Here is a 115,343-nt window from a genome sequence, read left to right on the forward strand (position 1 = left end):
GTGGCGACGACATGGCCGAGAAGTTTGGCCGCACCCTGCGCAACGGCGACTACAACTACGGGTTGGAAGTCGACTTTCAAGTGGAAAGCTATTTGCGCTACCAAGGCGACAAGTTTGCAGATTATTTCGATGCCAACACTTACTTGTTGATTACCAAGGCGCTGGATTATTTCGACCCCGCCCGCCACACTGGGGGCGATTTGGCCAAGGCGCTTGAGGCGGCCAAAGCCAAATTTCTGTTGGTCAGTTTCACCACCGACTGGCGCTTTGCGCCTGAACGTACTCGCGAGATCGTAGAGGCCCTGATGGCCAACCAGCGCGATGTAACCTATGCTGAGATTGACGCACCACACGGGCACGACGCGTTTTTGTTGACCGACGAGCGTTACCACAATGTGGTGCGCGGTTACTTCGAGCGCATTGCCAAGGAGCTTGCATGAAAACCCTGCACGCTGTTCGCCAAGATGTACAACCCTTGCCCATTGTGGTGCCAAGGGCCGATCTCGATTTGATCGAAAGCTGGGTGCCCATGGGCGCACGCGTTCTCGATTTGGGCTGCGGCGACGGTTCTTTCCTGGCCCGCTTGATGAAAACCCGAAAAGCCACGGGCTACGGTGTTGAAATTGATGACACCAATGTGCAACGCAGCGTGGCCAACGGCATCAACGTGATTCAGCAAGACCTTGAAAAAGGCCTGGCCATGTTCGAGGACCACGCTTTTGACGTGGTGATACTCTCGCAGACCCTGCAAGCCATGCACAACACCGAGCGCATCCTGAAAGAGATCGCCCGTGTGGGCAAAGAAGGCATTGTCAGCTTCCCCAATTTTGGTCATTGGTACCATGTGTGGTCGATCGCCTTGGGCCGCATGCCAGTGTCCAAGCAAATGCCCTATCAGTGGTACAACACCCCGAACATTCACCTGTGCACCCCCAAAGACTTTGAGGCGCTGGTTGCTCAAATCGGACATAAAGTGCTGGGCAAACAACTTTTTTTACATGGCGAACCTGTTGAATTGCTGGGCAATTTGCGCAGCACTTTGGCGGTTTATCGCTTTAAACCCCAGTTTGCGGTTTAGGCGATTGGCATGAACAAGCCGCACCCCACCCCAGCTGAAAACGAGTATTGGCGGCAGGTTAAGCGAATTACCTGGCGCTTGTTGGGGGTGTGGATCGCTTTGATTCTCAGTGTTGTCTTGTTCATTCCCCAGCTTGGAATCACGGTTTACGGGGTGCCTTTGACCTATTGGGTTATTTCCAGCGTTCTACTTTTGAGTTTTTTGGGTTTGGTTGCCTGCTACGCGTGGCGCATGGATAGGTTAGAATTGAAATTCAAACGAGCGGTGGAAAACAACCGCAAACATCCAGGAGACACGAATGAAAAGCAGCACCGGCGAGGTGGGAAAACCCCTCACTGACACCAAAGGCACGCCACTGCGTTTTGTAACCGGCTCGTCGCTGTTCGACGGACACGACGCCGCGATCAACATGATTCGCCGCTTGTTGCAAAGCCAAGGTGCTGAAGTCATTCATTTGGGTCACAACCGTTCTGTTCAAGAACTGGTCGATGCTGCCATTCAGGAAGACGCCGACGGCTTGGCCGTGAGTTCTTATCAAGGCGGTCACAACGAATTCTTTAAGTACATGGTTGACGAGCTGAAGGCCAACAACGCTGGACACATTCAGGTGTTTGGTGGCGGTGGTGGCGTAATTTTGCCCTCCGAAATCGAAGCCCTTCAAACCTATGGCGTGAACCGGATTTACAGCCCGCAAGACGGCCAGAAAATGGGCCTTGAGGGCATGATTGGCGACATGATTGCCCGCGCTGCGCAAGTGCGCGACGCACGCAAGAAAGCTGACGTAGCGTGTACCCCCGATGGGATCAAGTCCTTGGCCAATAACTGGCCCTTGCTCACCCAACTGATTACCCGCCTGGAGCGCGACGAAGTGCCTGCCACCGACCTGCAAGCCATTCGTGAACAGGCCAAGGCCAGCAAAACCCCAGTGCTGGGCATTACCGGCACGGGCGGTGCTGGTAAATCGAGCCTGACGGATGAACTGATTCGCCGCCTGCGCATGGACCATGGCGACGACCTCACCATTGGTGTGGTGTGCGTGGACCCTTCCCGCCGCAAAACCGGTGGTGCCTTGCTGGGCGACCGAATTCGAATGAATGCGATTGGCCCCTGGGCTGGCAACGGCCCCAGGGTGTTTATGCGTTCGCTGGCCACGCGCGATTCCGCGCAGGAAGTGCCTGCCACCTTGCCCGACATCATCGCCTTGTGCCGCGTCACTGGTTTTGATGTGGTGCTGATTGAAACACCGGGCATTGGCCAGGGCGATGCTGCTATTGTGCCGCATGTGGATTTCAGCCTGTATGTGATGACGCCTGAGTACGGCGCCGCCAGCCAGCTCGAGAAAATCGACATGCTCGACTTCGCCGATTTTGTGGCAGTTAACAAGTTTGATCGCAAAGGCGCACTCGACGCCCTACGCGATGTGTGCAAACAAGTGCAGCGCAACCGAATGGCGTTTACCAGCATGCCCGACACCATGCCTGTGTATGGCACCTTGGCCAGCCGCTTTAACGACGATGGTGTCAGTGCCCTGTACAAGGCCTTGCGTGCAGCCTTGCCCATTGCCAAGCCTTCCAAAGGCCTGTTCAATGCGATTGACACCAAGCACTCCACCACCATGAAGGCGGTGGTGCCTTCCGAGCGCGTGCGTTACCTCGCTGAAATTGCACAAGCCGTACGCAGCTACAAAGCGCAGGTTCAGAAAGACGTTGCAACTGTGTACGACCAGGAATGCATGCAGCGTGCACAGGCTTTGCTGCTTGAACACAAGCCCGACAAAACCAAGGCTGTTGAAGCGCTGGAGGATATTCTTGAGCTGACCAACACCCGCATCAGCATGGCCGCCCAAAAAGCCATGAAAGATTATTCCAAGTTGGCAGAAGGCTACCAAGGCGACACGCTCACTTATGAAGTACGCGGCAAGGCGCTGCAAGCACCGCTCACCGTGACCTCGCTGAGCGGTTTGAAAATTAACCGTGTTAGCCTGCCCAAATTCACCAGCCGTGCAGATTTGCTGAAATTCGTGATGCTGGAAAATTTGCCCGGTTACTTCCCCTTCACTGCCGGTGTATTCCCAGTGAAGCGTGAGGGCGAAGACCCTACCCGCATGTTTGCCGGTGAAGGCGACCCTGCGCGCACCAACCGCCGCTTCAAAATGTTGAGCGGCGCAAGCGATGCCAAGCGATTGTCGACCGCGTTTGACTCGGTCACCTTGTATGGTTTTGACCCCGATTTACGCCCCGACATTTACGGCAAGGTAGGCACCAGCGGCGTAAGCGTGGCCACGCTCGACGACATGAAAGTGTTGTACAGCGGCTTCGATTTGTGCGCACCCAGCACCAGTGTGTCAATGACCATCAATGGCCCTGCGCCCAGTATTTTGGCGATGTTCCTGAACACGGCGATTGATCAGCAAGTGGACAAGTTCACTGCTGAGAACAAGCGCGCGCCAAATGCGGATGAATATGCCAACATCAAGGCCGCTACACTGAAAGCTGTGCGCGGCACTGTACAGGCTGACATTCTGAAAGAAGACCAAGGCCAAAACACCTGCATCTTCTCGACCGAATTCAGTTTGCGTGTGATGGGCGACATTCAGCAATACTTCATCGATCATGAAGTGCGCAATTTCTACAGCGTGTCGATCAGTGGTTATCACATTGCTGAAGCTGGGGCCAACCCGATTTCACAACTGGCATTTACGCTGAGCAATGGCTTTACATTTGTGGAAGCGTATTTGGCGCGCGGCATGAAGATCGACGACTTTGCGCCAAACCTAAGCTTCTTCTTCAGCAATGGCATGGACCCGGAGTACACCGTGTTGGGTCGTGTGGCCCGCCGCATTTGGGCCATTGCCATGCGCGACCGTTACAACGCTGCCGACCGCAGCCAGAAATTGAAATATCACATTCAAACCAGCGGCCGCAGTTTGCACGCCCAGGAAATTGCATTCAACGACATCCGCACCACCTTGCAGGCCTTGATTGCGGTGTACGACAACTGCAATAGCTTGCATACCAATGCTTATGATGAAGCGGTGACCACACCCACTGAAGAAAGCGTGCGCCGCGCCATGGCCATTCAGTTGATCATCAACAAGGAATGGGGTTTGGCGAAAAATGAAAACTCAAGCCAGGGTGCGTTCATTATTGAAGAGCTGACGGAATTGGTTGAAGAAGCCGTGTTGGCTGAACTGGACCGAATCAGTGAACGCGGTGGTGTGTTGGGTGCCATGGAAACCGGCTACCAGCGCAGCAAGATTCAGGAAGAGTCGATGCATTATGAAATTCAGAAGCACGACGGAACCCTGCCGATTGTGGGTGTGAACACCTTCACCAACCCCAATGACAATGCCGATTCCTTGAACTCGCTTGAACTTGCGCGTGCCACGGAAGAAGAAAAGCAAAGTCAGCTTAAACGCCTTGCAGAGTTTCAGGAGCGGCATGCAGCGGAAAGTGGCGCCATGCTGGAACGCTTGAAGCAAACTGCGATGGATGGTGGCAATGTATTCGAGGTGCTGGTGGATGCGGTGCGCGTTTGCTCGCTGGGGCAAATTACGCAGGCGCTGTTTGAAGTGGGTGGGAAGTATCGCAGGTCGATGTGAGGCGTGACTTTTTCGCTGAATGTGAAGGGGCACTGTTGCGGTTTCTTGCCAACTCGGTGTGGGTTACTTGTGCCACACTGAAAACCGCTTGATCCCTTTTTGAAGCAAGGCATTCAATTCACCCAAGCCCTCCAAAAAAGATGGTCGGGTCTTGGGTGCCGCCTGAAGGCGAGCATTGAAGCCTTGGTTCAAACGGGGCGGTTTTCTTGAAGTGCGTCCCAAGCAATCCCACTGCCGAGTTGGCTTAAACCTACTGTGCGCGACCACTTGCAAGTTCAGCTCAGCGTCACCGTCGGCTGGGTCTGTAGCCCAATCGGCGGCGGTGTTTCGATCGCCTCGCCTTCAAGAAAACCTGCCCGTTTGAATTCACCCGCCACGGTCGGCCAAAGGCCGGCACCGAGACTCGGCCCGCTTTTTTGCCGAGCGAGGTGAGTCAGGGTGAATCTCAAAAAGGGAAAACCAGGTTTTCAGGCGAGAGATTGAAACCCAAGCCGATCGGGCAATTAACGAACAGTCGAGAAAGCGGAACCCAAGCCGGTCGAGCCAAAAAACCAGCGGTCGTACTTTGCGGTAAACTGAACCCCTCGCAGTAAGTACTCACCAAGCAGCACCATGAAACTCAACGCCGATCTTACCCAACGCGCAGTCGTCAACAGCAACGAAGTAGAGTGGGTTCAGTCCCCAGCCCCTGGCGTGTGGCGCAAACCATTGGAACGGGATGGCGATGAAGTGGCCCGTTTAACCTCGATTGTTCGATACGACGCAGGGTGCTCGTTTCCCGAACATGAGCATGGCGGCGGTGAGGAATTCTTCGTGCTGGAAGGCACGTTTGAAGATGAGTTTGGCGCTTATCCGGCAGGTACTTTTGTAAAAAATCCCGTGGGTACGAAGCATTCGCCCAAATCCACGGAAGGCTGCACAATTCTTGTGAAGCTTCGCCACATGCGGCCTGAAGATCAAACACCGGTCGTCGTCAACACGAACCACGCAGAATGGCGGCAAGGTCTTGTGCCTGGCTTAAAGGTGATGCCGTTGGACAGCTTCGAGACTCGCCACACTGCCTTGGTGAAATGGGCGCCCGGCACCTATTTCAACATGCACCGCCACATGGGTGGAGAAGAAATTTTCGTGCTTGAAGGTGTGTTCTCGGATGAACACGGCGACTACCCCGCGGGTACCTGGATACGTAGCCCGCACGCTAGTGCGCACACTCCTTTTAGCAAGCCGGGTTGTACCATTCTTGTCCGCACGGGTCATTTGATTGACACTTAACAAAAGCCCGTTCCATTCCATTCCAGCGGTGCTGCATTGATTGTGTCATTTTGGTGACTTGTCGCTTAGGGTGAATCCACAAATCCCTTTCCGCATGTATTCGGTATTAAAGCTATCTACTCCGGGTGCACTTCATGCGTTATTCCAGTTTTGCCTACACCATTCTTTTCACTGCTTTGCTGACTGCTTGTAATGGCAACGGTGGCGAAGCCAGCGGGGGTGGAGGCCGAGTGGAAGGTCAAGAAAATTCTCCAGCTTTGAGCGCCGGGCAAGACCAGCAAGCCGCCGAGCGCAGCACCATCGAACTGCGCGCCGCTGTGCAAAATACGGATCAGAATGCCGTGGTGGCCTACGCCTGGTTTCCAGCCAGTGAAGAAACAGTATTCTTTGGTGATACTGGTCGGTCTGATGAATCTGTTTTGAATTTGGAACTGCCGCAGGTTGTAGCAGATACGCCTGTTGAATTCGTAGTACAGGCTCTGTTGTCCAACAACACCGTGCTTGAAGATCGGATTCAAGTCACCATTCAAAATACTTTTGACAATGCCCTACCTGTTGTAAACACAACAGTGGCCCCGATTGGGCCTGATAACCGCTTGGCAGCAAGTGCCTGCGAGTCCACTGATTCCGACGGAACCATTCAAACTTACCGTTGGCTCAACGAAACGCTGAACATTGAATACGACGAGACAAGCTGCAATTTGAATGTACAGCTTCCCAGTTCGCCTGAATCACAAACTTACACCTTGCGGGCTGTTGCAATCGACAATCAAGACGGTTTGGGTTTCAAGTTATTCGATGTGACCACCCCCAATCGCCCAGCCAACACTGCACCAGTCATACAAGATGCAAGCGCATTGCCCGAACCTGTGCGCCCAGGTGAAACTTTGAGCTTGCAAGTGAACGCCAGTGATGCCGATGGCGACGCCTTGTTTTATCGCTGGACGCAAACAGCAGGTGCCATGCTGACAGTCAGCAATGCCGACAAAGCCAGGGCCCAGGTACAAATACCACCTGACCTGGCGAATCAAACCCTCACCTTCCGAGTCGAGGTGTCGGATAGAGCCAACTTCCAAACTTCGGTGAGCCAACGCAGCGTCGATGCCAGCGTGCGCAGCAACACCAGCAGCAATGCCGGGCTTCTGGAATGTTTACAGGATCCAACACGGGCCGGTTGCCCTTTGGCAGGCTTGCTGTCCGCCCCGCCAATCGGTGCCCAGCAGCCGAACAGTGCGCAGTTCTCGGCTGGCCAATGCACACCGTTTTATGGTGGTGGTTTGAATGGGCAAGGCTACTCCCACCTGTTGGGCGCTATGCACGAGCACACCGCTTATTCAGACGGGCAGGCCAATACCGATCCGCTTCAGGTGTACCAGCAAACGCGCGAGCGCGGTATGGATTTCGTCATGTCGTCTGATCATTCGGACAACCTGGCCATTCCGCTGGCTTTGCCTGACCCCGACAATTGCACCGACAACCCTTTGTCTTGCCTGATCTCCGATCCCGACAACCTGCCCAACAGCTTGACCAAGTGGCGCAGTACCTTGAATCAAGCCAATCAGGTCACTGGTGAATCGCCTGGTCTGTTCACCGCCATGCGCGGGTTTGAGTGGACATCCGACCGCTTCGGGCATGCCAATGTGTACTTAAGCAAAAACAACATCAATGCCAAACTGGGCCCGGGTTATGTGGTGTCCATGGATTTGTTCTGGCAGTGGTTCGTGTTGTCTCCACAATTGGGTGGCGGTGGCGATGGCCTCATGGTGTTTAACCACCCCGGCCGCGAGGACGCCATTCACAGTGTGCTGCTTCAGATTGGTGAAGGTGTGGGCCAAGCCACCCGCATGGCCGGTGCCTTGAATGCCCTGAACGTATTTCAACAAGGCGACCCAGCCTATGCGTTTAACGACTTCAAATACGTGGCACCTGCAGACTACCGTGTGGTGGGCATTGAGGTGTTTGGCAAAGGCGATGAATACGACACCGATGGCAAGTTCGGTTCTTGGTACGGCCATGCTCTCGACAAAGGGTGGTACCTGGGCCCAGCGGGTTCCGAGGATCATCACGAAACCAATTGGGGCGGTGCCAATTTGCCAAAAACCGTGGCCATTGCTCGTGCAAATAATCAGGCCGACATTCGGGAAGCATTTCTGGCGCGCCGTTTTTACACCGTGGCACAAAATGAAAATGCCTTGCGCATGAACTTTGAAGCTGTTCATGCTTCAACGCAAGGTCAGCAGCGCCTGCCGATGGGTTCACGCATTGGCACTCAGGCCAACTCGGTTCAATTCGAGGTCAGTGTCAGCAGCACAATGCCCATGGATGCCTTGCAGGACATGTCGTTTGAACTGTTCAGTTCGCAATCAGGCCCAAGCAGCAACGAGGAGCAACGTTACCTGCCCCTGCAAACTCAAGCCGGTAAAAACGGACGTTTCACCGTAACCCCAGCCGATGGGAAGAACTGGTACTTCGTGCGCGTCAAGCGTGGTGATCGAATTGTGGCCGTGAGCGCGCCAATTTGGGTGTTCAAAGGCAGCGACCCCTTGCCGGAGTGCGCGCCACTTTGATTCTATTTCCCTGATACTGAAAACAAGAGGTAACAATACCCGACTACTCTCGAATGCTTGAGCAGCAAAAAGTAGAGGTAGTCGTGTACAAAGCAACATTAAAAAGTCTGGTGTATTTGGGTGCAGTCGGCACACTGGCCGCCTGTCTGGGCGGTGGTAACGGCAGTGTTGCCGTCAATCCATCCGAAGTTCTTCCAGCAACAGCATTTGAACTTCAAGTGCTTCACATCGCCGACATGGACAGTGGCGGCAACCTGGTTGAAAACTCCCAGAATATTTCCGCAATACTCGCCAAGTTCCGTGCAGAGAAACCAGACAACACCGTGTTTCTAAGTTCCGGTGACAACTACATTCCCGGTTCTTTTTTCAATGCATCTGCCGACCCCTCTTTAACGGAAGAGCTTGGTGTGCCCAGCGCGGGCCGTGGTGATATTGAAATTCTGAATCAACTGGGTCTTGATGCCTCTGCATTTGGCAACCATGACTTCGATCAGGGTACCGCCAAGGTACTGAACTTGATTGCTCCGCAAACCGTGGGCGCAGATACCTGGCGCGGTGCGCAGTTCCCCTACCTGTCCGCGAACATCGATTTCTCGGGCGATGCCAATTTGGCAAGCCTGGCTGACCCCGCCAACGATGGCCAGGAGGCAAGTAGCCTTGCAGGCAAAATTGCAAAGTTCGCTGTCATTACAGTGGACGGCGAAGAAATCGGCGTGGTGTCTGCGGCCACCCCAACCCTACCAACCATCACCACGCTGAATGGCGCCACAGTGAGCCCGGCGTTGGATGGTAACGGCAGCTTTTCAATTGACGACCTGGCTGCTGAAATTCAGCCCTCGGTGAATGAATTGTTGAACCGTGGCATCGATAAAATCATTTTGCTCGGTCACATGCAGCAGATCTCGGTCGAGGAGCAGTTGGCCTCGCGTTTGACCGGTGTTGATTTGATCATCGCAGGCGGTTCAAACACCCGTCTGTTTGATTCAAACGATTTGATCCGCGCAGGTGACACAAGCCAAGGCGAGTACCCCAAGCAATTTACCTCAGCCAGTGGCGAACCCGTATTGCTGGTGAATGTGGATGCAGATTACAAATACTTGGGCCGCATTGTGTTGCCATTCGATGAAGATGGTGAAGTAATTGTAGGCAAGCTAGACCCTGCCGTGAATGGTGCTTACTCGACCGATGCAGCCGGCCTGGCCGCTCTTGATCTGGATGCAGCAGATCGGCAGGCAGAAGTTTCCGCGATTGCTCAAGACATTCTTGCAGTCAACCAGGCACTCGAAGGTGTAATTCTCGGCTCTACCAGCGTGTACCTCGAGGGCGATCGCGCCTTTGTGCGCAAGCAGGAAAGTAACCTGGGTAACCTGACAGCCGATGCCAACCTGGCCGCTGGCCAAGCCACGGACGAACTCACAGCAGTTTCGTTGAAAAACGGTGGTGGTATTCGTGGTTCCATCGGAACCATACTGGTGCCACCCGGTGGTACAGGTGCGGCGCAAAAGCTGCCACCACAAGCCGATGAGTCCGTGGGTAAGCAAGAAGGCGATATTTCTCGTGGCGACATTGAGCGTGCACTTTCATTCAACAATGCCCTGAGTTTGCTTGACGTGACTGCCCAGCAACTGAAAGATTTGTTGGAGCACGGTGTATCCAGCTACGATTTGGCGGCAGCACAAGGTGTAGGGGCGTTCCCTCAAATTGGCGGCATGCGTTTCAGCTTCGACCCCACGGCAGCAGCCGGTTCGCGGGTGCGTACCATTGTGGTTAACGACCCCGATGGCTTGGGTCCGCTGACTGGTCCGCAAACCGTGTTCTCGGGCGGTCAGTTCCGTGTGCCGGTGAATCAGGTTTATCGCATGGCCACGCTCAGCTTCCTGGCCGATGGCGGCGATGGTTATCCCTTCCCCACCATGAACATTAATCGAGTCGAATTGGACACCACAGGCGATGCAGGTTTCCTGGTTGAAGGCCGCGAACAACAGGCTTTGGCAGATTTCCTGGAAGCCACCACCACGCGCGACATGCCATTTTCACAGGCCGATTCGGGTGCTGATTTCTCAGTGGACGAACGAATCGTGATTCTGACCAACGGCCGTACAGACCCACTGCCGCAGTAAAGACCAAGAGTGGTCAACAAAAAGCCGGGCCAGGTTAACTGGGCCCGGCTTTTTTTCATGAATGGTTTGCAGGAATTAAAATTCTTCAGCCCATTTCTTGAATTGCCCCAGTGAGTTTTTGAACAAATGGTCAATATCGGCCAAATGTTCATCCACAAATTCACGCACCATTGAACTGGTGCTGGCGGGTTCCACCCGCAAGTGCGCCTCGCATTGGCCATCAGCGGTACTTACGCGCATGTTCAATTTGTGGGCTATGCGCAGCATGGCCTCATTGTCCATCAGGGTATAAATAAACAGCATTTCTATGCCCTCGTTGCGTGCCCTGCGCAGTGCCCTTTGAAACAGCAGCGTACCCAGGCCATGCCCACGCATATTGGCGTCCAGCGACAAGCCCAATTCCGCTCCCTTGGGGGCATTGCTGTCTTCGGGCTGGTTCAGTTCAGCCAAATGCACCACGCCCAGCAGCACATCGTCACGCCCGAAAATGCCAAATACCGAGTCGCGTTCAAAATCGATGCTGGCGGTGTATTTCGCAATTGCCGCGTCGCCCAATGCATAACTAAAGCGCAAACGGCGGTCGGTCTCATCCAGGGCCAGCAAGTGTGCAAGAATTAAAGGGCGGTGTGAGTCATCCAGTTCCACAATTGGAACTTTGGACAGGCCCAGAATGGACGCGGCCCTGCGCCCCAAGACGCTGGGAATATCAAACCATTCAATGGGCTCTGACGACATGATGAACTCGACTGCAAAATTGTGAAAAATCGGAAATATGCTTACATGATCCACCAACAAGAAAGCAAGCCGCAACCCAACACCCCGCAAGTTGGAGTACCACTTCAAATTCGGGAACTGGGCCTGGTGGACTATTTGCCCACCTGGGAAGCCATGCGCAATTTCACAGATGCCCGCTCAGAACAGCTTAGCGACGAGATCTGGATTTGTGAACACCCCCCGGTCTTCACTTTAGGCCTTGCGGGTGACCCTGCGCACATGTTGCAACGCAACAACATACCCTTGGTGAACACGGATCGCGGTGGCCAAATAACCTATCACGGCCCCGGGCAAATTGTGGTTTATCCACTTTTGGACCTTCGCCACTTTGGTTTGAAGGTGCGTGAGTATGTGCAGTTGCTGGAACAAAGCATTATCGATGCGCTGGTACACGTGGGTGTGGCGGATGCCCAACGCAAGCCCAGCGCCCCAGGCGTGTACACCATGCACCATGGCAGCCTGGCCAAAATTGCCGCCTTGGGCATCAAGATCCGCAAGGGCTGTAGTTATCACGGCTTGTCATTGAATGTGAACATGGATTTGACCCCGTTTCAGCAAATAAACCCTTGCGGCTACGCGGGTTTGGAAACAGTGGACTTGGCCACAATTGGTGTTAAAATTTCACCTTCTGAGATGCAAATGCATCTGATGAAATACCTGATTCAACACCTTGAAGCCGCGCGATCCGCGGTGGCAAAGTAAATAAAAGGCCAACCCACCCAATGGCCAGGGAGCAAAAACGTGTCCGAGATCAATGAAAAGTCCGCTGTGGCCAAAGAACTGAGCGCAGTCAGCGATCCGACCGTCAAGCAAAAAGCAGCCGCAAAAACCGCCCGAATTCCCATCAAGATTGTGCCGGTTGAGCAGCTGAAAAAGCCCAGCTGGATCCGCGTGAAAGCGGGCTCACCTTCCACCCGTTTTTACGAAATCAAGGAAATTCTGCGCGAGCACAAGTTGCACACCGTGTGCGAAGAGGCTTCCTGCCCCAACATCGGTGAATGCTTTGGCAAGGGCACTGCCACCTTCATGATCATGGGCGACAAGTGCACACGCCGCTGTCCCTTCTGCGACGTGGGCCATGGCCGCCCCGATCCGCTCGACGAAAATGAACCCCTGAATTTGGCGAAAACCATTGCCGCCCTGCGCTTGAACTACGTGGTGATTACCAGCGTAGACCGCGACGACCTGCGCGATGGTGGCGCGGGCCATTTTGTGGCCTGTATTGAAAAAACCCGTGAGTTGTCGCCCAACACCAAAATTGAAATTCTGGTGCCCGACTTCCGTGGTCGCCTGGACCGAGCGCTGGGTATTTTGAATGCCGCCCCGCCCGACGTGATGAACCACAACCTGGAAACCACAGAGCGCCTGTACAAGGAAGCCCGCCCGGGTTCGGACTACAAACATTCCTTAAAGCTGTTGCAAGACTTCAAGAAAGCCCACCCCGACACGCCCACCAAAAGCGGCATCATGGTAGGGCTTGGCGAAACCGACGACGAAATTTTGCAAGTGATGCGCGACATGCGCGAACACCAAGTGGACATGATCACGATTGGCCAATACCTGGCCCCATCAGGTCACCACTTGCCAGTGCGCCGCTATGTGCACCCCGATGTGTTCAAAATGTTTGAAGAGAAAGCCTATGAAATGGGCTTCACGCACGCAGCCGTTGGGGCAATGGTTCGCAGTTCATATCATGCCGATGAACAGGCGCATGGTTTGGTCTAACCCAACGCTCACCGTGCCTGCGTTTTAAAATTCGCTTTAATTCAATTCGGTGAATGTCGGCCTGAACCCGTTTCAGGTGCCGAATAAATGCGTAGCGGGCCAAAGTGCCCAGGGCAAAAGCCCCACCCACTGCGTACACCGTAAATATCGTCAGGTAGAGAAAAATTTCCGTGCCTTCGATGGCATGCAGCACCGTGCTCAAAATGTAAATTGAGTCCAGGAAAATAATCGTCATCAAACCCAAGGTGATCGAGAGGCTAATTTGCTTGGCCTGACGCTGAGCCAGTAACCGAGCCTCCAGCTTGTCAATGTCAGTCTCATTCACCGTTCACCTCCACTGCATTCGATGCGGTTTTACCGCGCCTCGTTGCGCGGACACGCATTGTGTTGCTTGCCGAGATTTCAGTCCATAGGGGGTTTGCTGCAATTCGTGAGTAAAAGCACCATGAACGTGATTATCTGAGCATATTTGTCACGCAAACGGTGTAGCCATTCCTCAACTTTGCTTGCAACTTAATTGCGAAATTGCCCTGCAGTGATGAATTCACCGAAGCGTTCGCACCAAATAACAGCCGCGCGGTAATTTTGCAAATCAGCATTGGCCGGCAAATCAAGAATAAAGCCACCAAAAGTTTTTACAGGCCCAACCTGCAGTGCCTGGCTTTTAATGTTCAAAAAGCTGGCTTCGTCTTCTACAAATTGCGGCACCAGGTACAAGTAATAATCTGGCCCCGGCGCAAGCTCGCCTTCGAATACCGCCTGGTTTGCAGACAGGGTTAGGCGACCCTCTCCCCAATGCAGAAAATCGCTGCCTTTCAGATCGCGTTTGAAATCAGTGGAGAACAGCGCCCCGCTTTGCGATGCCGCAATGGCCTCGGCGCCCGGGCTTTCGGGTTCTACAAGAATGGGAAGCAGGTAAATACCCAGCGCGATACCTACAAGTAGCGCGCCGGCATGGGTAATCAGCAGAAGAAGTTTTTTCATGGTGTTTCGAGCCATCAGGGTTTGAACAAGTCAATTCGCTCCCCGGGCTCAAAACGTTTCACATGTCGATGAATAATTTACAACTCGCGCTTGTCTGCGCACTCGCCAAGGCTGCCATCCAGCCGGCAACGAATTCGTTTTAGAATTTTCATCATCTCGGGATCGTAAAAGCCTTCTGCCGTCATTTGAATTCGCGATTCACGCATCAGCACATCGTACTTTTCACGGTCACCGGCGGGAATATCCAGCCACGCAGCGGCAGGCACTGCTTTCTCAGACGTATCGACCAAGGCAATGGCGCGGTCAAATTGTTGCTGAATCCAAACCCGCGACTTTTGCCCATACCCTGTCGGAAACTTGTCTTTGCGAATCAAAATATTGGCGGTTAGCTGCACCAAGGGGAAGCGGTAAATACCGCCCTTGGTGCCAATGCCTTTGTAAAGTTCAAGTGGCTGATAGGCAATGGCTGGTGCGGCAATAATATCCACCTGCCCATTGTTGAACTTGGTACCGAAGTTGATCACCTCGCTGGCCACTGGCTGCGCGCCCAATTGCTGCACCATTTTTGCTTGCGACTTGTCGTAGTCCAGCACGGCAATTTTTTTACCTGCTGCTTTTTCTACCGAATTAATGGCCCTGTCATTCACCATCACATACGCGGCACCAATGGGTAAAATGCCGGCCACCTCGAACAGGCCGGCTGTCATTTTGTCATTTAGCTTTGGGCTGCTCATTAAATCGACTACGGTGCGCAGGTGCTTGTAAGTGGGCACTGCACCAATCGAGTCAATACTACCTACAAACTTGTTGAACTGGCGGCCACGCAAAGTGGAAATGGCTGCTGCGTCGCATTTGCCAGTTTTGAAGTCTTCCGCGGCAAGGCGTTCATCAACATAAGCCTCCAGTTCAATGTTGACCCCCCAGCCTTTGGCAGCCACTGCGTAATCTTTCGCTTGTGCAAACGCCGGCCCACTGCGCCCGGCAATGTCGAAAATGCACATTTTGATGTTTGCTGCGTTGGCTTGGAGGGGTGCGGCCAGGCTTGCGCCCAGCAATAGGAGTGCTGCAGCTTTGATCGTGTTCATGTCGTCTCCGGTAATTTTGGGCTTTTTTTGTAATGTTTAAGCCCTTGGGAGATTTCATTCTACAGAAGAATTAATCCACTTCATCTACCGTAAACCAAGCCGCCGCCATTCGATCTTCGCACGTCGATGTGATGCAGCTTGTCACGCCCTCCAGTTCTGCATTTGTGTGCTGAATCAATCCAAATCCATAGTGATCCGACATCTTCAGCGGCGTGTAGTCACGTGGTTCTTCCGTCACGATGACCAAAAACTGATTATTGCCAGCCGGTCCGCTTGCCTGTATTGGCTCGCTGCTTGGGGGAAGCCATGTTTTTTCATTCGCATTGATGGCGAGTTGCGGCACACGAACATTGGGTAGCAATTGAATGAGTGATTGATCAGAAGAAAGAACGTAAACGGTCACATAACCCTGGAATGGCGATTCCACCTGAAAGCGCAACAAGTCCTCGCCAATTTTCAAGACAGGGTTCTCCATGTGAATACTTAAAGTGCTGTCTGCTTTGGACAACACTGCCTGAAATGCCGGTGCGATCGCAATGTCTGGTTCTTCGGATATCTCAGGTTCGGCTTCCTGTGTAATTTCAACTGTGCTCAGTGCTGTACTCTCGGGAGTATTGGTGTCCGTCATGTTCATCAATACCGTCGCTACAACAGATACTGTCGCCACAACAGCAAGCAAGAAGGTAACTGCTACAGCACGTGGCTTCGTTGAGCGTTTTTCAGGTTTTGGCTCTGGTAAAACTTCCGGTAAATCGCTTCTTGTCGTCGGCCTTGCTTGCAGAGCACTGCGAAAATCGGCCATGCTGGCGGTTCTCTCATGCACTTGCACACGCAAGGCGTGATCAATGGCCTGTTTGATCTCAATGTGGAATTGCAAGTCAGTCCGCGATTCCAGCAGCACATAATTGTCGTTGACCAATCGGCTGACCGAAGAGGGTGGAGTTTTTCCGGTCATCAGGTAATGTGCAACAGCAGCCAATGCATACACGTCGGTCCAGGGGCCTTGCGTCATTGAAGGTACTTCTGCGTACTGCTCAATGGGCGCGTAACTGGCTTTCAGTATCACGGTGAAAGGTTGCGAGACACTGCCAATGGCCCTGCGCGCAGCACCAAAATCCAGAAGAATTGGCAGCCCCGTACTTTCCTGAATAATGATGTTCTCAGGTGAAATATCGCGGTGATAACACTGTTGGGCATGCATGCACTCCAAAGCCTCGGTCAGCGCCACAAGCCAGTTCAACAGCAATTCATCGGGAAGTGGCCCGGCATGTTGCTGCATGTACTGTTTCAAAGTGACACCCTGATACAAGGGCATCACCATGTATGCAGTCCCCTGCATTTCCCAGAACCGGTAAACCTTGACCAGTGCTGCATGGTCAAATTGAGCCAGCAAACGAGCTTCATTTACAAAGCTGCTCAAGCCCGATTCGTAAGTGCCGCGGTGTCGCTCCTCCCTGACCTTCACAGTACCGCTTGGCATTCGAACAGCAAGTGCACTGGGAAAATACTCCTTCAGTGCAACCAGGCGTTCAAGCATTGGGTCCCAGGCTTTGTAAACGATGCCAAATCCACCAATTCCAATCACATCGCGAATTTCGAGTCCTTCGATCTGTGCACCGGGGGCCAGTGTGTCTGGATTGCCTGGTGTGTCTTGATGGCCCAGACCAACAGGCACTGGCTGAATCACGGTGATGTCGGGCGTCATGGCGCTGCGCCCAAACCAAACAGGGTTTCAAAGGCCCGGATGTCGGGCAGTCCTCGGTATCGAGTCAACCATTGAACAGCGCCTGAGAATTCAATCCGATACCAATGGGTGTCGTCGCCCTCAGTAGCAGAAGGGTGTTCAAGTTGAAGTTCAGGCAACAGACCTAGCGCTTGACTGAACTGCACTAAGGTCCACTCCTCGTCCAGTGCGCTGGCGCACAAGGTGTGCGCCTGCAAAAACCAGCGTGTCAATGCATCCTTGCTCGGCAGCGCAGTTTCGGATTGGTCCAAATGCTCCATCAGTATGAATGGAAAGGCGCGGCCCGCTTTGTCAACTGACGGCATCATCACGCCGACAGCACTTTGACCACCCAGGGCTGGCAGCGTTTTGTTCCCAAACAGAAAGCCGTGCATGGGCGCCTGATAGTAAGCGTTTGTCCAGGCTGCGCCATGCTTTTCTTCGCCGCTTTGCATGGTGACGCTCAGCCAAGAATCCAGAGCGTCGATCAGGGGCTCGGACATGTTGCCACTGCAGAAGTCGCCCACGCAGGGCAGTTTGCCAAACCAGCATACGGTACGCCTGTGTTGTCTCATAAATTTCCTGGGCATCTGAATTGCCGAAGTTCATTCAGGCGAAGTGGATTGAACGCAGAATTGGCCAGCACTTCAAACTCAAATTGTTTGCCATCAAGAACAAACCGCGCCTTGAACTTCTCCGGACGCTCGGTATTTTCAATTTGTGCGGCATCAAACATTCGAAACAAGGCCCAGGGGCCGTTGTAGGTTTTGTGTGTTCCCTCGGACGCGCGGATACGCAATGTGTTCGAAGGCGCCTGCCCACCCCATTGAATCCGATGGCTGGGCTGAAACTGTTTGGAGAACATTTTCAAGTCGCCATTGGTTTCAAGATAAAAAACATCGCTGGGGTGGCTCGATTGCACCAGGCGCATTTCCACATCAAATTTGGCCACTGTGGAATTGCCGGAGAAGAATACATCCCGAATTCTGGCTGCTCGCTGAAACTGAATGAGCGATGGGTTGTTCGGTGCCTGCGATCCATCGCCAAGAGGTTTCAATTTCCAGTTGGGGCCACCGGTGTCCACCACTTGGCTAAGGCGGCTGGAAAAAAACTGGTCCATCAGTCCGTTGGGTGCAAAAAAACGGGCAAAGTCATCGCTGAGAACATCCAGGCCCGACCCGGGATGAATTGGATAACGGTTGGAGACGGTTCGCCGACAAATTTCCTGAAGAGGTCGCAGGTCAGCGCTCAGATTGGCTCGCTCTGCCGCACGGCCCTGGGCACTGCCCTGTCCCGCCAATTGCCCAACAATCGCGCGGACTGGCTCTGGCAACACACCAGCACCCACCTGCAATGTGTCCATGGCAGCAGCAGGCGGTGGCGCAGACTTGCTTTTCTTTGCGCTGGCAATCGCAGCCAGCTGCGCGTAAAGCTCATTCAATAGGCCGGCCACCTGGTTGTATGCGGGTGGGTTGCCTTCGAAAAGGCTGTTGACATCACTGAAGTAATCGTCGACTTGTTGCTCCAGTGGTGCCTCAAAATTGGCAGCTTTGAAATTGGAACCAGCCAAAAGTGCAGCGCTCGGAGACAAGGCTTGCTGAACTTTCTGATTCGCCACTGCTTCAGCCTTTTCCCCCACTTTGAGCAGTTCGCCCGCCAGTCGGGTGTTTTTGGCAACTTCTTCAAGAAACTTTTTCAGGAGCGATTGGGGTGAGGCCAGAACTCGAGCAAGGTCAACTGCCTGCTCGAACTGGGCGGGTTTCTGAATCTGCACATCTTTTAGATAACTGTCCCAAATGCGGATGTAATCGCGAATGTACAAATTGCGAACTTGTCTTAGAAGTTCGGGTAGTGCCTCGGTTTGGCTTGAACCATTGCTTGCCATGTCTCCCATCACCCACTCCGCTTCCTGTTTCAGTCGGCTGGCCTGCTCAGGCAACTGCACCAGGAAGTATTGTGTATAGGCTTCGCGTGTATACAGCGCATCGATTCCCTGGCTCAACGGTTGGCCACTGGGTCTTGTGAATATTGCAGCCGAGCTTGCACCCACTGCGTCGATCAAGTTAAAGCCACCGTTGGGCGCTGGTTTGTAAAATCGAACCATGCGCTGGTACAGTCTGTTGTCCAGGGCCTGAGCGCCAATGATTTGTCGTGCAGTCTCAATCAGCTCGGTGTCTTTCTCGGGCAAACTGCCAGGTGCTCCCAAGGCAATCGCTTCTTGCAAATGGTGTAGGGCAGCATCTTGAAGTTCCGGTGTGTAACTGGCTAGAACATTCTGTTGCCAATCAAACACCACCCAACTGGCCAAGGCCTGCGCATCATAATGGGTGGGCGAATGAATCATCACATAGGCTTTCAGCGATTCGTAGGCCAACTGCATGTCTTGGTTCAGGGCTGCACGCAATCTGTCTTCAAGCCGCTTCGCAATTCTTGGCATCAACGCCGTTTCAAGCGCCTTGTGATAAGCCAGTTGCTCGGCTTGCTGTAGCTTGTCGTCCTGGTTCAATCCAAGGTGGTGCATGAAACCTTCAGGGCTGGGCTCAGCGATTTCCCGCAGCCTGCTTAGCGCTGCAAACAGTGGCGGCAAGGGCGCCTGCGACTCTGTTTGCAGGGAAGACGCCTGCTCAGACACCGCACGGCTCAGCACAAGGGTTTCGTCGAGAACTTTGCTGTTGTTGCTGTAGCTGATCCACCAGCCGATTAACAGCAAGGTTAGAACTGTGGCCGAAACGCCCAAAATACCCATATAAATTGTGCGTTCAAAAAATGCGGTTTTTTTAACATGTCCGGCAAGATGCTTTTCTTGAAAAACAACTTTGGCCAGCATGTCCCGAATGAAAAAACTTTTCCCCTGGCCGGTGGCGGGTGCTTCCAGTGCCTTGTGCTGAGCAAGGCCCACTGCGATACGATCAAAAACATTGCCGTCCTGTGTGCCGCTGCTCAGGTAAACGCCACGCAACACCACAGGCCGTTCAAACGGACTGTCCGATTGCAGTGCCTGTTGCAGAAGGTTCTCTATGGCTGGTTTTAGTTGGGCAAATGCCAGCGGAAATTCAAACAGTTTGATTCGTTTGCTTTCTTGCTCCTCCTCTTGCAGGCGTTTGTTCACCTGTTCTCCCAAATGCTCAACCATTTGGCTCAAGGCCTTGGGCAGTGTTTGTTTCAGTGTTGTATCCAGGGCATTGGGGTGCTCAAAGTTGACTCCCCATGCCTTGGCACGATCCAGCTCAGACAATCGCCCAAAGGTTTCACGGAAACCCGTGAGCAAGTCGAGTTTCGTGATCAACACATAAACCGGGGGGCACATGCCCAGTGCGCGAATCATTTCCTGAAGACGCAGGGCAATCTTGTTCGCAGTCTCTTTTTGTTTCGATTCGTTGTCTAGCAGCTCCTGAACACTGAGCGTGAGAAGCACGCCGTTGACAGGTTGCTTTGGCCGATGTTTTTTCAAAAGACTGAGAAAGGAATTCCATCCCGCCGAGTCGGTGTTTTGGTCCGAGTCTTGTGTGGTGAACCGGCCTGCCGTATCGATCAGTACAGCTTGATCCGTAAACCACCAGTCACAGTTGCGGGTGCCGCCCACACCTTTGATCGAGTCTTTGCCCAAAGGGTCTTGCAAGGGGAAACGCAAACCTGCATTTTTCAATGCTGTTGTTTTGCCGCTGCCGGGTGGGCCAATCATGATGTACCAGGGAAGCTCGTACAAACCGGGTTTGCTTTGGTACCAGGCCTTGCGTGACTGATGCTGCCTGAGCAGGTGCACTGCCTGGGTGAAAATATCCTGTAGCTTTGCAGTCTGTGCAAGGGCCTGTTCATCCTGTCGGGTCAGGCTTACTTTCAAAGCATGCTCTGCGGTGCGAATTTTCCACCAACGCCACGCCAGTGGAACAAAAACAAGCAGCCCGACCATCACGATCAACACAATCCGGGTCCACGCTTGTTCAAGCGGTTTGGTGTCGCCCACAGCCAAAATGGGACCCACCAGCCAGATCAATGCCGCGAATCCGGAAAATGCCAAAAGGCTTAAAACAAATCTCAAAAACATAGTGAACTCGAAGGTGTTTTATTGGGCATGAAGCAGGGTGATCTCGACACGGCGATTCAATGCCCGACCTTTTGGCGTGTCATTCGGCGCAATCGGGTTGGCCGCACCTGCTCCCTCGGTGGCAATGCCCACATTGGGCAGATGAATGGCGATCCGTTGACCCACATGGTCTGCGCGTGCTGCGGACAGTTGCCAGTTTGAAGGGAAGCGGATTGAGCGAATCGGCTGATTGTCGGTGTACCCAGTCACTGTGATTTGACCGGGGTGCAGTGCAAGTTCCCGGGCCACTTTGTCGACCAGTGGCAAGGCATCAGCCGACAGTTCGGCGCTGCCTGAGCCAAAGAGACCGTCACCCACCAGAACGACCGTGGACTTGTTGCCGGATTGTTTCAGGGTGAGTTGACCGGCCATGATTTCCTGTTGCAGCTGGCGTGGAAGTTCGAGTCCGACAGCCGGTGCCAATTGCTGCACCTGTGATTTTGGAAACTCTGGTGCAGGAAAAGTAATCGAGGCAACTTCATTGAAAGCGATGTCGGACTGCGTATTCATGTTGAAGTAAAGACCCAGAAAGTAGGTGGCGCCTATCAGACCCATCGCACTCACGGGCAGCCAAAGTGGAATCTGTAACAGGCGGTGGTGTGGTCTGGGTGCTTTGGATTGCCAAAGATCAGGGTGCAAGTTGCTTGCGGTGGTGTTCGAGTTCATGGACACAAGCTGAAAAAGCCTCGCTCGCAGTTGTTGCAAAGCAGACTCACCGCCTGGCTGTACTTTGTACTTTCCTTGAAGACCAAGGCTGAGAACAATCGCCATCAAACCCAGCAAGTCGCGGTTCTCCGTTGGGTTTTGCATCATTTTTTGAATCAATGCAAATACCTTTTCACCGCCCCAGGTCTCACTGAAAAACTGATGTAACAAACTGTGGCTTGCCCATTGCCCGGCACCACCCCAGGGGGTATTCGCGGCGCGTTCATCCATGTAGGTGCAAAGCAGGTAGCGCACAGAAATCCGCTCGGCGTGTGGCCGTTGAAGTTGTTCTAGGCTGCGGTCAAGTTCGATCAACTCTGCCGCCAGCGTTTCAGAAAGCAGGCTGGGTGAAGGAAGTTCGGCCATCTCGCCGACAAGGCACATCAGTCGAAGCAAAGGGGATACCTGAACCAGCAATGTGTTGTTGCTCGCTGAAGGACAGTTCTTCAACTGATCAAGTAACTGACGCAGTTGGACCTGTTTGGCCTGCTGTGAGTCTTGCCCTGATGAGGCAGCTGGATGTGCCGGCCCCAGAATGTTGTCAAGCGAGTCGATGGGCTGGACATGGGGTTTGCCGGTTTTACCCAGCCGTGGTTTGATAATGGTGCGCTCACCACCGAGTGCAGAGAAGGGATCGTTCGGATTCACAACAAGTGCTCCTGTTCGCGCCGAACAGCCCACAGTTCCATTCTCAATTCTGGCAAATCTCCTGCGTAGTGAATGGCCAGCTGTCCGGTCTGTTCCAGCATTTTCCAAAGTACTTCAGTGCGTGTTTCAAGCTGAAAGTAAAGATGATCCGCGTAGTAGGGCAAGGCAGGCGGATTGTGCTGGGTTGGCTTCAAGCGAACTCCTGGCAAGTTCAGGTTGACCAGATCACGAAGTTTTTCGACAGGACCAATTTTCACGGTGCTGGGGAATTGCCGTTGTACCAGTTCCTCTGGCGCAAGCGCGTGTACGGTCAAGTAAAAATGGGCATCAGTGAGCAGGGTGCGGTCATTAATTTGCGCCAGGTGTACGCCACTTTGTTTTTGAGTGAGAGGAATTTGAATGGCATGTTGATCATGCAGCCCCGCCAGTGCATTTCGGATGGCTGCCAGCAATGGAGAAAAAGTTGCGCGAAGGTTGTCATGGTCATAATTCGGAATGAAGTCCGCAGCGGTGTCGTTGCCATACAAGGTCACCGAGCCCAAACACTCAAGCAGCCGAATGTAGGCAGTCTCTGGGTGAAGCTTCGGAAGCGCAAGCGAGTGCAAAATCAACAAGCGGTGTTCAATGCAACTTTTCAATAGAAGAAAATCGCCGATCTCCGAACTGTTGTGACTACCCTTGCGCACACGACGTTGCCGCAGCTGATCGATTTTGCTTTGGAGCAAACCAAGCACCGCTTCGAGCATGCGTCGAATGTTGTTGTTCTGAATGCTGCACAGGCAGGGCTCGATAAATGTTTCATCGATTTGAGCCAACCCTTGCCTTGATTCGCGCAGTTCGCAAATTTGCAGGCAAACCACGCCGTCACGGGTTTGGTGGCCTGTACTTATAAACGTGTTCAGTTGCCCCAGTTCAATGGATTGTGCCTCCAGCCCCTGGTCGTAAATACTGGGTATTTCAGTGCGTTGGCCGCGGTATCGCATGCCTTGTGGAATAGTGCCTTCCTCATTCTCGGCTCCCCATCCCAAATGTTGCGCCTGCCAGTGTGGCCGTGCAAGGGCCAGGAAAATCTTGCTGTCCTTGCCTTCACTTGACAGGTCCAGACAAGGCGGGGCGGGGTCCTGGTCTGGAATCGAAAAATAGCTTCCATCCGGAAAGTAACCCGAGGCTTTCAGGATGGAAATTTTCCCGGCCAACAGCAAGTCCTGATCCAGTTTTAGCTCATGAAAGCCATGGCAGTACGAATTGAAGTGAGAGGTTCTGATGTGAACTTCATGCTCGAAATGTCGTTCTTGTTGCTGGAAATGTTGGGGCTGAAGAAACAGGCCTTCGCTCCAAATGACACGGTTGTTTTTAGTCATAACGGGGGATGAGTTTCACTCTCTGCTGATGGGGATGTATCACTCTTTGAGCGATTTTTTTCAAAACGAATAGACTCGATGCCCAAGTCGCGAAAAATCCTAACACGAGATTTTTTAAGGTGATTTTTTTACCAATCTCCTACCTATTTCGGAGTAGCTATGCTTGATAAATGCATCCTGAAGTTTTCTGTGGCAGTGCCATTTTTCTTCGGCGTACTTTCACCTGGTTATGCAGAATCATTGGTGGTTGATCTGGCAGGTACAGTTCCCGCAGCCGAGCAAGTCAAAGAGGGCTTGTTTCCCGAAGAAGCCTGCGAGGAATTGCGCAAGAATGGTTTCAAATGCATGGGTTTCAAGCCCGCTGTACGTTTCTCGATTCCGAATGCCCACTTCCAGTTGGGTTCTGCCGAGTTGCCTGCCGAACTGAAAAAGCAGCTTGATGTATTTGCGCAGGTGTTGAGCAATCGCCCCGCTGATTCGGTTCCGGTTTTGGTCACCGGCCACGCTGATGCAAGTGGCAATGAACTTTTGAATCAGACGCTTTCAGCCGAGAGGGCCAAGGCGGTCAAAAGCTACTTGATCCACAAAGGAGTTTCGCCGGCCCTGTTGCGCATTGAGGGCAAAGGTGCCGAAAAGCTGGCGGATGTGAACAACCCGTTTGCGCCTGCCAACCGCCGGGTCGAAATCAGCCGTTTGCCCTGACAAAACAATTACCTCATCGCATGAACAGACTGATCACCCTGAGTGGCTCCGTGCCACTCGACGAACTGCATTTCAGGTCGGCCCGTATTCTGGAGTCCCTGTCGGAAAACAGCACCGCAACGGTTCAGCTTGAATCGGACAGCGCCACCTTGCATGCCGACGACTTCCTTGGCAAAAACCTGTGTCTGGCCTTTGAAACACGGGAGCAGCAAAAGCGCTATTTCGATGGTGTGGTTGTGGAGATGGAGCAGACATCCATGGTGGCCAGTGGGCGTTGCGCCTACCGGTTCGAGCTGAAATCATGGTCGTGGTTGTTGAGCAAGAATCAGGAGTTTCGTGTTTACCAGCACAAAAGCATTCCCGATATCGTGGCCGAGGTGATTGGTCGGCACACCCATTCGTCCGTGCGATTCTCTGATCGCAGCCTGGGGGCAAAACGGGTTTGGGAATATGTGGTGCAGTTTGGCGAAAGCGACTTGAATTTCATTCGACGGGTGCTTGAGCAGGAAGGCGTTTACTTCTATTTCGAGCATGCAGAGAACCAGCACACCTTGGTGCTGGTGGACTCCAGTACAAGCCATGGGCCTTATCCCGGTTACGAGTCACTTGATTACAATCCCGGTTCTCTGGGTGGACGATTAAGTTCAGAGGAAGTTATTTCCAGTCTGTCGATCAAAAAGTCGATTGAGCCGCCCAAGCATGCGCAGGCCGACTACAACTTCAAAATGCCTTCAACCTCCTTGTTGGTCGGGTCACAGGGCAATTCAGAGTCTTACAACTCGGGTTTCGAAGTATTTGAGTATCCGGGTGAGTACAGCGATGAAGGGGAGGGAGTGCATTACAGCAAGCTTCGACATGAAGAGGCTTTGGCGCGGCAACAAGTTTTTAGTGGCAGCACAAGCGCACGTGGAGTGAGCACAGGTTGCCTGTTAACGTCGGTGTGCAAAGACAACCCGTCATTGTCAAAAAGCTTGCTGGTTGTCAGTACCCAGTTGGCAATTTACGAAGCGGAACCCGAGGCCAATGGAGGTGCACAGTCCGATTTTGACTGTCGTTTCGAGGCGATTGAATCGGCCCAACCTTTTCGCCCCGAACGCAAATCCAGAAAGCCACACGTTAAGGGACCCTTGCCCGCGCTGGTTGTAGGGCCAGAGGGGCGAGAAATTCACACTGACGAGTTCGGTCGGGTGAAGGTGCAGTTCTATTGGGATCGATACGGCAAACGCAATCAGGACAGTTCGTGTTGGGTTCGCGTTGCAACGCCAGTAGCAGGCAAAGGTTGGGGTTTCATTGCCGTGCCGCGCATTGGTCAGGAAGTAGTGGTGTCTTTCGAGGAAGGCGACCCGGATCGCCCCTTGATTACTGGTGTTGTTTACAACGCCGAGCAAACTGTTCCCTACTCTCTTCCGGATCACAAAACTGTATCAGGCTGGCGCACGCAATCCACTGAACAGGGTGGGCCCTCCAATTTCAACGAGCTTCGATTCGAAGACAAAATTGGCAGCGAATATGTTTGGTTTCAAGCCGAGAAAGATTATCTCAGCCTGATCAAAAACAACAGCAATACGGAAATTGGCGGCAATTCAAACAGCTTGATTCATGGCAATTTGATTGAAGAAATCAAGGCAGACGTTTCCCGCACCGTGTTGGGTCAGGTCAGCCAGCAAATTGAAAAAGCCTTGCACTTGACTGTGAATGACGATCTGTTGGCCAAGGTTCAGGGATTGTTGGGTTTGATCAATCAGGGGCAAATTGCAGTCAGTACTACAGGTCAACTGTCGATCAAATCTGGCGGCAGTACCGACCTGGAGGCCACTGGCAATTTGAATTTAAGCACCTTGGCTCAAGGAAACATGAAAGCGGGGGGCGCGTTGAAACTGAGTGCTGGTTCTACGCTTTCATTGAATGTGGGTGGTTCCTCCCTGTCGATCTCGGCAGCCGGAATTACCATGAGCGGCCCTGCAATTTCTGTCAATTCAGGCGGTGGTGGTTCGGTTGCAGCGAGTGCATCACCTTCGCCACCCGAACAGGCCGTGGCTCCCTCTGTGGTTGAGCCTCCACTCGACCCGATTTCCTGATCCCATGTCATGTTGAGTGTGTACGGAGTTGCCCCGCGAGATCTGATTTCATCCGGAAAAGTACTTGCTGAATTTCCCTCGTTCTCCGGGAAAATCGTTGGAGGCGTCATTCCGCTGGACTGCCCGGTGAGCCTGTTAGAGCTCTCTAGTTTCGCAGCAAAGTCCACCGCGCATTGGCCATGGAAACCGATAGACCGCGGCTACATTGTTGTGCTCAATGCGCAGCCTGTCAGTGCGCTGAAAAATCAGCTCAGGACAATTCGTTCTCTACAGGATGAGCTTGGGCAGAACCGGGTGTGGCCCTGGTTTGACCCACGTTATCTCAAGCTGGCTTTGAGCGCGCTTGAAGGACCTGAACTGGATTTCATGTTCGGCCCAGTTGAAGCGTTCGGATTTTCAGCCAACGATCATGCTGACAATATAAATGCAGTGGAGTTGTATCAAGTCAATCCGGATGGCTTGCTTGTCAAACAGGTTTCGCCATGATTACTCTGGACTTAAAAGAGCGTTTTTCAGAGCTGGCGCAATCAGATCACCTGCGTCGGGTGTCAGCAGTGCTGGTCGATCTTGATACCAGTCATGGCTACAGTCAGCGAGCTGATTTCAACACGTGGATTGCCGCATGCGTTTCAAAGTTCTCGGAACATGGGCTGTACGGCGCAGCTGAGCAGACTCAAGCGCTTTATTGTGTGTTGACGGAGGTGTGTGGTCTCAATGAACTACTTCAGGCTTTGCACACGGGCAATTTGTTTCAGGCATTTGTGCAGCAGTGTGTGGTGCAATGTGTTGACCCCGTGCAGTGTCAGGCAAGCCTGGATCGAATACAGCACCTGTTTGTAGGGCTGGGTCGGTTTGATGAGGCCTGGCTTGTGCCAATCAATCGCGTTGAGCCCTTGGGCGTTGTGACTTCTAAAGAAGTTTCTGCACACCTGTGCATGGCCTGTACGCATGATGGCATGGTGAACCCGGATCATTTGCCCGCCTTGCCTGCGCAGGTCAATCAACTGCGCACCGATTCGGGCTTTCAGCACAGGGTGTCTGCAAAATTCACTCCCCATGCATTAATTCAGCGAGTCTGCCTGCAAGTATTACCGCGCGGTGCCACGGTACCCAGCCTCAAGCCTGTGGTGGCTCAGTGCAGTTTCGGCATGTTTCATTCAAACGGGTTCAAGGTTCTACAGCATGTCGAGCTTGTGGATGCAAGGCAGTTGCTGTTCAAGCTGGGCAGGCAGCTTGAATGCCCCCATGTTGATGAGCAGGCACTTCAAGCCTCCTGGCAATCGGTCGGTTCCCTGACTGAACCCCAGGTGTTGCTGCACAAACCATTGCTTGAATGCACAGTTCAGTTGCTTGCCGCATGGAAGCAGGTCGGGCAGCAGTTTCAGTTTCAGGTGCAAGGCGAAGCATCGGTGAGCATTCAATCTAATGCAATTCAATGGCACGCCAACTTGATGCACAAGGGCGTACACATGGACTTGACTGTACAACCTGAGCAAAATGCACACCTTCAATGGCGCTTGTCGCAATCACTGGATGAGGGACAACTGCCCCTTGAAACTCCCTTCTTGATCCAGGAGCACAGGGTACCGTTGGTGGTGAGTTGCACAGCACCCCTGAAAGTCGGTCAGGCGGTGTTGAGTACTCCACCTGGTTTGGCTGGATACCTGCAAATCACGTTGCAAGCCCAGATCAATCCAGACACGCACTGCATCGAACTGGTATTGAGTTTGAGCCACTCCGAGTTGCGTCATCACTGGCAGTTGGCAGACCCCCTGCTGGGAAGGTCTTCTGGTTCCAGGTCGTTGTTGCCACCGGCACGTATCGCTGACTGGAATCTGGCCAATGGATAAAACCTTGTTGATTCGTGCCATAAGCCATGGGTCAGATGCACTGCTTTGTCTCAATGGCATGGTTCTGTGCAAACTGCCAGCAGGGCAGGAAATCCGTCTGCCGGTGCATGAGTTTATACAGTCTGGTGAAAACCGGATTCAACTGGTTTTGCTGGACGGCGTGTTGAAAAATATCCACGGTCGTTTGTGTGTCGAGTTGCAAAAGGACCGAGGCGCAGACGCACTTGTTCAGCCGCAGGTGTTGTATGAATTTGAAAAATCCGTCTCGCGTGGAGAGCGACTGGCGAGCAATCGATTGATAGATGTATGTGTTGATCTGCCCGTGTCATTTCCGAGATGGCGATACCTGGATGTGATGCAAGCAAGCGGCGATGAGCAAGATGTGCAAAGAATTCAGGATTTTGTTTTCAATCTTTTGCGCCAGTTTCAAGAGAAAAAAGTCAGTTTGCTGTTGCCCTGTTTTTCAGTCAGGAACAGGGAGATAGCCATCGCTTATGGGCTGGATGCGCAACAGGTTCATCGTGATTTTCAAATGCATCTTCAGCAAGTCACTGAGCAGGGTGTTCTACCTGACGAAGTTTGGGATCCGAAATCCTGGTGTTTGCTTCCTGTTCGTGGCGCCGCAGTCTATGCACTGCTCAACAGTCAGTACCAGTCGCTCCTGCAATTCCAAATGAATGATGACGGCGCCGTGTTTCAAATTCCCATGCATGTGGGTGTGTTGGGCGGTGATGTTTTTGTGCTGCGATAAGGCTTCAACATGAATTCAAGTTGGGTATTCAAAATTCAATCGAACTGCCTGTTACCACCTTCTGCATGCGACTGGATTGTGCCGCTGCATGGCGGTGTAATTGGTCGGGCAATCGATTGCGATTGGGTACTGGCCGATGCAAGCAGGGTGATTTCGCGCCAGCATGCCAGGATCGATCTTGAGAATGGACAATGCTATTGGAGTGATTTGGGCACCAACAGCACTCAAGTCAATGGCAGGCCAATGAGTCCGTCCCAACGTACGCTTTTGATGCCCGGTGACATTCTCAAACTTGGCGACTACTCGATCGTTCTGGAAAAAATCCAGCAGGGTCACTGGCAGCAACATGAGCCGGATCCACTTGACTTCTTGTTGTCGCCGGCTGCGCAGTCCATTCATATTGATGAGCTGTTGCGTGATACCGATCAGTGTCAGGTTGCCGGACCATCTTCTGACCCCGGGGAAGTGCCTGTACTGGCGCAACGCATGTATGTGGGCTCACGGCAGCAAGCGCCTGAAACATTGGCGGTACCCACCGAATACAGCGATTTGGAAAACGAGCTGGCCACAGTCAAACAATTGCTGCGCATATGCGTGCAAGGGTATATGCAGCTGTTGCAGGCACGGCGGCTGTACAAAACGGAATTGGGCGGTGATTACACCTCACTGTCCGGCAAAGGCAACAATCCCTTGAAGTTCTCGAAGACTGTGGACGATGCCATGGCCTTGTTGACAGGCGGGCTTTCTCCGGGGTACTTGCCAGCTGACCAAGCCTTGGAACAGGCCCGCGAGGATTTGCTCGCGCACATGCAGTTAAGCATTGCCCAGGTTCAACAGGTGATGGGTCAGATACAAACAGAATTGAACCCAGAATTGATTTCCGAGGTGCTTGCGCATGAGGGTGGATTCAATCTGAAAATTGCTTCGTCTCGAAAAGCCCGCTTGTGGGATCTTTATTGCGAGCGTTATCAAAAGTTGGGCGAGCTGTGGAGTTGACTGTTCAACTTGGTGCGTGTGGTGAACCCCGGTCGGTTTCACTGCGTGTGGTGTCTCGCAGCGACCAGGGTGATCGCGCAGAGAATCAGGATGCCTTGAAGCACGGGGTTGTGGGTGAGTGGCAGGTGTGTGTACTTGCAGACGGCGCGGGAGGGCATCACGGTGGCCGGGTTGCCGCGCAGCAGGCCGTGGATTTGTTTGTCGAGTTGTTTCTGTTGAATCCGACTGTTTGTCAGGCTCACTTGCGTGCGCTGGTGAACCAGGTGAACAAACGTATTCTTGAAATGCAACAGTTGTATGCCGAATTGCGGGACATGCACACCACCCTTTGTGCCCTTGTGATCAATCGTTTAAGCCGACAGGCCCTGTGGCTGCATGTGGGTGATTCGCGTCTATACCGGTTTAATCAGGATATCCTGGTGTCGAGAACCCGTGACCACAGCATGTTGCAGTGGATGGCCGATCATCAGCCGTCCCGATTGCCTCCCGCCCGCAACACACTTTACACCGCCCTGGGCGAGCAGCCATCGGAACTCATTGTTGATATTTCAGATGTGTGCACGGTGTCGCCCGGCGACTGGTTTTTGTTGTGCTCTGACGGGCTCTGGGAGCATTTCAGTGATGCAGAGCTTGGTCTGCTGGGTTTGAGTCTTTGGGATCAAGGGGATTGTTGTTCGCATATTCACCGGCTTGCCCTGGGCCGTGCAACAGGTCGAGCAGACAATTTAAGCAGCATGGTTCTTTTTGTGGGGGAAGGGGGTCATTCGAACGGTTGATGCCATGCCAACGACCCTTTTTTTGTATTTCCCGGATTGATGCTTCAATCGCGTTCGCCCTCATTCTTTAAGTGTTCCCGCCATGTTTTCCTTTCGATTTTTACTTGCCTCTTTTTGTGCGATGTTTGCTCTGCCTTTGCAGGCCCAGGTTGATACTCCGTCCACCCTGTTGAATGCCAAACCTGTCGAATCGAGCCGAGAACAATCGACAACACCCGAGATCGACAATCAGTTGTCCCAAAAAGCTGCGCCCGAGCTCGGCAAACCTTTGAATGACATTTCAATTGATGTCACCGCTTACCGCATTGATGAAATAGACCCTCAACACCAACAAGCGCTTGAGGCATTGTTGGCGCCGTATGTGGGGGCAGGTCGATCGTTTGAAGACCTCAGTAGCGCAGCGCAACTGGTCACAGCCTACCTTCAGCGGGAGTTGGGTTTGTACCTGGCCTATGCGTACTTGCCTGCTCAGGATATTAAAAATGGCGTGGTTCGCATTGCAGTATTGCCGGGCGTGCTTGAGTCAGTGGAGGTGGTGTGGCCGGAAGACGAACTCCGGGTAAAACGCGAGATCATCCTGTCGCATTTGGCCAAACTGAAGACGGGCTCAATCATTCGCGTGGATGAAGTAGAGCGCGTTGTTTTCCTGCTGAACGACTTGCGCGGTATTCGAATGTCTTTTGCCATCAAGCCGGGTACTCAAGCCGGACAGGCCATTCTGGTGGCAACACCCACGAATGACAGACCGCTGACCGGAAGCCTTGGCTTGGATGCCAACGGCTCGCGTTTTGCAGGTACCTACCGTGGCATTGCCACGCTCTCGTGGGAAAGTCCCTTGGGGCTTGGGGATTCACTGTCGGTCAGCCACCTAAAGTCGGACACTGGTGGGCTTGATTTTACTTTGCTGGGCTACACACTGCCCGTGGGCTCCGATGGGTTGAAGTTGGGTGTGAACGTATCCACGGTGAATTACCAGCTGAGTGAAGATGATTTCCCCTTGGGCCTGAATGGTGATGCGGAATCAATTGGCGCTTTTGCACTGTACCCATTGCTGCGTTCGCGCAATTTGAATCTATTCGCTTTGGCGGGCTTTGACCAGAAAGAATTCACAGATCGACAAACCTTGAGTGGGCTGGAAACGGTCAAGGAAATCGACTCGTTCAAGTTGGGTTTAAGCGGCGATTCCCGCGACAGTTTTGCGGGGGGGGGCTTGAACTTCTTCAATCTGACTTACGAAGAAAGCAAGGTGAATTACCCCGGTGGCGTTCCGTTTGGTCTTGATGATGATCTAAGCGCGATGCGGGCCAACTATTCTTTGGGGCGTTTGCAGTCGATTGTGCCCGGAAAGCTGATGTTGTGGGCGTATGCGCGTGGTCAGCAGGCATTCGACAATCTTGACAGCAGTGAGCAATGTTCGCTGGGCGGTGCCACAGCAGTGCGCGCTTTTGCACAAGGTGAAACCTCGGGTGACAGCTGCGACCTGTTCACACTGGAGGCCCGTTATTTGCCCTCGGCAGCCTGGCTCGACAGTTACGCGCGTGAATTGTCATTCAACGTGTTCTATGACCAAGGCCGCGTACAACTGCGACACGATGCAAGTTCACAGGCCAGCGGGTTCAACAACCATGCTGAACTGGCTGGCTACGGACTTGGCGTGGCTTGGGATCGTCAAGATGTATTCACGTTCAACCTGAGTCTGGCCTGGGAGTTGGCAGGCCTACGCAGGTCTGATCCGAAGCGCCAGTCACCAAGAATTTTCGCATCCTACATCTACTATTTCTAAGCGAGTATTGAACATGAACTCCGCCATTTGCACATCCGCACGTTCCTTTCCTCTCAAGCCCCTGGCCGCCGCAGTGCTGTTGATTTACGCCGCAGGCATTCAATCGGCTCCTGTTTTTCAAAGCTCACCGGGCGGAAATGTCACTGTGACCAATCCAGACGCACAAACCACGGTGGTGACCCAAGAAGGGAGCCGTGCTGTCGCCAACTGGCGAGAGTTCTCGATAGACGCAGGTGAAACGGTTCAGTTCATTCAAGACAATGCGAATTCGGTGATTTTGAATCGAGTAACGGGCGAGGACATCTCACAAATTCTGGGCAATTTGCAAGCCAATGGACGTGTGTTTTTGATCAATCCAAACGGGATTGTGTTTGGCAGCAATGCGCAGGTCAGCGTGAACGGGCTGGTGGCCTCCACCTTGAGTTTGAAGCCTGGCATGCAATCCGGTTCAGATGAGGTGGGCCTGGAATTGAATGGCCCTGGCGCAAGCATTGTCAACAATGGCCAAATTTCCGCCAAAGACATTCTGCTGATTGCCCCGAGTATTGAGAACAATGGAACGCTGCAAGGAGATGGCAATAACTCGAAAGTTCAACTGATTGCTGCTGGCCAGGTGAACGTGAATACAGCCGATGGCAATCTGGTGTTTCAGGTGGCTGAGGGTCACGAGAACGCCGTAATCCAGCAACTGGGCACAGTCATGGCCGAAGGGGGCCAAATCGTTTTGCTGGCAAGCTCTTCAGTGGGTGGGCAGCCCAGTGTGATCAATGTTGCAAATTTAAACCAGGCCACACAAATTATCGTGCAGGGCGACTCAGTGCGCTTGAGTGGCGACATCCAGTCAGCCCAAGGCAATGCCCTGCTTGAGGTCACTGCCCGCAACATCGATCAGGAAAATGCCGTTCGCGTGGCTGGCGATGTTGTATTGAACTCGGATGCAGTCGAATTGCTGGATGCTCAAAATGATTTTGCAGGCACCATGGCCGTGAACGTCACCGGGCAACTTACCGTGAGCGATTCAAACCAACTCCAGATTCAGGGGGTGGCAGGCAATGCAATTTTGAACGCTGGCGAGAATGTGGTCGTTAACGGTCTGAATGTAAATGATCATTTGGCAATCAGTGCGGCGACTGAAGCCAATCTGGGTCAATTGAGTGCCAACAGCCTGAGTGTCAATGCACAAAGCGTGAACCAAGCTCAAAATACCGCAGTTGAAGTTGCTGCAGGTAGTCACCTGACGGCGGATCGCTTGAATTTGACCAACAGCGGTAATCGTTTTGAGGGTGTTGTTGATTTGGTGGTTCAAGGGCAAGCGGCACTGCATGGCAGCCACTCCCTGACTGTTGCTGGTGAAGCCGGCCATGCCGTATTGAGCGGTGCCGATGTGGTACTCGGTGATCTGAGCGCTGGCCGCCTGGATGTTGACGCAGCTCAATTAAGCCAGCTGGGCGATACTGCCGTGAGGGTAAGTGGGGTAAGCACACTGCTTGCCAACAGCGCGACTTTGGATCAGGACGGCAATGAGTTTGCGGGCCTGGTCACGCTGGATGTGACCTCACAGGCAGAACTGCGCAGCCGCGGGCGTCTTGAGGTGGCGGGTCAGGTCAACAATGCGGCACTGCAAGCAGAAAATCTTGTCTTGAGTGGATTGAATGTTGCCGGAGATTTAAGTCTCGATGCGGGCACGATTGGTCAAACCACAGGCATCGATGTGCAGGGCATTACCCACATTCGGAATGCATCTACAGTAAACCTTGACCTGTCCAATGACTTTGTCGGACAGGTCTCTCTTGACGGTGTTGACACGGCCGAAGTCAATTTGGCCGATCGCAATCAAATTCAGGTGGGCGGGCAGGTGGGTGATATCACGATCGTGTCGACTGATGCGACTGCGGGTGTGGTTTCACTGGGTCGATTGCAAGCCAGGTCTTTGACTGCGAATGCGAATGCTGTACGCCACATCGATGGCGCAGATCCAGACAGCGCGATTGCTGTATCCGGTTCAACACAACTGACTGCGAACCATCTTGAACTTGCGAACAATGCCAATGATTTTGCGGGTGCGGTTCATTTGGATGTCGGGCAAGCAGCGCAAATTCACGATGCCAATTTGTTGAATGTTAGTGGAGAGGCTGGTGAAACCAGACTTCAGGCGAATTCGATCGAGCTTGCTGGTGCATTCAACGTGACTGGTAATTTGACCTTGCGGGCAGACAGCATTCAAGGCAATGCGCCGCTGACTGTGGCTGGAATGAGCACGATCGAACAAGCGCAGTTTGTGAACCTGAACAACACCACGAACGATTTTGTGGGTTCGGTTAATTTGCTGGAAGCCGGTGAAGTGGGGCTGTTTGACAGAAACAGCGTTGAGGTACAGGGGCAGGTGAATTCACTGGAAGCATCAACGCCACTTGCTGGATCGGGCCAGGTGACACTGGGCGAATTGACAGCTGAAAACCTGGTGCTTCATTCACAGCGTATTGCGCAAAACGGTTCAGTGACAGTTCATGGTGAAAGTCGTTTCAATGCAGGCGAAATAGAACTGCGTCGCACCGACAATGATTTTGTTGGTGTTGTTCACTTGAGTGTGGGCGAGCAGGCGTCTTTGCAGGATGCAAACGAGTTGCGTGTGGGTGGTGTGGTCAATGCACTGGGTGTTGAAGCTCAAACCGCGATTATTGATGGATTGACTGCGCAGGGCGACCTGACGATCCGTGCCGATGCAATTCGACAGGAAGGTGCCTTGATCGCAAACGGCAACACTTTCTTGGCAGGCGGAACAGTTAATCTTGCTACTTCAAGCGACAACATCTTTGCCGGTACGGTCGGTTTGGATTTGACTGGTGCAGCCGCTGTGCATGCATCAGGTGATCTCGAGCTTGCAGGAAAAGCCAGCTTGATTGATGCGACTGCAAGGGGTGTGCTGTCAACAAGCCAACTGGATGCCCCAGAGATTTTGCTGAATGCGGACCAATTGGAACTGAACAGCTTGCAGGCGATCGGAGATTTGACTCTGAATGGTGGGCGTGTGCGCCAGCAGGGAGCATTGACTGTGGAGGGGGTGACTACCTTGGGCGCGAGCGATGTTGAGTTGCTCGAGTCATCGAACGATTTCAAGGGTCGTGTGATACTCAACAATGCCGGGCAGGTGGCGCTGCAAGACATGAATGACATTCGTATCCAGGGGCAGGCTGAGACCTTGAATATCCAGGCTGGCGACGTTCTCGAGCAAACCGGTGCTGTCAGTGTGAACGGTGCGTCCCGTTTCAACGGGCGCACAGTGAATTTGAACAACGAGTCCAACCAGTTTGGTGGTGAAGTAAGTCTGCAAGCACTGCAGAACGCCACAATACAGAGCAATGGCAACTTAAGGCTTTCAGCCTTGGCCGATGAACTGAATGTTGGCGCAAGCGGAAACCTTGAGCTGGGTACTACCCGTGTTGAAACCCTGAATGCAATTTCTAGCGGTCAAATTGTTCAGAATTCTGCAAGTGCGCTCACTGTAGGCCAGTTGGCAGCACTAAGTGCGCAAAGCATTCGTTTGAACAACAGCGACAACGATTTCCAGGGAGTCGTCTATTTAACGACAGAAGGCGCGGCTGAAATTCGGGACAGAAATGATCTTCAAATTCAGGGTGAGGTTCAGAATTTGATTGCCAATGCTGGCAATGGAACTCTGATTGCCGGTGGCAGTGAAAGTCTTGAATTCGTCAATGGAACATTGACAGCGTCGAACATCGAATTGAGTCGGGTACTCGTGTCCGAGAGTGCTGTTTTCCAAGCCAATTCAATTGGCCAAAGCCAGGCTGTCGACACTGGCGGTACATTGACACTGACAGCAGACACGGTCTCTCTTGGTTTGGAGAGCAACGACTTTCGCGGAGACGTCGTTCTGAATGGTGTTCGCAACGCCAATATTGCAGACACCAATCAGTTGTCATTGCGTGGCACTGCTGAGCAATTAAATGTGGATGTAAACGAGCGTTTGACTTTGGGGCGTTTGCAAGCGAACAGTTTGAGTGCGCGTGCACAGCGAATCGATCAAACAAGCTCATCCGATAGCGTGGTTCAGGTGAGTGGCGAAACAAATCTGATTGCGGCAGATGTCGAACTTCTGAACAACAATGACTTCCAAGGTGCGCTGAATTTAGAGGTGGAAGGGGCTGCGCAATTGCGTGACCAAAACACCTTGAGCGTGCAGGGCAACGTGGGGCGGCTGGAAGTTTTGGCGCAACAGCTTGAGCAAGGTGCGAGTTCCGTTTTACGTGTGGCTGAACAAACACAAATCAATGCGAATGCGGTCAACCTCAACGCCTCGGGTAATGATTTTCAGGGTGATGTGGTGCTGAATGTCAATGGCAGTGCAGCCCTTCGCGACAGCAACAACGTACGCATTCAGGGGACTACAAACACGCTGGAAGTTTTTGCTGAAGGAAATATAGAACAATCTGGTGCACTGGCCGTGTCGGGTGCTGCGCAAGCCATAGCGACGAATATTTTGTTGACTCATGGGGCAAACCGCTTTGGCGGGGAGCTTGCAGTGCAGGCCGGGCAGGCAGCCAGTGTTCAAGCACAAAACAAGCTGCGGGTGGCAGGAAGCGCCGAAAGCCTGAGTGCCGTTGCGGGCGGTAACCTTGAATTGGGTGCAATCAATTCAGGTCAATTGACTGCGGAAGCAGGAGGGCAGATTTCCCAAATTGATTCTACGGCACTCGAGATCAATGGCGGTGCCTTGTTGAGTGCGCAATCTGTGTTGCTTAATAGTGCGGGCAATGATTTCAAGGGCATTCTGAATTTGGCTGTTGCCGGCAACACCACGGTGAGCGACCAGAATGATTTGCAAATTCAGGGTGTTTCTCAAAGCCTGAGTGCAAACGCTGAGAATGGAACCCTGATCGCAGGCGGCAGCGACAACTTGAAAGTTGTTAGCGGTAATTTGACAGCCTCCACCATTGAAGTAAACCGCCTTGAAGTGACAGGGGCAGCACGTCTGCAGGCGAATTTGATTACACAGAGTGAGGCTGTCAGTACTGGCGGTCAACTAACGCTGGCGGCACCAGTCGTTGAACTGACTCATGCGGATAACAAATTTGCGGGCGAATTGATTCTTGCAGATGCCGGGGTGGTGAATTTGGCTGATGGAAATGAGCTGACTGTGGGGGGTACTGTTGGTGAGCTCAATGTTTCTGCACAAGAGTTACTGACTTTCACCAATTTGTCAGCCAGCCATTTGAATGCGCGGGCAAAAGGCATTGTGCAATCGGACCAGGCCAATCAGGTAGTCAGGGTGAGTGGTGAAACAAATCTGGCAGGCGAAAATGTTGAACTTCTGAACAACAATGACTTCCAAGGTGCGCTGAATTTAGAGGTGGAAGGGGCTGCGCAATTGCGTGACCAAAACACCTTGAGCGTGCAGGGCAGTGTGGGGCAGTTGGAGGCAAGCGCCAGAACCCTGGAGCAAAGTGGTGCCTTGTCGGTGGCGGGCAGTACCTTGATGAACGTGAACACTGCGACACTTGATCATTCCGCCAATGATTTTCAGGGCGAAGTGGTGTTCAATGCCTCTGGCAATGTTCACGTGGTTGATGCAAACACCCTGAGCGTTTCGGGTCAGGTCAACGGCAGTGCGCAGTTTACGGCTCAGCACGTCGATCAAAGTAACGCGCTGCAAACAGGTTCTTCCATGTTGGTGCAGTCCGAAAATGTAAACCTCAGTAACTCAGACAATCAATTCAATGGTGCTGTCCGGATCGAAAATGCTGTCGAAGCGAATTTGAACAGTTCGGGTACATTGTCCGTGACAGGTGCAAACCTCGGCAATGTGTCGCTGACCGCGGATGAAGTAACCTTGGGTGCACTGGGTCAGCTTCAAACACTGAATGTGGTTGCCGACAAAGTGGACCAAAATTCTGCGCTGTTGGTTCAGGGGCAAACCACCTTGACCGTGCGCAAGGCAGAACTGAGCCAGTCAAGCAATGACTTCGTGGGCGACGTGCTTGTTCAAGCGCGTGCTGCTTCAAACCCGGACTTAGAAATCACTGATATCAATTCACTGACGGTCCGTGCGGATGACTTGCGGCTTGGCGCTCAAGTTCAAGGTGATTTGACAGTGCGAGCCGATGATTTGGTGCTGGGACAAAGCGCTGTGCTCGGTGACAGCCAGATATTTCTGACCGGTGATTTAACCCAAAATGGCGCAGCAAGTTTGGGTGACGCCTTGCTGAGTGCAGACCGGATTGTGTTGAGCAACTCATCCAACCGGTTTGCGGGCACTGTCCAGATTGACTCTTCTGATGAGGTAGTGCTTCGCACTGCTGGCGATTTCAATGCAAATGTGGGGTCCTCAACTGCAACTTTAACGCTGAATGTGAATGGGAATGCAAACCTGCAAGGTGAGCATGTCAGGTTTGCCCGGTCACAGTTCGACAAGAATTTGACCGTGAACGCCAATCAGATTTCTCAAGAGCAGGCTGGTGGGAGTGCGCTTGAGGTGCGTGGCAACACAGAACTGGCTGCTTTGGGCGGAACAATCAATTTGTCGAATTCAAGCAATCGGTTTGCAGGACTTGTTAGCGCAACTGCCGAGCAAACGAATATTGCTGCACGCAATGATTTGCAGTTGCTGAATTTGAACAGTCGGGGCGGCAACATTGTTGCCGACGGCCGCTTGTTTCTGCTGGGGAATATTGAGCAGTCCGGTGGTACGTTGACATTTGCTGCACATGGTGTGCCCCGTCCTTTGTCCTCTGCTGAAATTGCTTTGTTGTTGCCACCGACACTGGATGTTTTTTCTGCCAAGGAAGCGGTCAACCCGATTACGGGTTTGGGGCGAATCAGCCTGGCAAGTACAGCCATTGAGCAAACAGGCGGGCAAATTACCACTGCGGCGGGTTCACTAACCCGGTTCATGGCAATACAGAATGGGTCGGTGGTGCTGACGAAGGACAACCAGATCAACGGGCAGATCAGTGCATTGTCAGGCGATCATTTTTCGTCGCCGTTCGATTATTTGCCCAATCGCGGCGCCAGCTTGTTTGCAGTAAACAACAATGTGAAGTTGACTGTGGGGGCGCAAGGTGTGGAGGCGGATGTGATTGCCATTCGATCAAGGGGCCTGGCCACGCAAGGCCAGGAGTCACTGATTCGGGCGCGTATGCCGTACAACGATGTGGCAGTGGGCACGGCCCGTTCCTATGCTGGTTTAACCTTGTCCATTCCATTGAATGGCGCGGTAGGTGGATCTGGCCCGGTTGCCAGTTTCGGGGAGTCATCGGCGAATGGTTTGCCCGGCAGTGCGGGTGCCATTCGCGTTGAAGTGGGTGACATTTCCAGGCCTGGGTTGGGCGGTTTTCTCACGGTGTTGCCGTTTGAGGGAAGTAACCTGCTTCCTGGGCAGGTGGTTTATCTGGCTGGCCCAGAGCGAAACGGGATGCAGGCCTTCTTCTATGACGGGGCGCGCAGCCTGAATCGCGTACCCGTGGTTTATAACGGCAGCTTGTTGCTTTCGCCTCAAGAAAATGCAGCTTTGACCACAGCGCAAGGCGCTGTGGTTCTGGCCCGTCAGGAGCAAACCCGCTCGGTGGTCAGAACCGAAAATGTGGCTGGAAAAATCATCAATGGCGTGGTTGTGGAAGTTGGCCCGGGAAGTCCTGCCACCGAGGGTGAGGGCGGTGCTGGCAAGCCCTCTTCTTGTGATGCCGCTGACACTGGCTTGGCCTGCAACCCTTAATTTTCTGCTTGGGTTAGGGACTTCCTGTGTAGCCACCACAGGAAGTGTGCCGCATACTTCGGTTTGAATTTTTAAACCGAATTGGAGCAATTTGATGAAAACCAAACCGATGTTGTCTGCTGACGATGTGCAAGCCATTTTGAACGCGGCCCGCGTAGAAGCGGAAGCCAATGCCTGGGCAGTGACCATTGCCGTGGCCGATGATGGTGGCCACCTGCTGGGTTTGATCCGTTTGGATGGCGCACCCCCCATGAGCGCGCACATTGGCCCTTCCAAGGCCAAGTCGGCCGCCATGGCCCGCAAAGACACCAAAATTCTTGAAGACGTGATCAACAACGGCCGTACCGCCTTTGTAACTGCGCCGTATGTGGATGGTCTGCTGGAAGGCGGCGTGACCATTGTGGTCGATGGGCAAGTGGTGGGCGCAGTGGGTGTTTCCGGTGTGAAATCAGACCAAGACGCACAAATTGCACGTGCAGGTATTGCAGCCTTAAAGCTGTAAGCACCGCGCAACTTCAATTGCAAACCCCGCCTTCGCGGGGTTTTTTGCATTCAATGCCGGTACTTTGAATTTTGAGCACCCTGGGTCGTCTAAAATAAATTGTCAACGATTACACGGGTGTTACTTGATGAGCTATCAACCCAATCCGGTTTCCAATCAGGAAGAGTCCAACCGCACCATTGTGCTGGTGGCCTACATACTGGGTGCTGTGGGCATTTTCACTGCATTCATTCCCATCTTGATCGCCCTCATTATTTGTTACGTGAAGCGTGGAGAGTCTGCGGGCACCATTTATTACAGCCACTACGACTGGCTTATTGCAACCTTCTGGATCGGCATGTTCTGGTTCGTGGTGGCCATGATCACCATGGTCTTTGGCGTGGGCTTTATTGTGTACGGCATTTTAAGCTTGTGGCTGCTTTACCGTTTCGTGAAGGGTTTGCTTCGCTTCAGTGAAAGGAAGGCGGTTGTTTAAGCCTGGCTACACGCTGAAGTGGCGAAGCCTGCTGTTGTGCGCGGTACTGGTTTTGCAAGCCTGTGCAACTGCGCCCGATGAGCCATCGGATGTTCTTGTGCTTGAAGACGGTTCGCTTTTCTTTGGCGATGCCGCAGGAAACGGTGAAGTTCAACAACGTTTGCTGGCGCAGTTCCGACAATGGCGCGGCACACCTTACAAATTAGGTGGCAACTCAAAGGCAGGAATTGATTGTTCAGCGTTTGTGCAACAAACCTTGAGCACGCACTTTCAAATCAAGGCACCACGTACTACGACCCAGCAAATGCACATGGGCGAGGAGGTTGCACGTGATGCCATTCAGGTTGGCGATCTTGTATTTTTCAGAACGGGTTATACCACCAAGCATGTTGGCTTCTACTTGGGCGATGGTAAGTTTCTTCATGCCTCTACCAAGGTGGGCGTTACCATCAGCAGGCTAGACGACTTGTACTGGCGCAAAACATTCTGGAAGGTTCGCCGGGTAATGTGAAACACCCGCCCACAAAAAAACCCGCCAAACTTCGGCGGGTTTTTTATCAGTACACCAGCAACTTATCGCTGCTGTACCAGTGCTTCAATGCGCTGCTCAATGGGTGGGTGGCTGCTGAACAAGGCCATTACGCCACCTTTGCCTGAAATACCGGATGCAGCCATATTCGAGGGCAGTTCACCCGCCTGCATGCCACCCAAACGCTTCAGCGCGGAAATCATGGGTTGCTTGTTGCCCATTAACCAGGCCGCGCCGGAGTCGGCACGGAATTCACGCTGACGCGAGAAGTACATCACGATGATGGACGCCAAAATACCCAAGGTAATTTCCATCACGATTACCGTGATGAAGTAACCCATGCCGGTGCCGCTAGATTCGGAATCGTCTTTGCGCAAAAACTGATCCACCATAAAGCCCACCACGCGGGCCAGGAAAAACACAAAGGTGTTCACCACGCCTTGAATCAGCGTCAGCGTTACCATGTCGCCATTGGCGATGTGGGCCACCTCGTGGGCCAGCACGGCTTCGGCCTCTTCGCGGCTCATGCTTTGCAGCAAACCAGTGCTTACTGCCACTAGCGAATTGCTTTTGCTGGGGCCAGTGGCAAATGCGTTGGGTGCGCCTTCGTAAATGGCCACTTCCGGCATGGGAATGCCGGCTTTGTCCGCAAAGCGCTGAACCGTGCTAACCAGCCATTGCTCGGTGGGGTTGCGTGGCGTTTCAATCACTTGTGCGCCGGTGCTCCACTTGGCTACTTTTTTGCTGATCAGCAAGCTGATGAATGAACCACCAAAACCCAGTACAGCACTGAATGCCAGCAGCATGGTCAGGTTTAGCTGACCCCCGGCCATGAACTGGTTCAAGCCCAGTACATGCACGGTTATGCCCAGTACCACCATAATGGCGACGTTGGTGGCTAAAAATAAAACAATGCGTTTCATGATGCGTGTTGTCCTTTCAACAATTGCAAATGGGGGGTCACCTGGTGAAGGGTGTTTTTCAGTTGGCGGCGAACAGCACGGGCTGCTGATTCAACTGCCTGGTCAATTGCGCTAAGCCAATGCGGCCCGGCGCTGTCTACGATCACGGGCGCTTGCCCGTCGATTCGAATTTCAATCACACAGTTGCGCTGGTCGGCTTGTTTGGCAGTGCGCCGATCCAGTTTCACTGTGATGTTTTTGATCTGGGTCGAAAGTTGATTGATGGCCGAGCGCACGCGGCGAAGCACGTACCTGCGCAGGGTGTCATCGATCTCGGGATGCCGAGCCACAATTTCTGTATTCATGGTTGCGTCCTCCTTTCGGGGAAATAGACAGTTGAAGTGTACGCCGGTTCAATGTAAGAATAAATAGAACATTTCTTTAATGAATATTCGAATAAATCGAAGGGTTAATGAAGCTAACTGACTTGAATTTTCATCACCTGCGCTACTTCTGGATGGTGGCCAACACGGGCAGCCTGACAGCGGCTGCCGAGCGGCTGGGCCTGCGCGCACAAACGCTGTCAAGCCAAATTACCCAGCTGGAGCAAACACTGGGCAGGGCGCTGTTTCAGCCCGTGGGGCGGGGTTTGGGGCTGACCGAGGCGGGGCGTATCGCGCTGCGTTATGCGGACCAAATTTTTCAGCTGGGCGAGCAAATGGCCGAAAGCCTGGGCGATGATCAACTGGATTACACTTTGCGCCTGTCGGTGGGTATTGCCGATGCCTTGCCCAAAACCGTGTCGTTTCACATGATCGAGCCCATTTTGGGCATGCAACGCCCCGTGCGGCTGGTGTGCCACGAGGGCCGTTTCGAGGCCTTGTGTGCAGAGCTGGTTCAGCACAGCGTCGATGTGGTGCTGGCCGAGCGCCCGGGTGGCCAGGGCACCGCGCATTTGCAGGTGGCCAAGTTACTCACTTACCCGGTGCGGATATTTGCAAGCCCGGCATTGAAACAGAAGTACGAGGAAAACTTTCCGCAAAGCCTTCACCACGCGCCTTTCCTCATGCCCTCGCGCAACAATGTGTTGCGCTTAAAGCTTGAGCACTGGCTTGAAAGTGTGGGCGTTGAAGTGACTGTGGTAGGGGAGTTCGATGACCTCGCCTTGCTGGAAACTTTCGGCCGCGCTGGCTTGGGTTTGTTTGCGGTGCCTGCCATGTTGATCGAGGACGTGGTGCGCGACCACACGGTGGTGCACATGGGCGATGCGGCAGGTGTGGTGGAAGACTTTTTTGCATTCACCCACCCGCGCAATTTAAACCACCCTGCTTTAAAACTGCTTTTTAACGTCAACCCCAATACAAACCCGAATCGCCCCGAGTAAACGCTTGCAGTACACTGCCTGCTTTCCTGTTACTTCCTTTCCCAGTAGGGCGGCCCTTTATGTTCTTGCGCATTGTTGCGGTTATTTTTCCGGTGTTTGCGGTGGTGGCTTTGGGGTATTGGTATGGCCGGGTGAAAAAGCCCGACATGAAGTTTGCCAACCAGCTGAACATGGAAATTTTTGTACCGGCGCTGGTGTTCTCTGCGCTGGCCAGCAAGTCGTTTGAAATTGAGTCGTATTGGTTGTTGGCCGTGGGCGGGGCCATTGTGGTGTTGGGCTCGGGTTTGCTGGCCTGGCCAATTGGCCGTTTGCTGGGCATTGACAGTCGAATTTTTGTGCCCCCCATGATGTTCAACAACTCCGGCAATATGGGTTTGCCACTGGCCATTCTGGCCTTTGGTGAGGAAGCCCTGCCCGCTGCGGTGATGCTGTTTTTGGTGGGCAACACGCTGCATTACTCGCTGGGCACCTGGATGATGAGCCCCAATGCACGCATTCTCATGTTGTGGAAAGAACCGGTGATTGCCGCTTCCATTGCAGGCTTGCTGGTGAGCGTGCTGAAAATTGAAGTATGGGCACCTTTGTATTTCGCCATTGACATGGTGGGCGATGTGTCCATTCCCCTGCTGCTGTTTTCACTGGGTGTGCGTTTAACACAAGCCGATTTTTCCGATGTGAAACTGGGTGTAATTGGTGGTGTGTTGTGTCCACTCACCGGGCTAATTTTCGCAGCCTTGTGCGTGTGGTTGCTGCCCTTAAGCCCTGAACACACAGCCATGTTGATTGTGTTTGGTGCCTTGCCACCCGCAGTGCTTAGTTTCGTGTTTGCTGAAAAATACGGCCTTCAGCCTCAACGCGTTGCTTCACTGGTGATGATGGGGAACCTGATGAGCCTCATCTTCGTGCCGATGGCCCTGTACTGGGTACTTTGAACCAGTGCCAGCACTGGGCATGCTGACCCAAACGCGCTCGGTTTTGGGCAAGCGCAGGGTGGCGCTTTCAAGCAGGTCTGGGTAGCGGGCAAGGTCGATCACCAGCCTGTCCCGGCGGGGGCTGTTGTGAACATGGCCCAAGGTAGGGCCAGTGCGCATGCCCAAGGCTGTGAATTCTGGCGTGTTCATCCACAAGCCCAATGGCAGCAATTCCATGGTGTTGTAAATTTCTCCAATTTTCTCGGCGGGCAAGGTGCCCACATGCACTTGCAGGTAAGGCCCTAAGGGCGAGCGCAACACGGTTTTTATGGCGCGCAATTGGGTGTTGAGTTGCAAGGGTGGCAAGGCACCATTGAGCGCAATGCGAATGGTGTTGCCCTGCAACTTCACGGCAGGCTCGTCGATATTAATCAGGCTGCTCAGCGTTAGGCCCACATAATTCAGAATAGGCAATACCGACAACCCGAACATGCGCACTTGGGCGGGCGTGAATTCAAGGTGTTGTTCGTCTCTGGATATGCCCAGCGGGCCACTTAGTTTGGCCGGTAACCAAACTAATGGAATACCAAAAATTTCAGGCCTGGCCTGCAAGGCAAGCTGAAGGTGAGGTTCGCCAATGGTGGTGCTCACTTTGCGAATCGGGCTGCCCTCAAAGTTGAACAGGGCTTTGTTCATCATGGTATTTAATGCGATTTCACTGAGGGAAATTTCGCCCACATGCACGGTTTGCGGGGCGGTGGGCAGCTGCCCCAGGTTGGTGGAGTTTGTGGTGGCGAGCAGTTTTTCAACCCGCAGCTCAATGCCTTCTTGTGACAGCAGGGTGGCGTGGTGCACGGCCAGCGTTACTTCAGCCGACCTGGATTGCAACATGTTTTCAAGCTGGGCAATTGCGTTTTCGCCTGTATCAAGAAGCGCGAGATCGTTCGGGGTCAGTGGGCCTTCCTGGGCACTGATCCACAATGCGCCGTCGCTGCGAAGTTGAACCGTGCTGGTGCTGATCAGCCTGTTCAAGTCGAACATGGCAATGGGCAAATTGCCATTGCTGATGCCAGTGACCAGGGTGGGTTGACCCGCCAGCACCATGCCTGCTGCTTGTAGCTGGCCCCCCTGCGTATACACAAAATTGTTGGGGCATTCGGATTGGCAGAAGAACCCGGCGTTTGCGCCTGCTTTCCCCAGTTCAAGTTGAACTTCCCCTTGCCCCAGTTGAAGCGAGTGAAGCTCAAAAGCGATGCGTGGGGCCTGAATCAGTTGGTCAAGCTTCAGCACCATGGCCTGGCCTTTCAGGGCCACGGCTTTCGATTTCATGTCAATGAGCGATTGCAGCTGAATATTGGTGGCGAGCAAGGCTTTGTACACGGGAACCCCAGCCACTTTGAGCATGCTGGGGGTTAAGGCGATTTCCTGACCGTTTGCAACCGTGGGTGTGCCTTCCATTGAGAATGGGATCCACAGGCCAAGTCGTTTGATGTCACCTTGAATCAGTATCCCGTTGGCTTGAGTGCTCACTTGCTTGATTCGCAATGGCGCGTCACTGGCCTGCAATTCGGCTTGCACCAGGGCTTGAAGCACGGTGTCGGCAATGCGCAGTTGTGCCTGCTCAACCTGTACGTCAAAGGTCGCCAAATTTTGTAGCGCTACAGCTGTATTGGATTGGCTTGGCCGTAGTTTGCCGTGAAGAGCCGCCACTTCAAATTGAACATTGGGGCTGAGCGACAACATGCTGTTGCGAACCTGAAGCGAGGCGTATTCGCTGCGATTTTGATTTTTGGGCAGTGCAGTGCGCCAATCCTGAACCCTCTCCAGCGTTTCGGCCTGGGCCACGGGAGAAAGACAGGCGGTGTACGCTACAAATGCAAGGGCAGCCAACAGGCAAGCTTGACGCTTCATCACAATAAGCCAGAGTGAATTTGGGGTGAAGTGTAGCCGGATGTGACTGTTTTTACTGGAATTGAAGTTCTAGGTGTTGTTATTTGGGTTTGTAGCCCCACACCTCGTTCAAGCGGTTTTCACGGCCACAGGTGGTTTTGTAGTAACGGTAGCGCAGGGGGTTTTTGCGGTAAAAGTCCTGGTGATACTCTTCAGCCACATAAAAGGTTTGGGCAGCTTCAACCGTGGTGTAAATGGTTTTGAATTTGCCAGTGCCCAGCAATTGTTCCTTGCTTTGTTTGGCTTCGCGGTGTTGTTGGTCGTTCAGGTAAAAAATGGCCGACCTGTATTGTTCACCCACATCGCAAAATTGCCGGTTTTCAACGGTGGGGTCTATGTTGGTCCAAAAGGCTTTTAACAGGTTGCTGTAGCTGATTTGCTGGGGATCGTATTGCACCCGAACCACTTCCACATGGCCGGTGTTGCCTTGGCTGACTTGCTCATAGGTGGGGGCGGCGGTACGCCCGCCGGTATAACCCGACTCAACCGACTTTACGCCCCTGATTTTCTCGAAGGCCTCTTCCATGCACCAAAAGCACCCGCCTGCGAATATGGCCTGTTCCAGTTGCTGGGCATGTGCCTGGGGCAAAAAACCAGCAAGCCCCAACAACAAAGTTGCAGTGTTACGCGACCAAACCACCCAAGCCATGCAGGTACTCCTTGTGCAACATTCAAACTGATTGTGGTGCCAACCACGGTTTTGCTTTCATTCAGACCGGCTTTTTGAAATAATGTTCACCCTTTGCCAGAAATATCAGTGAAATCATGAGTTTGTTGCCACACGAGTTGGAATTGCTAGCCCCCGCACGCGACGTTGAAATTGGTCGCCAGGCGATTCTGCACGGTGCAGACGCGGTTTACCTGGGGGGGCCGGTGTTTGGTGCGCGCGCCAATGCGGCCAATTCGGTGGCAGATATTGCAAAGTTGGTGGAGTTTGCCCACCGCTACCACGCGCGTATTTTTACGACCATCAACACCATTCTTCACGATGCCGAGCTGGAAGAAGCGCGCAAGCTGGTGTGGCAGTTGTATGACGCTGGGGTAGATGCCCTGATTATTCAAGACATGGGTTTGCTGGAAATGGATTTGCCGCCCATTCAGCTGCACGCCAGCACGCAGTGCGACATTCGCACCGTGGAAAAGGCCAGTTTTTTGGCCGACAGCGGTTTTTCACAGCTTGTACTGGCGCGAGAACTGACCGTTGAGGAAATTACCGCCGTACATGCGGCGGTGGGTGACAGTGCCACCATTGAGTACTTCATTCACGGCGCCTTGTGCGTGGCGTTTTCCGGGCAGTGTTACATCAGCCATGCTGAAACCGGCCGAAGTGCCAACCGGGGCGATTGTTCACAGGCTTGCCGCTTGCCCTACACGCTGACCGATCAAAGCGGCGCTGTGGTGGCGTTTGACAAGCACTTGCTGTCGATGAAAGACAACAACCAAAGCGGCAACCTGGAGCATTTGATTGATGCGGGTGTGCGGTCTTTCAAAATTGAAGGCCGTTACAAAGACATGGCCTATGTGAAAAACATCACGGCTCACTATCGCATTTTGCTGGACGAGATTATGGAGCAGCGCGGCGAGTTCACCCGCGCTTCCAGCGGCACCACGCGACACTATTTCAGGCCCGACCCTGATCGTAATTTTCACCGAGGTTCCACCGATTATTTTGCCAGTGGCCGGAAAATCGACATTGGTGCCTTCGATTCGCCCAAGTTTATTGGCCAGCCTATTGGCCATGTGGTGGCCGTGAATGACAAAAGCATCGACATTCAAACCAGCGATGAACTGAACAACGGCGACGGCTTGAACTTCATGCGCAAGCGCGAAGTGGTGGGTTTGTATGTGAACCGTGCCGAGAAGTTGCAGGCCAAGGGTGAGGGGCAAGCGGTGTACCGTGTGTTTCCCAAAGACCCGATCAACAGCTACGGTGGCTTGAAAGCTGGCCTGCCCATGCACCGCAACCGCGACCACGCCTGGGACATGGCGCTGACCAAAGAAAGTGCCGAGCGCCGAATTGGCCTTTGGCTAACCTTGACCGAGTGGATGGAAGGCGATGGGTTGAAGGGCTTGCAACTGAGCCTGACCGACGAAGACGGCATTGCTACAACTGCACAAGTTGAAATGAACCTGGAACTGGCCAAGCAGCCCGACACGGCAGTAGAAAGCATTAAAACCCACTTGGGCAAATTGGGTGGCACCGATTATTCAGCTTTGGGCCTGAATGTGCACCTAAGCCAGCCCTGGTTTGTACCCGCCAGCACTTTAAATGGCATGCGCCGTGACGCAATTGAGGCCTTGAATGTTGCGCGAAGTGCAGCCTGGCAACGCCCGCCGCGCAAGGTGCCAGTGCAGCCCTATGTGGAATATCCGGAAAAGTCGCTGAGCTTCCTGGCCAATGTTTACAACGACAAAGCCCGCGAATTTTACAAAAAACACAGCGTGCAGATGATTGCTGCTGCCTACGAGGCGCATGAGGAAGCTGGCGAGGTTCCTGTCATGATCACCAAGCATTGTCTGCGATTTTCGTTTAATTTGTGCCCAAAACAGGCCAAAGGTGTAAAAGGTGTACAGGGGCAGGTGAAGGCCGAGCCCATGGTTTTGGTCAATGGGGATCAAAAGTACACCCTGAAATTCGATTGCAAACCCTGTGAAATGCACATCATGGGTAAAATGCGCAAAGATATTTTCAACAGCCCGCCCCCGTCGGTGGTGCCAATTACATTCATGAAACGCAAGCCAGCTTGAGATAAAACAACGTTTCCGAGCCGTGATATTCGATTTCACGGGTGCGTCAAATTTTTGTCATTTATTTGTCATAATGCGCGGGTACCCTTGTCAGTCTGCGTGAAACCTTCTGCTGGATTAAACACTTAACAACATGTCTGATACTTCGACGATCAAGGCCCCGACCAAGCGGGGCGACGCCATATTCGCCGTGTTAACCAGTGGAGCTTCCATTTTTACGTTGCTGATGCTGGGCGGCATCATTGCATCGCTGATTGTGGCGTCCTGGCCTACGATCACTGCCTTTGGCTTCGATTTCCTCTTCACTGCGAACTGGGATCCACCCATTGATGAATATGGTGCATTGGTGCCCATTTACGGCACCTTGGTCACCTCATTCATTGCATTGATCATCGCTGTACCCATCAGCTTTGGGATTGCCCTGTTCCTCACAGAGTTGTCACCACCCTGGCTGCGCCGCCCACTGGGTACCGCGATTGAGCTGTTGGCTGCCGTGCCTTCAATTGTTTATGGCATGTGGGGTTTGTTGGTGTTTGCGCCAATTTTCGCCAAGTATGTGCAGGTGCCGCTGAATGCCACAATTGGCCAGGTGCCTGTCATTGGTGCTTTGTTTTCTGGCCCCCCCATCGGTATTGGTTTGCTAACTGCTGGTGTTGTGCTGGCCATCATGATCATTCCCTACATTGCAGCTGTCATGCGCGATGTATTTGAAGTAACCCCCGTGATGTTGAAAGAAGCGGGCTACGGCATGGGTTGTACAACCTGGGAAGTGGTTTGGAAAATTGTGTTGCCCCACACCAAGGTCGGTGTGATTGGCGGCATTATGTTGGGCTTGGGTCGCGCTTTGGGTGAAACAATGGCAGTGACCTTTGTGATTGGTAACACCAACTACTTGAATGACATTTCCCTGTTTTCGCCCGGCAACAGCATTACTTCAGCCTTGGCCAATGAATTCGCAGAAGCGGATGCAGGCCTGCACACATCGGCATTGATGGAACTTGGCTTGGTGCTGTTCCTGATTACATTTGTTGTGCTGGTGGCTTCCAAGTTGTTGTTGGCCAAATTGTCGAGCAACGGGAGATAAGCGATGAGCAGCATTTACACCGACCCGACTGTTACTCCAAAAGACAGCGCTGTGACCACAGTGGCGACCGACGAGAAAATGCGCGTCAAAATGCAGGCCAAACGGAAACTGATGAATACCGTTGCCCTGACTTTGTCGCTGGCCGCGATGGCTTTTGGTTTGTTTTGGCTAATCTGGATTTTGTACACCACTGTGACCTTGGGTGTGAGCGGCTTGTCTGCCCAGTTGTTTACTGAAATGACGCCACCACCCAATGCTGAGGGTGGCGGTTTGGCCAACGCCATCATGGGAACCTTGATGATGGTGGGGTTTGCCACCTTGTTTGCGACACCCCTGGGCATTTTGGCCGGAGTTCATTTGGCGGAATCCCGGAAAGACAACAAACTGGCGATCTCCGTGCGCTTTTTCAATGACATTTTGTTGTCGGCGCCTTCAATTGTGATTGGCCTGTTTGTCTACGCCGTGATGGTGCGGCCCATGGGGCATTTTTCGGCTTGGGCCGGCGTAGTGGCCCTGGGCTTGATTCAAATTCCAATCGTGATCCGCACCACAGAGAACATGCTGCGCCTGGTGCCAGACGCATTGCGTGAAGCGGCTTTCGCCTTGGGTACGCCCAAATGGAAAATGGTGATGGCCATTACCGTGAAGGCCAGCTACGCCGGTATTTTGACTGGCATTTTGTTGGGTGTTGCGCGAATTGCCGGTGAAACTGCGCCCTTGTTGTTCACAGCGCTGTCAAACCAGTTCTGGAACAGCGACATGATGAAGCCCATGGCGAACCTGCCTGTGATTATTTTCAACTTCGCGCTCAGCCCATTCTCGAATTGGCAAGAGTTGGCGTGGGCAGGTGTGTTCCTGATCACTGCCGGTGTGTTGGTGTTGAACATCATCGCGCGTTCCCTGCTGAAGAACTCGAAATAACTGACCTTTGAAGGCCAAGAACATGTCTACGATTGACGTTGAAGAAAAGATCAAACTTGAAGTCAAGAACCTGAATTTTTACTATGGTTCATTTCATGCACTGAAATCGGTCAATTTGAGTATTCCCGAGAAGAAGGTGACTGCTTTTATTGGGCCATCAGGCTGCGGTAAGTCCACTTTGCTGCGTGTGTTCAACAAAATGTTCGCCTTGTATCCTGAGCAACGCGCCGAAGGGCAAATTTTGATGGATGGTGAAGACCTGCTGACCAGCAAGAAAGACATTGCCTTGATTCGCTCCAAGATTGGCATGGTGTTTCAAAAGCCCACCCCGTTCCCAATGTCGATCTATGAAAACATCGCATTCGGTGTGCGCTTGTTTGAAAAGTTGTCCAAGGGCGAAATGGAGGAGCGCGTGGAGTGGGCGCTGACCAAGGCTGCTTTGTGGAAAGAAGTGAAGGACAAATTGCACCAAAGCGGCAATGGTTTGTCGGGTGGCCAGCAGCAGCGTTTGTGCATTGCCCGTGGTATCGCTATCAAGCCTGAAATCTTGCTGCTGGATGAACCCTGTTCTGCATTGGATCCGATTTCGACGGCCAGTATTGAAGAGTTGATCACTGAGTTGAAAGAGGACTACACCGTGGTGATCGTGACTCACAACATGCAGCAGGCTGCGCGGGTTTCCGATTACACGGCTTATATGTACCTGGGTGAGTTGATTGAGTTTGGTGTGACCGATCAAATTTTCCTGAAGCCCAAGAAGCAGGAGACCGAGAATTACATTACAGGTCGCTTTGGTTGATCGTTAAGCAGTTGATTTGTAGGCGTTAAAAGCCACGTTTGGATCGCCAAATGTGGCTTTTTGACATTTATGTTGCTGCCTTATTTTTGTCATGATTCTGAAACATTTGTAAGGCACTATGACCGTACTTTAATAAGTGAGGTGAAAAATGTTCAACATCAAAACAATCGCTACAGCGATTTCCGCAGGTGCCCTGGCCCTGAGCATGACTTCCGTGAACGCCGCTGAAATTACTGGTGCTGGCGCTTCTTTCCCCGCTCCTGTGTATTCCAAGTGGGCCGATGCCTACAACAAGGAAACCGGCAACAAAGTGAATTACCAGTCCATCGGTTCCGGTGGTGGTATCAAGCAGATTTCTGCAAAAACTGTAGATTTCGGTGCTTCCGACATGCCTTTGAAGCCTGAAGACCTGAAAGAAAAGGGTTTGATGCAGTTCCCAACCGTGATTGGCGGTGTTGTGCCCGTGGTGAACCTGCAAGGCGTGGCCCCAGGTCAGATGAAGCTGTCTGCCGAAGTGTTGGCCAACATTTACCTGAACAAGATTACCAAGTGGAATGACAAGGCGATTGCTGACCTGAACCCAGGTGTGAAGCTGCCGGATATGGACATCAGCGTGATTCGTCGTGCAGATGGTTCAGGTACAACTTTCATTTTCACAAACTACCTGAGCAAGGTTAGCGCCGATTGGAAGAGCACCGTGGGCGAAGGCACAGCTGTAAAGTGGCCTGTAGGTTTGGGTGGCAAGGGCAACGAAGGTGTTTCAGCTTTCGTACAACGCGTACCAGGCTCCATCGGCTACGTTGAATACGCTTACGCCAAGCAAAACAAGCTGACACACACACAGCTGAACAACGCCGAAGGCGTGTATGTGCAGCCTTCTGAAGAGTCTTTCAAGGCTGCAGCCGCTGGTGCTTCTTGGTCGAACAGCTTCTATGAAATTCTGACTCAGCAGCCAGGCAAAGCCGCATGGCCCATCACTGGTGCTACTTTCATCTTGTTCCACACTGAACAAGCTGATGCAGCCAAAGCGTCTGAAGTGTTGAAGTTCTTCAACTGGGCTTACGCCAAGGGCGACAAGCTGAGCTCTGATCTGGACTACGTTCCACTGCCAGATGAAACAGTGAAGAAGATTGAAGCTGCCTGGAAGACAGTGAAAGCCACTGATGGCAAGACAATCGTGATGAAGTAAATATCAACTCAGGTTGATTGGAAAGGGGTCCTTCGGGACCCTTTTTCTATTTGAGAGTCAGAAAAGTTGGGATTGAGTAGGGGCGGTTTGAAGGTTACGATACATTGCAATAAAAAATGTTGTTGTAATGTTTTGCCACTGAGGCCGCTTTCATGACTTTGCCGGATTACCAACAATGGACCATGCTGCTATACGTGGTCGCCATTCCCTATTTCTTCCTTGCCATGGCCATTGAAGGCTGGGCGCTGCGCAAGAGACCCAAGAGCTTCTATGCCGGATATGAGTTGAAAGACTCCTTGTGTTCAATCGCGATGGGCGCATTGAAGCTGCTAACCATGGGGCTGAGTGTGTTTTGGGCCTACCCCACCATGCTGTGGTTGTTTGAATACCGGGTGGTGAGCTGGGATGTTTCCACCTGGTGGTTTGTGCCCTTGCTGTTGGTGGCGGATGATTTTTGTTACTACTGGTACCACCGCGTGGCCCACCGCTGCGCGGCATTTTGGGCTGAACATTCCAACCACCACACCAGCGAACGCTACAACCTGAGTACGGCCTTGCGCCAATCGGTGTTGGGGCCGTTCTATACCTTTGTTTTCTGGTTGCCTTTGCCCCTGCTGGGCATGGATCCCTTGGTGCTGACTTTTGCGCACACCGTGAACCTGTTGTACCAGTACTGGATACACACCGAAACATTCGAGGTGCATGGCTGGTTTGAAAAGGTATTGAATTGCCCGCAGCACCACCGCCTGCACCATGCCAAAAACGAGGAGTACCACGACTGCAATTACGGCGGAATTCTGATTGTGTGGGACCGCTGGTTTGGTACCTACCGTGAATTTGTGCCGGGAGTGAAGCCCATTTACGGCACGCTGACCCCCGTGTTAACCACCAACCCGCTGAAACAGGCGGTGGCGGGCTGGGGGCATTTGATTGAAAAAGTAAAGGCAGCACCCGATTTCAAAAACCGGATGCTGTGTTTGATCAAGCCGCCGGGTTGGGTGTCTGGGAAGTAGTCACTTTGTTACTTGCACTGAAGGCCTTGTACAGCACCAGTGCCAGCAAACCGCCGATGATTTCAAACACCACATAGGCGGGTACATCGGCCGGGGCAATGCCTGCAAAACTGTTGGAAAACTGGCGACCAAATGCAGCTGCCGGGTTGGCAAACGAGGTACTGGATGTAAACCAGTACGCGGCGCCAATGTAGCAAGCCACCATGCCTGAAACCCGCTCAGCCTTGGCCATGAGAATAACCAGCAACAAACCGGCGGTGGCAACAATTTCACCTGTCCAGATGCCCCAGCCTGTGCGGGCTTTTTCCGAGAACTGGAGTAGTTGCATGTCGAACATTTGGTGGACAAGTACTGCACCTAGAAATGCCCCGATTAGTTGCACGACAACATAGGGCAACAGTTCGGAAGCGGGTTGGCGCTTCAGTATCACCATGCCAAGCGTAACCACAGGATTGAAGTGGGCGCCGCTAACAGGGCCGAACACTTCGATCAAAATATACAGGCCGAACACAGTGGCCAAGGTGTTGGCAATCAGTGCCACGCCGTTGTTGCCTTCGGACAGGTTCTCGGCCATGACGCCCGAACCAATCACAATCGCCAACAGCAACAGGGTGCCCAGAAATTCGGCGCCCAAACGTTTGGGTAGGGAGTACATGTTTGCTTAACTCCGTGCGATTGCAGCCAGCGCAGTGTTCAGCTCTGCGGTGCTCATGGTGCTCAATGGCAGCTGAATGAGTTGCATCATTTTGAATGCAATCGCCTGGCGGGTCAGTTCGAACGCGCGTGGCTTGTTTTCTTCTGGCTCGTTGGATGGGTCGGGGTAGCCCCAGTGTGTTTTCACCGGGCTGCCTGGCCAATAGGGACATTGCTCGGCTGCAGCACTGTCGCACACTGTAATTACGATGTCGATTTTTGGTGCGCCGGGCTCGGTGAACACATCCCAGCTTTTGCTGGTGTATTGGCTGGTGTCGATGCCCACATTTGCAAGGGCCTGCAAGGCGTAGGGGTTCACACGCCCACTGGGTGCGCTGCCTGCGCTGAATGCTTTGATGTCTTTGCCGTACTGTTGGGCGAGGTGATTCAGCATGCCTTCGGACAGCACGCTGCGTGCAGAGTTGTGAGTGCAAAGAATGAGTACGTTGGTGCTCATGTAGAGATTTTTCCTATTTGTTCGACTTCGTGTTGAATGGCTAATTTTTCGAGTTTCGCGATTGGCAGGGCCAGCATCAATTCGATGCGCTTGCGCAGCAGCAGACCCACATTGCGGAATTCCTGAATGATGTGTTCGTGGCTGCCTTCTGCTTTTGCAGGATCAGGGGCACCCCAGTGCGCCAAAATGGGCTGGCCAGGCCAAACGGGGCAAACCTCGCCGGCGGCTTGGTCGCACACCGTGAATACAAAGTCCATTTGAGGGGCGCCGGGTACAGCAAACTCGTCCCAGCTTTTGCTGCGCAAGTTGCTGGTGTCCATGTCCCAACGTTCCAGAATTTCAAGGGTATATGGGTTCACGCGGCCCGCAGGAAAGCTGCCTGCTGAATAGGCCTTGAACTGGCCACGACCCAGTTGATTCAGGATGGCCTCGGCCAGAATGGAGCGGGCTGAATTGCCCGTACAAATAAACAGCACATTGAATTTTTTATCACTCATGGTGAGCCTCGTTGTGGATTGGTGCGGTGACAGGTGTACAGCTTTGGCCTTCGCAGCAATTCTCGGTGAGGTAGGAAATAACGCCATTCATGTGGGCGAACTGCGCGCTGTAGATTAAATTGCGCCCGTCACGAATGGGTTGAACCAAACCCGCGTTGCTGAGTTCTTTCAAGTGAAATGACATGGTCGCGGCGGGAATGTCCAGCCGCTCGCACAGTTGCCCCGGGGTAAGGCCGGCCGGCCCGGTAACAACCAAGGCTCGAAACACCCGCAAGCGCGAGGTGTGAGAAAGGGCAGCCAGTGCTTTGATGATGTCATGTTCTTCCATGATTCGATAATAATGGAAATATCGAATTATTTTATGAAAGTTTTGTGACAAATGAAGAATAAGGCGGTCTTAATGCGGTTGGTGTGGCCAGGCAAGGCCTGGTCAGGCAGCCTTTTTGACGGTTGAAGTTTTGATCGTTGTGGCGCGTGGCTTGCGGGTTTTGGGGGCCGGCGCATCCACTTGTGAGTGGCCGTGTAGCCAGTCTGCTGCCTTGGCCCATACGTGTTCACGGGCTTGGCTGCCCAGAATGACACCCATATGCCCGCCGGGTGCTAACAGGAAGGATTTGTCTTTTGAGGACACCAGCTTCAGGCTTTTCTTGGCCATGCTGCCGGGCACCAAGTGATCGGTTTCGCCTGCAAACACTAGCATATTGGCGGTAATGTTCCCCAAGTCCGAGAATTTCTCGCCAATTTTGACCTTGCCTTGGGCCAGTTTGTTATCCACCGCAAAGCGCACCATGAAGTCGCGCAGCACGCCGCCCGGGTACAGCATCATGTTGTTCAGGTAGTCGGCCGTCGTGGTGTGCTGTTCAACGAAATCACGATCGTTCAGGCGGGTGAGCAGGTCCCAGTAGGTGGTGATGCTGGCCACAGGTGCAGTTAGCTTGAAGCCCAGGCTGACCATCCAGCCCGGTGGGCTGAACAGGGCGGGGTTGATTCGATCCAGCCTGAATTCGCTGTACTTGCGAATAAAGCGGGCGGTGACATTCAGCGTGTTGGATGCAACCGCCATGATGTTTTTGCCGTCGCGCAGGTCGATCGGGCTGGCCACAGTGACCAGGTTACGAATGTGTTTGTCATGCCCATAACCGGCATACAACAAACACAACAAACCGCCCATGCACCACCCGAACAGGGAAATTTCTTTGGAGCTGCTGTGTTCGCGCACGGCTTGAAGGGCCTGGCCCATCATGTCGTGGCTGTAATCGAACAGGCCCAAGTGGCCGTCTTTGCGCTCAGGCTTGCCCCAGTCAACAAGGTAAACACGGAAGCCCGCTTCAACCATGGCTTTCACGAGGCTGCGGTCGGGCATCAGATCGAATGTTTCGGTAGTCACTCCCAATGGCGGAACAAGCACCAGTGGCACCGCGTGTTGGCGATTCGTCGAAGTCTCGATTTCGCCTTCAGCCAAACTTGCGCCTGGGGTACTTGCTGTGGGCGCGTAGTAGCGCACACGCATGGGCAGGTGTTCTGCAATCACTTCATATTCAGTTTTGCCCGACTGAATCAGGATTTCTTTGCGAAAAAACCAATCCGCCGCATTGGTCGCGGTATTGACGGCCAACTCGTTGATTTTCAGGGCGGTTTTGAATAGTTTTTTCACGGTTGCTGCGGTGCAAGGTTGGGATGGTCGAAGTTTATACGCAGTGTGGGGCGTTTCGGATGAGGGTTTACTCTAAATAGCTTGGTGTGGATGACTTGCGCTGCATGTCACTGGTGACTTTTGATCTGAACTTGAAGGGTCACCGCAGTGGTTTTTTGCCAGCTCGGCATGGGTTACTTGTGCCGCACTGAAAACCGCTTGATCCCTTGTTGACTTTATTCTTGCTCACCTCGCTCGGCAAAAGACATGGCCGAGTCTCGGTGTCGGCTTAACGCCGAACGCTGCGACTAAACTCAAACGGGGCGGTTTTCTTGAAGTGCGTCCCAAGCAATCCCACTGCCGAGTTGGCTTAAACCTCCTGTGCGCGACCACTCGCAAGTTCAGATCAAAACTCACCGGGGCCAGCGTCTTTCCACCACCGCGCGACTCACCGCTGTTCAACGCCCAATCGGCGGCGGTGTTTCGATCGCCTCGCCTTCAAGAAAACCTGCCCGTTTGAATTAACCCGCCACGGTCGGCCAAAGGCCGGCACCGAGACTCGGCCCGCCCTTTTGCCGAGCGAGGTGAGTCAGGGTGAATCTCAAAAAGGGAAGTACAGGTTTTCAGGCGAGAGATCGGAACCCAAGCTGATTGGGCTGTTAACCGGCAGGCGAGCGGTCGCGTAATCAGCTTTCCATGCTCGACCAAAGGCTGCTCCAAATTCGCATGCCTGCCTGGTCTACCTCGTCCACTGCACTTAAAAACCGCTCACGGGCCTGAACATTCACCCACTCTGCCGGCAAGAAGGGGTCATACACCACATGCTTGATCGCAGTGCCACCCAGCAAAAACGATTCGCGTGCAGCCACTTCAGGCTCTAGCGTGCCAGACCGATCCAGCCAGGTTCGCATTTTCTTTTCCAGTTGCGCGTAGTTGGATTCCAGCTCGCGTGGGTTCCACAGGGAGGTAATTCGCTGCTGAATGTCGGTGTCAAAGTGCCGGGCTTCAAACACTGGAGCCTCTTTTTCCAAACCCAGTTTGTAAAGCCGGTTGCGCACCGTTTGAAGGGTGTCTTCGATGTTGTTGGGGCGAATGAACAGGTGCTCGTTCAGGGGCTGAAAGCCCAGCATCAGCAAGGCACGGGCGCGGGCACGTTGTTGTTTGGCCTCGCTGCGTGAAAGTTTCTCGGCTTGCACCACAATGAAGCTGCCGTCCCAAGGGCGAACCCGGGTGCTGCGTGTGCGCCAGGCAGCCACATCGTCGGCCAGGGTGTGGGCGTCGTCCGTGAGCTGGTAAAGCGCGCGGCCTGCAGATTCGATCAGGCCCTCGGCCGACAGCCGCACCAGGGCCACGCGGGTGTTGTTCACACTGATGTCGAAAATACCGCAGGCGGCGATGGCCTGTTTGGCGGAAAGGGGGCGACCTTTGGAGGCAAGCAACAGATCGAGAATAAGGCTTTTGGCGGTGGGTTTGCGCACGGTGTGGTTGTTCTTCTAAGGCAAAGTTGAAGTGTATGCAAGGCTGGCGCGGCACGCAAATTTGATCGCTTGTTTGTGCGATCATTGCCTCACCCAGAATAAGGAGACGAAATGATCAGGGCATGGATTTCCCGGACGTCCGAGCAAACGCAGGCCGAGCTGGAAACTCTCGATGAGTCTGAGTTTGGCGGGCAGGATGTGGTGCTGAAGCTGCATTACAGTTGCCTGAACTACAAAGATGCGTTGGCGCTTACCCACACAGCGCCGATTGCGCGCAAGTACCCCATGGTGCATGGCATTGATGCAGTGGGCGAGGTGATTGAATCGAATTCAGACCAATGGCCGGTGGGCACGGTGTGCCAGGTGAACGATTGGGGCCTGGGCGAAACGCATTGGGGTGGTTTGGCCGAGCGTGCCAGTGTGCCCGCGCAATGGATTTCTCCGATTCCGGAAGGCCGAAGTGCCCGCTGGGCGGCAGCATTGGGCACGGCGGGTTACACTGCCGCCCTGTGCGTGATGGCCTTGCAAGATCATCCTGTGAAACCTGAAGATGGCCCGGTGTTGGTGACGGGTGTAAGCGGCGGCGTGGGAACAGTGGCGTGCTTGCTGTTGCAGCATTTGGGCTACGAGGTGGTGGGCCTGACAGGTTCAATTGATGCCATGGGTGAGCCTGTCTCTGAATCGGCAGCAAAACACTTCGAGCGATTGCAGTTGGGTTCAACTCACTTGATTCATCGTGAATCCATGTCGCGCCCCGGCAAGCCTTTGCAAAAAGAACAATTCGCGGCGGTAGTCGACAGTGTAGGCAGCCACACTTTGGTGAATGCATGCGCTCAAACCAGGTACGGTGGTGTAGTAGCCGCGTGTGGTTTGGCTCAGGGCATGGATTTTCAGGGCAGCGTGGCCCCTTTCATTTTGCGGGGCGTTACCTTGCGCGGCATTAACTGTGTATACCGCACGCACGCCGAGCGGGACCGTGCCTGGAGCATGCTGGCACAGGCATTGAATGAATACGACCTGGATTTCATGATCAAGGAAGTGCGCTTGGCGCAGGCACTGGACAGTGCGCGCTTGGTGCTGGCCAATCAATTGCAGGGCCGTGTGGTGGTGAACTGTGCCTGAAAGCCGGGTGAGTGTCTTGCCCTACCTGGCCCTGGTGTTGAATGCCTTGGTGTGGGGGGTGTCGTGGTGGCCGCTGCGTGAATTGCAGGGCGAGGGTTTGCACCCGCTGTGGTCTTCCGCAGCAACCTACTTGCTGGGTGCTGTGGCCATGTTGTGCTTCATGCCCAAGGTGTTGGGCGAGTTTCTTCGCCACAAGGCCCTGTGGTTGCTGGCCTTGGCGGCGGGCACCACCATGGTGGGTTTTAACTGGGGCGTGTCGATTGGCGAAGTCATTCGGGTGGTGCTGTTGTTCTACCTGATGCCGATTTGGGCTGTGTTGATTGCGCGGGTTGCACTGAATGAACGTATTACTCTGAAAGCCTTGTTGCGGGTGGGTTTGGCATTTGCTGGTGCGCTGCTGGTGTTAAGCCCCAATGGAAGTCTTGGGTTCCCGGTGCCATCGAACCTGGCGGAATGGCTGGGCTTGATGGGAGGGGCGGCATTTGCCTTGAACAACATCATGCTGCGGCATCAGGCCGCGAGAACCGCGCAGGCGCGTTTGTTTGCCATGTTTGTGGGCGGTATTGTTGCACCTGCGGTCGTGGCTGCTTTCCTGGCATTGTTGCTGGGCCAAGGCAATGCTTTTGTGCAGTGGCCTGTGCTGCCGGGGTTTTACGGTGGTTTGGTATTGTTGGGTTTTGCGGTGTCGTTGTTGGTGGCCAATTATGGTTTGCAGTACGGCGCATCGCGTTTGCCTGCCAACGTAACCTCGGTGGTGATGTTGTCGGAAGTGGTGTTTGCAACCTTGTCAGCCATTGTGTTGATCAACGAGGTGCTGACATTGCAGGTGGGAATTGGTGGCGCCATGATTTTGCTGGCTGCTGCATTAAGCGCGCTTGAAAACCAGGACGCGCATTGATCGGGAGGAAAAATATGAATCATTTGTTCAAGGTGGCCATGGCCACGGCAGCATCTACGTTGCGGGGTTGGCAAGGCATGGTGGTGACCGAGCCTGCCGCAGTTCAACCTGAAAAAGCGTTAAAACTTTACGAGTTTGAAAGCTGCCCCTATTGTCGCCTCGTGCGCGAAACGCTGACCGAACTGGCCTTGGATGCGGACATTTACCCCTGCCCCAAAGGTGGAACGCGGTTTCGCCAGGAAGTGCTGGAGTTGGGTGGCAAGGCTCAGTTTCCGTTTTTGGTGGACGAGAACACCGGCGAAAAACTTTACGAGTCGGCTGACATTATTGAGTACCTGTACACCACCTACGCCAAGCGACCTGTGCCCATGCGCGTGAAGGCAGCTTTGCCACAAGCTTTGTCCAGCCTCGCCAATTCGGCTTTGGGCTTGGGGGCGGGCACCAAGGTACGTGCATCAAAAAAACCCGAGCAAATGCTGACGCTTTACAGTTTCGAGGCCTCGCCTTTTTGCAGGCCTGTGCGAGAGGTGCTGTGTGAACTGGAAATTCCCTATCACTTGGTGAATTTGGGCAAAGAGCAATTTGCAGACATGGGCGTGAATGGTGTGCACGCGGCGGTTGGTGAATACAACCCGGTGAAGGGCGGCAAACGCGAGCAATTCATGGCCAAGACCAACAAGATGATGGTGCCGTATCTTGAAGACCCGAACACGGGCAAAGCCATGTTCGAATCCAAAGCAATCGTGGAGTACCTGCTTGAAACCTATGGCGCGTGAGGTTTACTTCGGGATGAAGAACATCACGGTTTCTGTCCAGCCTTCAGTGTAGTGGCGCAGATACACCTTGTAGTCGTTGCGTACACCGAGAACGATTTCAGGCACTTGCCAGAAATGCGCGGGGTCGTGGTACACGGCCACGGCCAGTTTGGGTTGGTCTTCCTGAATATGCCACTTCATGCCTTCCAGTGCTTTGGGCTCGGCGCCTTCCAGGTCAAGCTTGATGAAGCTCACTGATTCCGTCACTCGATTGTCAAGTGCATCCACTTCAATTTGTGTGCTGCCGGTTTCTGAAATTTTGCAGGCTGAACCAGCACCTGCGTCAAACGACAAGGTTTGCTTTTCATCGAACAAACCCACTGGGTGGTAGTGAATGTCGCGGTGCCCGGCCAACTTGGTTTTGGCGGCAGCAAGGGTGGTTTCAGTGGGTTCGAAAAAGTGCACGCCGCCATATTGGGGGCAACGCTTGATGAATTCTTCGGTGGTGTAACCGTCAAAGCCACCCCCGTCGACGAACACCTCGCCGGGTGCAAACTTTACGAAGGGCTCGAAATATTGCTGCTCGGCTGTGTAGTCGAAAAACCGCATGGCACGCAGGTTTGCGTTCAATCGAAATTCCATGACGCGGTTAAACACTTCCCGCGATTCCTGATCGGCGAACAAGCTCTGAACCCACTCAAACTTCTCGGGATGTGCAGCGTATTCTTTTTGAGTATCGGCGATTGCTTGAACTTGGGGCAGCAAAAAGTGACTTGCATCGGCCACTGCGAAATAATCCATCGACACCACACCGTTTAAGCGCAGCAATTTGTTCATGGCTGTTTTCGGGCGTGCTTGCGTGACGGTTGAAATCACCATGCTACCCGCTGGCACCTGGCTCAGTTTCACCACTGGTTTGCCGCGGTATTCGGTGGCGGTGGTGTACTCGTCAATGAAACCGTCGATATTGGCGCGGCTGGCCACGGCATCGGCAAACTCGTTAATGCCCAACACATAGCGCTTCTGGGTGGTGTTGCCGAAAAATTCCGCATGAAAGGCGGCGGCGTGGGCTTTTTGACTGAGTTGTTTCATGGCGGCACAAAAAAGGGTGGCGATGAAACCAGTCTAAAGACATCAATTGCTGCGGCAGCTTCGGAAAAGCGAGGGAAAACAGGTGCTTATCCTGATGTTTGCCTTGGTTTATCCCCCCGCAGAGTGGGGTGTGGACGGTTTGAACATGATTCGGCTAAGCTTTGCCTGAATCAGATATTCCAGAAACTTCAAGAAAACAAAGGTGATTGATGGATTCAAATGATGTGGAGTACGCCGGGTTTTGGGTGCGGCTGGGTGCGGTCGTGGTGGACACGGTCTTGATTATGGTGATCACCGCTCCTGTGCTGTATTTGGTGTACGGCTCTGTTTACGGTGACATGAATAGTCCCGAACTTTTCAGAGGGTTTGGCGAGGTGGTGATTTCGTGGATTGCGCCAGCTGTGGCCACTGTGTTGTTCTGGATATTTCGCAAAGCCACGCCAGGAAAAATGTTGTTTGCACTCAAGGTGGTGGATGCCGAAACGGGTGCAGCCCTGAAACCGGGCCAGGCGATTGGCCGTTACTTTGCCTATTACATTTCTTACTTGCCGCTCGGCCTCGGCGTGTTGTGGATTGTGTTTGATTCCAAGAAGCGGGCCTGGCATGACAAATTGGCCAACACCGTGGTGATACGGGATGAACGTTTGTAAGAAGCCTGTTTTGCACAAACGGAACCAGACATACCTGTTTGAGCCACTCAGTTGGTGCAATCACCAGATGAGCCTTCTCTCAAATGATATTCAACAATCTTCTGCGTGTCTTTGGGCAACAAGCGAAGAATTCCCCCTGTGTGAACTCACAATCGATTCTGTTGGATGAGTCTGACGCAGCAGCCCTGCTGGGCAGATTTTTTAATTTGACACATTTGAAGCAGATCGTGGAACAAGGGCGAGAGTCGGTGAAACCCAGAGTTGCTCAGCGCACAATTTCTGAAGCGGGTTTGTTGGCGATTGCTGCGTATACATCCGCAGGGCTGGATAGGATGATTCATGAAGCTCACAGCCCTATGGGCGGGCCTCGTGACCGCCGTGACCCGGTCAAGGCGCTGGAGAGTCTGATTCTGGAAACCTTGCCAACCATCGCCTTGACGAAGGCGTCGGTTGTCAAACGAAACTTGACGCTTGATCCAAGCCTCGTCAGGTCGCTTTACCGCCCGGGGGCGTTGATTTCCTTTGACCGAATTACCTCGGTGACCTTGCAGCCCCATCAGGTTTACCGTGGGGGCAATGTTGACCTGACGATCAAGCCCGAATTTGGCGTGATCGATGTGTCGGCTTTGTCAACTTTTTCCGGCAAAACCGCCCGGGGAGAAAAGGAGGGCATGCTGGAACCGGGAAAAATGTATAAAGTAATTGACATGCAAAGCGGCCGCGAGGATTCGCCCTTGAATCCTCAACCTGGCGGTGCGCCGTTACATTCCGAGTATTGGCGAATAGTTCTTCAACAGCGCCAGTCTTCTTGAACCTTGAATTACCGCCTGTCCCAAGTGCCCATCAACCAGTCCATGATGGGGTAGGTGATATTGAAATTCTTGTGTGCCATGATCCGCTGGTCGTGGTGCGTGGTGTGCAAGCGGGCAAAGCGAGTGAAGCCGGGAATGCGATGTACCCAGTGATCTTCTTTCAAGTGATACGACAGGTGCAGCAATTCATAGTTCAGGTAATACGCCATGCCGGTGGCCACCAGCAACAAGGCCACGTTGGGGCTGAATAACCAGGCCAGCAAAAAGCCCATGGGCACAAAAAACGCCACCACGAAAAAGCCGACAATTGCGATAGGAAACAGCACGGCTTTGAAGTCCTGGTTGCTGTCAATTTCCATGTGGGTGTCGGTGAAAAATTTGTGGTGTTGCAGCGAGTGCCGTTTGTACACAAAGCCAAGGCCCTTCACCGGGCGGTGCATGGCGTATTTGTGGCCAGCCCATTCCGCAAAATTGGCATACAAAAAAGTGGCGGGTATAGTCAGCCATTCCAGCAGGCTGGGTGATTCAAGCCAATAGATGCACAAGGCAATGACACCCAGGCCCAAGGTCATGGTCATGGCCAGGTGCAAATAGCCTTGGTAGGTTGGGGAAATGAATTCAGCCCGGTAGTTGGCACGCACCGATCGAACGGCTTCGTCTTGAGATTCCTTGGGTACAAACTGCTTGACTTTGGCATGCATGGTATTACTGTCTCCCACAGTATGAATTTTATTTTGTAATGTTAGATTGCCCCTGATTGCCTTGAATTTCAAGTGCTTTTGCAAGCACTTGGCTGCGCGCTGGTACACTTTATAAAAAACACAATTCCAAAAGCAGCAAAGGAGACTCACCATGAATGCACCGCTTTCAAGTACCCCACCCGCCCACATTGGCCAGCAGGAATGGCAAGCCCGCGTTGATTTGGCCGCGGCTTATCGTTTGGTGGCCATGCACAAGTGGGACGATTTGGTGTTCACGCACATTTCTGCCCGAGTACCAGGCGAAGACGGCCATTTTTTGATCAACCCTTACGGTTTCATGTTCGAAGAAATAACGGCCAGCAGCCTGGTGAAGGTGAACATGAATTGCGAGAAGGTGGACAACAGCCCCTATGATGTGAACCCGGCTGGTTTCACCATTCACAGTGCGGTGCATGCCATACGGCACGATGCCCATTGCGTGATGCACACCCACACGGTGGCCGGCGTCGCAGTTTCAATTCAGGAACAGGGCTTGTTGCCAATTTCCCAGCAGTCGCTGTTTCCGCTGGCTGGTTTGGCTTATCACGACTATGAAGGTTTGGCTTTGCGGGAAGATGAAAAGGCGCGCTTGCAAGCCGACCTGGGCGAGGCCAATAACCTGATTTTGCGCAACCATGGTTTGCTGACCTGTGGTTCGACTGTGGCCGATGCCTTTTTGAACATGTTTATTTTGCAGCGTGCCTGCGAGGTTCAAATTGCAGCGCAATCTGGCGGGGCCACCTTGATTCCAATTGCCCAGCCCATTGTGGATGGCATCAGGGCGGCGGCGGCGCAAGTGACCCGTGGTTTGGGTGGCAACATTGCCTGGCCTGCCTTACTGCGCAAGCTGGACCGCGAGCAGCCAGATTACAAAAACTGAGTTGCTTTTAGCCTAAGGCTTGTTTCCACCGGTCACGGTGGAAACATACTTCGCCAGAATTTTCATTTGATCCACCGTGAGGTGATCCACAAAAGGGGGCATGCCCCCTTTGCCGTTTTTAAGCGCATTCAGCACACGTTCTTCACTGGGTTTCAGTTCATCCAGCACAGGGCCAATTTTGCCTTTGGTGCCGGCATCGGCCAGTGTGTGGCAAATGGCGCACGCGGGGTCGGCATCGGTTTGAAACAGTTTGCGGCCCTGCTCAAGAATGGCCGCGTCGTCCATGGCGAATGCGGTTGACGCACCAAAACTCAATAACAATACGCAAGCAAATCGCACCATGCTGTCCTCTTTCTCAATCAAGCCCGTAATTTGCGGGCTTTGAACAAGCCCCAACTGCTATCCAGAATATAGAAAAACAGGGCTTTCAGGGCACTCTCGTTCGGGACAGGGTTTTTGCCTTTGCCCATGCGGTGAATTTGGCGGGTGTACCACTGAATTTCCAGCAATCCGGTGCGGTCCACGGCTTTCACGCCGGTAATCAGCGGCTTGACCGGATGCAGGGCTTCTTTGTTGTCCAGCAGGCGCTTGGGCAAATCGGGTTCAATGGCAATGGAGCGGGCCAAACCAATCAGATCGACCGCGCCACTGTTCAGCGCTTCTTTCATGCCGCCCACGGTGCGGAAACCCCCAGTCAGCATCAAAGGCACTTTGCAAACTGCGCGTACTTTCTCGGTGAAGTCCATGAAGTAGGCTTCGCGCTTGATGGTGCTTTCTTTCTTGGGTTTGGCGCTGGCGCCCGTCATGGCTGGGGCTTCATAGGTACCGCCAGACACTTCAATCATGTCAATGCCGCGCGCGGTCAGTTCTTGAATCACAGCCAGTGATTCTTCCTCGGAAAAACCGCCTTTCTGGAAGTCGGCTGAGTTCAATTTGATGCCAACCGGAAAGTTAGCACCCACCTGCTTGCGCACTTCATCATAAATGGCCAGCACAAAGCGGCGGCGGTTTTCTGCGCTGCCACCCCATTGGTCGGTGCGCTGGTTGCTCAGGGGGCTTAAAAACTGGCTGATCAAATAGCCGTGCGCGCCGTGAATTTGTACGCCATCAAAACCGGCATCCTTGCACACCTTGGCGGTGCGGCCCCAGCGGGCAATCAGGTCGAGAATTTCAGTCTCGGTGAGTTCGCGCGGCGTGGCAAACATCATTTGCAGGCTTTTGTGAAACGGCACAGCCGAGGGCGACACAGTTTCTTTGTTCATACCTTTGGGGCATTGCTTGCCGGGGTGGTTGATTTGCACCCAGATTTTGCTGCCATTGGCCTGTCCTGCCTTGGCCCACTGCTGCAACAGGGGCATGTCGCGGTCGTCTTCGATGACAACGTTGCCCGGCTCTGCACGTGCGCGGCGGTCAATCATCACATTCCCGGTTATATTCAAACCGATGCCGCCAGCTGTCCAACGCTGGTACACCCGCACAATTTCCGGTGTTACGCGGTTGTCCCGGGTACCCAGGGCTTCGCTCATGGCGGCCTTTACCAGTCGGTTGGGAACAGTGGCGCCGCAGGGCAATGTGAGTGGGTCGCGTAGCTCGATGCGCATGAAGATGTCTCCGGCGTCTGGAAGTTGAAAATTGTTGTTGTCACATAGTAGCTTGCACGAATGAAAAAAATTGAAGTCAACACACTAATTTTTACAGCCTTCGCCATGTGCGCGTTTGCAGCGAACTCATTTTTTTGCCGGGCAGCTTTGGGTGCGGGGCAAATTGACCCAGCCAGCTTTACTGCCATTCGACTGATCAGCGGGGCGGTCACCTTGTGGTTGTGTTTGCGCATTCAGAACAAGGGCGGTCAACAGGGCAGTTGGGCAGGTGCGTGGGCGCTGTTTGGTTATGCAGTGCTTTTTTCAATGGCCTATTTGTACATGAGTACCGGCACGGGTGCCTTGATTTTGTTTGCCAGTGTGCAGTTGAGCATGATTGCCTATGCCGCCACGCAGGGTGATCGTTTAAGGGGGCTACGCGCCCTGGGCGCTGTGGTGGCTGCAGCAGGTTTGGTGCTGTTGTTGTGGCCGCATTTGCAAACACCGGCTTCCGTTCTCGCTGCGGTGAGTATGGCTTTGGCAGGTGCCTGCTGGGGTGTGTATTCGGTGGTGGGGAAGGGCTCAAAATCACCGTTGGCCGACACAGCGGGCAATTTCTCTCGTGCTGCCTTTGTCATGTTGTTGGTGTGGATGAGCGTGTATTTTTCCGCCAAGGCGGGGGTGCATATTCCCGGTGTTACCGTCGAGCGTGGCCTGGCCTTATACACTGTGTACCTGCCCACGCCCACTGTGGCGGGGGTGTTGTTTGCGCTGGCCTCGGGCTGCCTGGCCAGTGGTATTGGTTATGCGGTGTGGTACAAGGTGCTGCCTTCGTTACCCACCACCTCGGCAGCCAGTGTGCAGCTGAGCGTACCGGTGATTGCCGCATTGGCGGGTGTTGTGTTTCTGGATGAAGCGGTAACCGCAACCTTGTTGGTGGCCATGGTCATGACACTGGGTGGTGTGTATCTGGTTTTACGCGGAAAGCGTTAATGTCTTAATTCAAATTGGCTGGACAATGAATCGATGAATGAAGTTGATAAACCCAAAGGCAAGAACACCGAGACCAGTTTGTCCATATTGGCCAAGCAGTTTTACCTGCAACACTGGGGATTGTTGCTCAGTGCAGCCTTGGTGTTGGCGGTGGTTATCAATTTGTGGCCGGTATTGGCACCCTTCTTGGCTGCCTTTGTGCTGGCCTATTTGCTGGCGGCGCCCAGTAGGTGGGTGCACAGCAAACTACGCGGGCGTATTCCCCTGCCGGTGTGTGCGGTACTCACCTTTTTCGCGCTGCTGTTGATCTTTTCCAGCGTGGGTTTGTTGTTTATTCCGGTGGTGCTGACTCAGCTTGAATTGATCCAGAGCAACCTGCCGCAACTGATTGTGAATGTGAAGCGCACCGTATTGCCGTGGCTAAACGATGTATTCGGTTTGACCGTGTCGGTGGACAGCACGGAAATGAGAGATCGGATTGCAGCTTACATCAGCGAGAACCGTGGCACTTTGGCGGAAATCAGCACCAAGTTGTTGCGCTCGGGTTCTCAGTCGGTGTTGGGTATTACCGGTTTTGTGTCGCTGACGGTCATTGCTACCTTGTTTATTCTTCCTGGCTGGACCCAGATCACCAAACAGTTTCGGCAAGTATTTCCGCCGCATTTGTGGAAACGCGCACAACCCTTGTTCAGCGAAATTGATTCTGTCATGACCGAATACATCAAGGGCATGATGGTGGTCATGTTGTTTCTCAGCACATTCTATTCGATTGGATTGAGCGTGGTGGGGCTGCAAAGTGGTTGGGCCTTGGGCATGTTGGCCGGGGTGCTGTGCGTGGTGCCGTACCTTGGCTTTGCAGTGGCATTGCTGGTGGGCTTGCTAACCGCGGCGCTTGAGTTACAGGGCTTCCTGCCCATTTTCTTGGTGCTGTTGGTGTTTGTGGTGGGGCAGTTTCTGGAAGGCTTTGTATTAACGCCTTTGGTGGTGGGTGACAAAATTGGTTTGTCAGCCCTGGCCGTTATTTTTGCCTTGGCATTTTTCGGGGCAATTTTTGGCTTGGTCGGCGTGTTCCTTGCGTTGCCGCTGGCCGCAATTTTCAAAGTGGCCTACCTGCATGCCTTTGCCCATTATGAGCAAAGCGAGTATTACCGGCAGGCCAAGTAATCAGGGCGAAAAAAAACCGGTGGGCTGCTCACTTCTCCCACCGGCTGTTCAGCCCAAGATTTCTGTCACGAAATTTTTTTAAGCTGCGTTTGCTTTCAACTGGTTGTTCATGCGGGCACGAATGGCATTCGCAATTTCCGTATTTGGCTTACGGCCCGAGTTTTCAACAGAGGCCACGAAGTTGTCGATTTCTGTCAGGAATCGGCTGTTGTCGTGCATCCAGGGGTGAAAGTCAGCCTTGAAGTAGTCGGTGAATTCGCCGCTGACCACCGGGTTGCGAAGCACACCAACCTTCTTGCCCCACAGCATTTTGGTCACGGTCCAGAAACCCTTCAGGTGGCCGCCCTTGATGCTTTTGTCGGCAAACACCAGGCGCATGTGGAAGTAAGCCACCAGCGGCCAGAAGATTACAGTGGCCAACACCATCGCCAGGCGACGGCTAAAGCGGTTGTGCATATTGTCGGGCAGCACATGATTCCACACGTCGTAGGCCACAGCCTTGTGTTCGGTTTCTTCGTAGGCGTGCCACATCCACATTTGCTTGTAGGCGGGGTCTGATTTCTCACCCAACACTTCCGGGTTGCGCAGCAGTTGGTCTGCCATCAAGGCGGTGTAGTGTTCCAGCGCAATGGTTGCGGCCAGGGTTAAACGCTTGCCCAGGTTTTTCTTGATGAAAGCCAGAAAACCCCACAGGAAGTTGTCCAGTTTGGAAGCGGGCAGTCCAGCGCGGTCCAGCATTTCGTTGTACTCAACATGCTCGCGGCTGTGCATGGCTTCCTGGCCGATAAAAGCCACCACGGCTTTTTTCAGTTCAGGGTCGGTGATTTCGTCGCGGTAGTTGCGCACGGCATCCATGAACATGCGCTCGCCAGCAGGGAAAAATAGGGAAAGCGCGTTCAGGAAGTGGGTTACGTGAGGGCCACGCTCATGCCAATTGGAAACCTTTTCTTCAGGCAAATGCAATTTGACATCGCGGCGGACAGGCATGATGTTCTTCATGGTTTGACTCCTACACTCGTTTTATTGTTGTTATCACACTCAACAGTGACATTGGTGAATGTAACAATAAAATTTCAGAGCGACAATAGTAAAAACTGAGTACCCGTTCTAGAAAGAACTTCGGGTATACCCTTGTTTTTGAGGCTATTGTTGGGTGTCAAGCATGGTTTTAAAACGGTCTGGAATGGGCGTAGAACGACCTGTTTCCGGGCTCACCCACACCATTTTGGCGCTGCCGGTGGCCACCAGCACGTCGGGTGTATCTGTGCGGCGCATTTCGTAATGTTGTACCAGGCTGCTGCGGCCCACTTCACCCGCAAGTACCTTGATTTCAACTGTGCCAGGCGCTTTCAGCTCTTTCAGAAAGCTGCATTCGGTGTGAACAATCACCACGTACGCCGGGTTGTTGTCTGCGCTTTCCGGAAACAGGTCTATCCATTCCACGCGGGCTTGCTCAAAACAACGGAAATACACGGTGTTGTTCACATGGCCAATCTGGTCCATGTCGCCCCAGCGCAGTGCCACGGTGGTGGAGTAAATTTCTTTCATGTTTTATCGCTGGTTGCGTTGTTCGGTGCGCCACTGCCAGGGCGCGAGTGGTGCAGTTTGTTGCCACAAGCCTTTGCGTGCATCGCGGGCCTGGTCTTCGGCCTGTTCGTAAAGTACGCGGTCTTCACTGCTTTGGCTTCGTGCAAATTCGCGGTACCACCAGGCTTGCCCGGCTTGAATCGCTTTCAGGTTGATGTCGGTTTCCCCATCACACAAACGCTGCTCGCAGCCGTCTACCGGCAACACCACTTTGGCCACTTGCCGTTTATAGCGATCGGTGTTGTTCACCACAATTTTCACGTCTTTGTTCAACACCTGTTCGGTCAACCAGCGTTTGGATTGTTCGCCACCAGCCTGATTCAGTTCGGGTGCGTCCACTGCATGCATGCGTATTTTGTGGGTGGCACCGTCCTGGTTGCGCACGGTGATGGTGTCGCCATCGGCCACACGGGTAACCTGCGCCAGGTAGTACGAACCAGAATTGGCTGTACCAGACCTGCTGTTTTCGGTGGCACCTGGGCCGCCAATGCCAATGTTCGGACCATAAGGGCTCACAAAGTAACCCAGCAGGGCCAAAACCAGAGCCAACACTTTAAAGATCATATTGGGTTTGAGAATGTTCAAGGTTAAGATGGCTAGCGAGCCGAATAACGTTTCAAAAAACAGCCGAGAGTACCATGGACAGAGTAAACCTGCAGTTCAACAGCGACAACACTGTGGCCACCGTGGCCCTGAATCGCCCTGAAAAACACAATGGTGTGGATTGGCCCATGTTGAAGGAAGTGCGCAAGGTGCAAGCGCAGCTTGCCAAACACAAAACCTTGCGCGCCGTAATTTTGAAAGGGGAAGGCCCCTCATTTTGCGCCGGGCTTGATGTGAAATCGGTGATGAGCAACCCGAAAACCGGCTTGGTGATGTACGCCAATTTGTGGCTGCCGATGCGCAATATTTTTCAAACCTGGAGCATGGGTTGGCGCGACCTTGGCGTACCGGTGATTGCCCAAATTCATGGCAACTGCTTTGGGGCTGGCATTCAACTGGCCATGGGGGCGGACATTCGCGTGTGCACGCCCGATTCTCAATTGTCCATTTTGGAAGCCAAGTGGGGCTTGGTGCCCGACATGGGTGGTGCGGCGCTGGTGCGTGAACTATTGCCGGTGGATGTGGCCAAGGAGTTGACCATGACCGGGCGAATCCTCACCGGCTTGCAAGCCAAGGAACTGGGCTTGGTCACCCATGCTGTGGACAACCCGGAGGAAAAAGTGCAAGCCTTGGTGCAGGAAATTTTGACCCGTTCGCCCGACTCGGTGGCAGCCAGCAAGTTCATGCTGCAACGAATTTTCGGCATTGATGAAAATGCGCACCTCACGCAAGAGCGCCGCTGGCAGCGCCGGGTACTGGGCTTTAAAAACCAGCGCATTTCTGTGGTGAAGAACAGCAAAGAGCCAACCATTCCGTTTGCCAAACGACAAATTCGCTGAAATTGCAGCAAATCCGCATCCAGCGGCGCGGGTGGTGCAGTAACAAAAGATTCGGGAATAAAAAACACAACACGGAGACATGCCCATGAAGGCCCTGACCCCCAATGATCAATTGTTCTTGTGGCTGGAGCGCCGCAATCAGCCCATGCATGTGGGCGGGCTTGTGTTGCTGAAACCACCCAAGGGGCAAAGCACAGTTGATTATGTGCACAAGGTGGTGGCCGACATGCGCACCTACACGCAGCCGGTGGCGCCCTTTAGTTTGCGCTTGAAGTCTCGCCTGGGCATGTGGTTTTGGGTAGAGGACGATGAGTTTGACCTTGAGGCGCACTTCATTCATTTGTCGCTGCCCAAGCCCGGGCGCATTCGCGAATTACTGGAGTTGACTTCCAAGCTTCATGCTGCGCCTTTGGATCGCGCAAAGCCCTTGTGGGAAGCGTATGTCATCGATGGTCTGGAAGATGGTCGTGTGGCTTTGTACACCAAGGTGCACCATGCGCTGGTCGATGGCGTGGCCTGCATGAAAATGCTGCAGCGTTCCATGGCCGATAACCCGGAAATCATGGACATTCCACCGCTGTGGGCCAACCCGAATTTGCGTGGCTCAGTGCAGCGCTCCGAAGCTTCAGAAGGGCTGGTGACCTTGCTGGGGCAGGTTGTGGATACAGCAAAAACCCAATTGTTCAGCTTGCCCAAAGTGGTGAAAGAGGTGGGCCGTTCTTTGTGGCAAACCAGTGTGGCTGATCCCGATTTTGTGTCGGTGATTCAAGCGCCACGTAGTGTGTTGAACCGCCGTATTACTGCGTCACGCAGGGTGGCTGCGCAATCGTGGTCCATGGAGCGAATCAAGAACTGTGCGAACGGTTTGAACATGACCCTGAACGATGTGGTGCTGGCCATGTGTGGTTCTGCACTGCGTTCTTATTTGGGTGAATTGAATGCGCTGCCCGCCCGCCCCTTGGTGGCCATGGTGCCTGTGTCGCTTCGAAAAGATGACACCGCAACTGGCAACCACGTGGCCTTGTTGTTGGCCAATTTGGCCACCGACACCGAGGACCCTGTAGAGCGTATTGAAACCATTGCGCGTTCAGTGAACCATTCCAAGGAACGGTTTGCCAGCATGAATCAAACTGAAATCATGAACTATGTGGCCACCATGATGGGCATCAGCGGCTTCAACATGCTGACTGGTTTGGCACCCAAGCTGCAGGCTTTCAATATCGTGATCTCCAACGTGCCCGGCCCCAAGCACACGCTGTATTTCAACGGCGCTGAAGTGGATGGTGTTTACCCAGTTTCGTTGTTACTCGATGGCCAGGCTTTGAACATTACCTTGAACAGTTACGCGGGCAAGCTTGAATTTGGTTTGGTGGCTTGCCGCAGAACCATGCCTTCCATGCAACGTCTTCTGCAGTTTCTGGAAGACGGTTTGGTCGAGCTTGAGGAGGCGGCCGCCAAGGAAGTCAAAGCGAACCTGAAAAAGCGCACGGCTGCTTGATGCAACTGCTTATTCCTCGCTAAATCGCGACGCCATGGCAATACCAAACAAAAAGGGCCAGCGCTGGAATGAGTCGTACATCGCCTGGTCCTGCTGAATGTCTTGATACATGTTGTGATCAAAACCTTCAAGCTGCGCGCTGAGCGCATAAATGTCGTGCGCCATGTCTGCGGGTGGCATGAACAAGGCGGGCGGTGCGCTGGGATCAAATTGTGCCATGGCTTTTTCCCTTCAGTTGCTAGCCGCAATGGTTTGAACCGGGCCCAGTATTTTCCAGGCTGCTCCCGGAGCCTTGATCCAGTAGGACCCCTGACTTTCCATCACCGTGATATTGCCTTGCTGCGACACAAACCGCGTGTCGGGCAGGCCGCTGAGCAGCACTGGCCAAGTGGGTTTTAATTGTTGTTCCTGGGTTTGTGCCAACCACCGTGCCAACAATTCGCTAAGCGCGGTGTAGCTGACCGATTGCTTTAAGGTTACAGGCCCTGTGCTCGCCGGGGTGTAGCCGGGTGCAATCCAGTAACCAAACACTGGCACTTTGGTAATGGCGGGGGTGGGCAATTCCCGAAGCCCCACCAGTTGACCAAATTCGCCAGTCAGCCCGGCACCGTGCTCGGGTACCACCACCACAAGCGCTTTGCGGTCACTGCGGCGGATTTCACTCAACACCGATTGAATGTCATTCAGCATGCGCTCCAGGCGCAAGGGGTAACTGTTCAGGCTGTTCAGGTTGCTGTTGGGCAAGCGGTTGCCATCGTGCAGGGTAATGCTGTTGTAGTAGTAGGCTACTGCCGGACCACTTTGCGCAACACGTTTGTTCCACCATGCGCGCAGGTAGTCGCCATCGCGTCCCACGCGTGAGCCGTCAAAAGCCTGCACGCCAGCGGGTACTTCGTCATGTGCAACCAGCTCGGTGGCCTTGCCGCCAAGGTTGGTTTTTACAAGTTTCGAGAAGTCCTGAAACTTCCCGTCGTGGTTCAGTCCCATTTCCACTTCAAAGCCAACATTTCGCAGTTGCTCAAACAACATGCAGCTGTTGTTTGCATCGGTGTACAGTGCATCGTGGGGTGTTTGGCCACACTTGCCACGCAACAGGCGAATGGCCGCTGGCCCCGAGTAGCTGGTCGCAGAATTGAAATTCTCGAACACAAAATCAGCTTGTCGAATGGTGGGGTGCTGGCTTTGTTTGGCGTATTGCAGGTCGGCCCAGGACAGCGAGCAGATTTGCAACACGATCACATCGAAATCCGGGTTGGCTGCTGGCGAGAAAGGTGCCAATGCAACGGTGCGTTGGCGATCAAAAAAGCCGGCAAGTACAGCGCCTGGCCCTGCACCTTCATAGGAATTGTCACGAAGTTTGGTGGTGCTTTCCTGGTCGCGGGCCACGAGCAGTTTTTGAAAATCCACCTGACCCAAGGCAAGCAGTTCTGCTGGAGACAGATTTTCTCGAGGCTGAATTTGAGTTTCCTGCAGGGTCACAACATTGGTTGTCTGGGCTTGTTCCTGAATAAAAGGCAATGTCTGAATTCCAAGCATGGCCAGCAGCCCAAAACCCACCCAGCTGCTGATGCGTATGTACCGGTCGAGTACTCGAATCACCATAAAGCTGAGCAGTGCACCCCACAGCATCCAGGGTTGAACGGTTCGCTTGAGCAGTTCCCACAGGTAGTCGAGCGAGAAGCCGAACAGCGCCCGGATTTGATCAAGCAACGCCAGTGACACCACCAAGCCCAACTCGTGTAGCAGCAAGGCAATGGCCGGGCCGGTAAACACCAGGTAGCGCAGCACCTTCATCAGTTGTTTGTTTTGATAAGCTGCCGGGTTGGTTGCAATCAGCAAGGCAAACAGGCCCAGGTTCCACAGCGGGCTAAGTGTTAGTTGCCCGGCAAAGTGAAGGCCAAACTTGATGAGAAAGTACAGGTTCCACAACAGCATGGCCCTAGTTCTCCCACTTCTCGGTTTGATTTTTGTTGCCCATCAGGCGGTTGCCCAAATCAGCCGCACCACCTTTTAACCAGGCAAACAGGCGTACATAACCAATCATGCCCTTTGCAAACACGTCTTTCAGGCCACCCAGCGCACGGTCACGGGTTTGGTCCTCTTGCCAGTTCAGCCACGCATCTGCTCGGCCGAATGTGCACTGAATCAATTGTGTTTCCTGTTCAGGTGTCAGGTTGGTGAACAAGGCTTCAACGCGGCCGTTCTCTGTGAAATGAATTTTTGCGGGAAACAGAAATTCACGGTCCCCGCGATGCAGGCCCACCTGCACTTGGCTGAATTCGCTGATGCCAGTGGTGTCAGGCACAGCCAGTGTCAGCCCCGCTGCAGAATATTCCTCGGTGTAACAACTCACCGTATAGCCACCCGGCAGTTTCAGAAAAGCGGGCATCACCATGCGCACCCGGTGGTGCACATGTTTTTGAACCGACTCGGTGGCCACTCCCACCGCAGCGCCCAGAATTGCAAGGTTAAAACCGCACCACAACAGGTTCATCAGCACCGTTCCTGTTTCATGGGTATTGAATATAAACAGGCGAAGCAGACCCACTGAAAAACCGAGCACATTGATCAACAACAAAATCAGATAGGGCTTTGCAATGTTGGCATCAAAATAACTTTTCTCGATCAAACCGCCTTTGGAGGTGACGTTGAACTTGCCCAGTTTCGGATTAATGAAAGCCAGGGTGGTGGGCAAAATGATGTACCAGGACAACACGGTTTCATAGACCTCCGACCAGAACGATCGCCGGTATTTTCCCTGTATCACCGAGTTGGTGTAGCTGGAAATAATCAACTGCGGCAAGGCGTAGCTGAGAATGGTCACCGCCGCTGCATTGATCAAATGTTGTTCAAAAAACAGGTAAGCCATTGGCATGACCAAAAAGATCATGCGGGGTATGCCATAGAAAAAATGCAGCATGGCATTGGAGTAGCACACGCGCTGAAACAGACTTAAGCCTTTCTTGAACATGGGGTTGTCAGTGCGGAAAATTTGCGCCATACCGCGTGCCCAGCGGATACGCTGACCAATGTGCCCCGCCAGGGTTTCGGTGGCCAGGCCCGCCGCCTGAATATTGTTCAGGTACACGCTGTTGTACCCAAGGCTGTGCAGCTTCAAGGCGGTGTGCGCGTCTTCAGTCACGGTTTCAACCGCAATACCACCGACTTCCAGCAGGGCTTTGCGTTCGATCACTGCGCAGCTGCCGCAGAAAAACGAGGCATTCCAGTAATCGTTTCCGTCTTGAATCAGACCGTAAAACAGCGACCCTTCATTGGGCATTTGCCGGAAGGAATTGAAGTTGCGCTCGAAGGGATCTGCCGAGAAAAAGTGGTGGGGCGTTTGCACCAACACACATTTCGGGTCACGGCTGAACCAACCCATGCTGGTTTGCAGAAACGAGCGAGTGGGTATGTGGTCGCAGTCGAAAATCGCAATGTACTGGCCATGGGTGTGCTTCAAGGCATAGTTGATATTGCCTGCTTTGGCATGGGAGTTGTCCGGCCGCGAAATGTACTCAACACCTGCTTGTTTGGCGAATTCCTCAAAGGCAGGGCGGTGACCGTCGTCGAGAATGTACACCGTGATTTTTTCAAGTGGCCAATCCAGACCCTTGGCGGCATACACAGTGGGGCGCACCACCGACAACGGTTCGTTGTAACTGGGAATGAACACGTCCACGGTGGGCCAATCGTTCAGGTTCAACTCCAGCGGCATGGGTTTTCGTTTCAAGGGCCATGCCGTCTGGATGAACCCGAAAATCAGAATAATCCAGGTGTAAGCTTCGGCGGCAACCAAGGTGTAGCCCAGGAAAATTTCAGTGCCACTTTCCAGGTCCAGTGAACTGGTGAACCGCCAGAACACATAACGCGCCAACAGCAGCATGGTCAGTGCCATCAGGCACAGGTTTGCAAAACGCTCGGGCAAACGTTTGAACAACATGGCGAACAGGTAACACACCACAATAAAAACCCACTGCCCAGCCAGGGGTAGGGAGGCCTGCGCTGTGAACAGAAACAACACCAAAGCAGACAAACCGAGTACCCAACGCAACAACTTGTAGCGCACCACAACATGGCTCGCGCTTTCAATCCGCTTTTCAAGCTGGGCTGCGCGCACCGCATAGTCGGTTAAGCTGCTGAACAAGGTGCGCACTGCCTGGTAAGGACGTTGAACAAGTAGAGTGAAAAGATAAGCAATTGGGCTTAGCAAGTCATGCAAAGCCACGGCAATGATGTGGAACACGAAACCTGGAAGGCTGCGGCCTTGTCGACCATTGGAGGCCTCAAGTGCGCTGTTCAAACTGTTGGGGCGCAACCAAAGTGCCTGAAAAAGTCGCAACAAACGCACACGGGTTTTCAGGTTGGGAAACTCGCGCAGGTCAAGCAAGCGCTCAAGTCGGTTGATCCAGTTTGACGAGGCGCTCATCCGATCTCCGAGTCAATCCAGTTGCACAGTTTTTGCTGGTCTTCCACCAACTGCGAGCGTGGCGCATAGTCGGCCAATGCGAGCCCAGCGGCCAGGCTTTCAGCCAATGCCTGGTCTTCATGTAAATAAAATGGCAACAGGCGGTGGCTTAATTTCATTTTGCACAATGTCCACAAATCCAGGTGCAATACTTTGGCCGAGTCAAAGCGGTTCATGAGAAAGTACGATGCCCCACGGCTTTCCAGCAAGTGCGGCAGCAAAGTGTCGATTCCCAATATCGAGGCTGCATCCGGAATCAGCGTAATCAGGTTCAGGTCAGACAGTGCCATGACTTTTTGGCACCAAGGTGTGGGCCAACGCGGCAAGTCGATAATTACCACGGCGTCGTCAGCAAACTCGTTTCTTTGAAACAGGTCGGTCAGGCGTTGGGGTTGTTCCATCAACACGCGGTCGATTGCCAGCTGTTGTGCCAGGGTAATTTCACCAAAAGGCAACAGCTTAAAGCCAGCATGGCCGGTGTTTACCACATGTTCAAGTGGTTCGCCCTGCAAAATCACATGGCCCAGTCCCCGCGCGCTGCGACTGGTCTGGCCCAATTGAAATTCGATGTTATTCACTGGGTCAGCCTGCACCAGCGTGACATTGCGCCCCAGCATGCCCAAGTGGGTGGCTGCGGCAATCGCCAGGCTGGTTCGTCCTGCTCCGCCAGTGGGGGAGACCAAAGCAATAATGATCATGCGTCCTCTTTGTCATCGGGGCTGGCAATCCACTTGCCATGCCGCACCAACTGATAGCAGTCGTCCGGCAATTGATTGTTGCTCCAGTTCACCCAGTCGCTCAACCAGATACGGGTTGTCGGGTTCTTCATCATGCGGCCCACCAACCAAATGGTGAGCAAAACACCCAGCAACAAGCCACTCAGGATCAGCGCAACAACAATCATTTGGCATTCTCGCTAAGTAGTGCGCTCAGGCGCTGTGTCCAGGGACGATCCTGGTTCAGGGCCTCTGGCGCCTCGTCCCATAACTCCGCAAGTTTCACAGGCTCGTTCTGGTCGGTGCCCATCAAATCATCAACCGACAGGGGCTCAAGTTCCTCGTGCAAATCAGCCAGCAATTCACTTTGGGTTTCCTCCCCCAAAAACTGAATGTCACCGCTGAACAACACAGGCAGGTTTTCCCGGAAACACGATTCCAGCCAACTGCGGTAGTCCACCTCATTGGGCTCTTCAGTCCATATTTTCAGCAGGTAAATAGCCTCCCGGGTGGCTGTGAACACACAAGTGGCTTGCGACCAGTTGGCCAGTCGCAGGGCGGTTTGTGCAGTCATGTGTCGCATCAGGGAAAGCCGGGTGAGGGTGCAGTGCATGGACCACTGTTTGGCCAGTTGCAGCATCATCAGCCCTTGCGCAGCAAACGTGGGGTTGTGCACTACAGTCAAAAGCCCGGGCATGAATACCTCATGCAAGTCGCGGGCAAAGGTGTTTTGCTGGTTCTCTGTTGCGGGTTGAATGAGTGTGGGTTTGTGTACCTGCATGGAGGAAATACCCAACCAGGTTTCAATGTTTTCCTCTTGAAGCCACACGGTATCGGCGCCCATGCGCAGCAGTACAGATGCGTCTTGGGCGCTGATGTCGCCGTGCGCCTGCACATGAATACCCTGTTGATCGTCTGCACCGAAGCGAAGGCTGTGACAGCCTAGCGCCAATTCTTTCAGGTTGCCTAAGACGCCGCTGTCCAGCACATGGTGCACCGGCAGCTGTGGAAGTTGGGCATTGTCGTTCCACAGGTTGGTTTGCAAGCCCCACTGGCTGGGCCACCATGGGCGAAACTCAAAATCGCCCAGGTCGCTGACATCCGCAAGCCCGTCGGCAAAGGTGCCCCATTCTGGCAAGTCTCCTTGTACAGAGGTCACCACATGTGCCTGCGCATGTTGAGCCCATTGGTGCAACAATCGCATTTGCGCCAGCGGGTTTCGTTGGTTCAAGGGTTCCTCGCTTTCATCGAACCAAAGTTCGGCATGCTCAATTACGACCAGCGCGGGTTTCAATACGCACAGGGTGTTGAGCGAGCGACACAGTTGGCGAATCCCGTTTTTCGCATGGCCCTTGGCCCACAAATTTCGGACCGAAACCACGTCCAGACCTTTCGGTACCCCAGCACGTTCGAGCAGGTAGGGTGCTAGAAAAGTTCGCACTTCATTTTTAGGACTTGCGGTCAACCACAGGCAAGACTTGAATGGCGTTTCTTCTTGCGAGTCCAGCCAGTGTTGCACCAGGCCCTGCGAAAAATGATTCGCATGGGGGGCGCGTACAACATAGGCTCCGGGCTTGGGCAAGTCAATCATTCAAAACCTCGAGTAAGGTGCAACGCCCTCGGGCGGCACGCTCAGTTCGAAAAAGTCACCAAACGAATATTTCGCATACAGCTGCAATCTGTCGGGGTTGTAACCTTCGGATCGATCAATTTCAAAATAACCGCCAACCACAAAGTTTTTCAACACCTGCCGTTCGAGGGCAAGGCGCAAACCGGTACTGGTGCCACCACCGGGACCGCCTGTCTGCAAGGTGGGGTTGCCTTGTGCTGCAGCGGCTGCCGCAAGTTCAGGATTCAGCGGATAAAGTTCAGTGTCGTCTTCCCGGGATTCGCTTGCGCCCACGCGGGCTTGGGCCTGCCAGGACCAGCCGTTCATACTACCCGTCCAGGTGATCGGGAAAGTGAGTGAACCAAAGGCCTGAGGGCTGTAATAGCCACCTTGGCCGAAGGTGTAGAAGCGCAGGTTTTTCTCGAATGACCACAAAAACAGCGACGCACCAATTTCTACTTCATGCCCTGGGCGCTGAAACACAGTTTTGCCCACAATGCCTTGCAAGTTGTATTCGGTGTTGTCAGGTATGTTTTTGCCGGTAATCAGGTTGGCCCGCGCAATGCCTACAAAGTCGAGCGTGGGGTTGAATGCCTGGTAATACACGGCACTCACGCCATTGCGCCGCGCACCGCCCCAAGTTTCTCCGGTTAAAGGGTCAATGGCCCCGGTGGTTGATAACACACTGCCGTTGACCATTCGCCGTGCCACTTCCAGCCGTAGGGATCCTTCACCCAGGCTGGTGCGCCATTGCACGCCGCCCACCCAGTCGTTCACCGGATAATCGCCCACCGTAGTGCCGACATCAACACGGTATTGCTCGGTTTGCACGCCAACGCCCACCACATGGCCTTTGTAGTTCTGATCCAGCCGGTTGCTGGCAATGGCTGGGTCGGTGGGCAGGGTGGTGCCCAGTTTTGCAAAGTTGCTGGCGGTGGCTGGGTTCACCCGGCCAGAATTTGCGTTCAAGGTGTCCGCACGTAAAAACAGGGTGCGTTCAAAATCGAGTGGCAAATCCAGTTGCAATGGAATTTCATCGCTGTCGATTCTGGATACACCTTCATCCCCGTCGATGATCGCGTTTTCATACGACATGCGCAAACGCACTTGCCGTTTGCGTTGAAGGTTTTGTTCAAGCGCCTGCACCTCGGGTTCGGCGCGCCACTTCGGCGTTGCGCTGATCGAGCTGGCCAGTGCATTAAACTCGCCGTTTCTTTCCTGTGCGCGCAACCCATCCATGTACTGGCCAAATTGCACTCGCTTTTCCAGTGCAGTCATGCCCTCGGTCCACTTGTCGCGTGGCACAGCATCAATCAAGGCAATCGCATCGTTGCCACGGTCCTGGCGTGCGGCCAGCAACGCTGCCGCAAATCGCATTTCCTGCCCTTTTTCAAGCGCAATGCCTTCATCCATGACCCGCCGCGCGGCCTGTTTGCTGCCCGCATCGCCTTGGTCGTCCAGAAGAGTCGCCAGGTCGTAACGAAACCAAGGGTAGCTTGGGTTCAGGTCTACTGCATTTTGTAGCAGTCGGGCCGCTTCGGTTTTGTTGCCTTGCTCAATCTGCTTCTGTGCAGAATCGGCCAGCTGTTGCCCCTGTTCAAAATCAGACAACACTGGGGCGACTGGTTCCTCAGGCGCAGCTTGCGGAATTGTTGCGGTGTCAGGTTCAACGGGTTTGGCTTGAACCTCGGGCGCCGGCCTTGCGCGGCTAGCGTTGCCAGTGCTGCGATTGGGTTGTGCTGAGCCGGGCGCCGGTGTTTGTGCAAGCGTACTGGCACCAGTACCCCCCAATTCCGCAAGCAGTGTTTTGTATCGTCGGTCGTCCGGAAACTGCTTGGCCAGTTCCGCCACTTGCCCGCGCGCGTAAGCCCGGCCTTCAGGTGTGCGGTTCATCAGGCGATAAATTTGAACAGCGGCCTCACCCAATGGTGCCTGGGGCAGTAACTTTTGAAGTCGCTGCGGCAAGTTGACTGGAACTTGCTCACTGTCTGCCAAATAGCGCAACTCGGCAAACTGTTGCCGTTTCTCTGAAGCCAGGGATATGGCCTGTTGCAACTCGATTGAAAACGGGTTGTTGCCGTGCACCAGTTGCAGTTTACCCAGCCACACATTGGCAGCTTGTACATCGCCGCGCGCCAGGTCAATCAAACCTTGCCAGCGAAGCGCAGAGGCATTGGTCGGCTCAATCAACAGTATTTTGTTGAACGACTGTGCTGCCAGGTCAAACCTGAAGCGTTCATACCAGTAAACGCCTTTGTCGCTCAATGCACGAATATTGGCTTGCTGGTTGTTTACATTGGCTTGCTGGTTGTTTACATTGGCAAGCGCCGTTTCAGGCATGACAAGTGGCAGCGCAACAAAACAGGCTTGAATTGCCAAAACGAGTGCGCAGGCTCGCAGGCCCGAAGTTTGTTTGCACTTAGCCACAGCTTTTTGCCTCTTTGCCACGGGGCAACAGTTCGCCCAGTGAATTGAATTCATACAGCCTGTCCATATAACCTTGAGCAAACAGGCTCAAGGCGCCGTTGTAATAACCGTATTTCAGCCAGGCTTCCTTGTTTGAATTTTTCAGGCTTTGGGTGTGAAATTTTTTCGCAAGTTCTGGCATGCCAAGGGCTTGAAGAAATGGCGCCATGGCCGCTTGAAAACCCGCAGGCCCACGTTCAGCGGAAAATTTTCCACCCAGGGGTTCAAACCACTCTGGCATGTTCTGGCGTTTCAGCAGCAGGGCTGCCAAGGGCGACAGTTGTTTCAACAAGGCTGCGGTGGTGGGGTCGTTTTCACTGCTCATGGCAATCCAAAGGTAGGTGCGTATCGCATCGTAATCGCCGCGCAGCTCGTCCTCAGGCAAACTCATTTCACCGTTGTTGTACAGCACCCAGTCGGGATAACTGCCTGTTTTGCCAGTTTCTAGCAACAGTTTCTGGCTGGCCAGGTAGGCCTGAGCCCAGCGCGTGTCGTCGGCCCAAGCGTTGGCAAACCGGGCCATCATGAAAGGCGGAACATAGCTTGGGTTAAGTTTTACGGCCCCATTGTCGAGTACAAAGCCAGTGTGCCCGGGCAATATGCTCAGGCCCAAACCGTCGACTTCAATACTCTCCTTGCTCAGGATGAGTTCACCCAGCGCACGCGCTTTGTCGGCATAAGCCGGGGTGCACCAAATCCGGCTGGCCTCCAACAGGGCATAGGCAATCCACAGGTCGGCATCCGATGCACTGTTGGCATCAATCACCCCCCATGAGTCGCCTTGTTTGCCCCAAATCCAGGCGGGCAGTTGCTTGCCCAGGTCGCCAGCACTCAGGTTGTTTTCTGTCCAGTTCAAGATCGCATCAAATGCCTTGCGGTCTTGCGCCACCAGTGCAAAAAACAAGCCATAGGACTGCCCCTCCGACACCGTGCGAAGATCCTCCTGGCTGCGATCTATGACACGCCCATCGTCACTGACAAAGGCGGTTTTAAAACCATCCCAAGCTGGCCAGGATTGGCTTGGTGCTGCGCTGCAGGCGGCAGTTGTCGCCAGCAACATTGCCCCAATACCCAATCGTTGCAACAAGTGACGCCACAATGCCATGTTTAACTGCCTTTCGTGCGGCGCGATGCCCGGCCAGACAACCAGCCAAAGGCGAGAATGGCCAAAATTACCCCGGCAAGCGCACCGCCCACCGCGATCAAAGCCGGGTACTCGGAAAACGCAATTCGCAAACGCAACCACCAAGGCAGTGCGCCGCTAATATAGGTTTCGCCCAGGCTATAACTTTGAATGTCATCACCACGAATCAGGCTGACGCTGCCCTTGATTTTTGCCACATCGCCGTAATCAGACAACGCAGCCACTGCGCGTTCAAAACTGTCCTGATCAGTGCCAGTAATCACCAGCCCAGCCTTTTGAGGTGCCAGGTGCGATTCAAAACCCATGATTGCACCCAAAGAGCCTGCTGTTTGAATCAAGGCGCGGGCATTGTTGCTTGGTTGCAGTTCTGCGTCGCTTTGCCACAAACCCTTCAGCCATTGAATGGCGGGTGGTAAACCCATGCTGCGTTCGGTTTCGTTCAGCACCATGGGCAAATTCATATTGGCGGAATTCAGCCAGGCCAGCCGTTCACTGGTGCCCAGTGCCAGCCAGTTTTTACTGCCAATACCCTCGGGTTTGTCAGAAACAATCAAACTGGTGCGCGTGGCGGGCAGCCCGGTCCACTGACCAAACAGGCCCATCACATTCAAGTAAGAACGAATTTCAAGTGGTGTCGGGTTGGCTGGCAGAACAATCGCAGTATCCGACAGGTCCGCCATGATGCTGAACGGGTAACCTCCGTTGGCAAATGCGGTCAAATTTGGCATGCGCGTGTAGTGGGGCAAATCGGAAAAATCCAGCGTTGATTCCGGGTCGATTGCCCCCCGCGCCACCTGCGCCACCCGCGTGCATGCACCACCACCCTCGGCCATGAAACCAAAAGCAAAAGCGAGTTCATTGTTGCCACCCACGCGGAAAGCCGGAATTTGCAGCGCCTCTTCACTGGTCAGTTCAGCTTGACCCAACAGGTCGATATTGATTTTGTTTTGAACTTGCTCGGATCTTGGGGCCAGGCGGAACGACTGGATCAGCGCGTTGTTGATTTCAATGTTCAACAGCGAGTCGTTCCAGCGGGAAGGCGCCGTGTAGCGGTACTTCAAGTCCATTGGAATATTGCGGCCTGCCCAGCTGAACAAATCGGGGGGAAGGCGCAAATTGACGCTGGCGCGTGGCTTGTCAGAGCTGACTTCCAGCTGCCCCGGAAAATCAATCAGTTCTCCAAACCGCACTGGCCGGTCTGTGGGTACATAGCGTGGTGCATCGTAAGGTTTGCGTGGTGCGCCCAAGTCTACTTTTTTCACCAAGGCTTTTTGGCCACTCAGCACCTGGCCTTCAATCACCAAACCGTACACGGCCTGTAGCAGCTCATCGTCGGTGCGCCCCATGACATACAGGTGCTTGATCCAGGGGTTTTCCTTGGCACTCACGATCATCAGCGAGGGACCTTCAATGTCGGCCTCGCTCATCCCTTCTGGCATTTTTTTGCCTTTGGTCAGGACAATCGTGTGGCGAGTTGGCGATGCCGTATCCAGTAATTCAAACTCTGCTTGGCGGTAAAAGGCTTGTGCGCCCATCCATGAAGCCAGAATACCTGCTGCCTTCATGCTTGCTTCGGTTTGTTCCAGCGGCAAGACCAATGGCAGTTTCAGCTTCCGGTTGTCGCGTGGATCGAAAAAGGGTGCTGGCAACAACGCCAGGTCATTCACCAGGTTCAGTGGCGTTGAGCCAATAGTCAGCGTGCTTTCAGGGCGAATGTCAAATCTAAGGGTTGGGTTGCCCGGGTCTACGCATTCGCTGTCGTAAGTCCCGTCGTATTCAATTCGAACGGTCGCAAAATCAGAAAAAAGCAGCGGATCCAGCTCAATATTGACAGTGTGCGGCACGCCAGCCCGCGCTACGCTCAGCTGCGAAATACCGGAAAGCTGGTTGTTTACATACACGCGTACAAAAGACTGGTCGTGACGCATGCCTTGGGGATACAACACCCGCAGGTTCAAATTTGCACGGGTGACCAGTTCATCCAGCCGAATACCCGAATTCAAATCCACAAAGCGGTTAATACCGCTCAAGCGGACCCCGTTGGGCTGCCCCATCTCGGTAAAAGTCAGGGTTCGGCTGCGTTCAATGGTCGTGATCTCGGGTTCTGCACTTTCTTGGGCATAACCCGTCAGGCAAAATAGTAAAAACACGAGGGAGAGTAAATGTCGCATGGTGGTTTCGCTGGTCGACTTTGCAATAACGGAATTTCCGGGGTTTTAATAAGACCCAGTTCAAATCAATGTAATCAAAAAAATAATTGCACAATAATTGTCAATTTTTTAAAAATTATGCAGCACAGGTCATCACGTTATCCTATTGTTTTTGTATATGCTCATTTTGTGGGGCTTGTTTTATAAAATTATTGCGCGAAGTGTCGAAAAGTGCACACTTTAAGAAAAGAGAATTAACAGTTTAGGGCGAACAATATGGTTTCGACAGAGGAAATGGGGGATGTATTTGTGCTGAGGGTGGATGCTGTTCGCTTGGACAGTGCGGTAGGCACGATCATTCGTAATGCAGTGGTGTCCAAACTGGATTCCACCCAAAAGTTCGCTTTGGACATCGGCGCAGTCAAGTTAGTCGACTCTGGCGGTTTGGGTTCTTTGGTGGCATTGTTGAAAAATATCACCAATCACCACGGAAAGCTGGCCTTGGTCGGCATGAACAAGTCGGTTCGAATGATGTTTGAACTCTCCCGCATGGACCGTCAATTTTCCCTGCTGGACGACATGCCCAAAGCCGTCGCTTTTCTGCAGCAGGTCTGATTCACTGTGACCGAAAAAGACTCTGACAAACAGCTACCCCGAATACTGGTTGTGGATGACTCGGTGGTTGAACGAAACCTGTTCGTTCACATGGTGGCCAAATGGGGTTATCCGGTTGAGTTTGCAAGCAGCGGCCAAGAGGCGATCAAGCTGATTGAGAGAGACCGTTTTCAGTTGGTGCTTGCCGACTGGCAAATGCCCGGTATGCAAGGCACTGAATTGTGTGTGGCCATACGCCAGCTTAACCTGGGGCAATATACCTACATCATCCTGATGTCGGCTCAAAACGATGAAGAGTTTTTGATCAAGGCCTTGGACGCAGGCGCTGATGACGTACTCTCAAAACCTGTCGATGGCAATGAACTGGAGGCGCGCCTGCAGTCTGCAGTGCGTCGAATCGAGCTGCAAGCGCAGCTGGCGCGAAAAACCAATGAGCTGGCACACGCGCATGACGTAATCGCGCAAGACCTGCGCGCTGTATCTGGCCTTCAGCGCAGTTTCCTGCCCGAAGTGCAAAGCCCCTATCAGGGCCTGAATTATCAGTGGTTGTCTGTGCCTTCCAAATACGTGTCGGGCGATCATCTTCAGGTGTTTGAGCTACAGCGTGACGTGTATGGTTTTTACCTGCTGGATGTGTCGGGTCACGGTATCCCCGCTGCGGTCAAGTCCATGCAACTGGTTCAAATGTTCGCCGACCGCTCCAACACCAGTATTGTTTTCGAGGGGCGCTTGGGTAGCGACGGGCAGCGAATTGTTTCCAAGCCCCGCGATGTGGTAGCCCGGCTGAATCGCCTGTTTCAGCAGACCGAGTCAGATCTGTCCTATTTCACGATGATCTACGGCGTGTTCAACACAGCGACCCACCACGTGTCGCTCTGCCAGGCTGGTCATCCATCGCCACTGCTGGTCTCCAAAGGCACCAAGGCCGAGATGTTGGGCAGCGGCGGCTATCCGGTTGGCTTGTTTGATCTGGATGATTTTGAAGACATTGAATTGACTCTGAGTGATGAAGATGCCCTGATTCTTTATTCCGATGGCGTTACCGAGGTGCTGTCTGCCAGTTCAGAGGCATTCGGAGAGGAACGCCTGGTGGAGTTTGTCAATCAGCAGTGCAGCCAGGGGCGCTGGTCCGATCTGGCCGAGCGCATTCAAATGCGTGTTCAGCATTGGGGTGGCCCTGTGATTGCCCAAAAGGGTTTTGAGGACGACGTGTCCATTTTGATGTTGGCACCGCGCCCTGGGGTGCTCGATCAAGGCAATGTGGTGGACAGCGACAGGCAAGTGCCCGAACTCGTGTTTCGCCTTCAGGAAGTTCAAGCCAATCTGTTTACACCCTCCGTCGTAAAAGCCGGCAAGTCGATTGTCATCGTTGATGATTCCCGCAGCTTTTTGAGAATTTTTGAAGCCATGTTGCACAGCTGGGGTTACACCGTGCACTCCGCCAAAAATGGCCATGAAGCCCTGACTCTGATCGAGAAACACCAACCCGACCTTGTACTGACCGATTGGGACATGCCCGGGATGAGCGGTATTGAACTGTGTGAACAGGTTCGAGCCCAAAAACAGAATGCCTACACCTACATCATCATGATCACCGGCTATGCCAGTCGCGACGACCTGTTAAACAGCTTGCGCGTGGGTGCCGATGACTTCATGACCAAGCCAGTCAATCCGAGTGAGTTAAAGGTACGGCTGAAAACAGCGGAGCGGATTGCAGATTTGCACACCGGCCTTGAGCGCAGACACACCGAACTCAGCCAGTTGTACGAGGCGCTGCAGCGTGACATGCGGGAAGTGTCACGCATTCAGCGAGCCCTGTTGCCCAAAAGCAAGCAAGAACCCTGGCCGTTTGCCATTCAAACCATTTATCAACCGCAGGGTTATGTGTGCGGCAAACAAATGGGTTTGCTTGAAACCCAGGCCAATGAGCATGGGTTTTTCATGTTGAACATGGCCGGCCAGGACACCGCAACCGCTTTGCAAACCATGGCACTGGCGCGGTGGTTTTCCATGGCCCGTGCCACGCGTGTGCTGTTTCCTGTGGAGGAAAGCAGTTCGAAAATTCGACGTTACTTGGCCAGCCCCGAGCAGGTACTTGCCCAACTGTCCAGTATTTCCCCGTCACTGAAAGATGAGCCACCTCAATTTGACTTGTTGTATGGCCTGATCAATCTCGACCAGGGTACTTTGCTGGTGGCGGGCATCGGCGACTGGGCCATGGTCATGGCACAGCCGGGTTTGGCGCCTCTGTTTGTCGGTGCGCATGGGGAATCCGAACCCGCTGCTCCACGGCTGGGGCAGGTGATTTATCAAGGCGTGATTACCCCGGGCAGCCGGCTGTACTTTTACCCGCGAGAGTGTGGAGGTACTCTGGGTGTACCCAACCCTGAAACTTGGCAGCAGTCTGTGTTGCTTGAAGACACACAAGGCCATGTATTGACCCGTGAGTTTTCCCGTCTGCTGGACTCCGGTCAACAAACATCGGGGATCGACGGAGACTTGTCCCTTCTCGGAATCCAGTGGCGTGAAAGTTTTGAAGTTGAGCGAATTGTCTTGCCCTCGGCCCGTGTGTCTGAATTGGTCGATGAGTTTGTGCAAACAGGTTTGAGCTTGCAAGACGAATTTTCAGCCTATGACCATGCCCTAAAACTGGGCGAGTTTTTAAATTGTATTGCCTTCAGCGCGGTGGCTGATACTGTCAATATCGGGGTCTTAAGCCGCGCAGTGCGGGCTTTTGTCGAGGACTTGGCCTACACCGAAGAGGTGTGCTACAACACCGACCTGGTGGTGTCTGAAGCGCTTACCAACGTGATGCTGCACGGCTTCAGGGACAAACGCCCCGAACCCGCTCGGCTGACAGTGCTGGCTTTTCAGCATGGTGTGGGGGTGTTGATTGAAGACCAAGGCAACTGCATACCTGCCCAGGTACTTGCCAGGATGCACCATGAACATTCATTTCAAGACGACCTGAGCTTGAGCGACTTGCCCGAAGGTGGCATGGGTCTGGCCTTCATGCGCATGGTGTCACAGCGCTTTGTGTACCAAGCCAAGCAGAATCAACAGGACAATCGCCTGCTTTTGCTGCTTTAAAAAAGCCGGTTTATGTTTTGTCTTCGCCTGTTGCAGGTGTTTCAGGCGCAACCCAGCCCGTGGGCTGCAATGCCGGATTGTTCGGCATTTCCTCGGCCATTTTGTCGATCAAACCCACAATGCGTTCATCAACAAATTTGCTGGCCGATTTTTGCAGGGCTCGGGATACTTCCGATTCAATGGCTGTCATGGCCAGGGGGCGAATTTTCCAGATCAGTTGTGCCAGCCTCGGTAGTTCTTCCTTGGGGGGCAGGTTGTCACCATACTGGTCGAGCTCTTTCACAAACAGTGAAACAGCTTGGTCGCAAAAGCTTTCAAGGTGACCGCGCAGCGACGCAATCAAATCCAGCAAGTCGAGCAAAGGCAGTCCTGCACTGGCCATCTCCGCGCCGGCGTGCAGAATTTTCGGGCTCGGCGCACGGTAACGCAAACCGTCAGGTTCCAGCAAACCCAGCTCGATAGTTTTGGCAAGCGCACCACGGCTCAGGCTGGTACCGAACATGGTGGCCAAATGCACCGGGTTGTAATTCTTGGGAATTTCATCTGTCCACGGGCTGGTGATCGCATGCGTTAAACCCAGCAACTGGCGAAGGTCGTAACCCTTGTCGATTGCATCCAGCATTTCCTGAATGTTGCTCAAGGTGTAACCGCGACCCAGCATTTGTCCAATAAGCTTGAGCCGTGACAAATGGTCTTCGCTGTAGAAACCCACACGCCCACGTTTCTCGGGCGGGGCCAGCAAGCCCCTGTCCTGATAAGCACGCACATTGCGCACGGTGGTGTTGGCAGTGCGCGCCAGTTCGTCAATGGTGAACTCGCGACCCTGTCCACTGCTGGAAGTGTCTTTGTTTGCCGACGATTTTTTGAAGCGGAATGAAACCATTTAGGAATTGTAACCAAATGTGAGAGTATCTAGCCAACCAAGCTCGATGCAGTGCGCGATTATGAACAAACCCTTACTCCTTGTGCTGGGCCTTCTGAGCCTGCACGGCTGGGCCAAGGCCCAAGATATTCAAAACAAAACGCTGGATGAAGAAGCACTCCGGGCCTGCCTGTTTCTCGAAGACGATCAAATTCGCCTTCGTTGCTTTGATGATGCCACAGGCAGAAGCCTGGTGGTCAAAGATGGTTCAGCGCCTGAAGCAGCTGCAGCCATTGATGGCGGTTTGTTGTTGTACAAACGCAGCGAAGACACAACACTGAGCTGGCTGGATCGTCGCTGGGAGCTTGCACCTTCAGCCAAACGGGGCACCTTTTCCATTCGTCCCTATCAGCCCGTGTATTTGTTGCCGGTGTATCACAACAAATCGCCAAACCTTCGCCCCACCAGTCCGAACCCGGCCAACACCGTGCAGCCCGGCGATGAACCCGAGAACCTGGACCGCAATGAGTTGAAATTTCAGTTGAGCCTGAAAACCAAGGTGATGGAAAACATGTTTGGTGACAATGGCGATTTGTGGTTTGCCTACACGCAATCAAGTCGATGGCAGGTCATGAACCAGGATATTTCCCGTCCGTTTCGCGAAACCAATTACGAGCCTGAGCTGATTTTTACCTGGCGTTCCAGCTGGAGCGAGTTCAGGGAAGCCACCGGCTGGGAGCCGCGCCTGCTGGGTTTGAGCTTGAACCACCAGTCCAACGGGCGAGCCTTGCCCTTGTCCCGATCCTGGAACCGCTTGATCGGCATGGTTGGGTTTGAGCGAGAAAACACCATGGTTCAATTCAGGCCGTGGTTGCGCATTGCCGAAGATGCCGCCGAAGACGACAACCCCGACATCAGCGACTTCATGGGCCGAGGTGACATGTTGCTGGTTCACAAACACAACGGCCATGAGTATTCTCTGCTGACTCGCCACAACTTTCGCGGTGGCGATGAATCCCGGGGCGCAGTTCAATTCGATTGGGCCTTCCCGCTGACCAGTAACTTGCGCGGGCACTTGCAATACTTCACTGGCTTTGGCGAAAGCTTGATTGACTACAATTACAAGTCTGATTATTTGGGTGTCGGTTTGTCCTTGGTGGGGTGGTATTGAACGTGTGGTTGAAAAGTGCTTTTTTTGCGTGCCTGTTGTTCACTCATGTCGCGCAAGCCAAAGAGCCCGTGGTTTTTGTATTGGCCGCCACAGACAATGTGGTGGTCAGCAATCCGAAAGGTCAGAAGTACAGTGCCCTGCCCACCCAGCGCCTGTTGCACGGACACACCATTGCAGTGCCCAAAGGCGAGCGCTTTTCGGTGTTGGTATTGAATACAGGCAATCGTCGGGTTTACGACGGGCCGGCCCGGCTCAAAGTAATTGCAGACACAGTTCGCGTGCTCAGCGGGCCGTCTGTGAAGGTGTTTCCAGTTGAGCAAGCCCACCTGGATTTGATCGATCAATGGATGAATTTGTACGCTCGCCCGCGCGGTGTGTTGCCTGTTAAAAACGACAAGGGGCAAGCCAGCGAGAACAATCCCCTTCGGGTGTTGCAGCCCATTGACGGTTCGCTTCTGCTCACCCGGTCCCCGGAATTCGTATTCCAGGGCGACTTGCCGCGAGAAGGCAATTTGATGTTGTTTGATTCAAGGGGCAAACGGTTTTGGGTTGAACCGCTGGAGAGCGAGTACGTGAGTTTGCCACCTGCCGCCAAATTTGATTGGGGACAAAGTTTCACTTGGGAAGTGCGGCGCTTGACTGGTGGCCGGGTCATCAGCGGCAGCTTTCACATTGCCAGCGAGGAAACTGCACGCAGCTTGCTCGAAGCTCGAGTGCCCGACACGGACGACACCTTGCCAGAATCAAGGCTGTTCTATGGCATGCGCCTGCAACTCGCCAAAGCCTTCAAGGAAGCCAGCGTGGTTTGGGAGTCCTTGGGCATGGTGTTGACTGAACAAGGTCAACCCAGCCGAATTTCCCGTCAATAATTTCTTAGCCGTCCAGTTCTTCCCAGCGGGCATACGCTGCTGCAAGTTCATTGTCCAAAGCAACCATGCGAGCTTGTGCAGCAGTCACTACACTGGCTTCCTGCTGGTAAAAACCGGGATCCCCAATTTTAGCCACAAGTGCTTCTTGCTCGGTTTCCAGTTTCTCGATCAAAGCGGGCAGCATTTCGAGTTCGCGTTGTTCTTTGTACCCCAGTTTTTTGGTTTTCTTGGCTGGGGGCGCAATCGTGGGTGAAGCACTTGATGCAGCAGTGGGCATGTTGGGCTTGCTGCCCGTATTGGCCCAGGGGTCGGTGCTACGTTGGCGCAGCCAGTCGTCGTAACCACCCACATAATCGCCCACCACGCCATCGCCTTCAAACACCAGGCAGCGGGTCACAATCTGGTTCAAAAATTCCCGGTCATGGCTCACCAAAATTAAGGTGCCTTGGTAAGCCATCAGTTTTTCTTCCAGCAACTCAAGCGTTTCAATGTCCAGGTCGTTGGTGGGCTCATCCAGCACCATGACGTTCGAGGGCGTTGAAAACAACTGGGCCAGAATAAGCCGTGCACGCTCACCGCCCGATAAACTTCGCACCGGTTGGCGCGCGCGGTCGGGTGTGAACAGAAAGTCTTGCAAATAGCCGATTACATGCTTGGCCTGCCCGTCGATGGTAATGAATTCCTTGCCTGCACCAATAATTTCTACCGCAGTGTCTTCTTCATTGAACTGGCTGCGCAGCTGGTCAAAGTAGGCAATTTCCAGTTTTGTGCCCAACTTAATGTGGCCTGAGTCAGGGGGTAACTGCCCCAGTAACACTTTCAGCGCAGTGGTTTTGCCAATGCCGTTGGGGCCCAGAAAACCAATTTTTTCACCGCGCAAAATGGTGTTGGTGAAATTGCGCAATATCGGCAAATCACCCAGCTGTTTGTTGATGTTGGTTAGCTCGGCCACCACCTTGCCGCTCCGCTCAGCCTCTTGCACTTGCACCTTGGCGCTGCCCACCACATTGCGTCGGTCAGAAAACTGTTTGCGCATTTCCATCAAGGCGCGCACTCGGCCCTCATTGCGGGTGCGTCGTGCTTCAATGCCGCGTCGAATCCACACTTCTTCTTCGGCCAGTTTTTTGTCAAACAATGCGTTGGCTTTTTCCTGAGCATGCAGAAACTCGGCCTTGCCTTTCAAAAATCCCTCATAGCCACCAGACCAACTTTTGAGCATGCCTCGGTCCAGGTCGCACACACGGGTGGCCAGTTTGCGCATGAAAGAACGATCGTGGCTCACGAAAATTACGGCACCTTTGAACTGGCGAATCTGTTCTTCCAGCAATTCAATGCTGGGAATGTCAAGGTGGTTGGTCGGCTCATCAAGCAACAGCACATCGGGGTTACTCACCATGGCTTTGGCCAGCATCACCTTGCGTTTCATCCCGCCTGACAACTTGGCAAATGGCAAATCGGGAGGCAACTTCATGCGCGAAAGCATTTGATCCACTTCGCTTTCGAGGTGCCAGCCGTGATGCTCGCCCAATTCATGCTGGGCAAGCTCCAGTGTTTTCGCCTGCTCAGGTGTTAGCGAGTCATGATCAAGCGGGCCCAGCGTACGGCTCATGCTGATGTGCTTGCCCAAGGCACCAAAGCCCTGCGCCACCACATCAAAAATGGTGTCATCGTGTTCTTGTGGCACAGCCTGTTCAAGGCAGGTCATGCGAATTCCGTCTTGCTTGATCACCAGGCCATCTTCCGGCGTGGTTTCGCCAGTCAGGATGCGGAACAGGGTACTTTTACCGGTACCGTTGCGGCCCACCAAGGCCACGCGTTCACGTTCTTCAATTGAAAAATCAACCTGATCCAGCAGCACGGTGGTACCTATCCGGTACGTGGCGGCTTTTAAACCCAACAACATGTTTAGTCCTTTCGTATTTGTTTGGCGGTGGCCAGCGCCAGTGCGCAGCACAAGGCAGCATCGGGGGTGAATTGCCAGGCATTGATTGCCTCAACGCAGGCTTGGGGCGTCATCAACTGGAATGCGCCTACCTCGCCGTCGCGGTTTTTGGGGCGTCGCCCCGGCTTTAACTGGCCCTGAAACAGAATGACTGTTTCGTGATGCCAGCCACCATACAGCAAGGGGCGGCTTAACACCAGTTCATGCGGGTCTAAAGGTTCAATCCAGGCAAAATCGTCTGAATTCAGCCCGGCTTCCTCATCCAGTTCTCGCCACAAGGTGCCTTCAATGCTCTCGGCGCTGGCAATGCCGCCTGCGGCCAAATTGTCCAGCATGCCCGGGTTGTCGTGCTTGGTCATAGACCGCACACCCGTCCACACGCAGCCTTTGTGGTTCTCCACGTGTACATGCACTGCCCGGCTGCGCAAGCCCAGTGTTTTGAACAAGGCCCGTTCGGCGGTGGCCAGTACCTCACCTTGCTGCGTCAGCAGCAGTTGCTCTTCATTGCGCCAACCCGGTGCCAGCCCCAAGGCTTTCAGCATATTGCCTGCTGTGGCCAGTTTGGCGCTCAGCGCTTGCGGGCCTGTGGTGTCGGTGCATGCAATGCCCGCCCCGGTGTGCGTGCAGGCCAGGCCAGCTGCATTGAATACTTTCTCGAAGGTGGGCCGATGCTGTGTGTCCCAGTGGCCCATGTGCTCGCCATTGAGGAACCATTCGATAAACTGCTGGGCAGGCGTGCTTGTGTTGTCGCGCCAGCGGTCAACAAAAGGTTTGAACTGCGTTGGCAAGGTGTTTTGCAACCAGGCTTTGCTGGCGTGAATCATGACAAGGCCTTCAGGTTTGGATCAGCTTTTTGGTGTTTTGAATACTCATCAAAATACCAGCACCCATGCCAAGGGTCACCATGGCAGTGCCGCCATAGCTCATCAACGGCAAGGGCACGCCCACCACCGGCAAAATGCCACTGACCATGCCAATGTTCACAAATGCATAGGTGAAGAAAATCAAGGCCATGGCGCCAGCCATGAGGCGAGAAAACAGTGTGGGCGCATTGCCCGCAATCACAAGGCCGCGCACAATCAGGCAAGTGTAAAGCGTCAGCAGCACCAGGCAGCCCAGCAGGCCGAATTCTTCGGCAAGTACTGCAAAAATGAAGTCAGTGGTGCGTTCGGGAATAAACTCCAGATGCGTTTGCGTGCCCTGTAAAAACCCTTTGCCGGTAAACCCCCCGGAGCCCACGGCCACTGTGGATTGAATAATGTGAAAACCTTTGCCAAGCGGATCTTGCGTGGGGTCTAGCAAAGTGAGTACCCGCTGGCGCTGGTAATCGTGCATCATCGTCCAGAACACGGGCAGGCTGGCTAAAAATAAAGTAGTCAGCCAGGCCAGCACTTTCCATGACAAGCCTGCAAAGAAAATCACAAAAAAGCCCGAACCCAACACCAGCAAGGCAGTGCCCAAGTCGGGTTGTTTCAGAATCAAAACGCCAGGAATGACCAAAATAACCGAAGCCACGGCAAACTCTCGCCAACCTGACACATTCTCCCGTTGCTGGAAAAACCAGGCCAACATCAGCGGCATGGCAATCTTCATGATTTCTGACGGCTGAATCCGGATGAAACCCAGATTAAGCCATCGTTGTGCCCCTTTCGAAATGTCGCCAAACAATTCCACAGCAATCAGCAAAATTACCCCCACCACATAAAGCGGTACGGCAATTCGCATCAAAAACTGCGGTTTCAGGTTGGCGGTCACCCACATCACCATGAAGGCAATCAGCAAGTTGCGCGAATGGTCGAGGAATCGACCCTCAAAATCGAAGGCAGCACTGTATTGGGTAATCAATGCAAACACCACCAATGACAGCAAAATGGTGCTGAGCACCGGGTCAAACACGGTGATGAATGGCTTGATGCGGGGCCAAATGGGCTCACGTTGAATGGCGCGTGTGCGGTTCATTGCGAAACCTCCTGATTCAGAGCCTGTTCAGCGGCCTGCGGTGGCGGCAGTGCGATCGACAGGTCTTTCTGTGCCTCCAGTTCCCAATAAGTGTCCAGCACTTTTTTAATGGCTGGGGCTGCTGACTGGCTACCAAATCCACCATTCTCAACAATCGCGGCCAAGGCAATTCGAGGTTGCTCCATGGGAGAAAAGGCAATAAACCAGCCGTGGTCACGCAAACGTTCGGCTGAGGCGGCGCGGTCTTTGTAGGTTTCGCCCTGCTTTAAACCAAACACCTGCGCTGTTCCTGTTTTGCCTGCCACTTCATAGGCCACGTCCTTGAAAACACCCCGAGCCGTACCCTCAAGCACTGCACCCCGCATGCCCAGTTTGACCGAGTCTACATGCCGTTGCTGCAAATTGAGCTGTCTGAAAGCTTCCAGCGGTTTTTCGGTCACCTGGCCGTTGACCGGGTTTTGAAAAGCCCGGACCAATCGGGGTGTTGCATTCATGCCGCCACTGGCCAGCACGGCTGTCGCGTGCGCCAACTGCAGCGGAGTGTAGTTGTTGTAGCCTTGCCCAATCGCCACAGAAATGGTCTCGCCCGAATACCAGCGCTGTGCTTCAGCTTTGCGGAAAGCTGAGGTTTTCCATTCGCGTGAGGGCAATACACCCGTGCGCTCGCCGTCCAGATCAATGCCGGTGCGTGAACCAAAACCGAAACGCCCCATGAACTCCGAAATGATATCGATGCCCATTTCACTGCCCAGCATGTAGTAATAGGTGTTGCACGACTCGGCAATCGATTTGTACATGTCCACCATGCCATGTCCGCCAATTTTGTCGTCCATGAAACGGCGTGAGCCAAAATCAAAATAGCCCGGGTCACGCAGTGTGCTGGAAGCTGTGCGAAACCCACGCTCAAGTGCGGCCAGCGCCATAAACGGCTTGAAAGTGGAGCCGGGCGGGTAGGTGCCTGCCAATGGGCGGTTCAACAGTGGCCGGTCAATGCTTTCATTCAGCAATTTCCAGTTTTCCGAATCAATGCCCTCTACAAACAGGTTGGGGTCAAAGCTTGGCGCACTCACCATGGCGAGAATGTCGCCATTGCGGGGGTCGATGGCCACCAATGCGCCTCGCTTGCCCTCCAGCGCCTTTTCGGCAGCCTCTTGCAGGCGAATATCAATCGACAGCATCAAGTTTTCACCCGGCACTGCGGGCGAGCGTGAAAGCACCCGAACGGCCCGACCACCTGCCGAAGTTTCTACTTCTTCAAACCCAGTTCGGCCATGCAATTGGGTTTCATAACGTTTTTCAAGGCCGTCTTTGCCAATGTAGGCAGTGCCGCGGTAATTGTTGGTTTGGTCCAGTTCTTCAATTCGCTCCTGGTCCCGGGCGGAAATTCGACCGATGTAACCCAGCAAGTGCGCAGCATGGGGGCCATAGGGGTATTGCCGGAACAGGCGGGCACGAATTTCTACTCCGGGGAAGCGAAAGCTTTGCACAGCGAAACGCGCCACTTCTTCATCCGTCAAACGCGTGCGGATCGGGATGGATTCGAACCGCTTTGACTCTGCGCGCAGTTTTTTGAATCGCCTGCGGTCCAGTGCTGAAATTTCAACAATCTTGCCCAGATCGTCGATCATCTCATTCAGGTTATCGATTTTGGACGGCGTGATTTCCAGCGTGTAAGCCGAATAATTGTTGGCCAGCACTACGCCATTGCGGTCCAGAATCAGCCCGCGGTTTGGCACCAGCGGCACAATCGTGATTCGGTTGTCTTCGGCTTTGGATTGGTATTTGTCATAGCTAATCACTTGAAGCCAAAGCAGGCGCGCAACCAGCACCAGAAACAGTAACACCACAAAGAGGCCAGCCAGAAACAGCCGAAACCGGAACTGTTTGATGGCTTGTTCTGGGTGGTTAAACTCGGTCATATCGGGCGGTCGTTGTCACGGTTTTCCGGAAGCTTTTGCGGGGCCAGCAGCAAGAACTGTGTCAGTGGCCACAAGGCAGCGGTCAGCACGCTTTCCGCGAAAATCCAGGCACCCGGGAATGTGCCGCCGAACATGACTCGAATTGCAACGGTAATGGCCTGGGCAGCCAACAACAGCGGAAAAATATGCGCCGCCTGCATCATCGGTGAAAACCACATCACACGGCGGTGAATGGTAATGGCGAAATAGGACAACAATGTGTAGGCCAAGGCATGCTCGCCGAACACACTGGCTGAATGCACATCGATTGCAGCGCCAAAGCACCAGGCCACACCAATACCAATTCGCCGTGGTTGCCGAATGTTCCAGAACACCAGCACCAATGCAAGTACGTCGGGCGTGATCCAGTTTCTGTCAATAGGAATGAACTTGAGCAGCATCGCGGCCAGCAGGGAAAACACAATGAACCAGGGGTTCACTGGCCGCAAAATTTCGGAGTTGCCAAACGGGTTAATTGCCATTGCCAGCCTCCGTATTGTTTACGGGGGCGGTCGTTGCTGGTGTAGCAGCGTTGTCGTTGGGTATCGGCGCGTTGGGTGTCGGCGCGCTGGCGGCGGGCGCAGGTTCAGCGGTCACATTTTCCCGGAAGGTGTCGAGCACCAGCACAAACCGGTGGCGTTCTACGCCTGCAATCGGTTCGCAAAAAATACTGGCAAAGGCATAGCGCGAATTGCGTTCTACACGAATAACCCGCGCCACCGGAATTCCCCGGGGGTACACCCCGTCCAGACCAGAAGTCACCAACAAATCGTTGTTTTCAATGTCGGCATTCGCTGCCATGAAGCGTAGTTCAATCAGTCCGCCATCCAGGCCCCCGTAGGCCACGCTTCGAATGCCGTTGCGCAAGTTCTCAACCGGGATAATCTGTTCCTTGTCGGTGATCAGGCTGACCTCGGCCCGGCTTGGAAATGTACGGGTAACCTGCCCCAAAAGGCCCAGTTCGTCGATTACTGGCATGCCTTCCTTCACGCCCTGAATCAAACCTTTGCCAATAATTATTTTGCGCGAAAACGGGTCGCGCGCATCGCTGACAATTTCGCTGAGAATGGATCGTTTGACCTTCAGGGTATTGCCCACATTCATCAGTTTGCGCAGTTTTTCGTTTTCCTGGCGCAGGGTTTCCAACTCGTGCAGGCGTTGCTTGTCTTGCAGTTGCTCGAGAATCAGGGTTTTATTTTCAGATTGAAGTGTGTCGAGCGTTGACAGGTAATCGAACCCGGCCTGGCTCCACTCAATGGGCAGGCTGGCGATTTTCTGCAATGGATACAGCACAGTGCCCACGCCTTTTCTCACCACTTCCATGGCGGCAAAGCGGGAATCAAGAAACAGCAAACCCACCGACAGCGCGACAAAAAAGGCCAGCCGCACGCGTGCGGATGGGCCTTGTTTGAACAACGGTGGTGGTGTGTACTCCATAGGCTTTTAGCCGGTTCAATGTAGGGCTATTTAACAAGCCGGAGTTCGAACCGTTTTACGTTACTTACTCACTGGTGAAAATGGTGCCCAATTTGTCCATGCGTTCCAGCGCAAGACCGCAACCGCGCACCACGCAAGTCAGCGGGTCTTCGGCCACGTGCACCGGCAAACCGGTTTCTTCCATCAGCAGGCGGTCCAGGTCGCGCAACAAGGCACCGCCACCGGTCAGCATCATGCCGCGCTCGGCAATGTCAGCGCCCAGTTCAGGTGGTGTTTGTTCCAGTGCAGACTTCACTGCGGACACAATCGCGTTCAATGGTTCTGTCAGTGCTTCCAGAATTTCATTGGAGGAAATGGTGAAGCGACGCGGAATGCCTTCCGACAAGTTGCGACCGGTCACTTCCATGTCTTTCACTTCCGAGCCGGGGAATGCTGAACCAATTTGCTTCTTGATGGCTTCTGCGGTGGGCTCACCAATCATCATGCCGTAGTTGCGGCGAATGTAGCTGATGATGGCTTCGTCAAACTTGTCGCCGCCCACGCGCACGCTGCCCGCGTACACCATTCCACCCAGGGAAATGATGCCCACTTCGGTGGTGCCGCCGCCAATGTCAACCACCATCGAACCCGACGCCTCAGAAACTGGCAGGCCGGCGCCGATTGCAGCAGCCATGGGTTCTTCAATCAGGTAAACCTGGGAGGCACCCGCGCCCAATGCGCTTTCGCGAATGGCACGGCGCTCAACTTGTGTGGACCCGCAGGGCACACAAATGATTATTCTGGGGCTGGGTGAAAACAGACGGCTTTCGTGAACCATTTTGATGAACTGCTTGAGCATTTGCTCAGTCACCGTGAAATCGGCGATCACGCCGTCTTTCATGGGGCGAATGGCCTCAATGTTGCCCGGCACTTTGCCCAACATTTGTTTGGCCTCAAGGCCAACTGCCGTGATGGTTTTTTTGCCGTTGGGGCCGCCTTCCTGGCGGATGGCAACTACAGAAGGCTCGTCAAGAACGATGCCTTTGGTGCGGGCGTAAATTAGCGTGTTGGCCGTGCCCAAATCAATGGCCAAATCGTTTGATAAGTAGCTGCGTAGAAACCCAAACATGGTGATGTTCTAACCTGTGTCGTGTAGTTGGAGAGCTGCCAAGCCCGCGAAGCTCAAAGTTGTCTAGAAGTTGTCCGGTTCGCCACTATTTATGGGACTTCACTTGTCAAGTGGCGTAACTACCGATGATAACCTATAAAATAAGAAGACTTTGATCAACACAGACTTTCACCAAGCGGCTTTTGCATCATTTAGAAGCGATGCTCAGGCCTGCTGGTCGGCGGAGAAAATTTATGTCCCTGGATTCCGGACAAATTGCAAAAATTGCGGCCTTGTCGCGCTTGAAAGTGGCGCCCGAGCAAGCCCAGGCCCTTGAGCAACAATTGAACAACATCATGCAATTGGCCGATCGCTTGAGCAGTGAAAACACCGAAGGCGTTGAGCCATTGGCGCATCCCATCTCGCTGATTCAGCCCATCGCGCTGCGCTTGCGCGAAGACGCTGTAACCGAGGCCGACAACCGCAATGCCAATATGGCCAATGCGCCAGCCGCCGAGAAAGGCTTGTTCCTGGTGCCCAAAGTAATCGAGTAATTGTTCATTGAATAGTTGTACCCCCTAATTTTGCAAATCTGACATTGGAATGTGGTTTTAAGCATGTCTTCCAAACTTCAAAGTATTTCCGCACTGCGCGCCTTGCTGGATGAGAAAAAAGCCAGTGCTACTGAACTGGCTCAGGAAGCCCTGCGCGAAGCAGGCCAGCAATCCAGGTTGAACGCATTCGTGGACATTCGCGATGACCTCACTTTGCAACAAGCCAAGGCTGCTGATGCACGGTTGGCTGCGGGTGAAACCGGCGCCTTGTTGGGCATTCCAACCGCACACAAAGACATTTTTGTGACCAAAGGCTGGACCAGCACGGCAGGTTCCAAAATGTTGGCGGGCTATCAAAGCCCTTTTGATGCTGAAGTGGTGTCGCGCTTGAACGCGGCAGGCACAGTGAGTATCGGTAAGCTGAATTGCGATGAGTTCGCCATGGGCTCATCGAATGAAAAAAGCGCCTATGGCCCCTGTTTGAACCCTTGGGACACGCTGGCCGTGCCCGGCGGTTCTTCGGGTGGTTCGGCTGTGGCTGTGGCTGCTGGCGTTGTGCCATTCACCACAGGCACTGACACGGGTGGTTCCATTCGCCAGCCAGCCTCCTTGTGCGGCATCACCGGCATCAAGCCCACTTATGGCAGTTGCAGTCGTTACGGCATGATCGCCTACGCCAGCAGCCTGGACCAGGCTGGCCCCATGGCCCACAGCGCCCGCGATTGCGCCTTGGTGCTCAACGCCATGGTGGGTTTTGATGCAAAAGACAGCACCAGTGTGCAGCGGCCCGCAGCGAATGAAGATTTCACCGCTGGCTTTGGTAAACCTTTGAGAAACGGCGACGCCGCAAAACCTGTGGCTGGCGTTCGAATTGGCCTGCCGAAAGAATTCTTCGGCGAAGGTTTGGCCGCCGATGTGCGCGCCCCAATCGATGCTGCACTGAAGCAGCTTGAATCCATGGGTGCCGTGCTGGTGAACATCAGCCTGCCACGCACCGAATTGTCGATTCCGGCCTACTACGTGATCGCGCCAGCGGAAGCCAGTTCCAACCTGTCGCGGTTTGATGGTGTGCGTTACGGCCACCGCGCAGCCGATTACAGCGACTTGAAGTCCATGTACGAGAATTCGCGCAGCGAAGGTTTTGGTCTTGAAGTACAGCGCCGCATCATGGTGGGTGCTTATGTGCTGTCACATGGCTATTACGACGCGTATTATTTGCAGGCTCAAAAAATTCGCCGCTTGATCGCACAAGATTTCCAGGCTGCCTTTCAGCAGTGCGATTTCATTGCCGGCCCAGTCAGCCCCACAGTGGCCTGGAATTTGGGCGAGAAGTCGGCTGACCCGGTTCAAATGTATCTGGCCGATATTTACACGCTGAGTACCAGCCTGGCGGGCTTGCCCGGCATGAGCGTGCCAGTGGGCTTCGGCGACAAAAACCGCCCCGTGGGCATGCAATTGATTGGCAACTATTTCAAGGAAGGTGAATTGCTGGCATTGGCTGACCATTATCAGCTTGCTACCGATTGGCACCTCCGCACACCGTCTTAAAAAGGGATCGCACCATGCAATGGGAAATTGTGGTGGGTCTTGAAACCCACACCCAGCTAACCACCGAATCGAAAATTTTCTCGGGCGCCAGCACCGCCTTTGGCGCAGAGCCCAATGCGCAAGCCTGTGCCGTGGATTTGGCACTGCCCGGCGTGCTGCCGGTCATGAACAAGGCTGCGGTACAACGTGCCATTCAATTTGGCTTGGCCGTGGGTGCCAAAGTGGCTGAGCACTCCGTGTTCGCACGCAAAAACTATTTTTACCCTGATTTGCCCAAGGGCTATCAAATCAGTCAGTTTGAAATTCCGGTGGTGCAGGGCGGTACGGTCAGCTTTTTGCTGGGCGATCAAATGAAAACCGTGCGCCTGGTGCGCGCGCATTTGGAAGAAGACGCTGGTAAAAGCCTTCACGAAGACTTCGCGGGGCAATCGGGCATCGACTTGAACCGCGCGGGTACGCCTTTGCTTGAAATTGTGACCGAACCTGACATGCGTTCCGCTGAAGAAGCCGTGGCTTACGCCAAAACCCTGCACACACTGGTCACTTGGCTGGGCATTTGCGACGGCAATATGCAGGAAGGCAGCTTTCGCTGCGACGCCAACGTGTCGGTGCGCCCGAAAGGTGAAAGCAAGCTGGGCACGCGCTGCGAAATCAAAAACCTGAACAGCTTCAAGTTCTTGCAGGCTGCTATTTTGTTCGAGGCGCAGCGCCAGATCGAGATTATTGAAGACGGCGGTGTGATCAAGCAAGAAACGCGGCTTTACGACCCCGATCGCAATGAAACCCGCTCCATGCGCAGCAAGGAAGACTCTGAAGATTACCGTTACTTCCCCGATCCTGATTTGCCGCCGCTGGTTATCTCCCCAGAGTGGGTTGAGCAGGTTCGCGCTGAAATGCCTGAATTGCCGGGTCAAAAGCAGGCGCGTTACACCGCCGACTTGGGTTTGAGCGAATACGACGCGGTGACTGTCACTGCTAGCCGCGCCATGACCGACTTCTTCGAGGCGGCCTTGGCTGCTGCGGGAAACGACAAAGCCAAGCCTTTGGCCAACTGGTTGCTGGGCGAGTTTTCTGCCAGCCTGAACCGAGATGACAAAACCCCGGCTGAGTCGCCTATTTCACCGGCCTTGATGGCAGCTTTGGTGAAGCGCGTGGTGGACGGCACTTTGAACAACAAAACCGCGAAAGTGGTGTTTGGGGCGCTTTGGGAAGGCAAATACAGCGACGTGGATGCCTGTATCAAGGGCGAGGGTTTGGAGCAAATTTCCGACTCGGGCGCAGTTGAAAAAATGATCGACGACGTGTTGGCTGCGCATCCTGGCCCTGTGGCCGAGTACAAGGCAGGCAAAGAAGCCTCGTTCAACTTTTTGGTGGGGCAGATCATGCGCGCTGCGCGTGGAAAAGCCAACCCGGCGCAGGTGAATGAGATTTTGAAAGCCAAGTTGAGTGCTTGATCTGAGCCGGCGCTTGCGATTTTTCACCACGCTGGTCTCGGCTGGGTTCAAAGCCCAGTCGGCGGCGGTGTTTCGATCGCCTCGCCTTCAAGAAAACCTGCCCGTTTGAATTCACCCACCACGGTCGGCCATGGGCCGGCACCGAGACTCGGCCCGCTTTTTTGCCGAGCGAGGTGAGTCAGGGTGAATCTCAAAAAGGGAAGTACAGGTTTTCAGGCGAGAGATTGAAACCCAAGCCGATTGGGCCAATAAACCTGGCTTTGACCATGCGAGAGCCCAACTCGACAGAGTCATCCAGATCAGGTTACCAAGCTCACAGCGGGTGATCGTAATCCGCAATCAACGGCGCATGGTCTGAAAACTTTTGGCCTTTGTAAACACTCACTTCACGTATCAAGTCACGCAAAGCCGGGCTCACCATCTGGTAATCAATCCGCCACCCCACATTCTTGGCGTAGGCCTGTCCCCGGTTGCTCCACCAGGTGTAGCAACCTTCGGTTTCTTCTGGGTACAGCACGCGGTAAGCATCGACCCAACCGCGTTGTTCAATTACATTGCCAATCCAGGCGCGTTCCTCGGGGGTGAAGCCACTGTTTTTCAAGTTGCCCTTCCAGTTCTTCAGGTCAATTTCCTTGTGGGCAATGTTCCAGTCGCCACACAGCACAACAGGCTTCTTTCTGCTTTCAAAATCGTCAAAAATTTGTGCAAAATGATCCAAAAACCGGAATTTGGCTTCTTGACGTTCTTCCGAGCTGCTGCCGGACGGAAAGTAGATCGACGACACAATCATGTTCTCGAATTCAGCAGTCACCATGCGTCCTTCTGCATCGAATTCGGCGTTATTCAGGCCGTAAATCACCTTAAGTGGCTCTACTTTGCAATATAGCCCCACACCACTGTAGCCTTTTTTCTCTGCAGCCTGAAAGTAGCCGCGGTATTCCCCGGGTTGCAGGTGTTCAGGTCCCAGGTCGGCCAGGTGAGCCTTGATCTCTTGCACGCACACCACATCGGCCTGGCTTTGGTTCATCCAGTCGAAAAACCCTTTTGTGTGGGCAGAACGAATTCCATTCAGATTTGCTGAGATAATGCGGGTCATTGTGTGAAGTCAGTTTTTTAGGGATTGATCGTGGTCGATTCAAATCAAAATTTGCAGGTTCTTTCCGACCAGTTTTTGCAGTTTGCTGTCGAAAAGCAGGTGTTGCGCTTTGGCGAATTCAAAACCAAGGCTGGTCGAATGTCGCCGTATTTTTTCAATGCGGGTCTGTTCAACACAGGTTCGTCCTTGCAAAAGCTCAGTGAATTTTACGCACAAACCTTGCTTGAGCAAACCGCCGAGCGGGGAATTGAGTTCGACATGTTGTTTGGCCCGGCCTACAAGGGCATTCCCTTGGTGGCTGGTGCCACCATGGAAATGGCTCGCCGCGGCCGTGACGTGCCTTATGCTTTCAACCGAAAGGAAGCCAAAGACCACGGAGAGGGTGGTTCACTGGTGGGTGCGCCATTGGAAGGACGGGTTGTCATTGTTGACGACGTCATTTCTGCCGGCACATCGGTGCGGGAGTCTGTTGACATCATTCGCGCCAACGGGGCTGAGCCCGCAGCTGTTTTGATCGCCCTGGACCGCATGGAAAAAGGCATGCGAGACGGCCAAGACACCCAGCATTCAGCCGTTCAGGAAGTGGAGCAGCTGTATGGAATCCCCGTGTTGGCCATTGCCAACCTGCAAGATTTGTTGCGCTACCTGCTCACCCGCCAAGCGGCCAATGTTCGCCTGGCAGGCTGGTACGAGAAGGTGAAGGAGTACCGCAGCCGTTACGGTGTGTAACTCCAGTTACAAAACAACAGACACCAGTTCGTGCCCCGACAGCGCCCTGTAAATATTGTCCAGCTCGTCTTGGTTGTTCACATACACCTTGCAGGTCAGGCTCAGGTAATTGCCTTTGCTGCTGGGGCGCATGTCAACACCCGCCACGTCGAATTCAGGGCTCATGCTGAGCAATAAGTCGCAAATCACCTGAGAAAATTCCGGCACATTCTTTCCCATCACCTTGATGGGAAAGTGTGTCGGAAACTCGATCAGGCTTTTCTTGTCTTCGCTCGGTGTTGGTGTGCTCATCGTTTACTCTTCAAACCACAATTTGGCTGAGTCGACCATGCGGCCAAACAGGCCAGCCTCTTCAACCGTGGACAAAGCCAGCAGCGGCACAGTACCAATTGTTTCGCCGTTCAGTGTCAGCTTCAGGGTGCCCAGCTCGGTGCCGGCGGGAATGGGTGCAATCAGCGTGCCCTTTTTCTCGACCGTGGCTTTCAGTTGCTTGGCCATGCCGCGCGGTACATTGATCAGCAGGTCTTTGTTCACGCCCAGCTTCACTTCTTTGGCTTGGCCTTTGTAGACCTCACTGGTGCTGATGGCTTGCTTGGCTGAATACAGCTTCACGGTTTCAAACATTTGATAACCGTAGTTCATCAGCTTCAGGCTTTCCTGGGTGCGGGCCTGGTCGGACGTGGTGCCCAGCACCACCGACAGCAAGCGGCGATCGACACCATTGGGCAGTGTGCGGTTGGCCGAGCTGACCAGGCAATAACCAGCCGATTCAGTGTGACCGGTTTTCATGCCGTCCACAGACGAATCAATCCACAGCAATCGGTTGCGGTTGGGTTGGCGAATGCCGTTGTAGGTGTATTCCTTGGTGGAATACATTTTTTTGTAGTACTCAGGAAAGTCGCTGATGATGCGCTTGGCCAAAATACCCAAATCGCGTGCAGTGGTGTAATGCTGCGGATCGGGCAGACCAGTGGAGTTTTTGAAGTTTGTGTCCGTCAGGCCCAGTCGCTTGGCTTGCTGGTTCATCAACGTTGCAAAGTTGTTTTCGTCGCCTGCCAACAGTTCGGCAATTGCACGGCTTGCGTCGTTGCCCGATTGCACAATCACGCCGTAAAGCAGTTCCTCAACGGTCACGGGCTTGTTGGGTTCGATAAACATGCGCGAACCCTCAGCCTTCCAGGCATAGGGTGATACGGGCACTTGCTGATCCATGCGAATCTGCTTGCTTTCAAGTGCAGCAAAAGCCATGTAAGCGGTCATCAGCTTGGTCAGTGAGGCCGGGTCAAGGCGTTCGCGGCTGTTGAATTCGGCCAGGGTTTGGCCCGTGGTCAGGTCCAGCAACATGTAGCCTTTCGCACCAATTTCGGGTGGGGGTGGCATCACGCTGGATTGGGCAGCGGCTTGCGTGGCGAGTCCGATACCAAGACCCAGAACCAACGAGAGTTGACCCACATGGCGTTTGAATCGGGAAATTCCTGAATTAAACAAGTAAAAAGCTCCTGTACGAGTAATAGGTAGGAAAAGCGGATGGCGTTTAGCTTGGGTAATAACGCACAACCAGCTCTTTGAGTTGAGGCAGTTTGCCGTGAAAAAAATGTTCCACTCCCGGCATGACCATCACTGGCAGGTTTTGTTCACCTGCCCAGCTTAAAACATCTGCAAGTGGCACTGTGTCATCGACTTCACCATGAATCACCAGTGTGTTGTCGGGCACAGCGGCCACTTTGAAGCGGCTGGTGGCGGTGCCAACCAGCACCAGTTTGCCAATATTAGTTCCGGCCTCGCGCAGGCGTTGCGCGCCGTGGCTGCTTACAAAAGCGCCAAAGGAAAAGCCGGCCATTGCAATGGGTTCGTTTTGTAGTTCAGCAGGCAGCAGGGTGGTTCGGGCCAGTTCGGTCAGTTGAACCAAGTCGTCAGCCTCGCCCCGGCCGTTGTCGTGCGCACCAGCGCTTTGCCCTACACCTCGAAAATTAAACCGAAGCGTTACATAGCCCATTTGAAGAAATGCACGGGCCAGTGTCTGTACTACTTTGTTGTCTTTGGTGCCGCCAAACAAAGGATGTGGGTGTGCAATCACTGCCAGCCCGCGCAATGGTGTTGCAGGTTCGTCAATTGACACCTCGATTGGGCCAGCTTGCCCGTTCCACAACTCATGTCGGGTTTTTGGATTCATGGCAAGCGAAGGCGTTCGACAATCTCGCCGCCCACCAAATGAGAATCAATGATTTCATCCACGTCTGAAATGTCCACATAGGTGTACCAAACACCTTCCGGGTATACCACCATCACCGGACCTTCATCGCAGCGATCAAGGCAGCCTGCCTTGTTCATCCGGACTTTGCCTTGCCCGTTCAGGCCCAGTTTCTTGATGCGTTCTTTTGCATGCGCGTGTGCAGCAGACGCATGGCAATCTGCGCAGCAACTTTCATTGTTGGGGCGCTGGTTGGTGCAGAAGAAAACATGTTTCTCGAAGTAGCTCATGGCTGGGTGAATCCGCGTGAAGGCTCAGGGTATGGGTTCTATTATCGCCTAAAACGCCGTTCGGGCAGGCTCAAAAAGGTCAAAACAGTCAGTGCCAGAATTGGCCACAATTCACTCACCCAGCGCCCGGCCTCCTGCAAGCTTCGGAAAATGGCCAGAATGCCGCTGCCCGGGTTACCCAGGTCGGGGTCATGCACGCCAGGCAACAGCAAGGTGATTAGCCACCCGCCCAGCAAATGCAACAGGCCGATGCGTGCCATGTGGTGGGGCAACACTTGCATCATTGAAATGGTCAGCGCAACAACAAAGGCAATCAGCAAGCCCAGGCTGTTGGCCTCAAACCACCGTTGACCCAGGTAAGTCCAGGCCGACACCGGCGCAAGCACCAGGTAGTCCAGCAGCCGAATCAGCAGGGTCAATGCAATCAGCACAATCAGCAGGCGCGTTCGCGGCGAACCAGCTTGGGTTTGCGCCAATCCAATCATCCAGGCGCACATCAAAAAACAATAGTTGATGAATGTGGGCGCAATGGTTTCAATTTTCAGTAACAGTTCCAGGGGTATGCCAAACGGTGTGCTTTGCTGCAGTGGGTCGGGAATTTCCAGCAGGTTTCCCAGCCACAGCCCAGTGCTGAAGGTGGGGTTTTGGGGCGGCAAAATACTGAGAAACCACAGGCTGAGCAAACCCATGCCAATCCACGCACGTTGAATTAACCAGTGCTCAATCCTGCGGTTCAACAGCGGCGCAATCCGATGCTGAGCAGTCATGTAAATGCCCATCAACACACCCAAAGCGCCCCCAATCGTGTTGGTGACCAAGTCCATTTTTGAGGGCACCCGGCTGGGCAAAAACGTTTGCATCGATTCCAGCGCCAGTGAAATAAGCGCACACACCAACACCACGAGTATTTTGTCGAAGGTGCGCGGCTGCCTGTTCAGGCCCAGCAGCATCAGGAAGCCCAGCGGAATGTAGCCGCCGATGTTGATAAACACATCGGCCCACAACACTTTTTGGTGCACGGGAATCCAGGGGCCGAACAAAAACTCAAAGGGCCCAATTCCAATGTGGCGCCAATCGCTGTAAGGAAAAAGGCTCAGGTGGATCACGACGCACGCATACAGGCTCGCAAACATCAGAATCCCGGTGTAAGGGGTTCGTTTCAGCAGGCTGGAATGGATTGGTGGCATGGGGTTTGAGCTGTTCCTTGGTTTTGTGTCCCGTTCGGAGGTTAAGATGAGCAAAAATTCGCAACCAGCCCGAAGTGACCCTCATTCGATGTTAACCCAAGCCGATGTGCACTGGATCGAACTCGATTCAGTCGACTCAACAAATGATTACCTGGCCCGTGCATACCAGCAGGGGCGGGTATCGGGTGTTACTGCAGTCATGGCGCACCAGCAAACCGCGGGCCGAGGGCGCAGCGGGCGCGTTTGGAATGCGCAGCCCGGTGCAAGTTTGTGCCTGTCTTTGGGCTTGCCCATGGCCGGGCAGCAAATGCCTTTCCTGCCACTTTGCGTGGGTGTGGCAGTGGCGCAGGTGCTTGAACAATGGAATGTGCCTGTGCGGCTGAAGTGGCCCAATGATTTGCTGGCAGATCAACAAAAACTGGGCGGTGTGTTGTGCGAATCCTTTCACGCCGAACAGGGGGCCATCACCGTGATTGGCCTGGGTTTGAATATTCATCCCGTGAATGTTCCCGACGCACTGTCTGGACGGGGGGCGACCAGTTTGTCAAACTACTTTGCAGCATCGGGTCTGCCATCGTCGCTTCACCTTGCCGAGCTGGTGGTGTCGTCGATCTTGAAGTGGATTGATGCCGCGCGCGTGCAGGGTATCGACGCGATATTCTCTGAATTTGGTCAACGTGACGCCTGGCTGCGCTGCCAGGTGCAAGTCGAGGATCAGGGCATGGTGTGTTTCACAGGCGAGGCCATGGGTATTGACCGGCAGGGTGCGTATCTGGTGAATACGGACCAGGGATTGCGAGCAGTGCATGCGGGTGATCTGTCATTGAGGGTAAAGCCGTGAGCAAGGCAGGCAGCGTGTTGTGCATTGATGCAGGAAACACCTTGGTGAAGTGGTGTTTGCATGCGGACGTCAATGCGCCGTTTGTCCAGCCATCGGCTTTTTTCAGTCATGCCACTGCTGAATTCAAACCTTTCTCCGAATCATTCAGTGCCTTGCAATTACAACTGGCACCATGTTTGCCACCACTGCATGCCGTGCAGGCGGTGCTGTTAAGCAATGTGCTGGGTACTGATTTTGAGCAGTCAGTGCGCGCAGTGTGCGCGGCTGCTGGCGTGCCCCTGCATGTTTTGACCGTGAACAGGCATGCCGAAGTTCAATCGGCCTACGAAAACCCGGCCACTTTGGGCAAAGACCGTTGGGCAGCATGCCTCGCGCTGAGTGAGGTGAGCAAGGCCAAGGTCAATTTGCTGGTCAGCTTTGGCACAGCCACCACACTGGATGTGATGGTTAAAAACAGTCAGTGGCAGCATTTGGGCGGGTTTATTGTGCCGGGTGTTGAAACCATGTTGCACAGCCTGCACGCTAACACTGCTGAACTGCCCAAAGTTCAAGTGGAAGGGCTTGGCGCAACCACTTGGCCAACCAGTACCCAGCAGGCAATTGCTTGGGGCGTTGGCCGCATGCAAAAAGCCATGGTTGATTCCGTGGCCACCCAACTGACCAGTGAGTATGGCGAGCCCGCAGCAGTTTGGCTGACCGGCGGTTTTGCGCCCGCCATGCAAGTTCATTGGCCACAGGCCTCGCTGCTTGAACATGCAGTGTTCAAAGGTTTGCTGCTTGATTACCGGTTGGCAGGTAAAGGTGCCGCAGCATGAATGGTTGGCGTGTTCTGCTGGTGTTGTTGCTCTTGGGCAATCTGGCCTTGCTGGCCTTCGGTGTTTTTACAAACAACAACTCACAAAAAGTGATGGACTCCCCGGGCTTGCGTGCCGAATGGGTTGCTGTAGAGCGCCCTTGGGATCAGGCTGTGGATGTTGTACGCGCGCCCACACCCATCGCGCCAAAAATTGATTTGAAACAGGGGCAGGCCCAGCTCGACAGCGCCATAGAAAACGCCAGCAAACAGGTTTTCGAGAATCCGAAAAACAATCAGGCGTGCCTGTTGTGGGGGCCTTTGTTGCAAAGCGAGTCTGCCCGCGTTCAGGAAGCCCTGCTGAATTGGGGCGGCGAAACGGATCGGCTTGAGCGCCAGGTGCCAGTGGGCTATGTGGTTTACCTGCCGCAAGACATCGTGAACAGCGGCGTGGGTATCGATCAACTCTCCGGCAAGGGTATTACCGACATGTTCTACATCACCACCCCCGGGCCTTTGCAGGGCACGATTTCATTGGGGCTGTTTCGCGACCTTGAACGAGCCAATCTACAGAAGGCCGACCTGGCTCGGCGTGGCGTCGCGGGGGTTCAAATTCGGGAGCGGCTGGGGCCGGTGCGCGTGTTTTTTGAACTTCGGGGAAATGCGCCGCAAATTGAATCGGTCCGCTCGGTGTTTGAGTTAAACAGAAAGGGCGAACTCAGGCCTTGCGAGTCGCAAGCAACATCCTGAGTCAAAGGTCTCCGCTTCGGTCCTTGTCCAGAAACACTTCGGCCAACCGTGTTCCTTCCGCATTCACGCCTTTGCTCCAGCACATCACTTTGAATGCCTCGCCCATGTCGGCCTCATTCAGCAGGGTGTTCAAATTTTGACGCATCAAGGCACCACGCGTTGGGTGCGTGAATTCAGGCTGTTTTTGGGCCAATTCAAGAATGCCGTGTGCCAATAAAAACTCGCCTTGGTGCGCATAGCCTTCGAGTTCGCCGTTGCAGCTTGTCAGTGCGTCGTATACCGCACTGAAATTCACGTGGGCGGTCAAATCCTGCTCTCCCACCTTCACCAAAAAATCATCATGCGCCGTGTGCCGGCTTGTCGCGCGCAGGGTGCCTTTGCTGCGTGTGGGGTGGTAGTACATGGCTTCATGAAAGCCATAGTCAATCATCAGCGCCAAGCCGTTCAATCGCTCCGTGATTGTTTTTACCCACGCAATGCTTTGTTCTGCAATCTCGGATTCATAGCCCTCGGGCCAGGGGCCGTGCGCTGCCTGCAAATTCGAAATGGCAGTGGCAAACACCGGGTCTGGCTGTTTCCACACCCAGCGCAGTTCACCATTGAGGTGTTGTACCCAGGCCTCAAGTGGTCCATCACTTTGCCATTTGAATCGACGCACCGGTGTGGCATCCAACACTTCATTGCCCAGCACCACGCCGTGCAACTCAGCTGGCAACTCACCCAGCCAACGCACTTTTTGCTCTACGTCCGGGCCATGCAAGGCCTTTAATTTGGCGAGTTGCACCTGTTTCAATCCTGCCGACACATCCACAATGTTGTACTGGGTAATCAAATCCCCTGCGGTTTGAAGAATATCGCAGGCCAGTTGCCCGGTTCCTGCGCCAAATTCATACACCACGCCATTGCAGCGGGGTAGCACTTCGCGCAGGGCCTTGCCCAGTGTTTGACCAAACAGGGGGCTTAATTCCGGCGCAGTAATAAAATCACCCTGACGGCCAAAAATTTGCTCGCCTCTGGCGTAGTAGCCATATTGGGGGTCATAGAGCGCAAATCGCATGAACTCGTCAAAGCGAGCGGCTTGATTAAAATTCGACAGCATGGGGCGGGTCTGGTTTAGAATAGCGGGTTCTTCTTTTAAAAATCAAAGCCTTGAAGTCAACCCTTCTTTGCTTGATGGTGGTTTTCCACAGCTTTTGCAGATTCTAACCGATGACAAATCAATGACACAGGCCAATTCACAATATGCCCTGATCACCGGGGGGGCCAAGCGGCTGGGCAAAGCCATTTCGCTTGAGCTTGCGCGTGCGGGTTGGTCAATCGTGCTGCATTGCCGCTCGTCGCTTGCAGAAGCCCGAGACACAGCCGCGCAGATTGAAGCACTTGGTGTGAACTGCGTGGTGGTTCAGGCCGATCTTGAAAAGCCTGACGAAGTCGAAGCGCTGTTTGATGCCGCCGAAAAAGCGGGTCCAATTCGCTGTGTGGTCAACAATGCCTCGCTGTTCGAATTTGATTCTGGCGAAACCTTTCAGTCTGCGCTTTTTCATCGGCACATGGCCTCCAACCTCGCAGCCCCCATTCAATTGGCCAAGCGTTTGTTTCA

At 53.7% G+C, this 115,343-nt stretch carries 101 protein-coding genes (2 of these 101 cut by a window edge); 51 read left to right on the plus strand and 50 right to left on the minus strand.

Translation table 11 applies throughout. The features are described from left to right. The 7 genes from metX to FCS97_RS03835 all read left to right on the plus strand — a co-directional run. On the plus strand, positions 1 to 440 hold the 3' portion of the coding sequence (gene metX, locus FCS97_RS03805; RefSeq protein ID WP_138516743.1) for a homoserine O-succinyltransferase MetX. 697 nt of this gene lie to the left of the window's left edge; only the last 440 of its 1,137 coding nucleotides appear in the window; its start codon lies beyond the left edge, outside the window; its stop codon occupies positions 438 to 440. Next, positions 437 to 1,078, plus strand: a complete 642-nt coding sequence (gene metW, locus FCS97_RS03810) for a methionine biosynthesis protein MetW (protein WP_138516745.1) — start codon at positions 437 to 439, stop codon at positions 1,076 to 1,078. The genes metX and metW overlap by 4 nt, the downstream gene beginning before the upstream one ends. Before the next feature lie 9 nt (positions 1,079 to 1,087). Further along, positions 1,088 to 1,417: a DUF4212 domain-containing protein gene (locus FCS97_RS03815; RefSeq protein ID WP_138516747.1), complete on the plus strand. Its 330-nt coding sequence runs from the start codon at positions 1,088 to 1,090 to the stop codon at positions 1,415 to 1,417. Continuing rightward, positions 1,377 to 4,679 (plus strand): fused isobutyryl-CoA mutase/GTPase IcmF, encoded by a 3,303-nt coding sequence (gene icmF, locus FCS97_RS03820; RefSeq protein WP_138516749.1) that lies wholly within the window; start codon positions 1,377 to 1,379, stop codon positions 4,677 to 4,679. Before FCS97_RS03815 ends, icmF begins: the two co-directional genes overlap by 41 nt. A gap of 612 nt (positions 4,680 to 5,291) precedes the next feature. Then, the gene (locus FCS97_RS03825) at positions 5,292 to 5,951 is read left to right on the plus strand and encodes a cupin domain-containing protein (protein WP_138516751.1); all 660 of its coding nucleotides are present in this window, start codon (positions 5,292 to 5,294) and stop codon (positions 5,949 to 5,951) included. Between the two features lie 134 nt (positions 5,952 to 6,085). Further along, positions 6,086 to 8,518 (plus strand): PKD domain-containing protein, encoded by a 2,433-nt coding sequence (locus tag FCS97_RS03830; RefSeq protein ID WP_138516753.1) that lies wholly within the window; start codon positions 6,086 to 6,088, stop codon positions 8,516 to 8,518. Positions 8,519 to 8,601: 83 nt separating this feature from the next. Further along, positions 8,602 to 10,638, plus strand: a complete 2,037-nt coding sequence (locus FCS97_RS03835) for a bifunctional metallophosphatase/5'-nucleotidase (RefSeq protein WP_246065800.1) — start codon at positions 8,602 to 8,604, stop codon at positions 10,636 to 10,638. 75 nt (positions 10,639 to 10,713) lie between these two features. On the opposite strand, the gene FCS97_RS03840 is transcribed toward FCS97_RS03835, so the two are convergent. Next, positions 10,714 to 11,373, minus strand: coding sequence for a GNAT family N-acetyltransferase (locus tag FCS97_RS03840; RefSeq protein ID WP_138516757.1), 660 nt, complete (start codon positions 11,371 to 11,373; stop codon positions 10,714 to 10,716). A 45-nt stretch (positions 11,374 to 11,418) separates the two neighbouring features. Between FCS97_RS03840 and lipB the strand changes: the two genes are divergently transcribed. Together lipB and lipA are read left to right on the plus strand one after the other, a co-directional pair. Then, the gene (gene lipB / locus FCS97_RS03845; protein WP_246065818.1) at positions 11,419 to 12,114 is read left to right on the plus strand and encodes a lipoyl(octanoyl) transferase LipB; all 696 of its coding nucleotides are present in this window, start codon (positions 11,419 to 11,421) and stop codon (positions 12,112 to 12,114) included. Between the two features lie 39 nt (positions 12,115 to 12,153). Continuing rightward, positions 12,154 to 13,137, plus strand: coding sequence for a lipoyl synthase (lipA, locus tag FCS97_RS03850; protein ID WP_138516761.1), 984 nt, complete (start codon positions 12,154 to 12,156; stop codon positions 13,135 to 13,137). On the opposite strand, the gene FCS97_RS03855 is transcribed toward lipA, so the two are convergent. The 8 genes from FCS97_RS03855 to tssK form a co-directional block, all read right to left on the minus strand. Beyond that, on the minus strand, positions 13,064 to 13,462 hold the full coding sequence (locus FCS97_RS03855; RefSeq protein ID WP_138516763.1) for a hypothetical protein: 399 nt from the start codon (positions 13,460 to 13,462) through the stop codon (positions 13,064 to 13,066). The genes lipA and FCS97_RS03855 overlap by 74 nt on opposite strands. Before the next feature lie 188 nt (positions 13,463 to 13,650). Further along, complete coding sequence (locus FCS97_RS03860; protein WP_246065819.1) at positions 13,651 to 14,121, minus strand: DM13 domain-containing protein; 471 nt, start codon at positions 14,119 to 14,121, stop codon at positions 13,651 to 13,653. 77 nt (positions 14,122 to 14,198) lie between these two features. Then, positions 14,199 to 15,206 carry a putative solute-binding protein gene (locus tag FCS97_RS03865; protein ID WP_138516768.1) on the minus strand — a complete coding sequence of 336 codons (1,008 nt, stop codon included), beginning with the start codon at positions 15,204 to 15,206 and terminating at the stop codon, positions 14,199 to 14,201. Between the two features lie 70 nt (positions 15,207 to 15,276). Beyond that, positions 15,277 to 16,911 (minus strand): serine/threonine-protein kinase, encoded by a 1,635-nt coding sequence (locus tag FCS97_RS03870; RefSeq protein WP_138516770.1) that lies wholly within the window; start codon positions 16,909 to 16,911, stop codon positions 15,277 to 15,279. Then, on the minus strand, positions 16,908 to 17,504 hold the full coding sequence (gene tagF / locus FCS97_RS03875) for a type VI secretion system-associated protein TagF (RefSeq protein ID WP_171035156.1): 597 nt from the start codon (positions 17,502 to 17,504) through the stop codon (positions 16,908 to 16,910). The genes FCS97_RS03870 and tagF overlap by 4 nt, the downstream gene beginning before the upstream one ends. Beyond that, a complete protein-coding gene (gene tssM / locus FCS97_RS03880; protein ID WP_138516774.1) occupies positions 17,501 to 20,974 on the minus strand; it encodes a type VI secretion system membrane subunit TssM in 3,474 nt (1,157 codons plus the stop codon). The genes tagF and tssM overlap by 4 nt, the downstream gene beginning before the upstream one ends. A gap of 18 nt (positions 20,975 to 20,992) precedes the next feature. Further along, the gene (tssL, locus tag FCS97_RS03885; protein ID WP_138516776.1) at positions 20,993 to 22,366 is read right to left on the minus strand and encodes a type VI secretion system protein TssL, long form; all 1,374 of its coding nucleotides are present in this window, start codon (positions 22,364 to 22,366) and stop codon (positions 20,993 to 20,995) included. Next, positions 22,363 to 23,727, minus strand: a complete 1,365-nt coding sequence (tssK, locus tag FCS97_RS03890) for a type VI secretion system baseplate subunit TssK (RefSeq protein WP_138516779.1) — start codon at positions 23,725 to 23,727, stop codon at positions 22,363 to 22,365. Before tssK ends, tssL begins: the two co-directional genes overlap by 4 nt. A 159-nt stretch (positions 23,728 to 23,886) precedes the next feature. Between tssK and FCS97_RS03895 the strand changes: the two genes are divergently transcribed. The 12 genes from FCS97_RS03895 to FCS97_RS03950 all read left to right on the plus strand — a co-directional run bounded on the left by FCS97_RS03895 (position 23,887) and on the right by FCS97_RS03950 (position 41,880). Beyond that, a complete protein-coding gene (locus FCS97_RS03895) occupies positions 23,887 to 24,429 on the plus strand; it encodes an OmpA family protein (protein WP_138516781.1) in 543 nt (180 codons plus the stop codon). 20 nt (positions 24,430 to 24,449) lie between these two features. After that, a complete protein-coding gene (locus FCS97_RS03900; protein WP_138516783.1) occupies positions 24,450 to 26,507 on the plus strand; it encodes a type VI secretion system Vgr family protein in 2,058 nt (685 codons plus the stop codon). A gap of 9 nt (positions 26,508 to 26,516) precedes the next feature. Further along, positions 26,517 to 26,993: a hypothetical protein gene (locus FCS97_RS03905; RefSeq protein WP_138516785.1), complete on the plus strand. Its 477-nt coding sequence runs from the start codon at positions 26,517 to 26,519 to the stop codon at positions 26,991 to 26,993. Further along, positions 26,990 to 28,357, plus strand: coding sequence for a hypothetical protein (locus FCS97_RS03910; RefSeq protein ID WP_138516787.1), 1,368 nt, complete (start codon positions 26,990 to 26,992; stop codon positions 28,355 to 28,357). Before FCS97_RS03905 ends, FCS97_RS03910 begins: the two co-directional genes overlap by 4 nt. Then, entirely contained in the window at positions 28,350 to 29,108 is a 759-nt protein-coding gene (locus FCS97_RS03915) for a hypothetical protein (protein ID WP_138516789.1), read from the plus strand. The genes FCS97_RS03910 and FCS97_RS03915 overlap by 8 nt, the downstream gene beginning before the upstream one ends. Positions 29,109 to 29,117: 9 nt before the next feature. After that, positions 29,118 to 30,104, plus strand: coding sequence for a type VI secretion system-associated FHA domain protein (locus tag FCS97_RS03920; protein ID WP_138516791.1), 987 nt, complete (start codon positions 29,118 to 29,120; stop codon positions 30,102 to 30,104). Further along, a complete protein-coding gene (locus tag FCS97_RS03925) occupies positions 30,101 to 30,880 on the plus strand; it encodes a PP2C family protein-serine/threonine phosphatase (protein ID WP_171035157.1) in 780 nt (259 codons plus the stop codon). The genes FCS97_RS03920 and FCS97_RS03925 overlap by 4 nt, the downstream gene beginning before the upstream one ends. Positions 30,881 to 31,001: 121 nt before the next feature. Further along, positions 31,002 to 32,663 carry a ShlB/FhaC/HecB family hemolysin secretion/activation protein gene (locus tag FCS97_RS03930; protein WP_171035158.1) on the plus strand — a complete coding sequence of 554 codons (1,662 nt, stop codon included), beginning with the start codon at positions 31,002 to 31,004 and terminating at the stop codon, positions 32,661 to 32,663. A 13-nt stretch (positions 32,664 to 32,676) separates the two neighbouring features. Next, positions 32,677 to 40,392, plus strand: coding sequence for a two-partner secretion domain-containing protein (locus FCS97_RS03935; protein WP_138516797.1), 7,716 nt, complete (start codon positions 32,677 to 32,679; stop codon positions 40,390 to 40,392). A 94-nt stretch (positions 40,393 to 40,486) separates the two neighbouring features. Next, positions 40,487 to 40,894, plus strand: a complete 408-nt coding sequence (locus tag FCS97_RS03940; RefSeq protein ID WP_138516800.1) for a heme-binding protein — start codon at positions 40,487 to 40,489, stop codon at positions 40,892 to 40,894. 127 nt (positions 40,895 to 41,021) lie between these two features. Further along, positions 41,022 to 41,369 carry a DUF4870 family protein gene (locus FCS97_RS03945; protein ID WP_138516802.1) on the plus strand — a complete coding sequence of 116 codons (348 nt, stop codon included), beginning with the start codon at positions 41,022 to 41,024 and terminating at the stop codon, positions 41,367 to 41,369. Then, complete coding sequence (locus FCS97_RS03950) at positions 41,362 to 41,880, plus strand: NlpC/P60 family protein (protein WP_138516803.1); 519 nt, start codon at positions 41,362 to 41,364, stop codon at positions 41,878 to 41,880. The genes FCS97_RS03945 and FCS97_RS03950 overlap by 8 nt, the downstream gene beginning before the upstream one ends. Before the next feature lie 62 nt (positions 41,881 to 41,942). Here the strand turns inward: FCS97_RS03950 and htpX are convergent, their stop codons facing one another. Together htpX and FCS97_RS03960 are read right to left on the minus strand one after the other, a co-directional pair. Then, complete coding sequence (gene htpX, locus FCS97_RS03955; protein WP_138516805.1) at positions 41,943 to 42,821, minus strand: protease HtpX; 879 nt, start codon at positions 42,819 to 42,821, stop codon at positions 41,943 to 41,945. After that, the gene (locus FCS97_RS03960; protein ID WP_138516807.1) at positions 42,818 to 43,165 is read right to left on the minus strand and encodes an HPF/RaiA family ribosome-associated protein; all 348 of its coding nucleotides are present in this window, start codon (positions 43,163 to 43,165) and stop codon (positions 42,818 to 42,820) included. Before FCS97_RS03960 ends, htpX begins: the two co-directional genes overlap by 4 nt. Positions 43,166 to 43,272: 107 nt before the next feature. Between FCS97_RS03960 and FCS97_RS03965 the strand changes: the two genes are divergently transcribed. Together FCS97_RS03965 and FCS97_RS03970 are read left to right on the plus strand one after the other, a co-directional pair. Then, positions 43,273 to 44,184 carry a LysR family transcriptional regulator gene (locus tag FCS97_RS03965; protein ID WP_138516809.1) on the plus strand — a complete coding sequence of 304 codons (912 nt, stop codon included), beginning with the start codon at positions 43,273 to 43,275 and terminating at the stop codon, positions 44,182 to 44,184. A 59-nt stretch (positions 44,185 to 44,243) separates the two neighbouring features. After that, a complete protein-coding gene (locus FCS97_RS03970) occupies positions 44,244 to 45,116 on the plus strand; it encodes an AEC family transporter (RefSeq protein WP_138516811.1) in 873 nt (290 codons plus the stop codon). Here FCS97_RS03970 and FCS97_RS03975 read toward each other — a convergent pair. After that, positions 45,048 to 47,006, minus strand: coding sequence for a hypothetical protein (locus FCS97_RS03975; protein WP_138516813.1), 1,959 nt, complete (start codon positions 47,004 to 47,006; stop codon positions 45,048 to 45,050). The genes FCS97_RS03970 and FCS97_RS03975 overlap by 69 nt on opposite strands. A 79-nt stretch (positions 47,007 to 47,085) precedes the next feature. Further along, complete coding sequence (msrA, locus tag FCS97_RS03980; RefSeq protein WP_138516815.1) at positions 47,086 to 47,694, minus strand: peptide-methionine (S)-S-oxide reductase MsrA; 609 nt, start codon at positions 47,692 to 47,694, stop codon at positions 47,086 to 47,088. A 116-nt stretch (positions 47,695 to 47,810) separates the two neighbouring features. On the opposite strand from msrA, the gene FCS97_RS03985 reads away from it, so the two are divergent. The 6 genes from FCS97_RS03985 to FCS97_RS04010 all read left to right on the plus strand — a co-directional run bounded on the left by FCS97_RS03985 (position 47,811) and on the right by FCS97_RS04010 (position 54,799). After that, positions 47,811 to 49,793 (plus strand): peptidase U32 family protein, encoded by a 1,983-nt coding sequence (locus FCS97_RS03985; RefSeq protein ID WP_138516817.1) that lies wholly within the window; start codon positions 47,811 to 47,813, stop codon positions 49,791 to 49,793. 133 nt (positions 49,794 to 49,926) lie between these two features. Beyond that, the gene (pstC, locus tag FCS97_RS03990) at positions 49,927 to 50,877 is read left to right on the plus strand and encodes a phosphate ABC transporter permease PstC (protein WP_138516819.1); all 951 of its coding nucleotides are present in this window, start codon (positions 49,927 to 49,929) and stop codon (positions 50,875 to 50,877) included. A gap of 3 nt (positions 50,878 to 50,880) precedes the next feature. Continuing rightward, on the plus strand, positions 50,881 to 51,798 hold the full coding sequence (gene pstA, locus FCS97_RS03995) for a phosphate ABC transporter permease PstA (RefSeq protein WP_171035159.1): 918 nt from the start codon (positions 50,881 to 50,883) through the stop codon (positions 51,796 to 51,798). Positions 51,799 to 51,820: 22 nt separating this feature from the next. Beyond that, positions 51,821 to 52,597: a phosphate ABC transporter ATP-binding protein PstB gene (pstB, locus tag FCS97_RS04000; RefSeq protein WP_008248147.1), complete on the plus strand. Its 777-nt coding sequence runs from the start codon at positions 51,821 to 51,823 to the stop codon at positions 52,595 to 52,597. Between the two features lie 157 nt (positions 52,598 to 52,754). Next, a complete protein-coding gene (gene pstS / locus FCS97_RS04005) occupies positions 52,755 to 53,786 on the plus strand; it encodes a phosphate ABC transporter substrate-binding protein PstS (RefSeq protein ID WP_138517781.1) in 1,032 nt (343 codons plus the stop codon). Positions 53,787 to 53,938: 152 nt separating this feature from the next. After that, on the plus strand, positions 53,939 to 54,799 hold the full coding sequence (locus tag FCS97_RS04010; RefSeq protein ID WP_138516821.1) for a sterol desaturase family protein: 861 nt from the start codon (positions 53,939 to 53,941) through the stop codon (positions 54,797 to 54,799). On the opposite strand, the gene FCS97_RS04015 is transcribed toward FCS97_RS04010, so the two are convergent. The 6 genes from FCS97_RS04015 to FCS97_RS04040 form a co-directional block, all read right to left on the minus strand. Next, positions 54,768 to 55,454, minus strand: coding sequence for an MIP/aquaporin family protein (locus FCS97_RS04015; protein WP_138516823.1), 687 nt, complete (start codon positions 55,452 to 55,454; stop codon positions 54,768 to 54,770). The genes FCS97_RS04010 and FCS97_RS04015 overlap by 32 nt on opposite strands. A gap of 6 nt (positions 55,455 to 55,460) precedes the next feature. Then, the gene (locus FCS97_RS04020; protein ID WP_138516825.1) at positions 55,461 to 55,949 is read right to left on the minus strand and encodes an arsenate reductase ArsC; all 489 of its coding nucleotides are present in this window, start codon (positions 55,947 to 55,949) and stop codon (positions 55,461 to 55,463) included. Then, positions 55,946 to 56,446 carry an arsenate reductase ArsC gene (locus FCS97_RS04025; protein ID WP_138516827.1) on the minus strand — a complete coding sequence of 167 codons (501 nt, stop codon included), beginning with the start codon at positions 56,444 to 56,446 and terminating at the stop codon, positions 55,946 to 55,948. The genes FCS97_RS04020 and FCS97_RS04025 overlap by 4 nt, the downstream gene beginning before the upstream one ends. After that, positions 56,439 to 56,774 carry an ArsR/SmtB family transcription factor gene (locus FCS97_RS04030; RefSeq protein ID WP_138516829.1) on the minus strand — a complete coding sequence of 112 codons (336 nt, stop codon included), beginning with the start codon at positions 56,772 to 56,774 and terminating at the stop codon, positions 56,439 to 56,441. The genes FCS97_RS04025 and FCS97_RS04030 overlap by 8 nt, the downstream gene beginning before the upstream one ends. Positions 56,775 to 56,876: 102 nt before the next feature. Further along, positions 56,877 to 58,100, minus strand: a complete 1,224-nt coding sequence (locus FCS97_RS04035) for an alpha/beta fold hydrolase (RefSeq protein WP_138516831.1) — start codon at positions 58,098 to 58,100, stop codon at positions 56,877 to 56,879. Between the two features lie 665 nt (positions 58,101 to 58,765). After that, positions 58,766 to 59,557: a PaaX family transcriptional regulator C-terminal domain-containing protein gene (locus FCS97_RS04040; protein ID WP_138516833.1), complete on the minus strand. Its 792-nt coding sequence runs from the start codon at positions 59,555 to 59,557 to the stop codon at positions 58,766 to 58,768. A gap of 111 nt (positions 59,558 to 59,668) precedes the next feature. Here FCS97_RS04040 and FCS97_RS04045 point away from each other — a divergent pair, with 111 nt between their 5' ends. Genes FCS97_RS04045 through FCS97_RS04055 form a run of 3 tightly spaced genes read left to right on the plus strand, consistent with a single transcriptional unit; the run spans position 59,669 to position 62,353 of the window. Continuing rightward, entirely contained in the window at positions 59,669 to 60,679 is a 1,011-nt protein-coding gene (locus tag FCS97_RS04045) for an MDR family oxidoreductase (RefSeq protein ID WP_138516835.1), read from the plus strand. After that, on the plus strand, positions 60,672 to 61,577 hold the full coding sequence (locus FCS97_RS04050; protein WP_138516837.1) for a DMT family transporter: 906 nt from the start codon (positions 60,672 to 60,674) through the stop codon (positions 61,575 to 61,577). The genes FCS97_RS04045 and FCS97_RS04050 overlap by 8 nt, the downstream gene beginning before the upstream one ends. A gap of 14 nt (positions 61,578 to 61,591) precedes the next feature. Next, a complete protein-coding gene (locus FCS97_RS04055) occupies positions 61,592 to 62,353 on the plus strand; it encodes a glutathione S-transferase N-terminal domain-containing protein (RefSeq protein ID WP_138516839.1) in 762 nt (253 codons plus the stop codon). A 3-nt stretch (positions 62,354 to 62,356) separates the two neighbouring features. On the opposite strand, the gene FCS97_RS04060 is transcribed toward FCS97_RS04055, so the two are convergent. Further along, positions 62,357 to 63,424, minus strand: coding sequence for an FkbM family methyltransferase (locus FCS97_RS04060; protein ID WP_138516841.1), 1,068 nt, complete (start codon positions 63,422 to 63,424; stop codon positions 62,357 to 62,359). A 209-nt stretch (positions 63,425 to 63,633) separates the two neighbouring features. On the opposite strand from FCS97_RS04060, the gene FCS97_RS04065 reads away from it, so the two are divergent. Next, entirely contained in the window at positions 63,634 to 64,074 is a 441-nt protein-coding gene (locus FCS97_RS04065) for an RDD family protein (RefSeq protein ID WP_138516843.1), read from the plus strand. 140 nt (positions 64,075 to 64,214) lie between these two features. Further along, positions 64,215 to 64,886, plus strand: coding sequence for a hypothetical protein (locus FCS97_RS04070; protein ID WP_138516845.1), 672 nt, complete (start codon positions 64,215 to 64,217; stop codon positions 64,884 to 64,886). 8 nt (positions 64,887 to 64,894) lie between these two features. Here the strand turns inward: FCS97_RS04070 and FCS97_RS04075 are convergent, their stop codons facing one another. After that, positions 64,895 to 65,587, minus strand: a complete 693-nt coding sequence (locus FCS97_RS04075) for a sterol desaturase family protein (RefSeq protein ID WP_171035160.1) — start codon at positions 65,585 to 65,587, stop codon at positions 64,895 to 64,897. Positions 65,588 to 65,738: 151 nt separating this feature from the next. Between FCS97_RS04075 and FCS97_RS04080 the strand changes: the two genes are divergently transcribed. Next, on the plus strand, positions 65,739 to 66,506 hold the full coding sequence (locus FCS97_RS04080; protein WP_138516849.1) for a class II aldolase/adducin family protein: 768 nt from the start codon (positions 65,739 to 65,741) through the stop codon (positions 66,504 to 66,506). Between the two features lie 12 nt (positions 66,507 to 66,518). Here the strand turns inward: FCS97_RS04080 and sorU are convergent, their stop codons facing one another. Both sorU and FCS97_RS04090 read right to left on the minus strand, forming a co-directional pair. Continuing rightward, complete coding sequence (sorU, locus tag FCS97_RS04085) at positions 66,519 to 66,848, minus strand: SorU family sulfite dehydrogenase c-type cytochrome subunit (RefSeq protein WP_138517782.1); 330 nt, start codon at positions 66,846 to 66,848, stop codon at positions 66,519 to 66,521. Between the two features lie 17 nt (positions 66,849 to 66,865). Then, a complete protein-coding gene (locus FCS97_RS04090) occupies positions 66,866 to 68,107 on the minus strand; it encodes an NADH:flavin oxidoreductase/NADH oxidase family protein (RefSeq protein ID WP_138516851.1) in 1,242 nt (413 codons plus the stop codon). 60 nt (positions 68,108 to 68,167) lie between these two features. Between FCS97_RS04090 and FCS97_RS04095 the strand changes: the two genes are divergently transcribed. Both FCS97_RS04095 and FCS97_RS04100 read left to right on the plus strand, forming a co-directional pair. Next, a complete protein-coding gene (locus FCS97_RS04095) occupies positions 68,168 to 69,079 on the plus strand; it encodes a DMT family transporter (RefSeq protein WP_212746434.1) in 912 nt (303 codons plus the stop codon). A gap of 33 nt (positions 69,080 to 69,112) precedes the next feature. Further along, positions 69,113 to 70,243: an AI-2E family transporter gene (locus FCS97_RS04100; RefSeq protein WP_138516853.1), complete on the plus strand. Its 1,131-nt coding sequence runs from the start codon at positions 69,113 to 69,115 to the stop codon at positions 70,241 to 70,243. Positions 70,244 to 70,321: 78 nt separating this feature from the next. Here the strand turns inward: FCS97_RS04100 and FCS97_RS04105 are convergent, their stop codons facing one another. The 3 genes from FCS97_RS04105 to FCS97_RS04115 all read right to left on the minus strand — a co-directional run bounded on the left by FCS97_RS04105 (position 70,322) and on the right by FCS97_RS04115 (position 72,415). Further along, positions 70,322 to 71,242, minus strand: coding sequence for a metal-dependent hydrolase (locus FCS97_RS04105; RefSeq protein ID WP_138516855.1), 921 nt, complete (start codon positions 71,240 to 71,242; stop codon positions 70,322 to 70,324). Positions 71,243 to 71,386: 144 nt separating this feature from the next. Continuing rightward, positions 71,387 to 71,791: an acyl-CoA thioesterase gene (locus FCS97_RS04110; RefSeq protein WP_138516857.1), complete on the minus strand. Its 405-nt coding sequence runs from the start codon at positions 71,789 to 71,791 to the stop codon at positions 71,387 to 71,389. A gap of 3 nt (positions 71,792 to 71,794) precedes the next feature. Further along, positions 71,795 to 72,415, minus strand: coding sequence for a thermonuclease family protein (locus tag FCS97_RS04115; RefSeq protein ID WP_138516859.1), 621 nt, complete (start codon positions 72,413 to 72,415; stop codon positions 71,795 to 71,797). 53 nt (positions 72,416 to 72,468) lie between these two features. Here FCS97_RS04115 and FCS97_RS04120 point away from each other — a divergent pair, with 53 nt between their 5' ends. Both FCS97_RS04120 and FCS97_RS04125 read left to right on the plus strand, forming a co-directional pair. Continuing rightward, positions 72,469 to 73,272 (plus strand): crotonase/enoyl-CoA hydratase family protein, encoded by an 804-nt coding sequence (locus tag FCS97_RS04120; protein WP_138516861.1) that lies wholly within the window; start codon positions 72,469 to 72,471, stop codon positions 73,270 to 73,272. Positions 73,273 to 73,357: 85 nt separating this feature from the next. Then, a complete protein-coding gene (locus tag FCS97_RS04125; RefSeq protein WP_138516863.1) occupies positions 73,358 to 74,770 on the plus strand; it encodes a WS/DGAT/MGAT family O-acyltransferase in 1,413 nt (470 codons plus the stop codon). Between the two features lie 9 nt (positions 74,771 to 74,779). Here FCS97_RS04125 and bcsR read toward each other — a convergent pair whose 3' ends face one another. Genes bcsR through bcsB form a run of 9 tightly spaced genes read right to left on the minus strand, consistent with a single transcriptional unit; the run spans position 74,780 to position 87,341 of the window. Beyond that, the gene (bcsR, locus tag FCS97_RS04130) at positions 74,780 to 74,989 is read right to left on the minus strand and encodes a BcsR/BcsP family cellulose biosynthesis protein (RefSeq protein WP_138516865.1); all 210 of its coding nucleotides are present in this window, start codon (positions 74,987 to 74,989) and stop codon (positions 74,780 to 74,782) included. A 12-nt stretch (positions 74,990 to 75,001) separates the two neighbouring features. After that, positions 75,002 to 76,705, minus strand: a complete 1,704-nt coding sequence (gene bcsG, locus FCS97_RS04135; RefSeq protein WP_138516867.1) for a cellulose biosynthesis protein BcsG — start codon at positions 76,703 to 76,705, stop codon at positions 75,002 to 75,004. Positions 76,706 to 76,709: 4 nt separating this feature from the next. Further along, a complete protein-coding gene (bcsA, locus tag FCS97_RS04140; protein WP_138516868.1) occupies positions 76,710 to 79,196 on the minus strand; it encodes a UDP-forming cellulose synthase catalytic subunit in 2,487 nt (828 codons plus the stop codon). Continuing rightward, entirely contained in the window at positions 79,193 to 79,933 is a 741-nt protein-coding gene (gene bcsQ, locus FCS97_RS04145; protein ID WP_138516870.1) for a cellulose biosynthesis protein BcsQ, read from the minus strand. Before bcsQ ends, bcsA begins: the two co-directional genes overlap by 4 nt. Then, complete coding sequence (locus tag FCS97_RS04150; protein WP_138516872.1) at positions 79,930 to 80,139, minus strand: hypothetical protein; 210 nt, start codon at positions 80,137 to 80,139, stop codon at positions 79,930 to 79,932. Before FCS97_RS04150 ends, bcsQ begins: the two co-directional genes overlap by 4 nt. After that, positions 80,136 to 81,542, minus strand: coding sequence for a hypothetical protein (locus FCS97_RS04155; protein WP_138516874.1), 1,407 nt, complete (start codon positions 81,540 to 81,542; stop codon positions 80,136 to 80,138). Before FCS97_RS04155 ends, FCS97_RS04150 begins: the two co-directional genes overlap by 4 nt. Beyond that, positions 81,543 to 83,987, minus strand: a complete 2,445-nt coding sequence (locus FCS97_RS04160) for a cellulose synthase subunit BcsC-related outer membrane protein (RefSeq protein ID WP_171035161.1) — start codon at positions 83,985 to 83,987, stop codon at positions 81,543 to 81,545. Beyond that, positions 83,980 to 85,131, minus strand: a complete 1,152-nt coding sequence (bcsZ, locus tag FCS97_RS04165) for a cellulose synthase complex periplasmic endoglucanase BcsZ (RefSeq protein ID WP_138516878.1) — start codon at positions 85,129 to 85,131, stop codon at positions 83,980 to 83,982. The genes FCS97_RS04160 and bcsZ overlap by 8 nt, the downstream gene beginning before the upstream one ends. A gap of 2 nt (positions 85,132 to 85,133) precedes the next feature. Continuing rightward, on the minus strand, positions 85,134 to 87,341 hold the full coding sequence (gene bcsB / locus FCS97_RS04170; protein WP_138516880.1) for a cellulose biosynthesis cyclic di-GMP-binding regulatory protein BcsB: 2,208 nt from the start codon (positions 87,339 to 87,341) through the stop codon (positions 85,134 to 85,136). Positions 87,342 to 87,596: 255 nt separating this feature from the next. Here bcsB and FCS97_RS04175 point away from each other — a divergent pair, with 255 nt between their 5' ends. Further along, a complete protein-coding gene (locus FCS97_RS04175; protein WP_138516881.1) occupies positions 87,597 to 87,935 on the plus strand; it encodes an STAS domain-containing protein in 339 nt (112 codons plus the stop codon). 6 nt (positions 87,936 to 87,941) lie between these two features. Further along, entirely contained in the window at positions 87,942 to 91,025 is a 3,084-nt protein-coding gene (locus FCS97_RS04180) for a response regulator (protein ID WP_138516883.1), read from the plus strand. Between the two features lie 10 nt (positions 91,026 to 91,035). Here FCS97_RS04180 and FCS97_RS04185 read toward each other — a convergent pair whose 3' ends face one another. Then, a complete protein-coding gene (locus tag FCS97_RS04185) occupies positions 91,036 to 91,908 on the minus strand; it encodes a MerR family transcriptional regulator (protein ID WP_138516885.1) in 873 nt (290 codons plus the stop codon). A 61-nt stretch (positions 91,909 to 91,969) separates the two neighbouring features. Here FCS97_RS04185 and FCS97_RS04190 point away from each other — a divergent pair, with 61 nt between their 5' ends. Both FCS97_RS04190 and FCS97_RS04195 read left to right on the plus strand, forming a co-directional pair. Beyond that, positions 91,970 to 93,058: a phospholipase A gene (locus tag FCS97_RS04190; RefSeq protein WP_246065822.1), complete on the plus strand. Its 1,089-nt coding sequence runs from the start codon at positions 91,970 to 91,972 to the stop codon at positions 93,056 to 93,058. A gap of 35 nt (positions 93,059 to 93,093) precedes the next feature. Further along, positions 93,094 to 93,927 carry a hypothetical protein gene (locus FCS97_RS04195; RefSeq protein WP_138516887.1) on the plus strand — a complete coding sequence of 278 codons (834 nt, stop codon included), beginning with the start codon at positions 93,094 to 93,096 and terminating at the stop codon, positions 93,925 to 93,927. 4 nt (positions 93,928 to 93,931) lie between these two features. Here the strand turns inward: FCS97_RS04195 and FCS97_RS04200 are convergent, their stop codons facing one another. From FCS97_RS04200 to FCS97_RS04230, 7 genes are all read right to left on the minus strand, one after another. Then, positions 93,932 to 95,830: an ATP-binding cassette domain-containing protein gene (locus FCS97_RS04200; RefSeq protein WP_138516889.1), complete on the minus strand. Its 1,899-nt coding sequence runs from the start codon at positions 95,828 to 95,830 to the stop codon at positions 93,932 to 93,934. A gap of 2 nt (positions 95,831 to 95,832) precedes the next feature. Further along, on the minus strand, positions 95,833 to 96,693 hold the full coding sequence (locus FCS97_RS04205) for an NUDIX hydrolase (RefSeq protein WP_138516891.1): 861 nt from the start codon (positions 96,691 to 96,693) through the stop codon (positions 95,833 to 95,835). Between the two features lie 10 nt (positions 96,694 to 96,703). Next, a complete protein-coding gene (gene rodA, locus FCS97_RS04210) occupies positions 96,704 to 97,828 on the minus strand; it encodes a rod shape-determining protein RodA (RefSeq protein WP_138516893.1) in 1,125 nt (374 codons plus the stop codon). Further along, positions 97,825 to 99,747 (minus strand): penicillin-binding protein 2, encoded by a 1,923-nt coding sequence (gene mrdA / locus FCS97_RS04215; RefSeq protein ID WP_138516895.1) that lies wholly within the window; start codon positions 99,745 to 99,747, stop codon positions 97,825 to 97,827. The genes rodA and mrdA overlap by 4 nt, the downstream gene beginning before the upstream one ends. Next, on the minus strand, positions 99,744 to 100,268 hold the full coding sequence (gene mreD, locus FCS97_RS04220) for a rod shape-determining protein MreD (RefSeq protein WP_138516898.1): 525 nt from the start codon (positions 100,266 to 100,268) through the stop codon (positions 99,744 to 99,746). The genes mrdA and mreD overlap by 4 nt, the downstream gene beginning before the upstream one ends. Further along, positions 100,258 to 101,223: a rod shape-determining protein MreC gene (mreC, locus tag FCS97_RS04225; RefSeq protein ID WP_138516899.1), complete on the minus strand. Its 966-nt coding sequence runs from the start codon at positions 101,221 to 101,223 to the stop codon at positions 100,258 to 100,260. The genes mreD and mreC overlap by 11 nt, the downstream gene beginning before the upstream one ends. 64 nt (positions 101,224 to 101,287) lie before the next feature. Next, positions 101,288 to 102,331, minus strand: a complete 1,044-nt coding sequence (locus tag FCS97_RS04230) for a rod shape-determining protein (RefSeq protein WP_008248080.1) — start codon at positions 102,329 to 102,331, stop codon at positions 101,288 to 101,290. A 233-nt stretch (positions 102,332 to 102,564) separates the two neighbouring features. On the opposite strand from FCS97_RS04230, the gene gatC reads away from it, so the two are divergent. The 3 genes from gatC to gatB all read left to right on the plus strand — a co-directional run bounded on the left by gatC (position 102,565) and on the right by gatB (position 105,866). Beyond that, a complete protein-coding gene (gatC, locus tag FCS97_RS04235) occupies positions 102,565 to 102,864 on the plus strand; it encodes an Asp-tRNA(Asn)/Glu-tRNA(Gln) amidotransferase subunit GatC (RefSeq protein ID WP_138516901.1) in 300 nt (99 codons plus the stop codon). A 63-nt stretch (positions 102,865 to 102,927) separates the two neighbouring features. Continuing rightward, positions 102,928 to 104,412 carry an Asp-tRNA(Asn)/Glu-tRNA(Gln) amidotransferase subunit GatA gene (gene gatA, locus FCS97_RS04240; RefSeq protein ID WP_138516903.1) on the plus strand — a complete coding sequence of 495 codons (1,485 nt, stop codon included), beginning with the start codon at positions 102,928 to 102,930 and terminating at the stop codon, positions 104,410 to 104,412. Positions 104,413 to 104,426: 14 nt separating this feature from the next. Next, positions 104,427 to 105,866 (plus strand): Asp-tRNA(Asn)/Glu-tRNA(Gln) amidotransferase subunit GatB, encoded by a 1,440-nt coding sequence (gene gatB, locus FCS97_RS04245; RefSeq protein ID WP_138516905.1) that lies wholly within the window; start codon positions 104,427 to 104,429, stop codon positions 105,864 to 105,866. Between the two features lie 313 nt (positions 105,867 to 106,179). On the opposite strand, the gene FCS97_RS04250 is transcribed toward gatB, so the two are convergent. Continuing rightward, entirely contained in the window at positions 106,180 to 106,962 is a 783-nt protein-coding gene (locus FCS97_RS04250; RefSeq protein ID WP_138516907.1) for an exodeoxyribonuclease III, read from the minus strand. Between the two features lie 24 nt (positions 106,963 to 106,986). On the opposite strand from FCS97_RS04250, the gene pyrE reads away from it, so the two are divergent. Continuing rightward, positions 106,987 to 107,691, plus strand: a complete 705-nt coding sequence (gene pyrE, locus FCS97_RS04255; protein WP_138516909.1) for an orotate phosphoribosyltransferase — start codon at positions 106,987 to 106,989, stop codon at positions 107,689 to 107,691. Between the two features lie 6 nt (positions 107,692 to 107,697). Here the strand turns inward: pyrE and FCS97_RS04260 are convergent, their stop codons facing one another. The 5 genes from FCS97_RS04260 to FCS97_RS04280 are packed head-to-tail and all read right to left on the minus strand — an operon-like array spanning position 107,698 to position 111,359. Beyond that, positions 107,698 to 107,982 (minus strand): HP0495 family protein, encoded by a 285-nt coding sequence (locus FCS97_RS04260; RefSeq protein ID WP_138516911.1) that lies wholly within the window; start codon positions 107,980 to 107,982, stop codon positions 107,698 to 107,700. A gap of 3 nt (positions 107,983 to 107,985) precedes the next feature. After that, entirely contained in the window at positions 107,986 to 109,179 is a 1,194-nt protein-coding gene (locus FCS97_RS04265) for a D-alanyl-D-alanine carboxypeptidase family protein (RefSeq protein ID WP_138516913.1), read from the minus strand. Between the two features lie 46 nt (positions 109,180 to 109,225). Further along, complete coding sequence (locus FCS97_RS04270) at positions 109,226 to 109,864, minus strand: alpha/beta hydrolase (RefSeq protein WP_138516915.1); 639 nt, start codon at positions 109,862 to 109,864, stop codon at positions 109,226 to 109,228. Further along, the gene (locus FCS97_RS04275; RefSeq protein ID WP_138516917.1) at positions 109,861 to 110,172 is read right to left on the minus strand and encodes a (2Fe-2S) ferredoxin domain-containing protein; all 312 of its coding nucleotides are present in this window, start codon (positions 110,170 to 110,172) and stop codon (positions 109,861 to 109,863) included. The genes FCS97_RS04270 and FCS97_RS04275 overlap by 4 nt, the downstream gene beginning before the upstream one ends. 41 nt (positions 110,173 to 110,213) lie before the next feature. Next, a complete protein-coding gene (locus FCS97_RS04280; RefSeq protein ID WP_138516919.1) occupies positions 110,214 to 111,359 on the minus strand; it encodes a VanZ family protein in 1,146 nt (381 codons plus the stop codon). A 46-nt stretch (positions 111,360 to 111,405) separates the two neighbouring features. Here FCS97_RS04280 and FCS97_RS04285 point away from each other — a divergent pair, with 46 nt between their 5' ends. The 3 genes from FCS97_RS04285 to FCS97_RS04295 are packed head-to-tail and all read left to right on the plus strand — an operon-like array spanning position 111,406 to position 113,743. Next, a complete protein-coding gene (locus FCS97_RS04285) occupies positions 111,406 to 112,200 on the plus strand; it encodes a biotin--[acetyl-CoA-carboxylase] ligase (RefSeq protein ID WP_171035162.1) in 795 nt (264 codons plus the stop codon). Next, positions 112,197 to 113,015, plus strand: coding sequence for a type III pantothenate kinase (locus tag FCS97_RS04290; RefSeq protein ID WP_171035163.1), 819 nt, complete (start codon positions 112,197 to 112,199; stop codon positions 113,013 to 113,015). Before FCS97_RS04285 ends, FCS97_RS04290 begins: the two co-directional genes overlap by 4 nt. Beyond that, entirely contained in the window at positions 113,012 to 113,743 is a 732-nt protein-coding gene (locus FCS97_RS04295) for a hypothetical protein (protein ID WP_138516925.1), read from the plus strand. The genes FCS97_RS04290 and FCS97_RS04295 overlap by 4 nt, the downstream gene beginning before the upstream one ends. 1 nt (position 113,744) lies before the next feature. Here FCS97_RS04295 and FCS97_RS04300 read toward each other — a convergent pair whose 3' ends face one another. Next, on the minus strand, positions 113,745 to 114,842 hold the full coding sequence (locus FCS97_RS04300) for a class I SAM-dependent methyltransferase (RefSeq protein ID WP_138516927.1): 1,098 nt from the start codon (positions 114,840 to 114,842) through the stop codon (positions 113,745 to 113,747). 121 nt (positions 114,843 to 114,963) lie between these two features. Between FCS97_RS04300 and FCS97_RS04305 the strand changes: the two genes are divergently transcribed. Next, on the plus strand, positions 114,964 to 115,343 hold the 5' portion of the coding sequence (locus FCS97_RS04305; RefSeq protein WP_138516929.1) for an SDR family oxidoreductase. The gene runs 385 nt beyond the window's last position; 380 of the gene's 765 nt are visible here — the first part of the coding sequence; it begins with the start codon at positions 114,964 to 114,966; its stop codon lies off the right edge, out of view.

Origin of the sequence: Limnobacter alexandrii, assembly GCF_005871185.1 — a bacterium.
GTDB classification, from domain to species: Bacteria; Pseudomonadota; Gammaproteobacteria; order Burkholderiales; family Burkholderiaceae_B; genus Limnobacter; species Limnobacter alexandrii.

Coding starts and splice junctions, on each gene's coding strand:
- FCS97_RS03930 (WP_171035158.1), top strand. CDS start 31,002: ATGTTTGCTCTGCCTTTGCAGGCCCAGGTTGATACTCCGTCCACCCTG.
- icmF (WP_138516749.1), top strand. CDS start 1,377: ATGAAAAGCAGCACCGGCGAGGTGGGAAAACCCCTCACTGACACCAAA.
- FCS97_RS03920 (WP_138516791.1), top strand. CDS start 29,118: ATGAATTCAAGTTGGGTATTCAAAATTCAATCGAACTGCCTGTTACCA.
- FCS97_RS03825 (WP_138516751.1), top strand. CDS start 5,292: ATGAAACTCAACGCCGATCTTACCCAACGCGCAGTCGTCAACAGCAAC.
- FCS97_RS03830 (WP_138516753.1), top strand. CDS start 6,086: ATGCGTTATTCCAGTTTTGCCTACACCATTCTTTTCACTGCTTTGCTG.
- bcsZ (WP_138516878.1), bottom strand. CDS start 85,131: ATGGCATTGTGGCGTCACTTGTTGCAACGATTGGGTATTGGGGCAATG.
- FCS97_RS03940 (WP_138516800.1), top strand. CDS start 40,487: ATGAAAACCAAACCGATGTTGTCTGCTGACGATGTGCAAGCCATTTTG.
- htpX (WP_138516805.1), bottom strand. CDS start 42,821: ATGAAACGCATTGTTTTATTTTTAGCCACCAACGTCGCCATTATGGTG.
- lipB (WP_246065818.1), top strand. CDS start 11,419: ATGATCCACCAACAAGAAAGCAAGCCGCAACCCAACACCCCGCAAGTT.
- mreD (WP_138516898.1), bottom strand. CDS start 100,268: ATGGCAATTAACCCGTTTGGCAACTCCGAAATTTTGCGGCCAGTGAAC.
- bcsQ (WP_138516870.1), bottom strand. CDS start 79,933: ATGATCATTATTGCTTTGGTCTCCCCCACTGGCGGAGCAGGACGAACC.
- FCS97_RS04155 (WP_138516874.1), bottom strand. CDS start 81,542: ATGATTGACTTGCCCAAGCCCGGAGCCTATGTTGTACGCGCCCCCCAT.
- FCS97_RS04200 (WP_138516889.1), bottom strand. CDS start 95,830: ATGTTGTTGGGTTTAAAAGCCGCCACGTACCGGATAGGTACCACCGTG.
- metW (WP_138516745.1), top strand. CDS start 437: ATGAAAACCCTGCACGCTGTTCGCCAAGATGTACAACCCTTGCCCATT.
- tssM (WP_138516774.1), bottom strand. CDS start 20,974: ATGTTTTTGAGATTTGTTTTAAGCCTTTTGGCATTTTCCGGATTCGCG.
- FCS97_RS04045 (WP_138516835.1), top strand. CDS start 59,669: ATGATCAGGGCATGGATTTCCCGGACGTCCGAGCAAACGCAGGCCGAG.
- gatC (WP_138516901.1), top strand. CDS start 102,565: ATGTCCCTGGATTCCGGACAAATTGCAAAAATTGCGGCCTTGTCGCGC.
- FCS97_RS04275 (WP_138516917.1), bottom strand. CDS start 110,172: ATGAGCTACTTCGAGAAACATGTTTTCTTCTGCACCAACCAGCGCCCC.
- FCS97_RS04295 (WP_138516925.1), top strand. CDS start 113,012: ATGAATGGTTGGCGTGTTCTGCTGGTGTTGTTGCTCTTGGGCAATCTG.
- FCS97_RS04025 (WP_138516827.1), bottom strand. CDS start 56,446: ATGAGTGATAAAAAATTCAATGTGCTGTTTATTTGTACGGGCAATTCA.
- FCS97_RS03870 (WP_138516770.1), bottom strand. CDS start 16,911: ATGACGCCCGACATCACCGTGATTCAGCCAGTGCCTGTTGGTCTGGGC.
- FCS97_RS04105 (WP_138516855.1), bottom strand. CDS start 71,242: ATGAAGAACATCATGCCTGTCCGCCGCGATGTCAAATTGCATTTGCCT.
- FCS97_RS03905 (WP_138516785.1), top strand. CDS start 26,517: ATGTTGAGTGTGTACGGAGTTGCCCCGCGAGATCTGATTTCATCCGGA.
- FCS97_RS04080 (WP_138516849.1), top strand. CDS start 65,739: ATGAATGCACCGCTTTCAAGTACCCCACCCGCCCACATTGGCCAGCAG.
- mrdA (WP_138516895.1), bottom strand. CDS start 99,747: ATGACCGAGTTTAACCACCCAGAACAAGCCATCAAACAGTTCCGGTTT.
- FCS97_RS04230 (WP_008248080.1), bottom strand. CDS start 102,331: ATGTTTGGGTTTCTACGCAGCTACTTATCAAACGATTTGGCCATTGAT.
- FCS97_RS03865 (WP_138516768.1), bottom strand. CDS start 15,206: ATGAACACGATCAAAGCTGCAGCACTCCTATTGCTGGGCGCAAGCCTG.
- FCS97_RS04015 (WP_138516823.1), bottom strand. CDS start 55,454: ATGTACTCCCTACCCAAACGTTTGGGCGCCGAATTTCTGGGCACCCTG.
- gatB (WP_138516905.1), top strand. CDS start 104,427: ATGCAATGGGAAATTGTGGTGGGTCTTGAAACCCACACCCAGCTAACC.
- FCS97_RS04095 (WP_212746434.1), top strand. CDS start 68,168: ATGAAAAAAATTGAAGTCAACACACTAATTTTTACAGCCTTCGCCATG.
- FCS97_RS03960 (WP_138516807.1), bottom strand. CDS start 43,165: ATGAATACAGAAATTGTGGCTCGGCATCCCGAGATCGATGACACCCTG.
- pstB (WP_008248147.1), top strand. CDS start 51,821: ATGTCTACGATTGACGTTGAAGAAAAGATCAAACTTGAAGTCAAGAAC.
- FCS97_RS04260 (WP_138516911.1), bottom strand. CDS start 107,982: ATGAGCACACCAACACCGAGCGAAGACAAGAAAAGCCTGATCGAGTTT.
- pstA (WP_171035159.1), top strand. CDS start 50,881: ATGAGCAGCATTTACACCGACCCGACTGTTACTCCAAAAGACAGCGCT.
- msrA (WP_138516815.1), bottom strand. CDS start 47,694: ATGGCTTGGGTGGTTTGGTCGCGTAACACTGCAACTTTGTTGTTGGGG.
- FCS97_RS03970 (WP_138516811.1), top strand. CDS start 44,244: ATGTTCTTGCGCATTGTTGCGGTTATTTTTCCGGTGTTTGCGGTGGTG.
- FCS97_RS04075 (WP_171035160.1), bottom strand. CDS start 65,587: ATGCATGCCAAAGTCAAGCAGTTTGTACCCAAGGAATCTCAAGACGAA.
- bcsG (WP_138516867.1), bottom strand. CDS start 76,705: ATGCTGTTGTGGAACCTGTACTTTCTCATCAAGTTTGGCCTTCACTTT.
- FCS97_RS03975 (WP_138516813.1), bottom strand. CDS start 47,006: ATGAAGCGTCAAGCTTGCCTGTTGGCTGCCCTTGCATTTGTAGCGTAC.
- FCS97_RS04030 (WP_138516829.1), bottom strand. CDS start 56,774: ATGGAAGAACATGACATCATCAAAGCACTGGCTGCCCTTTCTCACACC.
- FCS97_RS03895 (WP_138516781.1), top strand. CDS start 23,887: ATGCTTGATAAATGCATCCTGAAGTTTTCTGTGGCAGTGCCATTTTTC.
- FCS97_RS04175 (WP_138516881.1), top strand. CDS start 87,597: ATGGTTTCGACAGAGGAAATGGGGGATGTATTTGTGCTGAGGGTGGAT.
- FCS97_RS04020 (WP_138516825.1), bottom strand. CDS start 55,949: ATGAGCACCAACGTACTCATTCTTTGCACTCACAACTCTGCACGCAGC.
- FCS97_RS04065 (WP_138516843.1), top strand. CDS start 63,634: ATGGATTCAAATGATGTGGAGTACGCCGGGTTTTGGGTGCGGCTGGGT.
- FCS97_RS03900 (WP_138516783.1), top strand. CDS start 24,450: ATGAACAGACTGATCACCCTGAGTGGCTCCGTGCCACTCGACGAACTG.
- FCS97_RS04300 (WP_138516927.1), bottom strand. CDS start 114,842: ATGCTGTCGAATTTTAATCAAGCCGCTCGCTTTGACGAGTTCATGCGA.
- FCS97_RS03910 (WP_138516787.1), top strand. CDS start 26,990: ATGATTACTCTGGACTTAAAAGAGCGTTTTTCAGAGCTGGCGCAATCA.
- FCS97_RS04250 (WP_138516907.1), bottom strand. CDS start 106,962: ATGACCCGCATTATCTCAGCAAATCTGAATGGAATTCGTTCTGCCCAC.
- FCS97_RS04055 (WP_138516839.1), top strand. CDS start 61,592: ATGAATCATTTGTTCAAGGTGGCCATGGCCACGGCAGCATCTACGTTG.
- bcsA (WP_138516868.1), bottom strand. CDS start 79,196: ATGAGCGCCTCGTCAAACTGGATCAACCGACTTGAGCGCTTGCTTGAC.
- FCS97_RS04280 (WP_138516919.1), bottom strand. CDS start 111,359: ATGCCACCAATCCATTCCAGCCTGCTGAAACGAACCCCTTACACCGGG.
- FCS97_RS04270 (WP_138516915.1), bottom strand. CDS start 109,864: ATGAATCCAAAAACCCGACATGAGTTGTGGAACGGGCAAGCTGGCCCA.
- FCS97_RS04185 (WP_138516885.1), bottom strand. CDS start 91,908: ATGGTTTCATTCCGCTTCAAAAAATCGTCGGCAAACAAAGACACTTCC.
- mreC (WP_138516899.1), bottom strand. CDS start 101,223: ATGGAGTACACACCACCACCGTTGTTCAAACAAGGCCCATCCGCACGC.
- FCS97_RS03935 (WP_138516797.1), top strand. CDS start 32,677: ATGAACTCCGCCATTTGCACATCCGCACGTTCCTTTCCTCTCAAGCCC.
- FCS97_RS03815 (WP_138516747.1), top strand. CDS start 1,088: ATGAACAAGCCGCACCCCACCCCAGCTGAAAACGAGTATTGGCGGCAG.
- tagF (WP_171035156.1), bottom strand. CDS start 17,504: ATGAGACAACACAGGCGTACCGTATGCTGGTTTGGCAAACTGCCCTGC.
- FCS97_RS04110 (WP_138516857.1), bottom strand. CDS start 71,791: ATGAAAGAAATTTACTCCACCACCGTGGCACTGCGCTGGGGCGACATG.
- FCS97_RS04100 (WP_138516853.1), top strand. CDS start 69,113: ATGAATGAAGTTGATAAACCCAAAGGCAAGAACACCGAGACCAGTTTG.
- FCS97_RS04205 (WP_138516891.1), bottom strand. CDS start 96,693: ATGATTCACGCCAGCAAAGCCTGGTTGCAAAACACCTTGCCAACGCAG.
- sorU (WP_138517782.1), bottom strand. CDS start 66,848: ATGGTGCGATTTGCTTGCGTATTGTTATTGAGTTTTGGTGCGTCAACC.
- FCS97_RS04090 (WP_138516851.1), bottom strand. CDS start 68,107: ATGCGCATCGAGCTACGCGACCCACTCACATTGCCCTGCGGCGCCACT.
- FCS97_RS04150 (WP_138516872.1), bottom strand. CDS start 80,139: ATGATTGTTGTTGCGCTGATCCTGAGTGGCTTGTTGCTGGGTGTTTTG.
- gatA (WP_138516903.1), top strand. CDS start 102,928: ATGTCTTCCAAACTTCAAAGTATTTCCGCACTGCGCGCCTTGCTGGAT.
- FCS97_RS04120 (WP_138516861.1), top strand. CDS start 72,469: ATGGACAGAGTAAACCTGCAGTTCAACAGCGACAACACTGTGGCCACC.
- rodA (WP_138516893.1), bottom strand. CDS start 97,828: ATGAACCGCACACGCGCCATTCAACGTGAGCCCATTTGGCCCCGCATC.
- FCS97_RS04190 (WP_246065822.1), top strand. CDS start 91,970: ATGAACAAACCCTTACTCCTTGTGCTGGGCCTTCTGAGCCTGCACGGC.
- FCS97_RS04060 (WP_138516841.1), bottom strand. CDS start 63,424: ATGAAACAACTCAGTCAAAAAGCCCACGCCGCCGCCTTTCATGCGGAA.
- tssK (WP_138516779.1), bottom strand. CDS start 23,727: ATGACTAAAAACAACCGTGTCATTTGGAGCGAAGGCCTGTTTCTTCAG.
- FCS97_RS03915 (WP_138516789.1), top strand. CDS start 28,350: ATGGATAAAACCTTGTTGATTCGTGCCATAAGCCATGGGTCAGATGCA.
- FCS97_RS04125 (WP_138516863.1), top strand. CDS start 73,358: ATGAAGGCCCTGACCCCCAATGATCAATTGTTCTTGTGGCTGGAGCGC.
- FCS97_RS04010 (WP_138516821.1), top strand. CDS start 53,939: ATGACTTTGCCGGATTACCAACAATGGACCATGCTGCTATACGTGGTC.
- bcsR (WP_138516865.1), bottom strand. CDS start 74,989: ATGGCACAATTTGATCCCAGCGCACCGCCCGCCTTGTTCATGCCACCC.
- pstC (WP_138516819.1), top strand. CDS start 49,927: ATGTCTGATACTTCGACGATCAAGGCCCCGACCAAGCGGGGCGACGCC.
- FCS97_RS03945 (WP_138516802.1), top strand. CDS start 41,022: ATGAGCTATCAACCCAATCCGGTTTCCAATCAGGAAGAGTCCAACCGC.
- FCS97_RS03985 (WP_138516817.1), top strand. CDS start 47,811: ATGAGTTTGTTGCCACACGAGTTGGAATTGCTAGCCCCCGCACGCGAC.
- FCS97_RS03965 (WP_138516809.1), top strand. CDS start 43,273: ATGAAGCTAACTGACTTGAATTTTCATCACCTGCGCTACTTCTGGATG.
- FCS97_RS03860 (WP_246065819.1), bottom strand. CDS start 14,121: ATGAAAAAACTTCTTCTGCTGATTACCCATGCCGGCGCGCTACTTGTA.
- FCS97_RS03840 (WP_138516757.1), bottom strand. CDS start 11,373: ATGTCGTCAGAGCCCATTGAATGGTTTGATATTCCCAGCGTCTTGGGG.
- bcsB (WP_138516880.1), bottom strand. CDS start 87,341: ATGCGACATTTACTCTCCCTCGTGTTTTTACTATTTTGCCTGACGGGT.
- FCS97_RS04285 (WP_171035162.1), top strand. CDS start 111,406: ATGAGCAAAAATTCGCAACCAGCCCGAAGTGACCCTCATTCGATGTTA.